95 protein-coding genes, 1 tRNA gene and 7 pseudogenes are annotated in these 104,457 nt (G+C 61.3%); 61 read left to right on the forward strand and 42 right to left on the reverse strand.

The features are described 5' to 3' along the window. A pseudogene (locus NMG46_RS23020) lies at positions 1–242 on the forward strand (aldehyde-activating protein); the annotation flags it as partial. A 35-nt stretch (positions 243–277) separates the two neighbouring features. On the opposite strand, the pseudogene NMG46_RS23025 reads toward NMG46_RS23020, so the two are convergent. Continuing rightward, positions 278–361 (reverse strand): annotated as a pseudogene (locus NMG46_RS23025) (transposase); the annotation flags it as partial. Positions 362–577: 216 nt separating this feature from the next. Here NMG46_RS23025 and NMG46_RS23030 point away from each other — a divergent pair. Next, a complete protein-coding gene (locus NMG46_RS23030) occupies positions 578–823 on the forward strand; it encodes a type II toxin-antitoxin system Phd/YefM family antitoxin (RefSeq protein WP_254819821.1) in 246 nt (81 codons plus the stop codon). After that, on the forward strand, positions 820–1,206 hold the full coding sequence (locus NMG46_RS23035; RefSeq protein ID WP_254819822.1) for a type II toxin-antitoxin system VapC family toxin: 387 nt from the start codon (positions 820–822) through the stop codon (positions 1,204–1,206). The genes NMG46_RS23030 and NMG46_RS23035 overlap by 4 nt, the downstream gene beginning before the upstream one ends. A 40-nt stretch (positions 1,207–1,246) precedes the next feature. On the opposite strand, the gene NMG46_RS23040 is transcribed toward NMG46_RS23035, so the two are convergent. The 9 genes from NMG46_RS23040 to NMG46_RS23080 form a co-directional block, all read right to left on the reverse strand. Beyond that, a complete protein-coding gene (locus NMG46_RS23040) occupies positions 1,247–2,077 on the reverse strand; it encodes a BtpA/SgcQ family protein (RefSeq protein ID WP_254819823.1) in 831 nt (276 codons plus the stop codon). Further along, positions 2,074–2,982: a ribokinase gene (locus tag NMG46_RS23045; protein WP_254819824.1), complete on the reverse strand. Its 909-nt coding sequence runs from the start codon at positions 2,980–2,982 to the stop codon at positions 2,074–2,076. The genes NMG46_RS23040 and NMG46_RS23045 overlap by 4 nt, the downstream gene beginning before the upstream one ends. A gap of 3 nt (positions 2,983–2,985) precedes the next feature. Next, positions 2,986–3,756, reverse strand: coding sequence for a glutamine amidotransferase (locus NMG46_RS23050; protein WP_254819825.1), 771 nt, complete (start codon positions 3,754–3,756; stop codon positions 2,986–2,988). 18 nt (positions 3,757–3,774) lie between these two features. Further along, positions 3,775–4,872 (reverse strand): phosphotriesterase, encoded by a 1,098-nt coding sequence (locus NMG46_RS23055; RefSeq protein WP_254819826.1) that lies wholly within the window; start codon positions 4,870–4,872, stop codon positions 3,775–3,777. 4 nt (positions 4,873–4,876) lie between these two features. After that, positions 4,877–5,881, reverse strand: coding sequence for an ABC transporter permease (locus NMG46_RS23060; RefSeq protein ID WP_254819827.1), 1,005 nt, complete (start codon positions 5,879–5,881; stop codon positions 4,877–4,879). Next, positions 5,878–6,675: an ATP-binding cassette domain-containing protein gene (locus NMG46_RS23065; RefSeq protein WP_023721835.1), complete on the reverse strand. Its 798-nt coding sequence runs from the start codon at positions 6,673–6,675 to the stop codon at positions 5,878–5,880. The genes NMG46_RS23060 and NMG46_RS23065 overlap by 4 nt, the downstream gene beginning before the upstream one ends. A 74-nt stretch (positions 6,676–6,749) precedes the next feature. Further along, positions 6,750–7,688 carry a substrate-binding domain-containing protein gene (locus NMG46_RS23070; protein WP_254819828.1) on the reverse strand — a complete coding sequence of 313 codons (939 nt, stop codon included), beginning with the start codon at positions 7,686–7,688 and terminating at the stop codon, positions 6,750–6,752. Between the two features lie 116 nt (positions 7,689–7,804). Continuing rightward, entirely contained in the window at positions 7,805–8,416 is a 612-nt protein-coding gene (locus tag NMG46_RS23075; protein WP_302896876.1) for a cupin domain-containing protein, read from the reverse strand. Between the two features lie 1,325 nt (positions 8,417–9,741). Then, a complete protein-coding gene (locus NMG46_RS23080) occupies positions 9,742–10,767 on the reverse strand; it encodes a LacI family DNA-binding transcriptional regulator (RefSeq protein ID WP_254819830.1) in 1,026 nt (341 codons plus the stop codon). A gap of 202 nt (positions 10,768–10,969) precedes the next feature. Here NMG46_RS23080 and NMG46_RS23085 point away from each other — a divergent pair, with 202 nt between their 5' ends. From NMG46_RS23085 to NMG46_RS23115, 7 genes are all read left to right on the forward strand, one after another. Further along, positions 10,970–12,001: a sugar ABC transporter substrate-binding protein gene (locus NMG46_RS23085; RefSeq protein WP_254819831.1), complete on the forward strand. Its 1,032-nt coding sequence runs from the start codon at positions 10,970–10,972 to the stop codon at positions 11,999–12,001. 96 nt (positions 12,002–12,097) lie between these two features. Then, positions 12,098–13,054 carry an ABC transporter permease gene (locus NMG46_RS23090; RefSeq protein ID WP_254819832.1) on the forward strand — a complete coding sequence of 319 codons (957 nt, stop codon included), beginning with the start codon at positions 12,098–12,100 and terminating at the stop codon, positions 13,052–13,054. A 17-nt stretch (positions 13,055–13,071) separates the two neighbouring features. After that, positions 13,072–13,848: an ATP-binding cassette domain-containing protein gene (locus NMG46_RS23095; protein WP_254819833.1), complete on the forward strand. Its 777-nt coding sequence runs from the start codon at positions 13,072–13,074 to the stop codon at positions 13,846–13,848. After that, a complete protein-coding gene (locus tag NMG46_RS23100; protein WP_254819834.1) occupies positions 13,848–14,822 on the forward strand; it encodes an ABC transporter permease in 975 nt (324 codons plus the stop codon). The genes NMG46_RS23095 and NMG46_RS23100 overlap by 1 nt, the downstream gene beginning before the upstream one ends. Before the next feature lie 10 nt (positions 14,823–14,832). Next, a complete protein-coding gene (locus NMG46_RS23105; protein ID WP_254819910.1) occupies positions 14,833–15,855 on the forward strand; it encodes a Gfo/Idh/MocA family oxidoreductase in 1,023 nt (340 codons plus the stop codon). A gap of 83 nt (positions 15,856–15,938) precedes the next feature. Beyond that, positions 15,939–16,193 (forward strand): hypothetical protein, encoded by a 255-nt coding sequence (locus NMG46_RS23110; protein ID WP_254819835.1) that lies wholly within the window; start codon positions 15,939–15,941, stop codon positions 16,191–16,193. Then, positions 16,190–17,149, forward strand: coding sequence for a sugar phosphate isomerase/epimerase (locus tag NMG46_RS23115; protein WP_254819836.1), 960 nt, complete (start codon positions 16,190–16,192; stop codon positions 17,147–17,149). Before NMG46_RS23110 ends, NMG46_RS23115 begins: the two co-directional genes overlap by 4 nt. An 85-nt stretch (positions 17,150–17,234) precedes the next feature. On the opposite strand, the pseudogene NMG46_RS23120 reads toward NMG46_RS23115, so the two are convergent. The 5 genes and pseudogenes from NMG46_RS23120 to NMG46_RS23140 form a co-directional block, all read right to left on the reverse strand. Continuing rightward, a pseudogene (locus NMG46_RS23120) lies at positions 17,235–17,398 on the reverse strand (IS3 family transposase); the annotation flags it as partial. Positions 17,399–17,506: 108 nt separating this feature from the next. Beyond that, entirely contained in the window at positions 17,507–18,706 is a 1,200-nt protein-coding gene (locus NMG46_RS23125; RefSeq protein ID WP_254819837.1) for a mandelate racemase/muconate lactonizing enzyme family protein, read from the reverse strand. 17 nt (positions 18,707–18,723) lie between these two features. Next, a complete protein-coding gene (locus NMG46_RS23130) occupies positions 18,724–20,085 on the reverse strand; it encodes a mandelate racemase/muconate lactonizing enzyme family protein (RefSeq protein WP_254819838.1) in 1,362 nt (453 codons plus the stop codon). Between the two features lie 55 nt (positions 20,086–20,140). Further along, positions 20,141–21,307, reverse strand: coding sequence for a mandelate racemase/muconate lactonizing enzyme family protein (locus tag NMG46_RS23135; RefSeq protein ID WP_254819839.1), 1,167 nt, complete (start codon positions 21,305–21,307; stop codon positions 20,141–20,143). A gap of 54 nt (positions 21,308–21,361) precedes the next feature. Next, complete coding sequence (locus NMG46_RS23140) at positions 21,362–22,072, reverse strand: GntR family transcriptional regulator (RefSeq protein WP_254819840.1); 711 nt, start codon at positions 22,070–22,072, stop codon at positions 21,362–21,364. 208 nt (positions 22,073–22,280) lie between these two features. Here NMG46_RS23140 and NMG46_RS23145 point away from each other — a divergent pair, with 208 nt between their 5' ends. The 6 genes from NMG46_RS23145 to NMG46_RS23170 all read left to right on the forward strand — a co-directional run bounded on the left by NMG46_RS23145 (position 22,281) and on the right by NMG46_RS23170 (position 28,747). Beyond that, positions 22,281–23,759, forward strand: a complete 1,479-nt coding sequence (locus tag NMG46_RS23145; RefSeq protein ID WP_254819841.1) for a sugar ABC transporter substrate-binding protein — start codon at positions 22,281–22,283, stop codon at positions 23,757–23,759. 65 nt (positions 23,760–23,824) lie between these two features. Further along, positions 23,825–24,784: a carbohydrate ABC transporter permease gene (locus tag NMG46_RS23150; protein ID WP_254819842.1), complete on the forward strand. Its 960-nt coding sequence runs from the start codon at positions 23,825–23,827 to the stop codon at positions 24,782–24,784. Then, on the forward strand, positions 24,781–25,671 hold the full coding sequence (locus NMG46_RS23155; protein WP_254819843.1) for a carbohydrate ABC transporter permease: 891 nt from the start codon (positions 24,781–24,783) through the stop codon (positions 25,669–25,671). Before NMG46_RS23150 ends, NMG46_RS23155 begins: the two co-directional genes overlap by 4 nt. Positions 25,672–25,681: 10 nt before the next feature. After that, positions 25,682–26,779, forward strand: coding sequence for an ABC transporter ATP-binding protein (locus NMG46_RS23160; RefSeq protein WP_254819844.1), 1,098 nt, complete (start codon positions 25,682–25,684; stop codon positions 26,777–26,779). A gap of 32 nt (positions 26,780–26,811) precedes the next feature. Beyond that, entirely contained in the window at positions 26,812–27,975 is a 1,164-nt protein-coding gene (locus NMG46_RS23165; protein ID WP_254819845.1) for a mandelate racemase/muconate lactonizing enzyme family protein, read from the forward strand. A 22-nt stretch (positions 27,976–27,997) separates the two neighbouring features. After that, positions 27,998–28,747, forward strand: a complete 750-nt coding sequence (locus tag NMG46_RS23170; RefSeq protein WP_254819846.1) for a ribonuclease activity regulator RraA — start codon at positions 27,998–28,000, stop codon at positions 28,745–28,747. Positions 28,748–28,919: 172 nt separating this feature from the next. Here the strand turns inward: NMG46_RS23170 and NMG46_RS23175 are convergent, their stop codons facing one another. Further along, a complete protein-coding gene (locus NMG46_RS23175; protein ID WP_254819847.1) occupies positions 28,920–30,059 on the reverse strand; it encodes a mandelate racemase/muconate lactonizing enzyme family protein in 1,140 nt (379 codons plus the stop codon). Positions 30,060–30,194: 135 nt separating this feature from the next. Here NMG46_RS23175 and NMG46_RS23180 point away from each other — a divergent pair, with 135 nt between their 5' ends. The 5 genes from NMG46_RS23180 to NMG46_RS23200 all read left to right on the forward strand — a co-directional run bounded on the left by NMG46_RS23180 (position 30,195) and on the right by NMG46_RS23200 (position 35,106). Beyond that, positions 30,195–30,830 (forward strand): GntR family transcriptional regulator, encoded by a 636-nt coding sequence (locus NMG46_RS23180; protein ID WP_302896891.1) that lies wholly within the window; start codon positions 30,195–30,197, stop codon positions 30,828–30,830. A 116-nt stretch (positions 30,831–30,946) separates the two neighbouring features. Further along, the gene (locus NMG46_RS23185) at positions 30,947–32,185 is read left to right on the forward strand and encodes a sugar ABC transporter substrate-binding protein (protein ID WP_254819849.1); all 1,239 of its coding nucleotides are present in this window, start codon (positions 30,947–30,949) and stop codon (positions 32,183–32,185) included. Positions 32,186–32,245: 60 nt separating this feature from the next. Then, complete coding sequence (locus NMG46_RS23190) at positions 32,246–33,178, forward strand: carbohydrate ABC transporter permease (RefSeq protein WP_254819850.1); 933 nt, start codon at positions 32,246–32,248, stop codon at positions 33,176–33,178. Next, a complete protein-coding gene (locus tag NMG46_RS23195) occupies positions 33,171–34,016 on the forward strand; it encodes a carbohydrate ABC transporter permease (RefSeq protein WP_254819851.1) in 846 nt (281 codons plus the stop codon). The genes NMG46_RS23190 and NMG46_RS23195 overlap by 8 nt, the downstream gene beginning before the upstream one ends. 10 nt (positions 34,017–34,026) lie before the next feature. Continuing rightward, on the forward strand, positions 34,027–35,106 hold the full coding sequence (locus NMG46_RS23200) for an ABC transporter ATP-binding protein (protein ID WP_254819852.1): 1,080 nt from the start codon (positions 34,027–34,029) through the stop codon (positions 35,104–35,106). 124 nt (positions 35,107–35,230) lie between these two features. Here the strand turns inward: NMG46_RS23200 and NMG46_RS23205 are convergent, their stop codons facing one another. Genes NMG46_RS23205 through NMG46_RS23215 form a run of 3 tightly spaced genes read right to left on the reverse strand, consistent with a single transcriptional unit; the run spans position 35,231 to position 38,793 of the window. Next, on the reverse strand, positions 35,231–36,052 hold the full coding sequence (locus NMG46_RS23205) for an alpha/beta hydrolase (protein WP_254819853.1): 822 nt from the start codon (positions 36,050–36,052) through the stop codon (positions 35,231–35,233). Between the two features lie 8 nt (positions 36,053–36,060). After that, positions 36,061–37,548 carry an NAD-dependent succinate-semialdehyde dehydrogenase gene (locus tag NMG46_RS23210; protein ID WP_254819854.1) on the reverse strand — a complete coding sequence of 496 codons (1,488 nt, stop codon included), beginning with the start codon at positions 37,546–37,548 and terminating at the stop codon, positions 36,061–36,063. 18 nt (positions 37,549–37,566) lie between these two features. Further along, complete coding sequence (locus tag NMG46_RS23215; protein WP_254819855.1) at positions 37,567–38,793, reverse strand: iron-containing alcohol dehydrogenase; 1,227 nt, start codon at positions 38,791–38,793, stop codon at positions 37,567–37,569. 182 nt (positions 38,794–38,975) lie between these two features. Between NMG46_RS23215 and NMG46_RS23220 the strand changes: the two genes are divergently transcribed. After that, complete coding sequence (locus NMG46_RS23220; RefSeq protein ID WP_254819856.1) at positions 38,976–39,677, forward strand: GntR family transcriptional regulator; 702 nt, start codon at positions 38,976–38,978, stop codon at positions 39,675–39,677. 153 nt (positions 39,678–39,830) lie between these two features. After that, entirely contained in the window at positions 39,831–40,424 is a 594-nt protein-coding gene (locus NMG46_RS23225; RefSeq protein WP_254819857.1) for a DJ-1/PfpI family protein, read from the forward strand. Positions 40,425–40,478: 54 nt separating this feature from the next. On the opposite strand, the gene NMG46_RS23230 is transcribed toward NMG46_RS23225, so the two are convergent. Then, on the reverse strand, positions 40,479–41,390 hold the full coding sequence (locus NMG46_RS23230; RefSeq protein ID WP_254819858.1) for a GntR family transcriptional regulator: 912 nt from the start codon (positions 41,388–41,390) through the stop codon (positions 40,479–40,481). Between the two features lie 169 nt (positions 41,391–41,559). Here NMG46_RS23230 and NMG46_RS23235 point away from each other — a divergent pair, with 169 nt between their 5' ends. The 6 genes and pseudogenes from NMG46_RS23235 (at position 41,560) to NMG46_RS23260 (ending at position 46,476) form a co-directional block, all read left to right on the forward strand. Beyond that, a complete protein-coding gene (locus NMG46_RS23235) occupies positions 41,560–42,612 on the forward strand; it encodes an ABC transporter permease (protein ID WP_254819859.1) in 1,053 nt (350 codons plus the stop codon). Then, positions 42,609–43,394, forward strand: coding sequence for an ATP-binding cassette domain-containing protein (locus tag NMG46_RS23240; RefSeq protein WP_254819860.1), 786 nt, complete (start codon positions 42,609–42,611; stop codon positions 43,392–43,394). Before NMG46_RS23235 ends, NMG46_RS23240 begins: the two co-directional genes overlap by 4 nt. 93 nt (positions 43,395–43,487) lie before the next feature. Continuing rightward, on the forward strand, positions 43,488–44,402 hold the full coding sequence (locus tag NMG46_RS23245) for a sugar ABC transporter substrate-binding protein (RefSeq protein ID WP_254819861.1): 915 nt from the start codon (positions 43,488–43,490) through the stop codon (positions 44,400–44,402). Positions 44,403–44,496: 94 nt separating this feature from the next. Continuing rightward, positions 44,497–45,522: pseudogene (locus tag NMG46_RS23250) on the forward strand (zinc-binding alcohol dehydrogenase family protein). Between the two features lie 329 nt (positions 45,523–45,851). After that, positions 45,852–46,079 (forward strand): CopG family transcriptional regulator, encoded by a 228-nt coding sequence (locus NMG46_RS23255; protein ID WP_254819862.1) that lies wholly within the window; start codon positions 45,852–45,854, stop codon positions 46,077–46,079. Next, positions 46,076–46,476 (forward strand): annotated as a pseudogene (locus NMG46_RS23260) (VapC toxin family PIN domain ribonuclease). Before NMG46_RS23255 ends, NMG46_RS23260 begins: the two are co-directional and overlap by 4 nt. Before the next feature lie 699 nt (positions 46,477–47,175). Here the strand turns inward: NMG46_RS23260 and NMG46_RS23265 are convergent. The 3 genes and pseudogenes from NMG46_RS23265 to NMG46_RS23275 all read right to left on the reverse strand — a co-directional run. Further along, on the reverse strand, positions 47,176–47,631 hold the full coding sequence (locus NMG46_RS23265) for a type II toxin-antitoxin system VapC family toxin (protein WP_254819863.1): 456 nt from the start codon (positions 47,629–47,631) through the stop codon (positions 47,176–47,178). Then, a complete protein-coding gene (locus NMG46_RS23270; RefSeq protein ID WP_254819864.1) occupies positions 47,612–47,854 on the reverse strand; it encodes a type II toxin-antitoxin system Phd/YefM family antitoxin in 243 nt (80 codons plus the stop codon). The genes NMG46_RS23265 and NMG46_RS23270 overlap by 20 nt, the downstream gene beginning before the upstream one ends. 235 nt (positions 47,855–48,089) lie before the next feature. Next, a pseudogene (locus tag NMG46_RS23275) lies at positions 48,090–48,239 on the reverse strand (LysR family transcriptional regulator); the annotation flags it as partial. Positions 48,240–48,372: 133 nt separating this feature from the next. Here NMG46_RS23275 and NMG46_RS23280 point away from each other — a divergent pair. The 7 genes from NMG46_RS23280 (at position 48,373) to NMG46_RS23310 (ending at position 56,213) form a co-directional block, all read left to right on the forward strand. After that, a complete protein-coding gene (locus NMG46_RS23280) occupies positions 48,373–49,455 on the forward strand; it encodes an amidohydrolase family protein (protein WP_254819865.1) in 1,083 nt (360 codons plus the stop codon). Positions 49,456–49,466: 11 nt separating this feature from the next. Next, a complete protein-coding gene (locus NMG46_RS23285) occupies positions 49,467–49,820 on the forward strand; it encodes a Rieske (2Fe-2S) protein (protein ID WP_254819866.1) in 354 nt (117 codons plus the stop codon). Positions 49,821–49,932: 112 nt separating this feature from the next. Further along, positions 49,933–51,540, forward strand: coding sequence for an ABC transporter substrate-binding protein (locus NMG46_RS23290; RefSeq protein WP_254819867.1), 1,608 nt, complete (start codon positions 49,933–49,935; stop codon positions 51,538–51,540). 100 nt (positions 51,541–51,640) lie between these two features. Then, the gene (locus tag NMG46_RS23295; RefSeq protein ID WP_254819868.1) at positions 51,641–52,687 is read left to right on the forward strand and encodes an ABC transporter permease; all 1,047 of its coding nucleotides are present in this window, start codon (positions 51,641–51,643) and stop codon (positions 52,685–52,687) included. Further along, on the forward strand, positions 52,684–53,568 hold the full coding sequence (locus NMG46_RS23300) for an ABC transporter permease (RefSeq protein WP_254819869.1): 885 nt from the start codon (positions 52,684–52,686) through the stop codon (positions 53,566–53,568). Before NMG46_RS23295 ends, NMG46_RS23300 begins: the two co-directional genes overlap by 4 nt. Next, positions 53,558–55,189, forward strand: a complete 1,632-nt coding sequence (locus NMG46_RS23305) for an ABC transporter ATP-binding protein (protein ID WP_254819870.1) — start codon at positions 53,558–53,560, stop codon at positions 55,187–55,189. Before NMG46_RS23300 ends, NMG46_RS23305 begins: the two co-directional genes overlap by 11 nt. A gap of 166 nt (positions 55,190–55,355) precedes the next feature. Beyond that, complete coding sequence (locus NMG46_RS23310; protein WP_254819871.1) at positions 55,356–56,213, forward strand: protein-L-isoaspartate O-methyltransferase; 858 nt, start codon at positions 55,356–55,358, stop codon at positions 56,211–56,213. A gap of 90 nt (positions 56,214–56,303) precedes the next feature. Here NMG46_RS23310 and ftsH read toward each other — a convergent pair whose 3' ends face one another. Both ftsH and NMG46_RS23320 read right to left on the reverse strand, forming a co-directional pair. Next, positions 56,304–58,235 carry an ATP-dependent zinc metalloprotease FtsH gene (gene ftsH / locus NMG46_RS23315; RefSeq protein WP_254819872.1) on the reverse strand — a complete coding sequence of 644 codons (1,932 nt, stop codon included), beginning with the start codon at positions 58,233–58,235 and terminating at the stop codon, positions 56,304–56,306. Positions 58,236–58,351: 116 nt separating this feature from the next. Then, positions 58,352–59,134, reverse strand: a complete 783-nt coding sequence (locus NMG46_RS23320; RefSeq protein WP_254819873.1) for a Crp/Fnr family transcriptional regulator — start codon at positions 59,132–59,134, stop codon at positions 58,352–58,354. Positions 59,135–59,335: 201 nt separating this feature from the next. Here NMG46_RS23320 and NMG46_RS23325 point away from each other — a divergent pair, with 201 nt between their 5' ends. Genes NMG46_RS23325 through NMG46_RS23335 form a run of 3 tightly spaced genes read left to right on the forward strand, consistent with a single transcriptional unit; the run spans position 59,336 to position 62,341 of the window. Then, positions 59,336–59,713, forward strand: a complete 378-nt coding sequence (locus NMG46_RS23325) for a circadian clock KaiB family protein (RefSeq protein WP_254819874.1) — start codon at positions 59,336–59,338, stop codon at positions 59,711–59,713. Next, positions 59,700–61,187 carry a circadian clock protein KaiC gene (gene kaiC, locus NMG46_RS23330; protein ID WP_302896881.1) on the forward strand — a complete coding sequence of 496 codons (1,488 nt, stop codon included), beginning with the start codon at positions 59,700–59,702 and terminating at the stop codon, positions 61,185–61,187. The genes NMG46_RS23325 and kaiC overlap by 14 nt, the downstream gene beginning before the upstream one ends. An 11-nt stretch (positions 61,188–61,198) precedes the next feature. Then, on the forward strand, positions 61,199–62,341 hold the full coding sequence (locus tag NMG46_RS23335) for a nitrogen regulation protein NR(II) (RefSeq protein ID WP_254819876.1): 1,143 nt from the start codon (positions 61,199–61,201) through the stop codon (positions 62,339–62,341). A gap of 120 nt (positions 62,342–62,461) precedes the next feature. Here NMG46_RS23335 and NMG46_RS23340 read toward each other — a convergent pair whose 3' ends face one another. The 6 genes from NMG46_RS23340 to NMG46_RS23365 all read right to left on the reverse strand — a co-directional run bounded on the left by NMG46_RS23340 (position 62,462) and on the right by NMG46_RS23365 (position 65,657). Beyond that, the gene (locus NMG46_RS23340; RefSeq protein ID WP_254819877.1) at positions 62,462–62,827 is read right to left on the reverse strand and encodes an SPW repeat protein; all 366 of its coding nucleotides are present in this window, start codon (positions 62,825–62,827) and stop codon (positions 62,462–62,464) included. After that, positions 62,812–63,174, reverse strand: a complete 363-nt coding sequence (gene rpoZ / locus NMG46_RS23345; protein ID WP_254819878.1) for a DNA-directed RNA polymerase subunit omega — start codon at positions 63,172–63,174, stop codon at positions 62,812–62,814. The genes NMG46_RS23340 and rpoZ overlap by 16 nt, the downstream gene beginning before the upstream one ends. Positions 63,175–63,183: 9 nt before the next feature. Next, a complete protein-coding gene (locus tag NMG46_RS23350; RefSeq protein ID WP_254819879.1) occupies positions 63,184–63,930 on the reverse strand; it encodes an NADH dehydrogenase ubiquinone Fe-S protein 4 in 747 nt (248 codons plus the stop codon). A 73-nt stretch (positions 63,931–64,003) separates the two neighbouring features. After that, the gene (locus NMG46_RS23355) at positions 64,004–64,498 is read right to left on the reverse strand and encodes an Hsp20/alpha crystallin family protein (RefSeq protein WP_254819880.1); all 495 of its coding nucleotides are present in this window, start codon (positions 64,496–64,498) and stop codon (positions 64,004–64,006) included. 75 nt (positions 64,499–64,573) lie between these two features. Further along, a complete protein-coding gene (locus tag NMG46_RS23360) occupies positions 64,574–65,044 on the reverse strand; it encodes an Hsp20 family protein (RefSeq protein WP_254819881.1) in 471 nt (156 codons plus the stop codon). A gap of 250 nt (positions 65,045–65,294) precedes the next feature. Next, entirely contained in the window at positions 65,295–65,657 is a 363-nt protein-coding gene (locus NMG46_RS23365; protein ID WP_254819911.1) for a hypothetical protein, read from the reverse strand. A gap of 300 nt (positions 65,658–65,957) precedes the next feature. Between NMG46_RS23365 and NMG46_RS23370 the strand changes: the two genes are divergently transcribed. Together NMG46_RS23370 and NMG46_RS23375 are read left to right on the forward strand one after the other, a co-directional pair. Next, a complete protein-coding gene (locus NMG46_RS23370; RefSeq protein WP_254819912.1) occupies positions 65,958–67,298 on the forward strand; it encodes a Do family serine endopeptidase in 1,341 nt (446 codons plus the stop codon). 330 nt (positions 67,299–67,628) lie between these two features. Next, entirely contained in the window at positions 67,629–67,838 is a 210-nt protein-coding gene (locus NMG46_RS23375; RefSeq protein ID WP_254819882.1) for a hypothetical protein, read from the forward strand. Between the two features lie 251 nt (positions 67,839–68,089). On the opposite strand, the gene NMG46_RS23380 is transcribed toward NMG46_RS23375, so the two are convergent. Continuing rightward, positions 68,090–68,563 (reverse strand): phosphatidylglycerophosphatase A, encoded by a 474-nt coding sequence (locus NMG46_RS23380; RefSeq protein WP_254819883.1) that lies wholly within the window; start codon positions 68,561–68,563, stop codon positions 68,090–68,092. A 273-nt stretch (positions 68,564–68,836) separates the two neighbouring features. Between NMG46_RS23380 and NMG46_RS23385 the strand changes: the two genes are divergently transcribed. From NMG46_RS23385 to NMG46_RS23395, 3 genes are all read left to right on the forward strand, one after another. Then, complete coding sequence (locus NMG46_RS23385) at positions 68,837–69,463, forward strand: CDP-alcohol phosphatidyltransferase family protein (protein ID WP_254819884.1); 627 nt, start codon at positions 68,837–68,839, stop codon at positions 69,461–69,463. A 68-nt stretch (positions 69,464–69,531) separates the two neighbouring features. Continuing rightward, the gene (locus NMG46_RS23390; RefSeq protein WP_254819913.1) at positions 69,532–69,966 is read left to right on the forward strand and encodes an antitoxin Xre-like helix-turn-helix domain-containing protein; all 435 of its coding nucleotides are present in this window, start codon (positions 69,532–69,534) and stop codon (positions 69,964–69,966) included. Next, the gene (locus tag NMG46_RS23395) at positions 69,963–70,445 is read left to right on the forward strand and encodes an RES family NAD+ phosphorylase (RefSeq protein WP_254819885.1); all 483 of its coding nucleotides are present in this window, start codon (positions 69,963–69,965) and stop codon (positions 70,443–70,445) included. Before NMG46_RS23390 ends, NMG46_RS23395 begins: the two co-directional genes overlap by 4 nt. 52 nt (positions 70,446–70,497) lie before the next feature. Here NMG46_RS23395 and NMG46_RS23400 read toward each other — a convergent pair whose 3' ends face one another. After that, positions 70,498–71,517, reverse strand: a complete 1,020-nt coding sequence (locus NMG46_RS23400; RefSeq protein WP_254819886.1) for an LLM class flavin-dependent oxidoreductase — start codon at positions 71,515–71,517, stop codon at positions 70,498–70,500. Between the two features lie 185 nt (positions 71,518–71,702). Between NMG46_RS23400 and NMG46_RS23405 the strand changes: the two are divergent. Further along, positions 71,703–72,104 (forward strand): annotated as a pseudogene (locus NMG46_RS23405) (type II toxin-antitoxin system VapC family toxin). A gap of 23 nt (positions 72,105–72,127) precedes the next feature. Here NMG46_RS23405 and NMG46_RS30005 read toward each other — a convergent pair. The 5 genes from NMG46_RS30005 to NMG46_RS23430 form a co-directional block, all read right to left on the reverse strand. Further along, a complete protein-coding gene (locus NMG46_RS30005; RefSeq protein WP_254819887.1) occupies positions 72,128–72,334 on the reverse strand; it encodes a hypothetical protein in 207 nt (68 codons plus the stop codon). A 17-nt stretch (positions 72,335–72,351) separates the two neighbouring features. Beyond that, positions 72,352–73,494 (reverse strand): DegT/DnrJ/EryC1/StrS aminotransferase family protein, encoded by a 1,143-nt coding sequence (locus NMG46_RS23415; RefSeq protein WP_254819888.1) that lies wholly within the window; start codon positions 73,492–73,494, stop codon positions 72,352–72,354. A gap of 254 nt (positions 73,495–73,748) precedes the next feature. Continuing rightward, on the reverse strand, positions 73,749–74,672 hold the full coding sequence (locus NMG46_RS23420; RefSeq protein ID WP_254819889.1) for a carbohydrate kinase: 924 nt from the start codon (positions 74,670–74,672) through the stop codon (positions 73,749–73,751). After that, positions 74,669–75,115, reverse strand: coding sequence for an RbsD/FucU family protein (locus NMG46_RS23425; RefSeq protein WP_254819890.1), 447 nt, complete (start codon positions 75,113–75,115; stop codon positions 74,669–74,671). Before NMG46_RS23425 ends, NMG46_RS23420 begins: the two co-directional genes overlap by 4 nt. A gap of 2 nt (positions 75,116–75,117) precedes the next feature. Beyond that, the gene (locus tag NMG46_RS23430) at positions 75,118–76,347 is read right to left on the reverse strand and encodes an ROK family transcriptional regulator (protein ID WP_254819891.1); all 1,230 of its coding nucleotides are present in this window, start codon (positions 76,345–76,347) and stop codon (positions 75,118–75,120) included. Between the two features lie 227 nt (positions 76,348–76,574). On the opposite strand from NMG46_RS23430, the gene NMG46_RS23435 reads away from it, so the two are divergent. The 10 genes from NMG46_RS23435 to NMG46_RS23480 all read left to right on the forward strand — a co-directional run bounded on the left by NMG46_RS23435 (position 76,575) and on the right by NMG46_RS23480 (position 92,686). Continuing rightward, positions 76,575–77,591, forward strand: a complete 1,017-nt coding sequence (locus NMG46_RS23435; RefSeq protein WP_254819914.1) for a sugar ABC transporter substrate-binding protein — start codon at positions 76,575–76,577, stop codon at positions 77,589–77,591. A gap of 154 nt (positions 77,592–77,745) precedes the next feature. Next, positions 77,746–78,807: an ABC transporter permease gene (locus tag NMG46_RS23440; RefSeq protein WP_254819892.1), complete on the forward strand. Its 1,062-nt coding sequence runs from the start codon at positions 77,746–77,748 to the stop codon at positions 78,805–78,807. Between the two features lie 2 nt (positions 78,808–78,809). Next, positions 78,810–79,592, forward strand: coding sequence for an ATP-binding cassette domain-containing protein (locus NMG46_RS23445; protein WP_254819893.1), 783 nt, complete (start codon positions 78,810–78,812; stop codon positions 79,590–79,592). 172 nt (positions 79,593–79,764) lie between these two features. Then, positions 79,765–82,233, forward strand: a complete 2,469-nt coding sequence (locus NMG46_RS23450; RefSeq protein ID WP_254819894.1) for a glycogen/starch/alpha-glucan phosphorylase — start codon at positions 79,765–79,767, stop codon at positions 82,231–82,233. A 147-nt stretch (positions 82,234–82,380) separates the two neighbouring features. Continuing rightward, positions 82,381–84,597: a 1,4-alpha-glucan branching protein GlgB gene (gene glgB / locus NMG46_RS23455; protein ID WP_254819895.1), complete on the forward strand. Its 2,217-nt coding sequence runs from the start codon at positions 82,381–82,383 to the stop codon at positions 84,595–84,597. A gap of 35 nt (positions 84,598–84,632) precedes the next feature. Continuing rightward, positions 84,633–85,898 (forward strand): glucose-1-phosphate adenylyltransferase, encoded by a 1,266-nt coding sequence (gene glgC, locus NMG46_RS23460; RefSeq protein WP_254819896.1) that lies wholly within the window; start codon positions 84,633–84,635, stop codon positions 85,896–85,898. A gap of 3 nt (positions 85,899–85,901) precedes the next feature. After that, on the forward strand, positions 85,902–87,347 hold the full coding sequence (glgA, locus tag NMG46_RS23465) for a glycogen synthase GlgA (protein ID WP_254819897.1): 1,446 nt from the start codon (positions 85,902–85,904) through the stop codon (positions 87,345–87,347). Positions 87,348–87,350: 3 nt separating this feature from the next. Continuing rightward, complete coding sequence (locus NMG46_RS23470; RefSeq protein WP_254819898.1) at positions 87,351–88,979, forward strand: alpha-D-glucose phosphate-specific phosphoglucomutase; 1,629 nt, start codon at positions 87,351–87,353, stop codon at positions 88,977–88,979. An 82-nt stretch (positions 88,980–89,061) separates the two neighbouring features. After that, on the forward strand, positions 89,062–91,068 hold the full coding sequence (glgX, locus tag NMG46_RS23475) for a glycogen debranching protein GlgX (protein WP_254819899.1): 2,007 nt from the start codon (positions 89,062–89,064) through the stop codon (positions 91,066–91,068). After that, positions 91,058–92,686 (forward strand): alpha-glucosidase family protein, encoded by a 1,629-nt coding sequence (locus tag NMG46_RS23480; protein ID WP_254819900.1) that lies wholly within the window; start codon positions 91,058–91,060, stop codon positions 92,684–92,686. Before glgX ends, NMG46_RS23480 begins: the two co-directional genes overlap by 11 nt. A gap of 15 nt (positions 92,687–92,701) precedes the next feature. Here NMG46_RS23480 and NMG46_RS23485 read toward each other — a convergent pair whose 3' ends face one another. Beyond that, on the reverse strand, positions 92,702–94,441 hold the full coding sequence (locus tag NMG46_RS23485; RefSeq protein WP_254819901.1) for a pilus assembly protein TadG-related protein: 1,740 nt from the start codon (positions 94,439–94,441) through the stop codon (positions 92,702–92,704). A 45-nt stretch (positions 94,442–94,486) separates the two neighbouring features. After that, positions 94,487–94,966 (reverse strand): TadE/TadG family type IV pilus assembly protein, encoded by a 480-nt coding sequence (locus NMG46_RS23490; protein WP_254819902.1) that lies wholly within the window; start codon positions 94,964–94,966, stop codon positions 94,487–94,489. 358 nt (positions 94,967–95,324) lie between these two features. Between NMG46_RS23490 and NMG46_RS23495 the strand changes: the two genes are divergently transcribed. The 4 genes from NMG46_RS23495 (at position 95,325) to NMG46_RS23510 (ending at position 100,738) form a co-directional block, all read left to right on the forward strand. Beyond that, the gene (locus tag NMG46_RS23495; RefSeq protein WP_254819903.1) at positions 95,325–96,917 is read left to right on the forward strand and encodes a peptide ABC transporter substrate-binding protein; all 1,593 of its coding nucleotides are present in this window, start codon (positions 95,325–95,327) and stop codon (positions 96,915–96,917) included. A gap of 163 nt (positions 96,918–97,080) precedes the next feature. Beyond that, complete coding sequence (locus tag NMG46_RS23500; protein WP_254819904.1) at positions 97,081–98,004, forward strand: ABC transporter permease subunit; 924 nt, start codon at positions 97,081–97,083, stop codon at positions 98,002–98,004. Beyond that, entirely contained in the window at positions 97,997–99,115 is a 1,119-nt protein-coding gene (locus tag NMG46_RS23505; RefSeq protein WP_254819905.1) for an ABC transporter permease, read from the forward strand. The genes NMG46_RS23500 and NMG46_RS23505 overlap by 8 nt, the downstream gene beginning before the upstream one ends. 3 nt (positions 99,116–99,118) lie before the next feature. Further along, positions 99,119–100,738 carry an ABC transporter ATP-binding protein gene (locus tag NMG46_RS23510; RefSeq protein WP_254819906.1) on the forward strand — a complete coding sequence of 540 codons (1,620 nt, stop codon included), beginning with the start codon at positions 99,119–99,121 and terminating at the stop codon, positions 100,736–100,738. On the opposite strand, the gene NMG46_RS23515 is transcribed toward NMG46_RS23510, so the two are convergent. Beyond that, positions 100,713–101,630: a hypothetical protein gene (locus NMG46_RS23515; protein ID WP_254819907.1), complete on the reverse strand. Its 918-nt coding sequence runs from the start codon at positions 101,628–101,630 to the stop codon at positions 100,713–100,715. The two genes, NMG46_RS23510 and NMG46_RS23515, sit on opposite strands and share 26 nt — an antisense overlap. A 596-nt stretch (positions 101,631–102,226) precedes the next feature. Next, a tRNA-Pro gene (locus tag NMG46_RS23520) sits at positions 102,227–102,303 on the reverse strand. A 199-nt stretch (positions 102,304–102,502) separates the two neighbouring features. Between NMG46_RS23520 and NMG46_RS23525 the strand changes: the two genes are divergently transcribed. Beyond that, positions 102,503–104,023 (forward strand): phosphomannomutase/phosphoglucomutase, encoded by a 1,521-nt coding sequence (locus NMG46_RS23525; protein WP_254819908.1) that lies wholly within the window; start codon positions 102,503–102,505, stop codon positions 104,021–104,023. 15 nt (positions 104,024–104,038) lie between these two features. Beyond that, positions 104,039–104,457: sugar phosphate nucleotidyltransferase (locus NMG46_RS23530; RefSeq protein WP_254819909.1), on the forward strand; the 419-nt coding region annotated here is incomplete at its 3' end.

Below are 104,457 nucleotides of genomic sequence, written 5' to 3' on the forward strand. Positions count from 1 at the left end.
ACGCTTTCAAGGGGCTGTCCTTCATCCATCCGGAACGCTTCCAGGAGGATGGCTGGTCGCCTCCGGGCTTCACCGCCTTTGTCTCGTCGATCATCGAATCCGGTGTCGATCCGAGCCGCATGGATGGTATAAGGTCACAGCTGAAGTCGATCGGGCTCGAACCTTATGATTGCCTCAATCCTGGCCTGATGGACTATATCGCCACCTGGACGGCCAAGAGATCCGGCGCGTTGCCGGCCTAGTAGCCGCTCGACGATCATCGATCGAGCCGGGCGACGCCGCCCGGCACGATCACGTGCAGGTGCGGACGGTGGGTCATCGCGGAGCCTTGCGTGTGAAGGACGGCGGTGATGCCGATACGGGGCGCCGAGAGCGAAAGCCTCGACGCCCTAGTTTTCAGGCATTGCCCATTTCAATCGCCTCGATAGCGCCATTGGCCCGCGCCCAGCGCGAAGATCGGCCACGGCTTTTAGTCGAGGGAATGGGCAATTCGTTCCCATCCTATTCGCGGAGAGACAGACACTTGAAGATCGGGCCCAATTAGACTAAGTTTCATAGACTAAGTCGGGAGCCCGCAATGCGCACCGTCAATATTCACGAGGCCAAGACGCATCTGTCTCGTCTTATCGACAGGGCGGCCAAAGGCGAATCCTTCATTATCGCGAAATCCGGCAAGCCGATGGTCAAGGTCGTTGCCATAAACGCACCTGCGGCCGGCGAAATGCGTCGCGTTGGGTTTATGGCCGGGCAGTTTTCAGTTCCGGACGACTTTGATCGGATGGCCGCTGAGGAAATCGAGAAGCTGTTTGGCGGCGATGCATGAAACTTCTGCTCGATACCCATCTTCTGCTCTGGGCGGCGGGCGAGCCCGAGAAGCTCCCGTCCGCCGCCCTCGCCGAAATCGAGAATGTCGACAACCACCTGACTTTCAGCGCCGCAAGCCTCTGGGAGATTGCCATCAAACGCGGTCTGGGCCGCCCTGACTTTAGGGTCGATGCGCGTCTTTTACGTCGGGGGCTGATAGACAATGGCTATCATGAGCTGCCAATCACCGGCGAGCATGCCATTGCGGTGGATGGGCTTCCACCCATCCACAAGGACCCCTTCGATCGGATCCTGATTGCTCAATCGATTGTGGAAGGCATCACATTGCTGACCATCGACGATCTGGTCGCGCAGTATCCCGGGCCTGTCCGTCGTCTCTGACAGAGGTGGCCCGGGCGGTGGGCTAAGCGGTTGAAGTCAGCTATCGCTTCAGACCACCCATGAACGCCTTTACTCGAGCAGAGTCGACCTGGTTCCACCAGACGCCGTCGTGCTTCAGCGCGCTGGCGATGATGACCCCGTCGACAATGGCGAGGATATCCTTGGCATTGTCCGCCGTGACACCGCTTCCGACCAGCGTCGGCAGGCCGGCGGCCTGCTTGATCATGCTTATGTAGCCCAAATCCGCGGCGTGGCCGGTGCGCTGGCCGGTCGCGATGATGGCATCGGCATCGAAGAAGACCAGATCCTTGACTAGTTCCTCCACCGGACGGTCGGCGACGATGGCATGTGCGCCGTGTTTGACATGGGCATCGGCGAAGATGCGAATGCCGTTGGCGCGCAGCCTGGCGCGGTAGCGCGCCGCGCGGCCCGACTCGCCTTCGACAAAACCCTCATTGGCGACATAGGCGTTCGCCCATTGATTGACGCGGACGAAACCGGCGCCGGCAGCGGCGGCGATCGCCAAAGCCGGGATCGCGGCATTGGCCAGCACGTTGATGCCGACCGGTCTGCCGAGCTCGCGGCGGATGCGGTCGGAAACGACCGCCATATAGGCCGCCGTCTCCGGCCCGATATCGTCAGGCTTGGCGAAAGGGATGTCGCCATGGTTCTCGACGATGACGCCGTCGCAGCCGCCGTCGAGATAGGCTTTGGCGTCATCGAGCCCGCGCTGGTAGATCACCTCCACGGCCTCGCCGTCATAGCGCGGCGCGCCGGGCAGGGGCGCCAGGTGAACGACGCCGATCACTACCTTGGTGCGGCCGAAAAGGTGCAAGAGTGCGTCGCCGCCGGATTGGCCGATCTGGGTCATGAGAGCTCCATTTGATCGATGAGCACCGCCATCTCGGAGGCGGAAGGACAGGATGCCAGCGTGCCCGGCCGTGTCACGGCAATTGCGGCGGCCGCCAGCGCAAGCTCCAGCGCCGAGGTGACCAACATGCCCCGCGCAAGCCCGCCGGCGAGACAGCCGCAGAACACATCGCCGGCGCCGCTGGTGTCGAGCGCCTCGACCTGCGGCGCCGGCAAACGAAGCGGCTCTTCCTGACCCGGGCCAAGCACGAGACAGCCTGCGGCGCCGAGCGTGATGATGACGGTGCCTGCACCTTTGGCCACCAGCGCGCCGGCGGCTGCTGTCATGTCATCGCGGCCGGTCAGGGTTTTCGCCTCGGATTGGTTGACAACCAAAAACTCCGCCAGGCCAAGATCGGGAACGGATGCCGCATCGATCGGACTGGCGTTGAGAACGGTGCGTGCGCCGTTTTCCTTTGCTGCTCTGAGGCTGGTATCGGTCGCGGCGGCACGCAAATTTCCTTGGCAGACGAGGAGGTCGCCGGGAGCGATCCAGCGGACAAGTGCTGTTTGCGCCACCGGATCGAACGCTTCGCTGCAGGCAACGCCGCTGACAATGAAATTCTCGCCGCCTCGATCGACGACGATGGTCGAGCGGTCGCTCGGCAGCTCGAATTCGCTGACCTCGAGGTCTGACAGTTCCCTGTCGAGGCGGCTCCTGATCCATGTGCCTTCGCGGTCCTTGCCGAGCGCCGTCCAGAACGTCACCTCTGCACCAGTCCGCGCTGCTGCGACCGCTTGGTTGGCACCCTTGCCGCCGAGCCCGTCGGCATAGCTCACGGCATTCAAAGTCTCGCCCGCGGCAGGGAGGCGGCCGACGCGAAACATGGTATCGATGCAGGCATTGCCGACGACATGGACATGCATGGCTCAGCTCTCGCCGGTCGCCCAGCCCAGCATCTGTTCGAACAGGGTCTTGTAGCCTGGCCAGGCGATGAATTGCGGCGGCAGCCAATGCGGCCCGACATCGGATGTCCAGGCCACGGTGCGGCCCTTGCCGTAATGGCCGGTGACAAGCAGCGGCAGCGAACCATAATCCGACGATACGCTGGCCAGAACTTCCGCATCGTCCTTCAGTGTCACCTCGTTGAAGCCTAGCAGGATCGGCCAGTCCGAACCGAGGCCCCTGAGGATAGGATGGGTCGACCCTGGTTTCGGCACCGGGGCAAAGCCTTCGGGAACCTCGACGCGGTCGTCGTAGGCCAGGCAGTTCACCGGCAGCACGTCCTCGATTGCGGTCTTGCGGTAGCGCGCGCCGCCATTGATGCCCTGGAAGCTGTAATAACCGCCGAACATCAACAGACCGCCGCCGTCGCTGACGTAATCGCGGAGCAGGCGCAGGCGGTTCGGCGTCGGCTTGGAGTGGACCCAGGTGTCGGGATGCAGCAGAAGCGTGTTGGCGCCAATGTCGGAGAGCACGACCGCGTCATAGGCCGACAGCGCCTCCATCGTCTGAGGAAAGCCGCGCTGCGCCTCATGCGCCGGCATGAAGGTGACGTCGAAATCGCTCGCCTTGAGCGCGCCCAGCAATTCGTCGGCGCCGGTGTGATAGGTGACAGTCGGGAACTGGTCGAAACCCTTGATGTGGGTCGCGGTCGACACCCAGGATTCGCCGGCAAGCAGGATCTTCTTCTTGGACATTTGAACTCCGTCGTAAGTCTAGGCCGCTTGGAGCCGCGCGAACACGCTCTTCGGATTGGCGATCAGCATGCGGTCGATGGCCGCCTGTTCGACGCCATGCCGTTTCAGGCGCGGTATGAAATGCTTTAGGATATAGCCATAGCCGAAGCCGCCGAAGCGCGTCAGCATGATCTTGAGGAACACATCCTGCGACAATAGCAGGCGGTCGCCGAAGCCGGCCTCGACAAGGGCGGCGATGGCGCGTGCGTTCTCCTCGTCGGAGGGCGATTGCGCGTCCTGGTCGGCATAATAATAGTCCATGCCGATCATGTCGTATTCGAGGAACGCGCCGCGCCGGGCGAGGCTTTTCTGGTAATCGGGATCGTCGTGGCTCGGGTTCATGTGGCAGAGCACCGTGTGGCGGAGATCGGCGCCCTCGGCCTCGACGATATCGAGCACGTCGTGCGCCAGCCGCTCCCAGCCAGGTAGATGGATCGACAACGGCACGCCGGTGATGCGCGAAGCGCGCGCCGAAGCTCGCAGCGACTTGCGTTCCTCGGCGGTGAAATCCTTGCTGACGCCGACCTCGCCGATCAGCCCGGCCATGATCGGCGGCTGCGTCTCGCCGCCGCCGACATCGTTGACGATGAACTCGGTCACGGCGTCGACATCCATGGCCTTCAGCCATTCGGGATGGGTATGCTCGAGATAGAACCCGGTGCCCATGACGATCTTGAGGCCGGACATGCGGCTAATGCGGGCGAGCTTTTCGGGGTCACGGCCGATCCCGATATTGGTGGCGTCGACGACGGTGTGGCCGCCCAGCGCGCGATAGCGCTGCAGTTCCGACAGCGCCAGGTCGGCGTCGTCGAGCGAGACATTGTCGCGGTTGACGTAAGGGTTCATGCGCAATTCGCCGATGATCTCGATGTTCACCGGCTGCTCGGCGATCGCCATGTCATTGGGATGGCAGGGGCATTTCCAGCTGCGCGCGCCGTCGAGCAGTATGTGCTCGTGCATCAGCGTTATCCCCATCTCCTCGACCGGAACCGGGCCGAGCACGGTCATCACTTGGCCGGTTTCGACCCCGATTGGCAACCGCTGCCTGGGCGCTGCGTCATCGAACAGACCACTCATCGGCTCAACGGCTCCGCACGGCGCCGCGGAACAGGCGGAAGTTCAGCCAGATGGCGATCAGGATGATCGTTCCGGTGACGATCGGCGTCAGGAAGGGCGACAGATGCGCCAGGATCAGGCCGTTGCCGATGACGGCCACGGTCAGCGCGCCGAGCACCGTGCCGATGATCGTTCCACGGCCGCCGAACAGGCTGGTGCCGCCGAGCACGACGGCGGCGATGACTTCCAGCTCGAAACCCTGTCCGGCATTTGAAGATCCCGATCCAAGCCGGGCAGCAATGATGATGCCGGCAAGGGCCGCCGCGGTGGCGGAAATCACATAGACGAAGAGCGTCGTCTGCCGCGTGTTGACGCCGGCACGCCGCACCGCCTCGGCGTTGGCGCCGATGCCGGTGACATAGCGGCCGAACGGCGTCTCGTTGAAGGCAAGATAGGCGATGGCCAGGATCGCCAGCGCGATCAGCGCCGGCACCGGCACGCCAAGAAACCAGGCGCGGCCCAGCACGGTGAAAGCGCTTCCGGGCTCGATCGGGATGGAATAGCCGCCGGTGATCAGCAGCGCCACGCCCCGGATCACCGAAAGCCCGGCAAGCGTGACGATGAAGGACGGGATGCCCTCATAGGCGACGAAATAGCCCTGCACCGCGCCAAGCAGGGCACCGAGCGCGAGCATCACGAGGATAACGACTGGCCACGGCAGGCCAAACTGCAAAAGTGTCGCCGACAGCGTCGCCACCAGCGCCAGCACGGAGCCGACCGAAAGATCGATGCCGCCGGTGGTGATGACGAAAGTCATTGCCGCGGCAACGATCAGCAGCGGCGCCGACTGCCGCAGGATGTTCAACAGATTGGGCGATGTCAGAAAGGCATCGGTCGCAACCGAGAAGATGATGCAGACGACCAGAAAGAACAGCGCGATCGAGACGACACTGCCATTGGCAAGCAGCGCATCGCGCCAGGTGCCCTTGCGTACACGTGAGGGCTGGGCGGCGTGGATCGCGTCGCTCATGCCGGCGCTCCCCCGCGGTAGCCGTTGGTGGCGGAACGCGCACTGAACTTGCGGCCGACGATCAGATTGACCACGTCCTCGATGTTGGTCTCGCCGATCAGCCGCTCGGCTACGTTGCGCCCTTCGTACATGACCTGGATGCGGTCGCAGACGAGGAACAGATCCTGCAGCCGGTGGGTGATCAGGATGACGCTGACACCGCGCGCACTGACCGCACGGATCAGTTCGAGCACCGCCTCGACCTCGGCCACGGCAAGCGCTGCCGTCGGTTCGTCCATGATCAGCACGGCCGGCTCGAAGGAAGCGGCGCGGCCGATCGCGATCGACTGGCGCTGCCCGCCGGAGAGGTTTTCGACCTTGAGTCGCGTGTCGGCAATGACGATGCCGAGCCGATCGAGCATCTGGCGCGTCTCGTCATGCATGCGCTTTTTGTCGAGAAAGGAAATGCCTGCGATGCGGCGGCGCGGCTCGCGGCCGAGAAACAGATTGCCGGCGACGTCGACCGTGTCGCACAGCGACAGGTCCTGGTAGACCATCTCGACGCGCGCCGCACGTGCGTCCGCCGGCGAGCTGAAGATCACCGGCTTGCCGTCGATTTCGATGGTGCCGGCGTCGGGAACCACGGCCCCCGACAGCACCTTGCTCAATGTTGATTTGCCGGCGCCATTGTCGCCGACCAGCCCCAGCACCTCGCCCGGCTTCAGCGTCAGCGATACGTCATCGAGCGTCTGGATGGCGTTGTAGCGCTTTGAGATGCCGCTCATCCGCACCCGATAGGTCTGGCCACTGCTCATCTGAGATTCCACGCGATTGCAAGGTGCCCGCGGCGCAGCCTCAGGCGGCGCCGCGGCCCGGTCGCCGACGCAGTTTACTTGAACATCGCGCGGTATTGGTCGACATTCTTCTTGGTCACGATCGTCACCGGGATGTTGATGATCGGATCGATTTTCTCGCCCTTCTTGAGCTTGCCCAGCGCTTCGACGGCAGCCTTGCCTTCGCCGGCTGGATCCTGCTGCACGACCGCGACCACCCAGCCGTCGTCGATGCCCTGAACGGCCTGCTTGGTCAGATCCCAGCCGAATACCTTGACGTCGCCGGTGCGGCCCTGGCTGGTCACGGCCGAAACTGCGCCGAGCAAGGCTGGTTCGCCGGTTGCATAGAGCGAGTTCATGTCCGGATTGGCAGTCATCAGGTTTTCCGAAGCGCTCAACGCGGTCTCCTGAACGTTCTGGCCGTCGACCGTGTCAAGGAAGGTGACGGCCTGGCCGCTTTCGGTCACCGCCTTCTTGAAGCCGTCGAGCCGCTGGTTCTGGATGAATGAATTGAGTGCGCCCACGATACCGATCTTGGCCTTGCCGCCCATCTCGGTCTTCACATAGTCGGCGTAGAATTTGCCGATGTCCTCGCCGGCCTTGGTGTTGTCGACGCCGATGAACGAAATATTGTCGCCGTCGGGGATCTGCGCGTCGATGGCTATGACGGGAATGCCGGCCGCTTTGGCTGCGGTGATCGCAGGCTTGACGCCGTTGACGTCGATGGCGACTAGAATGATGCCGTCGACTTTCTGCGTGATGTAGTTCTCGATCGCGTCGTTCTGCGCGCTCGGCACATTATTGGCGTTGAAAATGACCAGCTTGGCGCCGGCGGCGTCGGCTGCCTTTTGCGCGCCCTCGTTGATCTGGTTGAAGAACAGGGCCTGCTGGTTGATGTTGACGAGAGCGAACGTATCGGCAAGCGCCGAGCCCATGGCTGCCGAGCCCATGGCAACGGCGGCGGCACAGCCGGCGAGAAGTTTGAACAGACGCATTTCGGTTCCCCTTGCTTGCGGACCAGACGTCGGCCGGTCCCGTTGGTGCTACAGGCACGAGGCAACCATTCAAGAGACTTGAATATTTGTCAATCCAAATGAAGGCCGAGCGTTGCTCAGAAAGTCGCCGGCGTATTGACCCAGAAAATGCTGGCGCGGTCCTCGCCGATGTTGCGGTAATGATGCGGCAGCTCCGACCTGAACACGAAGGCATCGCCCGTGGCGAGAGCATGGCTCTTGCCGTCGACGATCAACTCGATCCGGCCGGCGAGCACATAACCGACTTCCTCGCCGGAATGCTGGATCGGACCTTCGCTCGAGCCCTCCGCCTCGATGTGATGGATGTTGCATTGTAAAAGGTGGCCAGGCGAATATGGAATGATGCGTTCGAGCGAAATTCCTTCGCCGCGCCGTAGCGTGTCGAGCGCAATCAAAGGCCTTGCGCCCGCCCGGAATACGATCGCCTCGTTGTCGTCGACTTGCTCGAACATCCAGCCGATGTTGGTGCCGAGGACCTCGACCAGACGGTGAAGCATGGGCAGGGACGGCGAAGCCTTACCGTTCTCGATCTTGGACAGCAGGCTTTCCGAGCAATTTGCAGCAGCGGCCAGGGTCTTCAGTGTCATGCCGCGTGTCTGGCGGGCGAGACGCAGCCTAGTTCCAAGTCTCGCGGCATTTACGGTGGCGTCCGTTTCTGACTCTGGCCGCTGTCGATCGATCTTGTTCATCTGTTCGCCAACCATTCAACGGTCAAGGGCAACTATCGCGCGAGCAAAAGACCTCGGCCGACGATTTGCAAGTGCTGATGCGTCAAATTCGAGACTTCAGCCGCAGCTGCCGCATCCGGCGAATGCCGCTTCCGCATGAACCGTGCTGATGATCCCGCGCCAGTTATCCCCTGTCGCTTGCCTGTCCATCGTGGTCGAAATCGCCAGCCGTTACTGCGTTTGCGTCACGTGGCGAGTGGACTTGGGACGACAATGCGTGCAAGGCGGGCCACGTAGCCAATCTACACAACCACGGCCGCGCCGACACGATAAAATCTGGACTGTCACCGAATTGCGGGGCGCGCCCAGAAGTCACCCGCGGCAGCGCCCATGGAGTTACGCCCAGGGCGCGCAGGCTCTCGATAGCCGCTGAAATCCCTGGGCAGTCGCGAGCTTGAGCTTCGGCAATTTTGAAGAAAGTTCAACAGAATTAAGGGACTGGCACTTTGCTTATGTAAGTTGCGGAAGCGGCGCGCGGTTAATGATTCAGAAGTATAGATACATCTACACGAGGTGCGAAGAAGCAACGCCAATACAGCTGATTGGTTACAGCATATTTATTTTCGCATATGTGGTATTGACCGTCCGGGGATTCCTGTACACGGTCCCGTGGGATGGTGAAATTATGCGGCAAATAGGTGTACCCGCCGTCTACCCTGGACCGCACCGAAGACCGAGGTATGGCGCGGCAATCTGAACCGCCGCAGCACTTGAATTTGGTCTGCGGGTCAATCTTATCTTCGTACCAATCATGGGCGTTAGCGGCTGTAGCGGCGGCGATACACATCGCCGTGAAGATGAGCCTTCGCATGGCATTCCTCAAGTATCTGGCAGGCGCTGCTCGTTGGGGCTTCCATGTATATTAGCGTTTCATTGAAAATACCATTGGCCTCCGACCGACTAACGCAGCTCCAGCCAGTAGCGCCCGCAACGGAAGACCGCGTCGCGTCACGTCAGGACGACACTTGCGCCGAACAAAGGTCTGCTCTTGTCGCTCCGGGTTTGAAAGCCGACCGTCTGCTCTGCGCCTCAATCTTGGTCATTGCGCCGTCCGACCCGTCCGCCAGAAGCGGACATCGTCGGCGCTCACCGCCATGAGCTAGTTTGCACAAATCGGCAGAGCTTCCAGCGTCAAGATGCGAAGCCCCATTTGCAGGTCCTCAAACTTGACCAATTTGATCAGCGCGCCGGAGAAAGCGGCAGTCCGCATCGACTCAAACGCGCAAGTGCTTCGCAGCGACAGACTTCCACCTCCGTGCTGTATCGATCGTGATAGGATTGGACCATCAAAGCCCGCAATTATATCGCGTATGGACAAGGATCTGGGAGTGCGCGGGTTCGGCCGTGACGCCGTTGAGATTGTCCTTGATCCAGCGAGTGGCTGCGGCAAGCTCGCTAGCGAAATCGTGCGAAATCACATAATCCATGATGCCTGCCTCGAGCAGGTTACGGGAATGGTTCGTCAGTTCGTGGCCAACGAATACCGTCTCGTGCGCCTTGCCGGCTATCTCCAGAGCCTTTGCCACGCCCCGGTTCGCTCCCGCCACATTGTAGATTGCGGCAGGGTGACCATTTGCCTCGAAATAGCGCGTCAGCTGCTCGCAGGTGGTTTCGGGTCGGTCATCCGAGATCACGCGCTCTTCGATCTTCAGATAGGGGAAATCGGAGCGAAGTACCCTGCGGAAGCCCATCTCCCGCTCCTGCTGGCAACGAAACGGCACGCTCATGACGATCAAGATATCGTCGCGTTCCATCGGCAGGGCGTTGCCGATCAATAGGGCAGCGACACTGCCTGCGGCATATTGATCGTTGCCGACATAAATGGAGCGGCGCGAACTCGGCAGATCTGTGGTCAGGCACACGACTGGGATTCCGATGGTCCGCAGCTTGCGAATCGCGCGGTTGATAGCCGGATGTTCACGCGCGATGATCACCACGCCATCCATTCCCTCGCCGCGCTGCTCGATCTGCCGCGCGAATGAGGCGGGTTCAACCTCGCTGGTGCTCACATAGACTCCGTTGATCTCTATGCTTGCTAGCGTGCGATTGACCTCTGCGGCGGCCGAGGCCATCGCCGCGTTGAAGGTCTCGCCGGAGTCGCACATCAGCAGGATGCGGAGCGGGACGTCGCGTTCCTTGCTTTCGCTGCGGAGCTTTTCCAGAGCCGCCACAACGCGCGCTCTTGTCCTGTCCCGCACCCCGCTGCGGTTATTCAGGACCCTGTCCACTGTGGCGGGGCCTACCCCGGCAAGCGCGGCAATGTCCTGGACCGTAGGGCCTTTCCAAAGCCTTCCTGGGGTGCTGTCGGTCATCGCCGCCTCCCACATCTGATGCGAAACGCATCATTCGGGAAAGTTGCGCTGCTCGCAAGCGCAATGTTCTGAATAGCTTGTGCCACCTTTGTGCCCTGCAGCAAATTTTGATGCTATACACATCACGAAGAGCTCATCATGCTCCTTGAATGATGTTATTTCAATCGGGATACTTGCCTCGTCAAACGAGGGAGGAGCCCCTATGTATATCAAGAAATTGGCAATGCTTTCGGCCGTGCTCGCCGCCAGCGTGATTGCAGGCACAGCGGATGCGCAGGACAGCGGCAAGCACTACCGCTTCGTCATGGTCTCGCATATCGGATCGAACGATCCGAACATGAATTGGCTGACGCTGTCGCTGAAGGAGTTCGAGAAGAAATATCCGAACGTGAAGACGGAATACATCTCGACCAACAACTATTCGGTCCAGGAGCATGTCCGCCTTCTCGAGCAGGCAATCGCGACGCATCCCGACGGCATCGCGGTGCCGATCGTGAGTTCGGACGCATTCGAAGGACCGCTGCGCAAGGCGATCGACGAAGGCATCCCGGTCGTTGCCTTCAACATTCCCGACAGCCGGCCAGCCGGCGAGCGCATTCCCTACCTGACCTATGTCGGCGGTGATGAATACCTGACGGGCAAGAAGCTCGGCGAATACGCGATCGAGCAGGCCAAGGAAGGCAAGATTCCGCAGCCCAAACACGTGGTCTGCGCCAGCCATGATTCCGCCCACCAGGGTCTCAAAGCCCGCTGCAAGGGCATGAAGGATGCGATGGCGGCTGTCGGCGCCAAGTTCGACGAGCTGTTCATCGGTGCCGAGCCGGCCGGCGCACGCAACGCGCTGCAATCGTTCCTGCAGGCCAATCCGGACACGAACTATGTCTTCACCGTGGCCGGCTGGTCGGCACCCTGGGCTTGGAGCGTTGCCAACGAGATGAAGCTCGATCCAGATGTCGACGATAAGGGCATGACCATCCTGACGGTCGACGAGGGCCCAGTCTCGATCGAGGGCGTCCGCGCCGGCCACCTTCTGGCGACCAACAGCCAGGGCTTCTGGCTGCAGGGCTACGCGCCGATGGAGTGGCTCTACTGGAACAAGGAGTTCGGCTACGCGCCGCAGAGCGACATCCTGACCGGCCCCGTCATCATCAACAAGGACAATGCCGATCAATGGGCCAAGCAGGTCCGCGTCGTGTTCGGCGACAAGGCCTACGACGAGCAGAACACCTGGTAAGGGTTCCTCCCGAGAGGGGCGGCCGAGTTCCTCGGGGAGTGGCCGCCCCTTCTTTATCCGCTTACAGCGGGTCCCGGAACAGCGGAACAAAACTGAATGAAACACCTTGTTCGCAGCCAGGGTATTGGCGCGGTCATCGGCGTCGCGGTCATGCTTGCCGTCTTTACGCTTCTCGACTTTTCGGGCTGGTGGACGGTTCAGACCGTGTCGAACGTGACCCAGTTTGCATCCATCCTCGCCTTCGTCACGATGGGCGAGGCACTGGTCATCATGACCAAGGAAATCGACCTGTCAGTGGGTTCGGTTTACGGGCTGGCGGGCGTTTCCTTCATCACCCTGGAGCCACCGCTTGGCGTCTCCGGTTCGCTGCTCGTGGCGCTTCTCATTGCGGCGCTTGCCGGCCTGGTCCAGGGCGTTGCCGTGGTCAAGGGGCAGTTGCCGTCAATGATCGTAACCCTGGGCGGCCTCTTCACCGCGCGCGGCATCATCTATGTCTGGACGGGCGGATCAGTGCACAATTTCTCTCCCGACGCGCGCGCTCATCCTCTTACCCGTTTGCTCGGCGGAGAGCTGTTTGGGATCGAAGCTGCGACCTTCTGGCTGATCGCGATTGCAGCGCTTCTCGGCCTGCTGTTGTGGGCAACGCCGTTTGGAAACCGACTGCTTGCGACCGGGGGCGGGCGCGAAAGCGCCGAATCGCGAGGCGTTCGGACCGAAAGGGTCAAGATCGTCACTTTCGTACTCTGCTCGCTGCTGGCTGGCTTCGCCGGCATCCTGACCTTGTGCAACCAACCGCAGACCCACGTGACGCTTGGCGAGAACATGGAGCTTGAGGCAATCTCCGCTGCGGTCATCGGCGGCTGTCTGCTCACCGGCGGGCGCGGGTCGATCCTGGGCGCCATCCTGGGCGCACTCATCGTGGTGAGCTTCCGCTATGAGCTGATTGCGCTTGGTGCGCCATCGTCCTGGTACATCACTTTCGTCGGCGTCGTGCTCGTCGCGGCGGTCATCTTCAATCAGAGCCTGGCCCGGCGCCTCGGGCACAGCGTTTGACACGGGAGCGCGGCCGAATGACGAACGATCATCCTCTCATCCAGGTCAAGAACCTCGACCTTTATTTCGGCGCCTTCCATGCGCTCAGGAACGTCTCCGTCGACTTCCACGCAGGTGAGTTGGTAGGTCTCGTCGGCGACAACGGCGCCGGCAAGACGACGCTGATCCGTGTCCTATGCGGCATTCATGCGCCAACTTCCGGGGAGGTCTTCTTCGATGGCAGGAAGGTTGAGAAGTTCCATCCCAAGCTCGCCATAGATCAAGGCATCGAGACCATCCAACAGTCGGTGGGACTTTGCGACAATCTGTCGATCGCCCGCAATTTCTATCTCGGGCGGGAGCCGGTGAAGCGCATCCTCGGCATTCCCTTTCTGGATTTCGCGCTGATGCGCGAGAAATCGGCCCGCGTCATCCGGCAGTTCGGACTTCGCGACAACGTATCTACTGACGATGAGGTGGAACGCCTGTCGGGCGGTGAGCGCCAGTCGGTCAAGATCGGTCGGGCGGTCGAATTCAAGAACCGCGTCGTCATCATGGACGAACCGACCAATCACCTGTCGGTGCGCGAACGCGAACACGTCAACGAGCTTGCCGTGCAGCTCAAGGAACAGGGCCTGCTAGTGATCTACATCACCCACGACATCTTCCAGGTCCACAAGCTCGCGGACCGCATCGTCATCATGGAGAACGGCGCGAAGGTCGCCGACGCGTCCACCGATGCGATGACGGCCGAGGAGCTGGAGGAAGTCATCCGTCAGGGCGGCCGCGTGGTCGAGAAGCGGGAGACGGCCTGATGGCAATGTCGGCCGCCAAACCCCTGATACGGCGTAATGCCGAGATCGGTATCTTCCTGATCGGCGCGCTCCTGGTCATCCTATTCGCGTCGACCTCGGATGGCCGATGGGCCAACCTCTACAACGTCGGGACGATCGTCCAGGTGACGGCCACACTTGGCCTGATGAGCCTGGGGGTGGCGCTGGTCATCGGAACGGGCGAGATCGACATTTCCGTGGGCTCGACGTTTGGCATGGGCGCGCTGGCCTATCTATGGCTCGCAGCACATGTCGATCCGCTGGCCGCAGCCGCCGCCGCGATCATCGTGGGTGCGGCCATAGGCCTACTGAATGGGCTGCTCGTGACCCGGACCGGCACGCCGTCCCTCATCGTTACGCTTGGGACGCTAATGATCTTTCGAGGCATTGCAATCGCGCTGACCGAGGGGTTCTCATTCTCCATTCCTTATGCCGCGCGCAAGGGATGGAGCTATTTCCTGCTCGGCGGTGACGATTTCCTCGACTTCAACACCGCACTCTACTGGCTGATCGCCGTAGTCGCCGTCCTACTGGCGATGTTGAAGGCGACGCCTTTCGGCAACCGGCTGCTCGCCGTCGGCGGATCGGCAGAAAGCGCTCACTCCCGTGGCGTCCGCGTCGGCCGCATCAAGTTGTCCGCGTTCGTCCTGTGCGGCATGCTGGCGGCGTTCGCCGGCACGCTCGAGGCCGGCAAGCTCGGTTTCGCGGACGGGTCGATGGGTCGTCTCATGGAATTGCAGGCAATCGCCTCTTGCGTGCTTGGCGGGTGCGTGCTGGCCGGCGGCCGCATATCGCTTCTTGGCGCGCTGATGGGAGCCTTCGTGCTGTCGTCCATCCAATCGTATCTCGTCGTCATGGGCGTGCAGCCGCAATGGTTCGTGCTGATCCTCGGGGTGATCGTGGTACTCGCGGCATATGGCGACAAGTCTCTTCGCCAGTGGGCCCTCAAAAGATGAAAGCAGCAGCATGACCGTTAGAGTTGCGATCGTTGGGGCCGGCATCATGGGGGCCGACCATGCCCGGATCGTGGCAGAGGAGTTGCCCGGCGCAACCTTGCAGGTCGTGTGCGACGCCTCACCCGAGCGGGCGAGGACCGTGGCGCAGGAACACGGCGCGGGCGACGTCACCACGGATCCGGTCGCGACCATCAGGCGTGGCGACATTGATGCCGTAATCATCGCAAGCCCCGACGACACACACGCGCCCTTGTCGCTGGCCGCCATCGAGGCCGGCAAGCCCGTGCTTTGCGAAAAGCCACTGTCGCAGGACCCGAACGAATGCCTTCATGTGATCGAGGCCGAGGTCGCGCGCGGCCGACGTTTCGTCCAACTCGGCTTCATGCGCCGCTTCGATCCCTCCTACCGCGAGCTGAAGGCGATGCTGGACGATGGCTCGCTTGGTCGCGCGATCATGATGCACAACTTCCACCGCAACGTGGAGGCTCCGGCGAACTTCACCGGTCAGATGGCCGTCACCAATTCGGCCCCGCACGAGTTCGACGTGGCCCGCTTTGTGCTCAGCACCGACTACAAGGCAATCTCCGTCTTCCAGCCTTCGGTTGTCGATACCATGAAGACCGGCGCGCCGGTTTTCATGGTGCTCGAGACGGACAAGGGCCAGCTCGTCAACATCGAGATCAACAACAATGCCGCCTATGGTTACGACGTTCGTGGCGAGCTCGTCGGCGAGAAAGGATCGGTCCTTCTGAATGCGCCCGTCTACACGCGCCGCAACGATCGGTTCATGGCATACGAACGGTATGCCCCCGACTGGCGGCCGCGTTTCGCGGAAGCCTACAGACTTCAGGACAAGGCGTTCCTGGAATTCGTCCGTTCTGGCGTGTTTCCGACGGTCGCGGCCGACGCCTGGGACGGCTACTGCGCCGCGCGGGTGGCTGAAGCGGGAATCGAGGCGCTCGCGACCGGCGCGCGCGTCGGCATCACGATGGAGGCCAGGCCGGATCTGTATCGACGATCGAAGCTGCCATGAAGGCACCTGTTGCTCCAGCAGTGTCGCGGTCATGCTTGGCAAGAGTTGCAGAGGCTTCAGCTAACCGACAGCCGCCCGAGGACATGGCGGCCCTGAAGCAGTGGATAGCCCGCAATTCATCCACCTTTTCCACGGTGACGATCCGCATAGCCCGGTTCGCGCTGGAAAATCCGACCGAGGTGGCAATCGATAACGGCGCCGAGCTGGCCACTGCCGTCGGCGTTTCCCGCACCTCGATTAGCCGCTTTGCGTTGGCCTTGGGCTTCGAATGTCATGCGCAGCTTCGCAGCTTCTTTCAAAGAGAAGTCATATCGCGTCAAAAAAAGGATCTATCATGAAGCTGGGTTTTGTTTCCGACAGTCTTGGAGGCATGTCGTTCGAAGCGGTTCTCGACAACGCGGCGCGCCTCGGCGTCTCGGGTGTCGAGGTGAACACCGGCGGTTGGTCGACCGCGCCGCACTTCGACCTGGCGTCGATGAAGGCGAAGCCGGAAGCGCGACGGGCTTTCCTGAAGGCGTTCGGCGACAGGGGACTTGAGATTATCGCCCTCAACGCCAACGGCAATCCCCTGCATCCCACCCAGCCAGAGCAGGCAGCGTGCCTGAAGGACACGATCCGCATCGCCGGAGACATGGGCATCAAGACCGTCTGCACCATGTCAGGCTTGCCGGCCGGACGCGAAGGCGACCTGATGCCGAATTGGGTGGTCTCCTCCTGGCCGCCCGAAACGCAAGTGATCCTGCGCTATCAGTGGGGGGAGAAGCTGCTGCCGTTCTGGGCCGAGATCGCGGATCTGGCGAAGGACAGCGGCGTCGAACGCATCGCGCTGGAATTGCACGGCAGCCAGTGTGTCTACAACGTTCCTTCGCTCCTCAAGCTTCGTGCGGCCATCGGTTCGGTGATCGGCGCCAACCTCGATCCCTCGCATCTGTTCTGGATGGGGGCGGATCCACTGATAGCAGCCGAAGCGCTGGGCGAGGCGATCTTCCACGTTCACGCCAAGGACACGATGCTTAATGCGTCGGTTCAAGCGACCACTTCGCTGCTTGAAAACGGCTCGCTGATGGACATTCCCGGCCGCAGCTGGTCGTACATCACGCTTGGCTTCGGCCATGGCGAGGAGTGGTGGCGCCAGTTCTGCTACCGACTCAAGATGGCCGGCTACGACGGCTGGCTCTCTGTCGAGCACGAGGATGTGCTGCTCAACAGCCTGGAAGGGCTCGAGAAATCGATCGCTCTGCTGAGAGGCGTGATGCCTGTAGCCGCAAGCGATTTCAGCCCGCAGGCGATCTAGAGTCGAGTGCTTATTTGCGAGGGGATGCTCGGATGAAGATACGCGCTAGTCGATCTCGACTTCGCCGTCCTCCCGACCGTCACGGCTTGCGAGCCGTCAGCCGTTCTTCTCGGTAGAGCCGATAGATGCGGTTGATCCCCGATGGTTCGCCCTCCGGCGCAGCAGGATGAACAGCCGCCGCTAGCCGAGGCGGCTTCCCTCATTGGCAAGCTCGCGCAGCCTTCAGCGCAGCTCCGTCTCCGGCGGGCGACCTCGCTCCAGAACCGGTCCGTCTGTTTCCGGCCCCGAAACGGTCATTATGGATGTCAATTTGCGAGATTTCAGTTCGCGCGGTGCAGGGTGGCGCAAGAACGTGGTTCAGTCGAAGAAGCCCGCATCCTCTTCCCGGAGATACTTCCTGGCTGCTTCGGCGTCGATGTCGAGGCCCAGCCCCGGCGCTTCCAGCAGGTCCACCATGCTGTCCTTCACGATCTGCGACGGCAGGCCGATTACGAGGTCCTCCCACCAGGGGTCGGAGGCGCTCGGGTATTCAAACGCGATGTAGTTGGCGGGCAGGGTGGCGCAGACATTGATCAGCGCGCCGAGACCTAGAAGGCCGTTCGCGGTGCCGTGCGGTGCCATCAGGATCGAGTGCATGTAGGCGTGCTCGGCGACCCATTTGAGCTCGGCAATGCCGCCAATATCGGCCGGATCGGGGCCGATGACGCGCACCGCCTGCGTTTCGATCAGCTCCTTGAAATTGTGCCGCAGATAGATCTGCTCGCCGGTATGAATTGGCGTCGAGGTGGAGGTGGTCAGCTCCCGATAGGCCTGCGGATTGACCCACGGCACATAGTCGCCGGTCAGCATGTCCTCGAGCCACATCAAATTGTACTTCTCGACCGCGCGAGCGAACTTGATCGCATCGGGCAGCATCCAGCCCGGGCCGCAGTCGAGCGCCAGGCTGACCTTGTCGCCCAGCACTTCCTTCATGGCGATCACGCAGTCGAGCATGTGGTTGAAACCGCGCTCGCTGATCACGCCCTGATCCATGGCACCGTGATAGCCAGCCTTCTTCTGCGTCACGCCGTAATGGAAGCCCTCGACGGTGTCTTTCATGTTGGAGTGGAACGAGATCCCTTGCTTGATCATGAAGAAGTTCTGCGGCTGCTCCATCATCCATTTCACGTCAGCGGCGTAATCCTCCGGCCGGTCCCCCGTTCGCTTCTGGCGGATCGAGCCGTTATAGACGCGCACCTTGTCGCGCACCTTGCCGCCGAGCAGTTTGTAGGCCGGCACGCCTGCGGCCTTGCCGGCAATGTCCCACAGCGCATGCTCGATAGCGCTTACCGCCGCGCCATAGGGCTTGAAAGAGCCGCGTTGGCGGATCTTCAGCATCACCCGCTCGACGTCGGTCGGGTCCTCGCCGATCAGTGCCTCGCGGAAATGCAGCACCCAGGGTTTGAGGTAGGTCTTGGTGAACTCGACTTCGCCAAGGCCATAGAGGCCCTCGTCGGTAACGATGCGGACGATGGGATGTTTGCCGATGACGGCGCAGCGGAGGTCGGTGATCTTCATCTTCGGTTCGTTTCGCCTCAGCTCCAGGTGCGGTCCCAGGAATACTCGTTGTCCCAGTGATCCGTGGGCTGCCAGATGCCGGTGACACCCGGCTGCAGATGCTGCGAGATCACCTCGTCGACGACGTCGTCAATCCCCAGGCCAGGTTTGTGCGGAACAGTGACAAAGCCGTCCTTCACGAGCGGCCTGGGAACGCCGGTGACGATATCGTCCCACCAGTCGACATCGGCAGAGTGGTATTCGAGCGCCATGAAGTTTTCAGTCGCGGTCGCAACATGTGCCGCGGCCATTGCGGCGATTGGACTTTCGGCCATATGGATGGCCATTGCGACGCCGTGGTCCTGGGCCATGTCGCCGATCTTCTTGGTTTCGAGGATGCCCCCGCTGGTGAGCAGGTCCGGGTGGACAATGGAGACGCCGCCGCTGTTGAGCAGGGGCTCGAAGCCCTCCTTAAGGTAGATGTCCTCGCCGGTGCAGATCGGCACCGTGGTGGCGGCCTGCAGTTGCCGGTACTGCTCGGTGTACTGCCATGGGATCACATCCTCGAGCCAGGCCGGCACGTATTTTTCAATCCGCCTGGCGAGCCGAATTCCGTTCTGCAGCGAGATGTGGCCGACATGGTCAATGGCGAGCGGAATATCCATGCCGATCACATCGCGAACCTCGGCAATGTACTGCTCAAGCAGGTCGAGGCCCTTGTCGGAAAAGTGGAGGCCGGTAAACGGATGGGGGACGTTGTGCAAATCGTAGGCGGCATTGCGGGCGCGTCGCTCTTCAAGGGTCTTGACCGGGCCGCGGCCGGGATGGACGCGGTATCCTTCAAGTGAGCCGGCAGGAGACACGACCGCACCGGGTACATCCGCGATCTGCATCAGCCCCAGATCCATCTTGAGGAAGGTGAAGCCGAGCGCCATGCGCTGCTTGAGGCGCTTGCCGGTCTCGGTGCCGCTCGGCACGGTAGCGTCGGTGTCGCAATAAACGCGCACCTTCTCCCGAAACCGGCCGCCGAGCATCTGGTAGACAGGCACGCCGTAGGCCTTGCCGGCGAGATCCCACAACGCAATTTCGACCGCCGAGACGCCGCCGCCTTGCCGGCCATGGCCACCGAACTGTTTGATCCGGCGAAACAGGCGGTCGATGTCGCAAGGGTTCTCGCCAAGCAGCCGGCTCTTCAGCATCAGCGCGTAGGTGGCACTGGCGCCGTCGCGCACCTCGCCAAGCCCGACGATGCCCTGGTTGGTGTAAATCTTGAGCAGGGTTGAGGTGAACGGCGCGCCGACGATTTCGGCTATCCGCATGTCGGTGATGCGAAGCTGGGATGGCTTGGAGTTCGCGTTCACCCGATTGAGCGCTTCGTCGGCGCCACCTGTCTTTGCCATGACTTATCCTCGTTTCGGCTTGTCGCCCCGCACCCTGCGCCAGCACAGAGTGTTGCTAGCCCAGCTCGATCTCGTGGGCCTGCAGGTAGTCGCGGTCCATCTCAATGCCGAGACCAGGCTTCGACGTCAGCTTGAGGCTGCCGTTCGAAATGTCGAGTGGTCTGTCGATCAGGTGATCGTATTTGCCCAGGTTCCACTCCGATGTTTCGAGTTTGTAGAAGTTGGGAACAGTCATCATCACCTGCGCTCCCGCAACCACGTTGATTGGTCCCGCGGCGTCATGTGGCGAGACCGGCACGTAGTAGGCTTCGCACAGCGCAGAAATTTTCTTGAGTTCGGTAATGCCGCCGGTCCAGGTAACGTCGGGCATGATGTAGTCGGCGAGCCTGTTCTCAAGCACCGGCACGAAATCCCATTTCGTGTGGCCGCGCTCGCCCCATGAGATAGCGGTATTGACCTTCTCACGCACCTGTTTGAGCGCGTTAAGGCTCTCGGGCGGGCAGGGCTCCTCAAACCAGTCGATCTGGCCGGCCTCCTCGAGGCTCCGACAGAGGCGAATGGCGGTGGGGACGTCGAAGCGGCCATGCGCATCGATGAGAATGTCGATATCGGGTCCTGCCGTTTCGCGGATCAGAGCCGTGAGCTCGGCGGCTTCGCGCTCGTCCTTGCGGGTCATGCTGCCATCGAGGTAGCCGTCCCGCTGTTCGCGGGGCAGGCCATCGGCGCTGCGGCCCTGGTGGGGGTAGGGATCGAACTTGAGCGCAGTGTGTCCGGACTCGACAATGTCTAGAATTTCGCGGACCACAGCCTCTTTGCTGGTGAATTTGGCCTGGTTGGGATGAGTGTAGAGCGCGATTTCATCGCGTACTGGTCCGCCCAGCAGCTCGTAAATCGGCTTGCCGAGAACTTTGCCCCTGATGTCCCAGAGGGCTATGTCGATGGCGCTCACGCATTCGACGGCGGCGCCGCGGCTGCCCATGTAGGTGAAGCTGCGGAAGATCTTGTGCCAGAGATGCTCGATGCGCGCCGGATCCTCGCCTGTCACGGCGACGCCGATCTGCCGCAGGATCGTGCAGAGAGCGCGGTTGGCGAGCTTTGTCGTGGTGGTGATCTCTCCCCAGCCACTCACGCCCTCGTCGGTCGTCACTTCGACGAACAGGAACTCTCCCCAGTAGGAAGCATCGGACTTGATCAGCCAGGGCCGAATGCTCGTGATTTTCATCTCAACTACCTTTGCCTGAAAATGGTCAGCTAACGATGTTCTGGACTGGACATTCTATCCGGCCCGAGCTGCGTTGCGCGCTCGCATCTGCTCCAGAATATGCCGGCCCGAACCCTCGACATGGCGGGAAACGAGTTCGGCCGCCTTGTCGGCCTCTCCCGCCTTCACAAGCGCGATGAGTTCGCGGTGCTCGCGCATGATCGCGGCACGTCGCGCCAGCGTGAAGTTGAAACGACGGCTCACGGCTCGCAGCACTTCGCGATGCTTCCACCAAAGCTCGGCTGCGTGGCGGTTGTAGTGCCGCTGGTACATCACGGTGTGGAAAGCGGTATCCAGCTCACTATGCCTGGATGTGTCGGCGAAATTGTTCTCTTCGATCAGGCCCTGGAGACGTTCGAGTTCGGCGATGTCCTCGCTGGTAGCCATGTTCACAAACCATCGTGTCAGGGCTGGCTCGATCAGAACACCGATCTCGTAGATATCCCGGACAAAATCCTGATCTATGGGTCGGACACGCGCCCCGCGGTTGGCGACAAAGGTGACAAACCCTTCGCCGCGCAACAACTGCAGGGCCTCGCGCACAGGATTGGTCGAGGTGCCGTGACGCCGGGCGAGATCGGTGACGACAAGCCGTTCGTTGGGGGCGAGCCGTCCCTCGATGATGTCTTCCCGGATCAATTCATAAAGCGAGGCGCCCTCGCTGGAGGCCCCGATGGGATCGGTCCCCACCGGTGGCATCGCTTTGAAATCGCTTGTTTCGGCCAAGGCCGGCTCCCCATTTTAATACATACCTTGCCCGATATCACACACGGCTTTCGCAAACAATGTACGATTCTGCGCGTTGACAGGCAATCCATGATCTGAAAACGTACCAAGCGATCGAGAGGATACACTGATCTGAAAGAAGCATCCTCGCGATCGAAACGAGCAAGGACCGCTTTAGGGCGGCATGGGAGAACCAGGGAGGATACCTATGACGAGAATTGCCCTCGGCAGTGCCGTCCTGCGCGGCACTGTCGCCACTGCTTTGATCGCATCCCTGACGTCTACATCGGCGCTGGGTGCACCGCCGGTCGACCTGAGCAAGTGGTCGCCGGAATATGTGCGCTCGATTGCGGGCACACAGGATTTTGACACGGCGGCCGATTGCGCGAAGGTCACCCCGCTCGATTACAAGGGGCGACTGACTTTCTGGTATCAGGGCGTGTTCGAGGGCGACCCCGACCTCCTGCGCCAGTACTACAAGGATTTCTTCGAGACATTCCGCAAAACCTATCCGAACATCCAGCTCGAGGAACAAGCCCTTACCTATAACGATCTTCTCGACAAGTTCCGGACCGCGCTCCTGGGCAATGCCGCGCCGATGGCGGTTCGCCTGCAAATCCTGGGTGGCACCGAGTTCGCCTCAAAGGGCTATCTGCAGCCGCTCAAGCCAGAGGACGTGGGGTATTCGACCGAGGATTTCTGGCCCGGCGCCATGAAGGCCGTGACCTGGGAGGGCGTGACCTACGGCATTCCGACCAACAACGAGACGATGGCGTTCATCTGGAACGCCGACATCTTCAAGCGTGCCGGCCTCGATCCGAACAAGCCGCCGGCAACGTGGGACGACGTGGTCAAGTACTCCAAGCAGATCCACGATAAGCTCGGTATTGCCGGATATGGCCTCGTGGCTCGCAAGAATGCCGGCAATACGCCGTACCGCTTCATGCCACAGCTATGGGCCTATGGCGGCGGCGTCTTCGACGAAGCGACGCCGAATCCAACCTATGAGCAGGTCCAGCTCGATAGCCCGCAGAGCAAGGCAGCGCTGCAAGCCTCCTACGACATGTATGTTCGTGACAAGTCGGTTCCGGTTTCGGCACTCACCAACCAGCAGGCCGATAATCAGCCCCTGTTCGTCGCCGGCCAGCTCGGCATGATGATCTCGCACCCGTCCGATTACAACGTGATGCTCGACCTGCAGAAAAAGGCGACGGGCACCGACAAGGACAAGGCGCAGACGGTCATTGACAATATGCGCTACGGCCTGATCCCGACCGGCCCCGACGGCAAGCGCGCCGTCGTGTTCGGCGGCTCGAACATTCACATCCTGAAGCCCGAATATGTCGAGGGCGGCAAGGTGGACGAGCCGGCTGCAAAGGCCATCATCTGCATGTGGACGAGCCCCGAATGGTCGCTGAAGATGGCCTACGCCGGCTCGAATCCGGGCAACCTCAACGGCTTCAAGACCAAGTGGATGAAGGAACGTCTGGACAACATCAAGTTCCTCGATGTCACGACCTCGATGCTGCCATATGGCATCCCGTTCCCAGCGCTGCCGCAGGCCCCCGAGATCATGAACATCATCATCCCGGACATGCTGCAGAATGCCCTGACCGGAGCGATGACCGTCGACCAGGCAGCGGACGACGCAGCCAAGAGGGTGAGAGAGCTGATGGGCGGACTCTAGCCCAAGCCTGACCGGCTGGGCCGATGGTCCAGCCGGTTCGTTCCGAAGAATAAGGGCACCCCACAGTGACGATCGTAACCGGCAAGGCCGAGGCTCGCCGAAGAGTGCAACCCGGCAGGTCCGGCGCGCTGCGCAGGATCTGGCAGCATCGCGCGGACTACGCGTACGTGCTCCCAGCGATCGCCGTGATGCTCATCGTGATCGCCTATCCGATCTACTACACGGTCGAGCTGTCGTTCTTTAAGACACCGCCTGGCCTGCAGCTCCGCGACAAGACCTTCATCGGCCTCGACAACTACACGACCATCCTCACCAGTCAGGTGTTCTGGAAAGTCACCTGGAACACACTGATCTGGACTCTGGGGTCAACTTTCATCTCCTTTGTCCTGGGGTTTGCCACAGCGCTGGCGCTCCACCGCGACTTCATCGGCCGTGGTGTCTTGCGCGCTGTCCTGATCATCCCTTGGGTCATCAGCGCCGTCGCCGCCTCCTACATCTGGAAGTGGATCTACCATTCGGACTTCGGGATTATCGGCGCGGTGCTGGTTGGCCTCGGATTGGCCGACCAGCCGCCGAACTTCATCGACAATGTCAGCACGGTGCTGCCCTCCCTGATCGTCGTCAATATCTGGCGCGAGTTTCCGTTCGCCATGATCATGATGATGGCCGGCCTGCAGACAGTCCCCGACCAGTTGCTGCGCGCCGCAAAAGTCGACGGCGCCAATGCATGGCAGCGCTTTTGGCACGTCACCTTCCCGCACTTGCGCAACGTCTCGGTGGTGACGATGCTGCTGCTCGCGGTGGCCAACTTCAATTCCTTCATCATCCCCTGGATCATGACCGGCGGCGGGCCGTCGAATGCATCGCATATCTGGATAACCCATATTTATGAGCTCGCCTTCGGACGGCAGCGCTGGGGCGTGGCATCGGCCTATTCGGTGCTCCTGTTCCTCACACTGATGACGCTGGGCTACTTCTACGTCCGTGCGTTAAGCGGCAACGAGCGGAAAGAGGGGAGCGCATGAGCACGATTGCCCAGACAGCCCCTCGAGCCCAGGCTCGTCGCCGCATGCGCGTCGACGGATGGCGGTGGGCCGGGCGCATATTCCTCGTGTTCATGCTGCTTTATACCGCGTTGCCGATGATCTGGATGCTGATCACCTCGATCAAGTCCGGATTCGCGGCGACACAATTCCCGCCGCAATGGTGGCCGGACGAACCTACCCTCGCCAGTTACCAGAAACTGCTCGATCCGCAGAACAGCGTCGGCCAGGACTTCCTCCGCTTCTTCTGGAACAGCCTTTTCGTGTCGACCGTCACCACAATTCTTTCGGTGATCGTGGCTGTCCCTGCGGCCTACGCGTTTTCGCGCTTCAGTTTCCCCGGCCGGAATTTCCTGTTCTTTGCCGTGCTGCTGCGCAATATGTTCCCGGCGGTGATCTTTCTCGTGCCGCTCTTCATCCTGATGCGCGCCATCGGTCTGATAAACACGCACGGCTCGCTGATCCTCACCTATCTCACCTTCGGCCTGCCATTGGCGATCTGGCTGCTCAAGGGCTTTTACGACAACATCCCGGTGCAGCTTGAGCAGGCGGCGCGCATTGATGGCGCCACACGGTTCCAGGCCTTCGTCATGATCGTGATGCCGCTCTCGACGCCGGGGATTATCGCCACCGCAATCTATTCCTTCATCGGCGCGTGGAACGAGTACATCTACGCCTACACCTTCCTCTCCAAAAACGAGCAGTTGACGCTGCCGGTCGGCATCCAACGCTTCTTCTCGGAAAATACGACCGACTTTCCGGGCCTGATGGCGGCGAGCTTCATGATGAGCGTGCCCGTCGTGGTGCTGTTCCTGGTCCTGCAACGATACTTTGTACGCGCCCTTACAGAAGGCGCGGTCAAGCACTAGGGAGTTGCCGATGGCCCACGTGGTCCTCCAAGATCTCGTCAAGAGCTATGGCAGCTTCAAAGCTGTCAACCACGTCTCACTGACGGTCAATGACGGCGAGTTCGTTGCGCTCGTCGGCCCTTCAGGCTGCGGCAAGACAACCACGCTCAATCTCGTCGCCGGGCTGACCCCGATTACATCGGGCGACATCATCATCGGCGAGCGGGTGGTCAACGACCTCGACCCCAAGGACCGGGACATCGCAATGGTATTCCAGAACTACGCGCTCTACCCGCAGAAATCGGTCTACAAGAATCTGGCGTTCCCGCTTCAAATGCGCAAACTCCCCAGGGACGAGATCGACAAGAAGGTCAAGGAAGCGGCGCGAGTGCTCGACATGACGCATCTGCTCGAGCGCAAGCCGCGCGAACTTTCGGGCGGACAGCAGCAGCGTGTGGCCCTTGGCCGTGCCCTCGTTCGCGACCCCGCCGTGTTCCTCATGGACGAGCCACTGTCTAACCTTGATGCCAAACTGCGCGTGCAGATGCGGTCGGAGATCAAGCGTTTCCACCAGGACCTCAAGGCGACGATCATCTATGTGACGCACGACCAGCTCGAAGCCGTGACCATGGCTGACAAGATGGCGGTGATGAATGGCGGCTACCTGCAGCAATACGATTCACCGGCGCAGGTCTTTGCCCATCCGGTGAACATGTTCGTGGCCAGCTTCATCGGCAGCCCGGCGATGAGCCTTATTCCGCTGGAGGCCTCGATGGCAAACGGCAACACGGTGTTGACTGGTGCCGAGGGCTGGCGCCTTGAGCTCTCAGCGCGCAATGCCCAGAAGGTGGCGAAAGCGACGACCAGGAAAGTCGTGCTCGGCGCACGTCACTCGACGATCAAGCTCCACAAGAGTGCGGTACCAGGCAGCGTCCCTGCCAAGGCCTATACGGTGGAGCCGACCGGCGACGTCACCTTCGTTCAGGCGTTCCTGTCCGGCGCCATCGTCAACATCAGCGTGCCGCCGAACATTGCCGTCGCGCCCGACGAGCAGATCTGGCTCGAGTTCGACCAGGAGCGGATGCATCTGTTCGACGGCGAAACTGAAATGGCCCTCAAGGCCAACTGAGATAGGGCGAATGCGCGTGGAACGTGGGCTGGATGACTGAGAAGCTTAAGATCACCGCGATCAAGCCCTATCCGGTGTGGGTAGGAACCCGCAATCAGATGCTCGTCAAGATCGAGACCGACCAAGGCATCTTCGGCTGGGGCGAGAGCGGCTTGAGTGGTCGCGAGAGGGCCGTGGCCGGCGCGGTCGAGCACTATCGCGAGTTTCTCATCGGCTGCGACCCGATGCAGATCGGACGGATCTGGCAGGAGGTTTACCGCAGCCAGTACTTCGAAGGTGGGCGAGTCCTTCAGGCGGCGATTTCCGCCATCGACATCGCCCTTCACGACATCAAGGGCAAGGCGCTGGGGGTGCCGGTCTATGAGCTGCTGGGCGGCAAACAGCGCGACCGCATCCCCACCTTCGCCTCGACCGGCGACGAGGCCGAAGGCGATGTTGCCATCGAACGGGCGCGCGAACTTCGCGCACAGGGGTGGCAGGCAATCCGCTTCTTCCCTTTCGGGCAAAACAGCAAGGACATCTTCGAGCCGCGCGAGTCCATCGGCCCTACCGCGAGTATGCTGAACAAGGCGCGCGAGGCGCTGGGCGACGACGTGGTCCTCGGCCTCGACTATCATCATCGGCTGTCGGTGGCAGAGGCGGCGAGCTTCTGCAACAAGCTCGGCCGCGGCGTGCTTGATTTCCTTGAGGAGCCGATACGGGCCGAAACGCCGGAGGCCTATGAATCACTGCGGACAATGACCGACATCCCCTTTGCCATCGGCGAGGAATTTGCCAGCAAGTGGCAGTTCCTGCCCTACATCGAGCGCGGCATCCATCAGTTCAACCGGATCGATGTCTGCAATGTCGGCGGGCTCACCGAGGCGATGAAAATCGCTGGTTGGAGCGAGGCGCATTATGTGGACCTGATGCCGCACAATCCGCTTGGTCCAGTGTGCACGGCCGCGACCGTGCATCTCGCTGCAGCGGTACCCAACTTCGCGTGGCTCGAGACCAGGGCGCCCGAAACAAAGCTGGGCTTCGACAATTCCGACTTCTTCCCCGTGCAACCACGGCTCGACGGGACCGATTACCCGGTCGGCGATCTGCCGGGGCTCGGCGTCGAGGTCAACGAAGTTGCGGTCCAGGCGCAAAGTCTGCGTTTCTGGGAAGCGCCTCACCTTAGGCGCCGCGACGGTTCTGTTACGAACTGGTAGTTACATTCAATCGGAGTCCACAATGACGCATACTTCCGACATCATGCGGCCGCCTAAAGACCTGATCGACGCACTCAGGGAGATCGGCGCCGCGACGGTTGCCGGCACGCTGGGCCACATGGGCTTCCGCAATCCGCACATGGTCGGTCCAGTGGCGCAAAACCACGGGAAGTCGATCGTCGGGCCGGCGCTGACGCTGCAGTTTCTGCCGCAGCGACCGGACCTCTTCACCGAGGCAGAATATGCCGATCCGGAGACGCAACTGCACCGGCACGTGCTCTATCACGCGCAGGAGGGCGATGTCGTCGTGGTCGACGCGCGCGGCGACATGAGCTCGGGCGTCTTCGGCGATATGATGTCGACGTATTTCAAGGGCAGGGGCGGGGCGGGTATCGTCATCGACGGGTGCATGCGCGACCGGCCCAATGTCGAAAAGCTCGATTTGCCCCTATGGCTGCGCGGCTGGACGCCAAACTATCATGTGCAGACCAGCATCTATCCCAATGCCGTCAACGTCCCGATTGCCTGCGGCGGTGTCACGGTGATCCCCGGCGACATCATCGTCGCCGACGACGACGGCGTGGTGGTGCTTCCCGTCGTGATGGCCCCGAAGGTGATCGAAGAATCACAGAAGCATCACGATTGGGAGGAGTTTTCGCGAGCGAAGCTCATGGAGGGCGGCCCGTTGCAACGCTACTATCCGCTGCATGACGATGCCCGCGGGGAGTACGAGGAGTGGCGCAAAGCAAACCGCCCCGAGAACCCGAGTTAGCTAGTAGACTACCTCGTGGCGGGCGGCAGAGCTTCTGGCGGCTTCGCCACGGTGCTCCCGCAGAGGAGGTACGTGGGCGGCGAAGTGCCGCTTGGAAGACGCCTTCCCAAAAAAGACAGTGCAGGCCGTGAATTGCGCCATGCATCGCCAACTCCCAAGCTGGCCCGGCCACTCACTTGGTAGGGAGGCGTGCATTTTCTGGCGCGGTACCCAGCTCCGAGCGTATCAGGCGCTTTGGTCTCATCCATTCGCTGCGCGCTTTTTCGGACAGTACCAATCCATGGCCAGGTCGATCGGGCGCATAGGCGTAGCCGTCCCGGATTTCGATGGGCTGCTCCACCAGATGATCGAAGTTCTGAAACGAATATTCCAGCCATTCGACTTCCGGAAGCGCGACCGCCATGTGCACGCCGATCTCCAGAAAGGTGTTGCCGATGCTGACCGGGATGCCGAGCTCGGCGGCCAGCCAACCGATGCGCATAACATCGGTGACCTGACCGTGGACATTCAGGATGTCGGCTGCGTGGGCTTCCAGAAGAAGCCGTTTGCCTTGAAGATCCAGATACTCGCCGCTGTTGATCTGAGTCCATGTTATTGCCTGCCTGAGCATTCTCAATCCTTCGTGGTCGTGACGCAGGATTGGATCCTCGACCCAGAGAAGATCGTGACCGGCATCGCGGATCGCCACCAATTTCATTAGGGCTTCCTTCGAAGACCATGCCTCGTTCGGGTCGATCATGATTTCCGAGCCTGCCGGCACACAGGATTTCAACAGCTCCAGGCGCCGCAGATCGCGACCGAAATCCGGGTGGCCGACCTTGATCTTGAAAGCGGAATAGCCAAGCGATGCCGCGTGGGAAAACAAGGAAACGAAAGCATCATCGTCGAGGTGAAAATCAAGGCCACTGGCGTAGGCTTTCACACGGTTGCGACGACTGCCGAGCAGCACGTGAAGGGGCAGGCCAGCTTCCTTTGCCGCAAGGTCCCAAAGCGCCACCTGAACCGCTTCATGAAAAGGCAGGGAGTACGGCCGCTGATTGCCGCCGCGCGGGCGGTTCACGCGATGAACCAGGGCGGTCGCCTTGTGTCCTTTCAGGGCCGGCCAAACCTCGTTTTCGAAAACGGTCTCAATCTCGATCTGGTCGGGCAGGGGATTGAAGAGCGTCTGGATGAAGCCCAGTCCCACCTCACCACTTTTCGAAACGAGTTCCAGCGCGGCGACGTTTACATCGTCGGCTCGAACCTGACTGTCCCCGATTACCCGGTCGCGGGCGAACTGAAATCGAGTTATACGAAAATGCGAAAGGCTCATCACACGGGCTTTCTGATCGTTTAGTGCGGGAAACTGATCTATCAGTCTAGATGTCTCAGTACCGAATCAACGGAGGTGCCGCAAGTGGCGGGCAAAGCAAAAGCCATCTCTCATACCCTGGTGGCGGCCACCCGTATGAGCGATGTTGCCTATGAACGAATTCTGGAACGCTTGTTCGACAGGCGCGTTCCGGTCGGGGCATTCGTTTCGCAGAGCGAACTGTCCGCGATCGTTGACGTGCCCGTCGCCCCGCTTCGTGACGCTCTGCGCAAGCTTGAAGCGGAAGGAATTCTCACCATCCATCCACGCTCCGGAATCCAGTTCATAAAACCTGGAATGGAGCTCACGCGCGCCACCTACCAATTCCGCGCCATCATCGAGCGCTCGGCAATTCGCGTCTTTGCCGAGCAGGGCGATGAAGCCATCATGAATGCCTTGGAAATGCGGCACTCCCGGCTGGTCCGGCGCATCGAACGGGAGGGTGTGGGAAAGGAGCAACTGGAGGAGATGGATGCGCTTGAGGGAGAGCTGCATGGCGCAATCATCGGCGCGCTGCGCAATCCCTTGATCGACAGCACCTATCGGCGCATGCACAACTATCTGCGCCTTTTGCGGTTGGACAGCAAACTCACCTCGCCGATCATGATCCGGACGCTCAAGGAGCACCTCGACATCCTTGAGGCTTGCAGCACCAGAAATGCCGACGCTGCAGAAGCAAAGCTGCAGTCCCATTTCCAGGCGGCCATGCAGCGGAACCTTGGTCTGGTCTGACACGTCCTCGTTTGCCATTTGCCTCTCCCGCGCGGTTGCACGGCTTGGGAAATGATGTTACCCAACACTCCAACTGATCGATCAGTCTGCTGATCTGATATCTTGGAGGAGGTCGCATGCAGTTGAACAAGAGGCAGTTTCTCGTGGGTTCGGCGGCTCTCGCGATGGCAGGGCACATTGGTGGTGCCCGTGCCGCGAGTGCCATCAGTTACTGGCACCACTTCACCAGTCAGTCGGAAATGGCCAGCTTGCTCAAGATCATCGAGTTGTTTCAGGCGGCGAATGCAGATGTGGCGGTAACCCAGGAGAACATCCCGAACTCGGAATATATGGCCAAGGTTTCATCGGCCGTGCTGGCCGGCGGGCGCCCCGATACCGCCATGGTGATCGCCGAGCGCTTCGCCGATCTTACCGCGATGGAGGGATTGATCGACCTTACCGAGCGCGTGAATGGGTGGGCGGGCAAGGCGAACTTTCCCGACAACCGCTGGACCGGGCTTTCCAGCAATGGCGCCATCTATGCGGTTCCCGCCTTCGCCTTCGTTGACTGGATGTACTACCGCGCAGACTATTTCGAGGAAGCTGGGCTGGCAGGGCCACCGCGAAATTTCGACGAATTCCTGCAGGCATCTCGCAAGCTGACCAATCCTTCGAAGGGCAGGTATGCGTTTGGCATGCGCGCCGGCGCTGGCGGGTTCAAATATGTTATCGATGTCATGGAGGCGTTCGGCTCGCCGATCGTCAAGGACGGGCAGCCGGCCATCGACAGGGCCGCGGCGATCGAGGCGATAACGTTCTATTCCGATCTATTCCTGAAGGAAAAGGTCGTGCCGCCGAGCGCGCCCCACGACAGCTACCGTCAGATCATGGAGGCCTTCCGCACCGGGCAGACTGCGATGGTGTGGCATCATACCGGTTCGCTGAACGAAATCTCGAGTGCGATGAAGCAGGGCGAACAATTCTCGACCGCGCCTATGCCGGCCGGTCCGAAGGCGCATGTCGCTCGCGTCGCGTACGCCGGCAACGGCGTCATGAAGGAAGACAATATCGAGGCTGCCTGGCGGTGGGTGAGTTTCTGGGGCCAAACAGACGCTGCCTTGGCCCTGCTCGAGGGGACCGGCTATTTTCCGGCTTCCGCCGCCGCGCTGCAGGATCAGCGGATCACCGGCAATCCGATCTATAGTGCGGCGACGGAAACGCTCAAGTTCGGACGCCTGCCGAACAATTTCGTCGGCGCCGCGGGCTGGTCCGAAAATGTCGTCAATCCCGCTTTCCAGTCGGTGCTGACGGGTCAGTCGACGCCGGAACAGGCGGTGGACCGCATGATCCAGGGCCTGGAGGCGGCGCTCCGCTGATCCCCACACCTGCAGCCGTGTTCAGAGCGCAACGGGACGGTGCTTTCGCATCGCAGATTCATGACAACAGCCTCGAGCAGATATCTGCCTTTGCGGGCTCTCGGCGAACTGTCCGAGACCCGATACTGGATGTATCTGCTGCTCCTTCCCAGCCTCGCCCTTATCCTTCTCGTGATCGCCTATCCGACGCTTTACGGCATGGCAATCAGCTTTCGCGAGATGCGTCTGACGCGTCCCGGGTTGGATGGCTGGGTGGGCTTCAAACATTATGTGGCGATGTGGTCAGACCCGGTCTTCTGGATCGCATTGAAGAACACAGTCGTGTGGGTTGCTGCCGCGGTCGCGCTGGAATTGTCGCTTGGTCTTCTCGCCGCGACAGCTCTCAATAGGGATTTGCCAGGCACGAAAATCTTCGCCGTGCTCATCCTGCTTCCCTATTTCCTGCCCAACGTCGTGGCGGGCCATATGTGGGCCTTGCTGCTCGATCCGCGGCTCGGAGTGATCAACGATCTTCTTGTCCGGATAGGCGTCCTGCAGTCCTACAAGGCGTGGTTTGCTGATCCCAACACTGCCCTTGCGGCGACCATTCTCGTCGAGGCCTGGCATGGGTTTCCATTCTTCGCGCTGCTGCTGCTCGCGGGCCTGAAAGGTATTCCCGAGGATCTCTATAAGGCAGCGGCGGTCGACGGCGCGGGCCTGGCGGCGCAGCTCAGGTTGATCACTTTGCCCATGCTCAAGACCGTCATCGCGGCGGCGGTGATCCTGCGCGTCATCGGTCTGGTCAATTCGCCCGATCTGCTCCTCATTCTCACTGGCGGCGGACCGGGAGATGCCACGCAGGTGCTGTCGTTGTATGCCTTTCAGACCGCCTACAAGGAATTCAATTTCGGCTACGCATCCGCCCTGTCGGTGGTGATGTTCGTGACCCTGATGATCTTCGCGGCCGGGTATATCCGCATCTCCAGGATTACCAAAGGACAGGGCGATGATTGAAAGTAAGCGTCAGCGGCGGATGATCGCGAATATCGCCACCTATATCGTGCTCGCAAGCCTGACGGTGTTCTGCATCGGTCCGATGATCTGGATGTTCCTGACATCCCTCAAATATGAGGCCGACATTGTCACCCAGACGATGCAGTACCTCCCGAGCCGCGTTACCTTCGATAATTATGTCGCCATCTGGACGCAGTCAGGTTTCCCGCGGCTTATAGGCAACAGCCTCGTCGTTACCTTCCTGACGGTGACGGTCTGCGTCGTCACGGGCACGCTTGCCGCCTATGCATTTTCTCGCTTCGCGTTTCGAGGCCGGGATCAGCTCATGCTCGGCTATCTTGTCGTTCGCATGTTCCCGGCAGTCATGATGATCATTCCCCTTTACGTCGTTATGCGCGGTGTGGGGCTCGTGGACAGCCGTTTCGGCCTGGCGCTTGCCTATACGAGCTTCCTGCTGCCGCTGTTCGTATGGATGCTCAAGGGGTTCTTCGATTCCGCACCTAAGGAACTCGAGAGCGCAGCACGCATCGACGGCTCGACAAGGCTTGGCGCCATGGTCCGTATCGTCATGCCCCTTGCGCGGAACGGCCTGGTCGCAAGTTCGGTGTTCATTGCCATCGCGGCCTGGAACGAGTTCCTGTTCGCCCTGATGCTCACGACCGGGCAGGGGTCCCGCACCTGGCCCGTGGGCCTGCAACTAATGGTCGGAGAGTTCCAGCTTCCCTGGGGCGTTCTGGCGGCAGGCGGCATTCTCAGCATCATCCCGGTCATCGTGCTCTTCGCGATCGTCCAACGAACCATGGTCCAGGGGCTGACCGCAGGCGCCATCAAAGGCTAGGAGTAGTCGCATGGCGACACTTTCCATCAGGGACGTGCGCAAGTCTTATGGCTCCGTACAGGTTCTTCACGGAGTCGACATCGAGCTCGAGGACGGAGGCTTTCTGGTTCTGCTCGGGCCATCCGGATGCGGCAAGTCGACCTTGCTCAACATCATTGCCGGCCTCGACGACACCTCCGGCGGTGACATCCTGATCGGGGGACGCTCGGTCCTCGACCTTGCACCCAAGGACCGCAATATCGCGATGGTGTTCCAATCCTACGCCCTTTATCCAACCATGTCGGTCGCGAGGAATATCGGCTTCGGATTGGAAATGCGTGGCGTGGGCGCCGACCAGCGCAAGCGCGCCGTGGAAGATGCCGCGCGAATGTTGCAAATCTCGCATCTGCTCGACCGACGCCCCGCCAACCTTTCGGGCGGACAGCGACAACGCGTTGCCATGGGCCGCGCGATCGTGCGTGACCCGGAGCTGTTCCTCTTCGACGAGCCGTTGTCCAATCTCGATGCCAAGCTTCGCGTGGAAATGCGCACGGAGATTAAGCGCCTGCACGAGCGTCTCGGCACGAGCATCGTCTATGTCACGCATGATCAGATCGAGGCGATGACGCTGGGCACCAAGGTGGCCGTCATGAAAGGCGGCTACATCCAGCAATTGGACGACCCGCGCACCATCTATGAACGGCCCGCCAATATGTTCGTGGCAAGTTTCATCGGATCTCCGGCAATGAACTTCCTTGCCGGACGACTGGTCCCGGATTCGGAAGGTGTCCAGTTTCAAGCGAGCGGAGTATCGATCGTCTTGCCGACGCGGAACCGGCCGGTGGACTCTGAGCGACCGGTGGTGCTGGGCATACGGCCTGAAGAGCTGAGGACCGTTCCGCGCAATCGAGCTTCGATCATGGGGGAGATCGATGTGGTAGAGCCCACCGGGCCTGAAACCATGGTGACTGTGCAGGTCGGCGAGCACGCGATCATCGCGCGCCTGCCGCCGAGGTTTGCCGGCCGGCGCAAAGAGCCAATATGTCTTGCCGTGGATCCAGCGAGCGTCAACCTGTTCGATCCGGATAGCGGACGGCGCATCGACATTTAGGGCGTGGATATCAAGCGGCTGGACGCAGTGGCGCAGGGTTCCGCGATCTCGCCCCGAAACTCATCTGGAGCGAGTGCGGACCGCTTGCCGTCAACCTGCATTGACCGGCATCTCGGCAGGGTAGTCAGCAGGCCGTGGCGATCAGTTTTGCCAGGCAATCGGCAGCCTCAGTCCCCGGCACGCCAAGATCTCTGACACTGTCCATGTGGTTGCGGTTCGAGAGCACATGCGACGTTACCAACGATCCCTGCCGCAGCAAGCTTGCTTTGAATCGATCGGCTTGCTGATGGAAGGGTGGCGTCTCGTTGGCTCCGACCAGAACCGCCGTCTTGGTTTGAGGATCATGCCGATAAGCGAGAGGTGTGAACATGGCGACTTCCTCGTCGGTGATTCCAATCTCGTTGGCGAGAAAGGAATCCTGGAGCGGCTTCAAATCATAGAGCCCGCTCAACAGAAGGGCTGCCCTCACATTCGAGGGGGTATGCTCTCCCTCGAACAGAAACGTTGCAAGATGTGCTCCTGCCGAATGACCACTGACAGTCAGGGCCATCGGGTTTCCACCATGATCGGCGATGTTGGCCAGGACCCACTGCTTGGCGCGGCGCACCTGGTCGACGATCGTCGCCATTCTGACCTTGGGCATCAGAGCGTAATCAAGGATGACGGCAATAGCCCCGGCCTGGGTAATCGTCGTCGCCATGTATGAATAATCGCGCTTGGAGAACATTCTCCAGTAGCCGCCGTGGACAAAGATGTGCACTGGCAGGGCCGTTCTTTTGCACGCGGGAAAGAACAGGTCCATGGTTTCGGTCGGATCCGGTCCGTAGGCCACGTCAGCGGTCATCGCAATGGTGGCGCGGGCGGCCTCGCTGCGATCAATGAAGTCCTGCACGATTTCGTCAAAATCCGCGACGTGGTCACGGATGCGAAAGGGATCGCCTTGCATTCTTCTGCTCACATGCTGATGGCGAGGTATTTCGCCGCCATGAATTCCGCAATGCCGTGATGCTGCCCTCCCTCGCGGCCGAGCCCGCTCTGCTTGACGCCGCCGAAGGGGGCTGCCGGATCGGACATCAGCCCGCGGTTCACAGCGATCATCCCGGCCTCGATCCGGGAGGCCACCCGCATGCCGCGCGCCAGATCGCGCGTGTAGATGTAGGCAGCAAGCCCATATTCAGTGTCATTGGCGCGCGCGATGACCTCGGCCTCGGTTTCGAAGCTGGAGATTGGCGCCACCGGCCCGAATATTTCCTCATGCGCCATCTTTGCCTCGGCTGGCACGTCGCGAAGCACTGTAGGAGGGTAGAAGAAGCCACGTCCGGCCAGGACTGAGCCGCCGCACATGACCCGCGCGCCGCGTGCGACCGCGTCGGTGACAAGGCGGTCTATCTTCTCGACCGACTGTTTCGTGATCATTGGCCCGCATTCCGTGTCCGGATCAGTGCCGGGGCCGACTTTGAGCGACGACATCCGCTTCTCGAGACCATCCGAGAAGGCTTCGTAGATGCCGGATTGCACGTAGAGGCGGTTCGCGGCCGTGCAGGCCTCGCCGGCGTTGCGCATCTTGGCCACCATTGCGCCATCGAGCGCCGCTTCGAGATCGGCGTCGTCGAACACGATAAAAGGGGCATTGCCTCCGAGCTCCATCGAACACGAAACCACATGCCTGGCAGCTTCTGCCAGCAGAGCGCGACCCACACCCGTCGAGCCGGTGAAGGAGAGTTTGCGCACTCGCGGATCGGCCAGCATGGCGGCTGTCAAAGGCCCGGGACTGGAAGTTGTCAGGACGTTGACCACCCCCGGAGGAACGCCTGCGTCCTGGTAGAGCGCAGCCAGCGCGTAGGCGGTAAGCGGGGTCTCACTGGCCGGCTTCAGGATCACCGTGCATCCAGCGGCAAGTGCCGGCGCGATCTTGCGCGTCGCCATCGCGGCAGGAAAATTCCAGGGCGTGATCAGGACGCAGATGCCGATCGGTTCGTAGTCGACCACGATGCGGTTGGTGCCGGAAGGCGCAGTACCGAATTCACCGGTAATGCGAACCGCCTCCTCGGCATTCCAACGGAAAAACTCCGCGGCGTAAGCGATCTCGCCTCGGGCATCCCGCAGGGCCTTTCCATTTTCCAATGCGATGAGAGTAGCCAGCGCTTCCGATCGTTCCGTCATCAGTTCAAAGCAGCGTCGGAGGATCTCGGAGCGCTTTCGCGGCGACGTTGTCCGCCAGCCATGGGCTGCCTTGGCAGCGGCGGCCACGGCGGCGGCCGCGTCCTCCAAGGTCGCATCGGGTACGGCAGCGATGATGGCTTCCGTCGAGGGATCGATGACCGGAATTACCTTGCCATCAGCGGACTGCCGCCATTGGCCGTCAATATGGAGCCCGTGCGAAATTGTGTGGAAGTCGCTGACGCCCTGATCATACGACAGAACCTGTGAAAACGTGTTCATCTCGATATTCCCGATTGTTTACACCGCTGAGCTGGCGAGGTCGCCATCAAAGGCGGCCTGGACCAGGCGTCGCATGGACCTCAAATCGAATGGCCGCGGATTGTTCTTGATGAGGCGCTCGATACCGATCGCTTGTTCCGCCGTCCAATCGAGCTTGTCGGCGGGCAGCCCTAGCTCGGCCAACGAGGGGGTGATCCCGATTGCCCCAAACAGGCGACTGACCTCGCCAATGGTCGCATCGGCCAACTCGTCTGGCGTCCGGCCTTTTCCATCGAGGCAGAGCGCGCCGGCGATCTCGGCCATCTCGGTCGCTGCGGCTGTTCTGTTGTACTTCATGACATACGGCAACATGGTGGCGACACCCAATCCGTGAGCGGTGTGGGTTATCGCGCCGACCGGATATTGTACGGCGTGCGCTGCCGCCGTGCCGGCCGTTCCGAACGCGCAGCCGGCTGCAAGTGCGCCCATCATCACGTCGGCCCGGGCGTCCTCGTCAGAGGGCCGGCGGTATGCCGTTTCAAGGCTTCTGCCAAGCAGCTTGATCGCCAGCAGGGCGAAATGATCGGTCAAGGCGGTTTTGCCGATAAAGACATGTTTCTGCGGAAGGCCGGGATCGGTTCCGCGCCTGGCGGCGGTGAAGGCCTCGATTGCATGCGTCAGCGCATCGGCGCCTGCGATCGCCGTCAATCCCGGCGGGCATGTCATCGTCAGTTCAGGGTCGCATATGGCTGCGGCCGCGATCAGATAAGGGCTGGAGATGCCGACCTTCAGTGTGCGATCCGGATCCGAGATCACGGCAACCGGGGTCACTTCAGAGCCGGTTCCCGCTGTCGTCGGCACCGCGATCAACGGCAGCGTTGGACCGGGCACCTTGAACTCGCCGTAGTAATCCTGGAGCTGACCGCCGTGGCTGATGAGCAACGCGGCGCATTTGGCCATGTCGAGACAACTGCCGCCGCCCATGCCGATCACCATGTCGGGAGCGAACTTCCGCGCCTCCTCGACGCAGACGGCAACGGTGTCTCGGGGAACGTCAGGTAGTACTCGGTCATGCACCAGCACATCTATCGCGGCGGCTCGCAGCGCCGCGACAATCTCTGCGAACGGGCCCGTTGCGGCAAAACGTTCATCGGTGCAGACGAGCGCGCGACGCCCGAGCCTGGCCGCGACAACCGGAATGACGTGGCGTTGGCCCTTCCCGAAGAGGATTTCGCGCGGCAGCCTTATGGCAGCGAAAAGGCTCATGACCTGCATCCTATGTCCGGAAAGGCTGCGGGCGCGGCACGCTGCTCCCGCAGGGCCACCGCTAGCGCCATTGTTTCGTCTCGTAACGGCGGCAAATGATATCCTCTATAAAATCGTATAGGATATAGGATTGGATTGGCCGGAGCATCGTGTTAGCAACTCAATGTGTCAAGAGGCAAAACATGCAGGCCATTAACTTACTCAATGCGCACGATACGAACCTCGGCGGCGGGCGTATCCAGCGCTCCAGCAGCCTGGTTGAGGACGTCTACGAAGCGATTTTTGCGCAACTCATGTCGCTGAAGATTGCGCCGGGTTCGCGCGTCACGGTCGACAGCCTGGTCAAGGAATTCAACGTCTCCCATACGCCGATCCGCGAGGCGCTCGGCCGGCTCGAGGGCGAAGGCCTGGTGCTGAAGACGCATCTGATCGGTTACCGCGCTGCGCCGCAGATCACGAAACGACGGTTCGACGAACTCTACGAGCTTCGCCTGCTGCTAGAGCCTCATGGTGCAGCCAAGGCGGCGGTGCTCATGGATGAGGTAAAGCTCGCACAACTTCAGAAATCGGCCGGCGTCATGGCGCGCCATGAGGGCAAGGACGAGCGCCTGCGGTATTCCAACTTCGCCCGCCAGGATGCCATTTTCCATGACAAGGTCATGGAATTCGCCAACAACGAACTCGTGCGCGAGACACTGGCTCACCAGCATACCCACTTCCACATATTTCGCCTGATGTTCCATTCGCGCGTCACCGAGGAGGCGCTTGACGAGCATGAGGCCATTCTGGCCGCTTTCGCTGCGGCCGATCCTGCCGCTGCCGAGCAGGCGATGCGTCGCCATATCGAGCATTCCCGCGACCGTTTGTTGTTGGCGTTCGACTGAGACTGTCCCGATGTCCCCGTACCCGCCATCGACGATCATCACGCAGGCCAGTGCCAACGAAGACTACTTCCCCGATTCAGCCTTCTAGAAACTCAAGCTTACCGGGCGAGTACAGGTCTCGCCCGGCCCCGTTCTCACAGGAAAGGAAGTACCATGCCAGGCAAAAAGATCCTGATGCTGACCGGTGAATTCACCGAGGAATACGAAATCTTCGTCTACCAGCAGGCTATGGAAGCGGTGGGCCACACCGTTCACGTCGTGTGCCCAGACAAAAGCGCCGGAGACCTGATCAAAACATCGCTGCACGATTTCGAGGGCGATCAGACCTACACCGAAAAGCTCGGTCACTATGCACTGATCAACAAGACCTTCTCCGACGCCGAGAAGCAGCTGGAGCAATACCACGCTGTTTACTGCGCTGGCGGTCGTGGGCCCGAATACATCCGCACGGACAAGCGCGTCCAAGCGATGGTGCGTCACTTCCACGAAAGCAAGAAGCCGATTTTCACGATCTGCCACGGCGTGCAGATCCTGATCGCGGTAGATGGCGTCGTGCGTGGCAAGAAGGTCGGTGCACTGGCGGCATGCGAGCCGGAGGTGACGCTTGCGGGCGGCACCTATATCGACCTGTCTCCAACGGAGGCATATGTGGATGGGACGATGGTTTCGGCAAAAGGTTGGACGGCGCTTGCTGCGTTCATCCGCGAATGCCTGAAGGTGCTGGGAACCGAAATCCGCCACGCGTAGACCTTTGCTCCGACAGCATCTCAAAGGGGGTGCGTCGGTTCCAAAAGTCTATCGCTATGCATTGATGCTCGTTTCATCAAATCGGGTAAGCGAACGCATCAGTGTTTTCCTTGCTGAAGCCAGATGCGCTCGGCAGGCCACTTCAACCCGAGTAGAGTTGCGGCTCTCAAGCGCATCGATATAGGCGATGTGTTCGTGGATCGCGGCAAGGTTGCGCTGCTTTTCGTCCTGCTTGTTCCATTGATAGTGGTAGTGAAAAATGAAGGTGATGATGTCGTAGAGATCGTCGATGAAGCGGTTCGGAGATGCCTCGTTTATGAGCCGGTGAAACCGGTTGTCCAGGCCGGAGAAGTCGTGAAAACGGCTTTCAATCCGCTCCAGCAGGTCGGCATGCGCCGTCTTGAGCGCGGCGAGTTTCGACCATAGCGGGGAACGGTCCGGCTGCAGTGAAAACAGGTGTGCCGAACGCAGTTCGAACATCACCCGGATCTCGAAGAGCTCAAGTGCAAAGTCTTCGGTGAAACCCTTGAAAAGCCAGCCTGTATTCGGCCTTTTCTCGATCAGCCCAAACCGGCTGAAGCGGATCAGGAATTCGCGAATTCCGTTGGTCGCGACGCCGAATTGGCGCGCAAGCTCGAGCTCATTGATGCTGGTGCCGGGCCTGGTGTCACCCCGCAGCATCCACTCCATGAATTGCTGTTCGACATGCTTGGCGCGAGGCGTGGTTTCGGCGTCCGGATAGTAGTCGTTGTCGCTGACCGGGCGGCCCGTCGACCTGAGGCCGTGGCGTTCGGTGATAAGTTCGCGGTGAACCAGTTCCCGCAAAACCTTTCTGACGGTTGTGCGGCTGACGCACATTCGCCGTCTAAGCTCATTTTCGGAAGGAAGTTCACCGGCCAGTTGCCCGTCGCGCAACATATTCGCAGCTCGATTGAAGGCCTTCTTGTAGACGGTGTCGGTTCTCATCGGATTTTCCTTGGGAACAATACCTTGTCCTTTTTAGCATGAACTTTATCCATAAAAAACAACTTGACCCGGGCCGGGCCGGTTGTTTTTTATCGATAAGAAGAGGACCTGAACACAAATTGAGTTTTTGACGACGCGGCTCGTACGGGCCGCGGCGGGGAGGGGAAATTTGCCTGAAACGGGAAACACCGGCACGACTGTCGGCGAGGCCGCGTTGCCAGCATCCAGGAAGTCAGAAGCCGTTCCCGGCCTTGCGCTCGGCCTGATGCTGCTGAGCGCTGGTCCGGTGGTCATCCTCGTGTTGCTGATCGCCGTCCTCAGCTTTCTGTCGCCCTATTTCCTGACAGGTCGCAATCTCGGCAACATCCTAGCCCAGACCGCCGTCATCTCGGTTGTCGCCATGGGTCAGCATCTGGTCATCCTGACACGCGGCATCGATCTCTCCGTCGGTTCGAACCTTGCACTGGCTTCCGTCGTCGGCGCGCTGAGCTTTCATGCCGGCGCTCCTGCCTTCGTTGTGATCGCGGTGATGGTTGGCTGCGGTGGCGCGGTCGGCGCCGTCAACGGGCTGTTCTACGTCTTCGGCCGACTGCCGCATCCCTTCATCATCACGCTGGCAACATTGAGCATCGCCAAGGGGCTGGCCCTGCAACTGGCCGATGGCCGCGCCATCCCTGGCATGCCGGATTCGATCGATGCGCTTGGCCGCGAGGCGGTTTGGGGCCTGCCTGGATCGGTTTTCGTGGTTGCAGGCGTTACCGCGGTCCTTTTCATCATGGCCAAAACCATGGTCTGGGGGCGCTGGATTTATGCCGTCGGCGGCCGGCCCGACGCCGCGCTGCGCATGGGCATTCCCGTGTCCTGGGTGCTGGTTTCGGTCTATGTGATCTCAGGACTGTGCGCCGGCATCGGATCCGTCATACTTGCCGGCCGTACCGACGCGGGTTCGCCGCTGTTCGGCAATCTGCTCGAACTGGACACGATTGCGGCGGTGATCATTGGCGGCGCCAGCTTTCTTGGCGGTCGCGGCCACCTCGGCCATGCCCTGATCGGCGCCATCATGATCGGCGTCATTCGCAACGCGCTCAACCTGCTCAACGTCAACGTCTTTTTCCAGCTCATCGTCATCGGCGTGGTCATCGTGATCGCGGTCGAGGCCGACGTGCTGCGCAATTATCTCGAAGGGCGTGTGCGTGTCCTGCAAGCCGGGAGGCAGTCGTGAGCGCCGTTGCGGCCAAAGTCGATCACGCCGCCGCCTCCGACCATGCCGTTTTGGCGGCACGCGGTGCTACCAAGCGTTTCGGTTCGGTGCTCGCCCTGGACGATGTCAGCATCGAGGTGCGGCGCGGCGAGATCGTCGGCCTGCTCGGCGACAATGGCGCGGGTAAGTCGACGCTGACCAAATGCATCAGCGGGGTGCACCAACTCGATGCCGGCGCGATCCTGTTGGACGGCGCGCCAACGCAGATACGCTCCCCTGCGGATGCGCGCTTCGCCGGCATCGAGACCGTCTACCAGGATCTGGCGCTGTTCGACAATCTGACACCGGGGCAGAACTTCTTCGCCGGCCGCGAGCTGGCTGGCCCGCAATGGCTTCCGCGCGGCCTGCGGTTTCTGCAGCAGCGCCGGATGGACGACGAGACCCGCGCTCTGCTGGCAAATCTGAAGGTTACGTTGCCGCGGCTGGATGCCGTCGTCGCCATGATGTCTGGCGGTCAAAGGCAAGCGATCGCCGTGGCCCGCTCGACCGTGTTCGCCCGCAAGGTTGTCATTCTGGATGAGCCGACCGCCGCCCTCGGCCTGCGTGAATCACGCCAGGTGCTCAATTTGGTCGCTGCGCTCCGCGACCAGGGCAATGCCGTCATCCTGATCACTTACAACATGGAACACGTCGTCGAGCTCGCCGATCGCGCGGTGGTACTTCGCCAGGGCCGCAAAGTCGGCGAACTGGTGCCGACCAAGGGCAACAAACAGGAATTGATTTCCATGATCGTTGGAGCCTGACCCGTTCGAAATTTGGGGACCTTTCCGGTCCGCAAATGCCTGAAGCGTCTCCCGCCGGGAGGCGTCTCAATCCAAGGGAGGAACAAAATGCCAATGAACCGAAAACTGTTCGCAGGGCTGGCGATCGCGATTGCGCTTTCCGTGCCGGCTTCGGCCGCAGACAAGATCAAGGCCGGCCTGATTACGAAATTCCCGGTGCCGTTCTACTCGACCATGGAGGACGCCGCCAAGAAATACGCGGCCGCTCATCCGGAGATCGAACTGGTCACAGGGCAGGGCCAGGCGGCTACCGACATTGAAGGCCAGATCGCTCTGATCGAATCCATGATCACGCAAGGCGTCAAGGGGCTTGCAATCACGCCGGTCGACCCGACGGTCGCGCCGGCGCTCGACAAGGCGGTGTCCGCCGGCATCAAGGTGGTTCTCGTCGACAACAGCATCCCTAACTGGAAAGGCCAGACGGCATTAGTCTCGACCAATAACCTCAACGGCGGCAAGATCGCCGGAGAGTATCTCAAGACAGTGCTCAAGAGCGGTGACAAGATCGGTATCTTGCAAGGCGTTCCCGGCGTGCCGGCTCTGGATGACCGGGTCACGGGCATGATGGAGGGATTGGGCGACGTCAAAGTCGATGTCGTCGGCAAGGGTGCAACCAACTGCACGCTGGAACTTGGTACGTCAGTGACCGAAGACATCCTGACCGCCAATCCCGATCTCAAGGCGATCTACTCGGCCTGCGGCCCGCCGATCCCTGGCGCCGTCAAGTCGATCAGCAATGCCGGCATTGCCAATGACAACCTCATAGTGGTCGGCTTCGACGCCTGCTGCGGTGAGATCGAAGCGATCAAGTCGGGAGCGGAGGACGCCAGCGTAGCTCAATTTCCCGCGAAAATGGGTGAGCTTGGCATCGACACTGTCGTCAAGGCCATCCGTGGCGAATCCGTCGAGGCCAATGTGGATACCGGCGCCGGACTGGTGACGCTGCAGAACGTCAAGGACTTCGAGTGATCCACCAGTGGTCCGGCGGATTGCACCGCCGGACCACTTCCTGTTGCCAGACTCCGGCTTAGCAAAGGCGTGAACTGCAGTCATGGACCCCACCATCACAGTCGTGCGATGCGCTGAGCCGGGCAGGCTGGTGTTTGAGGAGCAGCAGGCACCAGGCACTCCGCCCGAAGGCTGGGCACCGGTCGATGTCGCCTTTGTCGGGATATGCGGAACCGACTACCACATCTTCGAAGGCAGGCATCCTTATCTCGCCTATCCGCGCGTCATGGGCCATGAGGTTTCGGGAACGATCGCCGCAATCAACGCACCTGTGGACCTGTCGGTCGGAGAGCAAATCCTCGTCAATCCCTATCTTGCCTGCAGAAATTGTGCCGCCTGCCACCAGGGCAAGCCGAACTGCTGCATGTCGATCGAGTGCTTGGCGTGCACCGTGACGGTGCCATGAGTGAGCAGATTCTCGTGCCGGCGCAGAACTTGATTCCAGCGGCCGGCCTGTCACCGGTCGAGGCTGCCACGGTCGAGTTTCTGGCCATTGGTGCTCACGCGGTCCGCAGATCCATGGCGGGGCCGGGCAATCGCACCCTGGTTATCGGCGCCGGGCCGATTGGCCTCGGCATCGCGCTCTTTGCGCGCATAGCGCAACTCAACGTGACGGTCATGGACGTCGATGCCGAGCGGCTGGCCTTTGCCGCAAGGCAATTGGGCTTCCTGGTGATCGACGGGTCGAAGGGGATCGATCATCGAAACGATAGCCGAGCGAATTGCGGGAGTAGGTTTCGACGTCGTCTTCGACGCAACGGGGAACAGCCGTTCGATGCAGTCTGCTTTTGCCTATGTTGCCCACGGCGGCGTCATGGTGATGGTCAGTGTTGTGCCGGACGACATAACCTTCTCAGATCCAGAGTTCCACAAACGGGAAATGATGCTGATCGGCAGTCGCAACGCGACACGCGGGGATTTCCAGCACGTCATTGCCTCGATCCGCGCTGGAAAGATACCAATTGACCAGCTCGTCACCCACCGCACCACCCTGCGCGACAGTCCACGCGATATTGCGATCTGGGCGCAGCAGAAGTCCGGTCTCATCAAGGCCGTCATCGACGTAGCAGGATCTGGCTGACTTCAGCGACACTGTCAGGATATGCAATCGCAGCCCTGGTGCTGCATTGTGTGAGGGGGAGTTGCTCGGCGACGCCAGGCTAAACGTCGCGCCTGACACGATATTCGGCGTGATTTTCCTCAGAGAACAATAGTCCCTGCGGAACTGGCTTGGCGTTTCACTGGTTGCAGCGGCCGCAGTTCTCGTCGCATATAAAGGCTTAAGCCGTGGAACGACGATCCTTCCGGCACAAACCTGTTTCACGCAAAGTCCACGATTCGCACCGCTTGAGCATCCGATGTCTCTATTCAATATGATGCGTGATGTTGATGCGCACCAAGAAGGGCAACATGAGAACCACACTGGCGATCGATGACGATGTCCTGATCGCGGCCAAGGCTATCGCCCGGCACCAGGATCGCAGCCTCGGCGAGGTCATCACCGATCTCGCCCGGCGTTCGCTGCGCCGGCATCGAGCCCGCGGCGAGCGCAACGGGATCCCCCTTCTGTTGCCTCGGCCGGATGCACCTCCTGTCACGCTTGAGACGGTCAACGCCTTGCGAGACGAACTGCCGTGACGTTTCTGCTCGATGTCACGTGCTGGTCGCGTTGATCGATCCTGGCCACGTCGCCCACGACAACGCGCATGGCTGGTTCGAAGACACTGGTAACTCCGCATGGGCTACATGTCCCATCACCGAAAACGGCGTCCAACCTTAGATATCCCAATTCTGCGGGCTCGCCCGCCGTCGTGGGGCAAATCGTTACCAAGTTGCGGACCTTGAATGGGCACAGCTTCTGGCCTCCGGCGACATCGATGCAGCGAAAATCCTAACCTCGGCACAGGTCACCGATACGCATCTTCTTGCGCTCAACAAGGTGCGTGGCGGCCATCTTGGGAGCTTTGACCGCAAGCCGTCACTGGCGGCCGTGAAGGGCGGGAAGTCCGCACTGCACCTGATTCCCACAAGATAGACCGCCCGGGCTCTTTGGTCTGTTCCCGCAGTTCGAGATAGGCGTAGCCGCGCAGCACAATCAGACCGTTGCGCTCAGGCGCAAACGCGCGACCGTTGCTCGAAGGCTCGATTGTCTCGATATACCGCCTCTCATCGAAAGCGCTTGTTTCCTGGGCTCCAGAAAGCCCGGCTCGGATTCTACACGGCGGTCACGATCCAAGATCGCCTCAGTTGGCCGGCTCGCGGTTCTTTCTGTTTCGGCCGCTTTTCCGGCGCCCGCCGTTTCGATGCTGCGCTCGCCGACAGTTGGATACGTGTGGATCGTCCCGACACGGCTTGTGTCTGACGCGCGGCTGCCTTGTCGGCGATGGTTCAATGGGTCCGCTATACCACGCCGGCTTCGTCGAAGGGATGAGGCGGCATGCCAGGAAAATCTGGCCCCCAGCATTGCAGCCACCCTTCCGCATATCGGCGCGTTATCGAATGCCAAGGCCCCTTGTGCCCTTTTTGCGCAAACAGGATTTTCCGTGTTGCCGGCCGACCGGCGGGGCAGGCCCCTCTGGGCACAAAATGCCTTCCTGGCCAGATGCGCAGGTTGCCAGGTCGTTGTCGGTCAAAGTTCGGCGAGAAAATCGCGGCGTCCAAGGGCAGCTCGGAATCGAGAGGGTCGAAGGCTTCGGCACGTCGAACAATATAGGCAGGTGGTCGAGCGAAGAGGTCAGTTTCCATTCGCGAGCGGCCCGAGAATTCGGACTCCCTGGCGGCGCGCGGCAAGTGCGAGCTTGCGATCGAGGGTGGCCAGCGGCAACTCGGTTTCGATTGCCAGCGCAAGATAGGCGGCGTCATAGGCGCTGAGCCCGTGCGAAGCCGCTAGCGTCAGCACCGCGCCGTCCGACCCGCCGCCCGCATCCTCCAGCGGCAATCGGCGCAGCCGTGCCATGGTGGTGGCAGCTTCGCCCGCCGCGATGCGGCCACGCCGCTCGGCAATCAGTACGACGTTCCGCGCCTCGTGCCAGAACAGGGAAGGGACAGGCGCCGTTGTTCCCGGCAATTGTCGCATCAGGGCGGCCGCCGCCTCGCTGTCTTCATCAGGAAGAATCCAGGCAGCCGCCATGGAAAGGTCGACAACGAAAGGCATCAGACGATGATCGCCATCAAGCGCGGCGCCCTTCATCGCGCCAGGCCCGAATTTCGTCCTGCGTCACGGGCTTGGCGCGGGCGCGGGCAGCGCTGATCTCTTCGATCACGGTTTCGACATCGTTGCGCCGTTGAATCCGCGACAGTTTAGCGATGGGATCGTTGCCGCGCGAAATAATCACCTCCTCGCCTGCTTCGACCCTTGAAAGTAGTTCCGAGAGATGCGTCTTGGCCTCGCCAACTTTCACCGTGATGGGCATTTCCTGTCCTTGTACGCGTCGGGGCCCTCGTTGCTAGCCGTGTTCATTGCCGTTGAGCTTAAGTGTGGGTTGCCCGACAATCGCTGTACACGACAATAGGCGCAATGCTGACACTTGGTCAAGGCTTGGTCAAGTCACTAGGCCTGGACATTGGCGACCCCTCGCATGCCGCAAGGCGGGCCCTCTCTCAACAAGGCGAAATTGTTCGTTCTGGTGGAACGGGGCTTCTGATCGTGCGCTGAAAGAGCTCGGACCCGATTGCGCTCTCCAGATTCTTGATGCGGGTGCTGATGGTCGACTGCGTCAATCCCAACCGATCGGCGGTCCGGTTGAAGTTTCGCGACTCGATGATGTCGAGAAAGGTTTCGATGTGATCTAGCTGCACGTGACCTCCGATCGAAAAAGTCGATCATATTGCGCAGGATCATAAGCTTGATCAAACAATACTCAAGGCGGAAGCTGCACTCGGTGAAATCGGCCGGCAGATCGACCAGGCTGAAGCTACGGAGCTGAGCAACGTGTTCATAGTCGACTGCGATTGTCACAATTACTGGTCAAGCGCGACCGTATTGGAGCCTTACCTTTCCGGCCTATGGAAGGACATGTTCGTCGAAGGCGAGAAGACAGGTCCCGTTGGCGCCTTCCCGCATGGCCATCGTCCCTGGTTTCATCCGCAGGACTTCTCCCGCAAGGACGTCCGTCCGAAAACGGAAGCCGACAACTATCTCATCATGAAGGAAAAGCACCTCGACAAGTACAAGGTCGATGTAGCGATCCTGACCGGCGATGAGCCGATCGAGGCTTCCACCCTCGCTAATCCCTATTATGCCAGCGCCCTCGTCAGCGCCTATAATGATTACCAGATCGACCAGTGGCTGCCGAAGGACGACCGCTTCATGGGCTCGATCATCATCGCGCCACAGGATCCGAAGCTCGCGGCCGCCGAGATACGCCGCCTGGGCAATCATCCGCGCATGGTTCAGGTTCTCGCTTCGCAAGGCTCCGTCAAGCCCTATGGCGATCCTTTTTACCATCCGATCTATGAAGCCTGTGCCGAAGTGGGGCTGCCCTTTGCCATACATCTGGGCGGCCATGGCGGCGTGAATTCGACTGCGATTGCTCCGGCCCCGACGACGTTCTTCTGGGAGACGCACGCCATCCTGCACATGTCCGCGATTTCACATGTCGCAAGCATGATTGCGCATGGCGTTTTTGAAAAATGGCCGGACCTCTACTTCGTCGTCATCGAGTGCGGCGTCGCCTGGGTGCCATCGGTACTGTGGCGCCTTGACGCCGATTACAAAGCCCTACGCAAAGAGACGCCATGGCTGAAGATGCTGCCGTCGGAATATTGCCGGCGCAACATCCGCTTTTCGACGCAGCCGCTGGAGCAGCCCGCAAACATTCAGCATCTCTGGTCCACTCTCGAGGCGATGGACGGGGAAAACACGCTGATGTTTGCCTCCGACTATCCGCATTGGGATTACGACGACGCCAACACGCTGCAAATCCCTCCCGCCTGGAAGAGCAAGATCATGGGGCTGAATGCGCTGGAGGTCTACAAGCGCATTCCCTGCGCGCAAGCGGCGAACGCCGCCTGAGGAATCTGACGATGCCCGAGAAGACATACATCTGCCGTGTCGATGAGATCGAAACCGGATCTCCCTTCATCGCCAAGATACGCAGCCTTTCGGTCGGCGTTTTTCGCGTCGGAGACTCATTCCATGCGCTGCTGAACGTTTGTCCGCACCGCGGCGCTCCGCTTTGCGAGGGGCCGCAATGCGGAACAACTGCACCGGTCGAAGAGGCGCAATTCATCTATCACCGCGAAAACGAGATTGTGCGCTGCGCTTGGCATGGCTGGGAATTCGACATCAAATCAGGCGCGGCCTTGGTCGATCCGTCCGTTCGCGCGCGCACATTTCCAGTAACCGTCGAGGCGGGCAGCATCTATGTGACGGCCTGATCGAGGTCCGGATTCGAAGAGTAGAATAAAAAGTGATCGAAGATAACGAGCAGATTTCTTCACGGGTGCTTGACGAACAATAACGCGGGGAATTCCGCAATGGGAGAGTCAAATGTCAGAATCTGAATACAAGCTTGGTATCGCTCAAAGCCTGATTGGTCGCGGCAAGATTTCCCGTCGCGACTTCATTCATCTTGGGCTCGCCGCGGGGCTGACGCTCACCGCTGCCGACAAGCTCTTCGTCAGCACGGCCCGGGCCGAACCGCTGCAGGGCGGCTTTGCGAAGCTCGGCATGGCACATGGCGCAACGACGGATTCGATCGATCCGGCCGGCTACCTGGACACATTCACACAAACCGCGTTCTCGGGCTCGATGTCCAACAGCCTCACCGAGGTCGACGCAAAAGGCAATGTCCAGCCGGACCTGGCCGAGAGCTTTGAATCGTCCGATGGCGCCAAAACCTGGGTCTTCAAGCTGCGCAAGGGCGCAACCTTCCACAACGGCAAGAATGTGACGGCGGACGACGTCGTGACTTCGCTGCGCTATCATATGGGCGACGAAACCAAATCGGCGGCGAAGCCGCTGCTTGAGCCCGTCGCCAGCATCAAGGCGGATGGCCCGGAAACGGTTTTGTTCACGCTGAAGAGCGGCAACGCCGATTTCCCCTACATCATGAGTGACTACCATCTGGTCATCATGCCGGCAAAGGACGGCAAGGCGGACTGGGGATCGGGCGTTCGCACCGGTGCTTTCGTGCTTGAAAATTTCCAGCCCGGCGTTTCGGCCAAGCTCAAGCGCAATCCAAACTACTTCAAGAACGGCAAGCCCTATCTCGACGAGGTGGAGTTCATCGCCATCACCGATCTCGCCGCTCGCATGGCCGCGCTATCGACGGGGGAGGTGGACTATATTGGCCGCGCCGACCTCAAGACCCTCGGCATGTTGAAACGCAACCCAAAGGTGGAGATCGTCGAGGTCACCGGCTATGGCCACTATACTTTGCCGATGAATGTCACGATGGCGCCGTTTGACAATCCGGACGTCCGAATGGCTTTGAAATGGGCGATCAATCGTCAGGAGATCGTCGATAAGATCTTTCTCGGCCACGCCACCGTGGCCAACGACAACCCGATCGCGCCGGCGATCAAATTCGCTACGAATCCGCAGCCGCAGCACAGTTTCGATCCGGAAAAAGCCAAGCATTATCTGAAAAAGGCCGGGATGGAAAAACTGAAGGTGGACCTCTCGGTCGCCGATGCCGCTTTTGCGGGCGCTGTGGACGCGGCCGCGCTCATCCGCGAGACGGCCGCCCAGTGCGGCATCGACGTAAACGTCGTGCGTGAGGCCGAGGACGCCTATTGGGACAATGTCTGGCTCAAGAAACCTTGGTGCGCTTCCTATTGGAGCGGTCGCGCGACGGCCGACTGGATGTTCACGCAAGCCTTCGCCGCAGACTCCAGCTGGAACGAGTCGTTCTGGAAAAATCCCCGCTTCAACGAGTTGCTTGTCCAGGGGCGCGCCGAGACGGACGAGGCCAAGCGTGCGGCAATGTATGCCGAGATGCAGCAACTGACCCATGATGATGGCGGCAGCATTGTGCTGGTCTTCAACAATTTCGTCAGCGCCAAATCCAGCAAGCTCGCACATGGTGAGGTGGCGCCGAACTGGGAGAACGATGGACTGAAAATGGCCGAACGCTGGTGGATCGCCACTGCGTGAGAGTGCGGGCCGGACGCGCGATGGTTGCGAGGGTTCGGTTCGTCTCGGCGTGCCCTGCCGGGTGGGGCAGGGCAGCGGCGGCAACGGGAAACGCGTGTAAATGAACCCCGTCGCAAGAACGGTTCTGCAGCGCCTTGGCCTCGGCCTGGTCACGCTGTTCATCGTGTCCATCATTATCTTCTCTGCGATTGCAATGCTGCCGGGCGACTTCGCCAGGGCGATGCTCGGGCAATCCGCGACACCCGAAACGGTCGCCGCCTTCCAGCGAGAAATTGGTATCGACCGTCCGCCCGTCGAGCGCTACTTCGTCTGGGTCGGGCAGATGCTCCACGGTGATTTCGGCTCTTCGTTCGCGAGCCGCACTGGATATCGGCGCACCGTCGCCGAGATCATCGCGCCACGCCTCTACAATACGATGTTCCTTGCGTCGATGACCGCGCTCATAGCAGTTCCGCTGGCCCTGGGGCTGGGCATTCTCGCTGCGCTCTACCGCAATGGCTGGTTCGACCGGCTGGTGAACGCAGTGACGCTGACAACCATTTCGTTCCCGGAGTTTTTCGTCGCCTATATGCTTGCCTATCTCGTCATCTCGCGCGACACGTTCATCGGATCCGAGTTCGCACAATCCCTACCGCACTGGCTCGCACTGTCACTGAACTGGATACTCAACGCAGTTCCCAAGTTCCCGACCTTGTCGAATGTGAATGACCAGACGCCGTTCTGGGAGCATGTCTGGAGAGTGGCCTTGCCGGCGATCACTCTTACGCTCGTGATCGTGGCGCACATGATGAGAATGACACGAGCGGCGATCATCAACATGCTGGCAAGTCCCTATATTGATATGGCGCGGCTCAAGGGAATGTCGCCCATGGCTATTGTACTCAGGCACGCCTTGCCCAACGCATGGGCGCCGATCGTCACGGTGGTGGCGTTCAATCTTGCTTATCTCGTTGTCGGAGTAGTCGTGGTCGAAGTGGTGTTCGTCTATCCCGGCATCGGTCAGCTGATGGTTGATGCGGTGAAATCCAGGGATGTTCCGGTTGTCCAGGCCTGCGCCCTTATTTTCGCGGCGACCTACATCCTCCTCAATCTGACTGCCGATGTCATTTCCATCGCCACCAATCCAAGGCTCTTGCATCCACGATGACCAGCTACGAACCCATCGCTCAGGTTCCCAGGCTGAGGCGCTCGCGCGCCACCCGGGCCAAAACGGCGCTGAAGAAAGCACCCTTCAGTGCCTGGTTCGGCCTCCTCGTGATCCTAGGCTATGTCATCGTTGCGGTCTTCGCGCACTGGATCGCCCCATACGGCGAAACGCAGGTCTTCAGCGAAGCCTTCGCACCGTGGAGCCAGCAGTTCAAACTGGGAACCGACCAGCTCGGCCGCGATATGCTCACGCGCTTGATCTATGGAGCTCGCAACACCATCGGTATCGCGGTTGCGACCACATTGCTCTCCTTCGCAGTCGGCGTCTCGCTCGGCCTTCTCGCGGCATTGTACAGGGGATGGCTCGACCAGATACTGTCGCGTGCGGTGGACGTGTTGATGTCGATCCCAAGCCTGATCTTCGCCCTGGTACTGCTCTCGATCTTCGGCTCGTCGATCACCAGCCTGATAATCATTATTGCGCTGCTCGATTCCACCCGCGTCTTTCGGCTCGCACGCGCCGTCGGGCTTAACGTGGCGGTGATGGAATATGTCGAGGTGGCCCGATTGCGCGGCGAAGGCCCGAAGTGGATCGTCGCCAAGGAAATCCTTCCCAATGTCATGCCGCCGCTGGTAGCGGAGTTCGGCCTGCGATTTTGCTTCGTATTCCTCACGATCGCGGCGTTGTCCTTTCTGGGCGTCGGTATTCAGCCGCCGACTGCCGATTGGGGATCGATGGTGCGCGAGAATGCGACCCTGATCACCTACGGCGATGTCACGCCGCTGCTGCCGGCCGGCGCCATCGCCCTCCTCACGGTCTCCGTCAATTTCGTGGTCGACTGGTTCCTGCACGCAACAAGCGGGTTGCGGGATGAAAGGTAGCGGTCCCGCCTCGCGCGAAAAAGGCAAGGATCTGCTTCAGATCCGCAATCTGCATGTGGAGGGTTTCTCGGACGAGCGGTGGCATCCCATTGTCCGCGGGGTCGATCTGGCGCTGAAACGGGGGGAGGTTCTTGGCCTGATCGGCGAGTCAGGCGCCGGCAAATCCACCATTGGCCTCGCGGCGATGGGTTACGCCAAGCCGGGCTGCCGTATTACACGGGGCTCGATCCTGTTCGACGGGATCGATCTTCTGGCACTCAGCGAAACAGGGCGGCGGCGTCTCAGAGGCTCCCGTATCGCCTATGTCGCGCAAAGCGCCGCGGCCTCTTTCAATCCGGCCCACCGGCTCCTCGACCAGACTGTCGAAACAGTGGTAGCGCATGGGATTGCCAGCCGAGAGAAAGCGAACCGGAGTGCCGTCGATCTTTATCGGCGTCTTCAGCTTCCAGACCCGGAGACCATCGGCTTTCGCTATCCTCATCAGGTTGCCGGCGGACAGTTGCAACGAGCAATGACCGCGATGGCGATGGCCTGTCGTCCGGACCTCATCGTCTTCGACGAGCCAACGACGGCGCTCGATGTGACGACACAGGTCGAAGTTCTCGCCTCCATCCGCAACATCGTGGAGGAATTCAACACCGCTGCAATCTATGTGACGCATGATCTGGCGGTGGTGGCGCAAATGGCGGACCGAATCATGGTTTTGCGCCATGGACTTACCGTGGAGGAGGCAGAAACGCGCCAGATGCTCGCTTCGCCCAGCCAGGAATATACCAAAACGCTCTGGGCCGTGCGCAAGCTCGCCAAGCCCGAAGTTCCGGCCGATGAATATCTGCTTACGATAGACAACGTCACCGCGGCTTACGCGCGGACGGTCAAGGTGCTCCAGAATGTCTCAATCAAAGTTCCACGTGGAAGAACAGTGGCTGTGGTCGGCGAGTCCGGTTCCGGGAAATCGACACTCGCTCGCGTCGTAACCGGCCTGCTACCGCCGCTTTCAGGGTCGATTTCCTTTGCCGGCCAGGCCCTTTCCAAGGCCCTGAAAACGCGCCCAAAAGAGATCCTGCGCCGCATACAGATGATTTATCAAATGCCCGACAACGCGCTAAATCCGCGCCAGACGGTCGAAGAAGTCATAGCTCGTCCGCTTGAATTCTACCTCGGCCTCAAGGGTGCGCAGCGGGATCGGCGGATCGGCGAACTCATGCACATGGTCGAGATGAGCGAAACTTACCTTGACCGTCTGCCGGCCGAATTATCGGGGGGCCAGAAGCAGCGCGTTTGTATCGCCCGGGCGTTGGCCGCCGATCCGGAGCTCATCATCTGCGACGAAATCACGTCCGCGCTCGACCAGATTGTGCAGGAGGAAATCCTGAAGCTCTTAATGCGGCTTCAGCGCGAGCTCGGCATGAGCTACATTTTCATCACCCACGACATTGCCATCGTGCGAGCGATCGCCGACGAAATTGTGGTCATGCACCAGGGCAAAGTCGTTGAGCAGGGATTAAAGAGCGAAATTCTCACGCCGCCGCATGCCCCCTATACCGAGCGGCTTTTATCCTCCGTGCCGGAAATGGATCCGGACTGGCTCACAAGGCTGCTGGCCAGCCGGAGGATGTGATAGTCGGACAGTGCGTCGCGTGTCTTCCATGTCGGCACGGTTTACAGCCTCGCTGTCGGCGCTCGGCGATGCAGCGTCGCCCGTCCATACGAGGATAGCGACCCTTTGCCGTCACTCGGTTTTCTGAGAGCATGATGGACTACTGCGATGCGGGAGCCGAGATTCCATGCCGACAAGAAGCGATGCTAGTGAAGCGCGCCGGTGGTTTGCCGAAGACCTGCGGGTCTCGTCACCGGTCTTGCACAACCCTGCTGTCATCGAGGCCTTCGCAAAGGTTCCGCGCGAACACTACCTTGGCAGCGGGCCATGGCGTATCCATTCGAGATTGCAGATCGGGGCGGTCCATACCAGCCCTTCAGCCGCACTTCATGAGATTTACCACGACGTTCTGGTCTCACTTGACGAAAAGCGCGGATTAAACAGCGGTTTGCCGTCGCTTTGGGCCTTGGTGTTCGACCATGTGAACATCGCTCCCGGCCAGACCGTCCTTCAGGTAGGCGCCGGTGTCGGCTATTTCACCGCCCTCCTCGCTGAACTGACGGGTTCTGAAGGACGCGTGATTGCCTATGAGATCGACGAAGAACTCGCCCGGCGCGCGCAAAGCAATCTTGCTCATTATGCCCATGTCGAAGTGGTATCCGGTGATGCAACGCACGCAGTTGATCTGCCGGACCTCGATGTCGTTGTCGCCTTTGCCGGAGTGACGCACGTGCCGGAACGGTGGCTTTCAAATTTGTCCGACGCTGGCCGGATGGCGCTGCCGTTCACGGGCGAAGACCAACGAGGCTTCATGATGCTTCTGGAAAGGGCTGGCGATACCTTTCCCGTACGGCCACTTGTGCCATGCGGGTTTTACCCCTGCAGCGGAGCCAGGCGCATTGACGAAGAAAAGGCCTTGAAGGCTGCCCTCAAGGGGGCCCGAGGCAAAGTCACCGGTCTCGCGCAATATCATCGAGGCCGACCAGCAAACGGCATCGAGAACGCTTGGCTGGTGACTGAGACGTACTGGATTTCGAAGGCCTAGAGATCGACATCAATGTCGCGTGTCGCCGTCGTAGCGTGCGGCACGGCTTTCCAAGGGCGATCCATCCGTCGGGAGCAGTCCTGGGCATTGTCATTGCGTCCGAAATTTCCCCGGTCCGCGCGTGGGGATTGCGGCCGCGGTCCTGGCCGGCTGCAGCACAGGCTTCCTCTTGTCCGACGACTGACCAGACCCATCCCGTGCAACACGATCCGCCGAGACGTCTCCGACCAGCGACGCAAGTTCGGTCTCGTCGAGCGTCTCGGTCTCGAGCAGCCTGCGTGCCGCCCTTTCCAGCACGTCGCGCCGCTCGGTGAGCAGGCCGACGGTTCGTTCGAACGCGGCCGCCACAATGTCGTGTACTTCCGTGTCGATGGCATCGGCGGCGGCTTCGCCGTAATCGTGCTCGCGCGGTCCGCCGGCGAGCGGGTTGGGGCTCAGGAAGGAGCGTGGGTCTTTTTCCAGCGCCACGTGCCCGAGTTTTGCCGACATGCCGTAACGCGTCACCATGGCGCGCGCTATGTCGGTTACCTTGGCGAGATCATCGGCGGCTCCGGTAGACAGATGGCCGAATACGATCCATTCGGCCGCCCTGCCGCCGAGCAGCACCGCCATCTTGTTGTCCAGCTCCTCGCGTGTCATCAGGAAGCGGTCCTCGGTCGGACGCTGGATAGTGTAGCCGAGCGCGCCGACGCCGCGTGGTATGATCGACACCTTGTGCACCGGGTCGACGCCAGGCAGCGCCATGGCTACCAGCGCATGACCCATTTCATGATAGGCGACGATCTCGCGTTCCTTCGGGTTCAGGAGCCGGTTGCGCTTCTCCAGTCCCGCGACGATGCGCTCCACCGCATTGTTGAAATCGTCCATCGTTACCGCATCCGCCTTGCGGCGCGTGGCGAGCAACGTCGCCTCGTTCACAAGATTGGCCAGGTCAGCACCGGTGAACCCGGGCGTCAGCGCGGCCACTTTTTCCGCATCGACGTCCGTCGCCAGCTTGGCCTTGCTCATGTGGACCTGCAGGATCTTGATGCGACCCTGCTTGTCGGGCCGGTCGACCAATACCTGGCGGTCGAATCGGCCGGCGCGCAGAAGGGCCGGGTCAAGGATTTCAGGACGGTTCGTTGCGGCCAGCAGCACCACGCCGATCTGTGGGTCGAAACCGTCGAGTTCGACGAGAAGCTGGTTGAGCGTCTGCTCCTTTTCGTCATGCCCGCCGACCATGGTCCCGCGGGCGCGGCCAAGAGCATCGAGCTCGTCGATGAATATGATGGCGGGAGCCTTGGACCGCGCCTGCTCGAAAAGATCGCGCACACGCGCGGCCCCGACCCCCACGAACATCTCGACGAACTCCGAACCGGAGATCGAAAAGAACGGAACCTTGGCTTCGCCCGCGACGGCCTTGGCGAGCAGGGTTTTGCCCGTCCCCGGCGGCCCGACCAGCAGCACGCCCTTGGGCATGCGTCCTCCGAGGCGGCCGTATTCGCCCGGGTTCTTGAGAAAATCCACAATCTCCTGCAGCTCGGCCTTGGCCTCGTCGACCCCCGCCACATCGTCGAAGGTCACGCCGGTATTGGCTTCGACATAGATTCTGGCCTTGCTCCTGCCAATTTGCATCAACCCGCCGACGCCGCCGTCCATGCGCCTTAGAAGCAGCATCCACAGGCCAAAGAAGACGACCACCGGCACAACCCAGGAAAGCAGGTCGCCCAGGAAGGTGCTTTCGACCTGGCCAGTCACAGTGACGCCGTGTTCCTGCAGGTCACGGGCGAGGTTCGGCTCGACGCGTGTGGTGATAAACAGCGGCCTGCCGTCTTGCGGCTCCTTGAAGCGGCCCTGGATGAATCGGTCCGAAACCTGCACCTCGGCGATTTTGCCGGCGTTCAGCAGGGCCTCGAACTGGCTGTACGGTATCTGGGCGACGTGTTGCGTCGTGGCATAGATGTACTGGACGACCATCACGCCCACGAATGCCGCGATCCAGTACCAGATATTGAACTGGGTCTTTCTGTTGCTCATGTCCATGGCGGCCTCCACAGGGAAACGGATATAGGTCGCCCAACCCGCGCGGCATCGGTGTAGGCCAGGTCCGGCGCAAAAAAGTGGGAGGCCCAGACCGGCCGGCGACGACAATGGGTCGGTCATTGTTCTTTCCTGTGCGGCATGCCCGGCCCACCTGTCACGCCGTTTTCCTCCGCCGGATAGACCCCCTTCAAGACGTCGTTGAAATGATGGCTGACGGCCGCATTGCACTCGCAGGCATGCGAGCGCAACCCTTCTGGACTGCGTACCGCAAGCCGGGAGCGCCGGGTTTCGATGACGCCGCGCTGCCTCAGGTCTCGAATGACTCGGCTCAGATAGGAGCGGCCGACCCCCAGCATTGTTGCAAGCTGTTCCTGCGTCACCGCCAGGTTTTCGGCGCCTGTCCGTTCTGTCGCGGCCAACAGCCATCTTGCCGTGCGCTGTTCGATCGAATGCGCTGCGCTGCAGGCGACGGATTGGAATACCTGCGCCATCAGGCAATCGGCGTAGCGGGCAAACAGGTGACGCAATGTCAAGGACCGCAATTTGGCTTCTTCGAGATGGTGCAGGTCGATCCTGAAGAATGAACCGCCGAGTTGAACTTCGGCCCGTGCATACGCCGGAAGTCTCCCTTGACTGACGATGCCGCCGACCGCTCCTTCACGTCCGATGAGCGCAGTCTCGATCGCTCGCCCGTCGCTCAGCACGACGCGGTAGGAGACCAGGGCCGATCCGCGAGGGAAGTAGGCGTAACGGACTGCATCGCCTGGCTCGTGCAGCAAGGTCCCGGCGGGCGCCGACCATTGTTCGAGCCTCCGTTCCAGGATCTCCCAGTCGTCGGCTCTGAGGGCCCGAAGCAGGTTGTTTCCGATCGGGTCTGGTTGTTTTCGAGGGTTCTCCATCGCGCTCCTCCTTCCAAATGGCGGCGTTTACAACGGACGGCGCGGAGAAATGTTCAAAAGTGCGCAGACGAGGCGGGCGCGGCTATCTACACATTGCACAGGGGCGCTGATCCAGGCCTCACCGAGCGCGAGCCGTGGTGCATCGGCTTCCAGGCAGACCGACGGCTGCTGAGGGAAGAAAAATGCCGGCGACTGGATTCCGTGGCGTGGCGCCTCGTGCACGCCAAAAACTGCAACTCCCTGCAGCAAGGCGTGAACATGAGCGTCAGTGACCGGTCCAATCCAGGGGCCAACGGCCTGCTTCGACTCTATGTCGCCGGCGATGGGCCGGGCGCCCGCCGGGCGCTGGAAAGCCGTCTGAGGATCGTGGAGGAGTTGGCCGGCGGTATCGAAATCCAGGTCGTCGACGTCCTCGCGCATCCTGAAGAGGCGGAAAGGGCCGGCATTCTGGCGACGCCGACGCTCTCGGATGAGTCAACCACTCCTCCGCGCCGGCTGATTGGCGACATCAGCAACATCACTCAGGTTCTCGACTATTTCGGTTATCGCAAGAAGGACAGTGGCTATGACCACAGCTGAAGAGATCCTCATCGATCCTGTGCTCGAACGCGTCAGGACCGGTATCGAGGCATTCGACGATCTTGTGATGGGCGGCCTGCCGCGCGGGCGCACCACGATCGTCGGAGGCACGCCGGGCAGTGGCAAGACTGTGTTTGCGACGCAGTTTTTGGCCCACGGCATCACCGTGCTCGACGAGCCCGGCGTCTTCGTCACGTTCGAGGAATCGCCGGTCGAGATCGAGGTCAACATGGCCAGCTTCGGCTGGGACATCCGCCGTTGGCGCGAGATGAACAAGCTGGTCTTCGTCGACGCCAGCCCGCGTGACCACGACCAGATGATTATCGGCAATTTCGATTTGTCAGGTTTGCTGACGCGTGTCCTGCACGCTGCGCGACAGGCCGCGGCGAAGCGCATCGTGCTGGATTCCGTCACGCAACTGTTCGACCACTTCGTGGCCGAGCAGACATCGGTGCGTCGGGAGCTCCTTCGCACCGCGACGGCGCTAAAGAGGGATGGTTTGACGGTGCTGATGACCGCCGAACGCAACAGCGAGTATGGCGAGATCTCCCGCCACCGGATCGAGGAGTTCGTTGCCGACAACGTGGTAATCCTGCGCAACGCACTCGACCGCGAGCGGCGCAGGCGCACGATCGAAGTTCTCAAGATGCGGGGCAGCCGCCACGTCGAGGGCGAGGTGCCGATCACGCTTGTGGTGAAGCAAGGCATAGTGGCGGTGCCATTGTCTTCATTGCGGCTCGAGCAGCAATCCAGCACCAAGCGGGTGACGAGCGGCAATCCGGAACTCGACAGGATGTGTGGCGGTGGATTCTTCCGCGACAGCGTCACCCTCGTCAGCGGTGCGACGGGCACCGGAAAGACGCTGCTGGTGACAAACTTTCTGGCAGGCGGCGCAGCGGCTGGCGAACGTGCCTTGCTGGTCGGCTACGAAGAGAGCCGCGGCCAGCTGTTCCGCAATGCGCGCGGCTGGGGCGTCGACTTCGAGGCCATGGAGGCGGATGGCCGGCTTAAGGTCGTTTGCATTTACCCGGAAGCGCAGAACTTGCCGGACCACCTGTTGATGATCCGCGAGCTCGTTGAGGAGTTCAACCCTGACCGGATCGCTATCGACAGCCTGTCGGCATTGGAACGGATCGCACCAGAGACCGGTTTCCGTGAATTCCTGATCAGCCTCACTTCCTTCATCAAGAAACACGAGATCGCTGGCCTTTGCACGGCCACCAACAAATCGCTCGTCGGCGGCCAGAGTGCCAGCGAACAGCATATTTCAACCCTCACGGACTCGATCATCCTGTTGCGGTACATCCAGGAAGGGGATTTCATGCATCGGGGGATCATGGTGCTGAAAATGCGCGGCAGCGAGCATGACAAGCAGATTCGGCGCTTCACAATCGACGGCGCCGGCATGCATCTCGGTCAGCCCTTCGACGGCGCACCGGACGTGTTCGGCGACTCCGCCGCGTCCTCGGCGTGAGGAGCGTTGAGATGGCGCGCGGCGCAGCCGAAATCTTGGACCAATACAGCGACGCAAGTCTGGCGGGCATCAGCCAGCTTGACTTCCGACGGCTGATCGAAACCACGGCCGACGGGGTTCTCGTCGTCGATCTGTCGGGAACGGTGCTTTATGCAAATCCGGCGGGGGCCGCGATCTTCGGTTATCCGGCTGCCGATCTCGTCCACATTCCCCTCGGGCGGCCAGTCATATCGGGTGAAACCACGGAAATCACCGTCCACAGGCCCAATCGAGCACCAGCCGAAGTGGAAATGAGGACGGTTGAGCTTAGCTGGGACGGTAGGCCGGCGCTGCTTGCCAGTGTTCGCGACGTCTCCGCGCAACGCGCGCAGCAGGAGCGTCGACGTCAATCACAAAAGCTCGAAGCGGTCGGCCGGCTCGCCGCCGGCATCGTTCACGACATCAACAATCTGCTCGCGGTGTTCGAATCGGGGCTGCGACTGCTTCAGAAGCAGCTGCGCGACGATCCTGCCAATCCAAACACGGCGATTTTGATCGAAGAGTTGCTCAAACGAACGCAAAACGGCGGTGCGCTCACGCAGCAATTGCTCGCGTTCTCTCGCGGACAGTCGCTGTATCCGGAGACAATCGACCTGAATGGACGAATCGAAGCCGTCACGATGCTGCTGGAGCGGACGCTGGGGAACGGGATCCGCATCAGCCTTGAGCTGGATCCGGCACTTGGCCCTGTCCTCGTCGACGCCAATCAGCTGGACGTCGCCATCCTGAACCTGGCTGTGAATGCCAAGGACGCGATGGCCGGCAGGGGCACGCTGGCGATCGAGACCAGCGACACTCCCGACGACATCGAAGACGTGGCCGCTCTGGCTGCTTCTTTCGTTCGGGTCACGGTCAGCGATACGGGGTGCGGGATGAGCAAGGAGGTCCTGGCCCAAGTGTTCGAGCCGTTCTTTACCACCAAGGCGGATGGCCGCGGAACCGGACTTGGGCTTAGCCAGGTTTACGGCTTCATCAAGCAGTCTGGGGGCCATGTTCGGATCGAGAGTGCGGTCGGCGAGGGAACAAGCGTTCATCTCTTTCTTCCCCGCGCGCCCAGCACAGGAAATCACGAGCCGCAAATGCAGGGCGAGATCCGGCTTAATACACGTCGGTGAAAAGGCGGCCCTGTGTTTCGGCTACCGATGTGCCTGGCCGCAACGCCTGCAACGGCAGACCGCATCCATGGCGGTTGAAAAAAAGCGAGCCCGGAAATCCAGGCCCGCCGGCGATGCTGGTCAGGCCGTTGAAAGCGGACGGTCGCCGAAGAACCAGAGGCTTCCGGCAGCCAGGGCCGCCACGATGACGCCCACGATCACATGAGCCCACATGGCCGCTGCCAGGGCCGAAAAACCGAGGGCCCAAGGCGAGATCAGCGTCCACAGCCCAACCACCAGGTTTGCCCATTCCTCATAGGCATGGAACGCAACCAGCGCACCCACGGCGATCAGGGCGATCACCGCACCGGCGATCCAGGCGTTCCAGGCTGCATGGGGTTCAGCCGCAAAGCCGAGATACCAAGGCGACAGGACCAGCGCTATGCCGGCGATCACATTGACGATATCGATCACCGGACGTTTTTCAGCTTTCAGCCATTTCTCCATTGTTCATCCTCCTTTCTTGACCTTATCAGTGCACCGCCCTCTGAGCGAAGGCGGGTGCGGCAGCCAGGGATTGCCCTTCGCCACCGCGAAGCTTTTCTTCGTCGGCCGGGCCGAACCCGGCCATCGCGCGGAACCGAACCGGCCAGAACGAAGGGCTTGACCTCGTCGGGCTGGAAGCGGTTGCCGGCGATCTCGCGCAGGGCGAGTTCGACGGGCACGGTCACTTTGTCGGACAGGCGAGGCTCAGCGCCCCGGGTGAGCGCACGAGCCCGCCCCGCCGCGGCGACGGCCAGTGCGAAACGGTTCGGCACGGTATTTTCACAATCGAGCACGATCAGCGGATCCATGACGGCACCTCACGTTGCCTTCTGCTTCTGTTGAGGAATGGAAACGGCCAGGTTCGCTGCCGTAACTGGCTCCAGTGCGAGCAGGGCCAACTCCACTTCGTCGAGCCGTGTCGGACGCGCGTTTTCCGGCATCCCCTCGGCCGTCGCGAGATCGACCAGATACTCGTTCCATGCCCAGTTTCGCAGGATGGCGCGTTTCTCGTCGGCCGCCAGAAGAGGATCGACGACCACGTCCATCGGCGATGCATAAAACGCCTCCGGGTCCGTCAGCGCCGGTCCATAATGAGGCGCCTGCGAAACACCGCCGTGTCTGCTCTGCAGCAAAGCCAACTGGAGGCGGTTCCAGACAACGTCTGCGCCGGCCTGCAGGCGCTTGTCCGCATCAGAAGATTCGACACTGGACTTTTCGGCCGCCGGGCTTCCTTGAACCGCGTAGGCAAGCCCCTGGCGTTTGGCATAGTCGATGGCCGCCTGAGCCGTCGGAAAATCGAGCTCCACCTGGCTCAGCGTGTCACCGCTTCCGGTGTAGCCCATCAGCGGTTCAATGACCGGCGCAGCACGCCGCTCGAACACCAGCCGCCAGCCCTTCGGCCGCGCACGGCCCGAGGTCATGACTGAGCGGCAAGGCTTGTAAATCCGTGCGATCGCATCACGCGGGAACTCGGATCGGCCGAACGACGGCGCTCGCCCGCGTTTGTCGTTTGCCGGTCCGAGATTTTCTACGACTGGTGTGACTTCTCTTTCTTGCTTCTGCATCACTCATCCCTCCCATTTTTGGCGAAGGATGCGCCGGAGGCAGCGGCGTGCCGCCTCCGACCTGGTCCATGCGTCAGTGGGTGATCGGGATGCGCTTCACCTTCGACTGCGCGTTCGGGTTCTTCGGTAGCGTCAGGGTCAGGACGCCATTGGCAAAGGACGCCTTGACCTTGTCGTCCTCGACCTCGTAGCCGAGGGGTATGCGCCGCTCGAAGCGACCGTAGAAGCGCTCGGAGTAGTCCTTCTCGTCGGTCTCCGACCGCTTTTCGCCACGCAGGGTCAGCACGTCCTCCTCAAGCAGAACTTCGATATCCTTCTCCTCCATACCGGGGACTTCGGCGGTGACGCGAAGCTCATTATCCGACTCCGAAATCTCCACCTTCGGCCAGCCGCTATCGAAAGGCGAAAGCTGTCCCGCAGCAGGCAAGCGCGTCTCGAAGCTCCTCAACATATCGTCAAAGAGCCTGTTTACCTCGCGGTGAAGCGAAAGGAACGGGTCGCCACCGCTATAGATGCTCGGGGCCTGGTTGTTGTTGCGGCCCCACGGGATAAGGTCACGCATGTTCATCTTCATTCACCTCCACGTTCAACCGCGCGGCACCGGGCGATTGCCGGTGCCGGTCGCTTCTGATTCACTCTGACTTCAGGCTGCGTTCTTTTCGGCGTCGATCTGCCGAGGCGCCGCCTTTGCCGTACTGCCGGCGAGGGCGATGCGGCGCGGCTTCATCTCTTCGGGAAGCTCGCGCTTGAGATCGATGTTCAGCAGCCCATTGTCCAGGCTGGCGCCGACGACTTTCACATGGTCGGCCAGTTCGAACCGACGCTCGAAGTCGCGCCCGGCAATGCCGCGATAGAGATACTGGCCGTCATCGTCGCCAGATTGCGACCCGCTCACAACCAGCAGGTTAGGTTGATGAGTGATGGTCAGCTGATCCTGTGAGAAGCCGGCGACCGCCATGGTGATGCGATAGGCGTCCTCACCAGTCTTGGCGATGTCATAGGGCGGCCAATTGTCTATCGCAGTGACACGGCTCGCATTTTCCAACATGTTGAAAATGCGGTCGAAGCCGATGCTGGACCGGAACAGAGGGGTAAAATCGAGGTTTGTCCTCATAGCCACATCCTCCTTTGAGCAACATGGACACAATGAGACGCCAAGAGAGCCTTGACGCCTCCTGGACTTGCGCCGGCCCCATCTGGCGACCGGCGATTAGGTATTTATAACAGTGCCTTACGGATTCAAGGGCGTTATAGGAAAATTTTCAGCCAGACGAATGGTCGCAGAAAAACACGTCTATCCCGCCCGCCGGCAGGACCTCGCCGGTGGGCGGATGCCTCGGATGAAGAGCGTGGCCGCGCTCCGCTCAAGGTCGATCGACGGATGCTGTAAAACCGGTGACCGCGATGCTGTCGACCTCACGACCGCGACCGGCGCCGGGAAGCTCCTCCAATTGATCCAATTGGCGTAACGCGTCCATGATGGCATCGAAGCTGACTGGTTCGGTTGCTCCCGGCGGCATGCGCAGCGCCGGCACCGACTCCACCGCACAGGCATCCGATGCCCATGACGAGAGGATTGCACGCTTCTCCTGGACGTCCAGCGTCACGTCGGTCAGCACGTCCTGAGGTCGCTCGAAATGCCGCGCCGGATGGAGCAACCGGTCGAGAAAAACATCAGGGCTCTCGGGCCCGATCGGGGGAAAACTCGTCGAAATGGTTCCTTCCATCGATGGTCCTCCGCTTTGAATAATCTCCTTTGTTGACGTCATTTTGGTGGTTCTCGCGATTTCCACCAGCTGAAATTTTGGAGAGTTTCGACCAAATTTCAATGGCCCCGCAAGGCTACGTTTTTCGCGGTTCAGCCCACCATCAACATTTTTTCGAACCGGTGAAACAATCGCCGTGAATGTCAGTTCTTGCGTCTGGGACAAGTCGCGCAGCAGCGCCAGGGCGGTCGGGCAGGAGAACCAATCATGTCTTACATTTCCAGGAAGCGACTGTGCATTGGCTTCGTCGCAGGAATTTTGATGCTCTCGGCTGGTGGCTTTGCTCCGGTTTCAGCACAGGAAATCCCGAACGACTTCAGCGCAATCGTGCGTCAGAAGCTGCCGGCCGTGGTCGCGATCACGACAAGGCAGATCATCCAGGACCAAACGATGCTCGACGATTTTCTCAACCCCTTCGACAGCCGCGGGCCTGCCCAGCCGCAGGTGCGAGAAGCCCTTGGCTCCGGCTTCGTGGTCAGTCCCGAGGGCTACATCGTCACCAACAATCATGTCGTGGCCGACTCCACCGAAATCCGCGTCGTATTCTCCGACAAGGAGACTTCACCCGCGCGACTGGTGGGCCGCGATCCAGCAACCGACATCGCGGTGCTGAAGATCGATCCACGCCCCAACATGACGACCACCGCCTGGGGCGACTCAGATGCAATGCAGCCGGGGGCCTGGACGATCGCGATTGGCAGTCCCTTCGGGCTCGGGGGAACCGTTACCGTCGGTGTTCTTTCCGCCCGCTCGCGCGACATCCAGGCCGGCCCTTACGACGATTTCCTCCAGACAGACGCCTCGATCAATAGAGGCAATTCCGGCGGCCCCCTGTTTAACGCGCGCGGCGAAGTGATCGGGGTCAATACAGCCATCGTCTCTCCGTCTGGCGGCAGCATAGGCATCGGTTTCGCCGTGCCGTCCCGAACCGCACGAAGCGTTGCCGATCAGCTGATCCGCACCGGCCGGATCGAGCGCGGGTTCATCGGAGTGCGTCTCCAGGAGGTGACGCCGTCGATTGCCCAGGCACTTGGCATATCGAGCACCAAGGGGGCGCTGGTCGCCTCGGTCGAGCCCGGCAGCCCGGCGGAGAAGGCCGGCTTACAATCGGGCGATGTAATCACCCGGTTCAACGGCAAAGACATCCAGGGCGTCCATGACTTGACGCTGGCGGCAGCGAACGAAAAGCCAGGGTCGAAAGCGACGTTGACAAGGAACCGCGGCGGCTCCGAGCAGGAGGTGGAGCTGACCGTCGGTCAACGCAAGGACGAGGAGGTGCAGACCGGTACCGTTCCGAGTCCGGAAGCGGCGGGCCAACGGCTCGGACTGTCGCTCAGCCCCATTCCGGACGAGGCGCGTCAACAACTCGGTCTGCAGCCCGGAACCACCGGTGTGTTTATCCAGGAGGTGGCGCCAAATAGCCCCGCCGCCGAGAACGGCCTTCGGCCTGGTGACGTCATCGTCTCGGCCAACAACCGCAACGTGACGCAGCCGTCGGATGTCCAGCAAGAGTGGACGAAATCCCGCCAGCAGAAAAAGCCCATCCTGTTCCGCATCGAAAGGCAAGGGCAATCGCTTTTCGTTGCAGTGGCCGTGTCCTGACGCGGTGCTGCGTCAGACGAGGCGCACAGACGAAGAAATGGCCTTGATGGCCACCCTCACGGCTGCCCTGGCAAGATTACCGGGTCTCGTGCACTATCACCGAGGCCGACCAGCAAATGGCCGCGAGCATGCCTGGCTGATGACCGACACATGCTGGATTCGAAAGTCTGGCGATCGATATCAATCGCGCGTGTCGCCGCCGTAGGGTGTGGCACGCATTGAAGGGCGTTCCACGAAAGATCTATACCATTGTTCCAGTCTTGGCCTTCCCTGCAGGAAGTCGGGCAGTCCGCGGAATTCCAGCCAGCTTAGACAAGTGGCGAGCGCGATGTGGCCGACATGGAGCGGCGCCTCGAATTCGAGCTCGCGTTCCACGAAGTCGTAGGATTCGATAAGCTTCATCGTCATGGGATGGAGGCGTACGATGTCTTCGCGCGCGAAGTCTTCCACGCCGATTCGAACGTGAAGGCGTTTCGCACTATCGTGACAATGCGGGAAGTGGTCGGCGCAGCGGATGCGCAGCCGCTATCCACTGCCTGAGTTTGCGGCTGTCCGGCATTGCCCTTTCTGACCCGGAATATCAGTCAAGGTCCGAGCCTCAGTCGAAGTGCGCACTTCGAGACTGAAATCGCCGAAACGCGTCGCGCGGGCGGCCAGCGCACGAAGCCCGGCCGCTACGACTTCCTTGCCGATCCGGTCGCGTGGAATCGCCGCGATCCTGTGGCTTCGCATCGGTCCGGTTCTCCCTTGTGGCGCTAACCTCCTGTGGCAGTGGAGGCCGGATGCCGCTGTTACCGCAAATGGTCAATCAAACCGTTCAGCAGGAGCAGCAACGCCCCAGCGACGACAGCCGCGGCCGCGTCGTCCAGCATAATGCCGGCCCCACCCCTTACCTTGTCGTGCATGATACGGATGGGCCAAGGCTTGACGACGTCGAAAAACCGGAAAGCAAGGAAGCCTGCTGCCCACCAGAGTGGGTCGATCGGGAGCATGGAAAGTGTCGCGGCGGCGCCGAAGGTCTCATCGATGACGACGATCTGCGGGTCCTCCGTCCCGGTACGGGAGATGACATGCGACGACGCCCATACGCCGACGGCGAACAGGGCCGCATAGGCAAGCACGGTCAGCCAAGGCCATGCCGGTATCAGAGCTGCGGCAACAGCCACTCCAACCATTGCGCCGGCCGTGCCCGGCCATATTGGAGATAATCCCGCGCCGACAGAGGTCGCGAGCAGGTAGGCAAACTTGGGTGGAAATTTATGCATCGAGTTTCGGCCGGCTTCCCGAGGATGGCAAGCAATCATAGTCACATCGTTCGGGTGCGACCGCCAGACCGTCGGCCGATCTGCTCCGTCAGCCTGGCGAGCGCCTTAATCCGCCGGCCGCATTCGCCGAAAGAAATCGCTGTTGCGGCGAGTTGGGAATGTTGCTGGGTGCGGTCTCGGCCCGCTTTGACCAATTGGAACGGTAGCGACGGTGGAACAAACCCGCAAATTGCTGGTAAAGCTCGGTGAAACGACATCATCAGAGGAGCCGCCATGATCGCCGGTCTCATGAAAAGTCGCATCGACCCGCTATGGGAGCAGGCCGCTTCTCCGCTGATCGGGATCGGCATGACGCCGAACCAGGTTACGGCCAGCGGGCTCGTGCTCGTCGCTTTGTCGTCGGCGGCCTACGTCTATCACCATTCAAGCCTTGTCTTCGGCCTTTGCCTGGCGTTTGCCTTCACCTTCGATGCGCTGGACGGTGCTGTCGCCCGCCGAACAAATATGATCACCAAGGCCGGTGGCTATTTCGACGCTGTCGTCGACCGCTATCAGGAATTGGCCGTCTTTGCGGCTATCGGCTGGGTCGCCGATCTGTGGGCGATCGCAATGTTCGCGTTCGCCGGCGGGATACTCACAAGTTACGCCAAGGCGCGGACGGCGCTGGAAATCCCTGTGGAAAACCATGGTTGGCCGGATTTCTTCGAGCGGATGGAACGTCTGGTTTTCATTTGCGTGCTGCTCGCCGCCGACGGAGTCGCGGCCGCCCTGGGCGCGGCATCGCCCTGGATTCTGGCGGGTGGGTTCGCGCTTTACGCAGTGCTGGCCAACGCCACAGCGCTGCAACGGATCAGTCGCGCATTCACAATGCTGAAACGAGCCGACGGAAAGCAGCCGTGAGACTGCAGCCCACTTGCGCGTAGTCTCACATGAAGGTATATCATGCTTCACATGAGGAGGCAGTGATGATGCTGGCGTTCGGAAATGTCGCCGACGTGCTGGGCTTGCCGCCCAAGGAAACGGCTGCACGGTCGCCATTCGGGCTGATGGCTCGAATTGAAGACGGATTGCCCATCGGCGCGCTCGAACGCGTCTCACAATTGCTGGCACCGGCCGATGCCCAGTTCAAATATCGCCTCGTTCCAAAGGCAACCTATGAACGTCGCAAGAGGGGTGCTCTTCGACTGTCTTCGGAAGAGGGCATGCGGGTGGCACGAGTTGCTCGTGTATGGGACTTGGCCCTCGACGTCTGGAAGGTCGAAGATGAGGCTCGTGACTTTCTATTTCGGCCTCATCCCATGCTGGAAGACCGGCGCCCGATCGAAATGGTTATCCAAAACGAGATCGGCGCCGAGCTGGTGATCGATATCCTTGCAGGCCTGAAGTACGGCACCGCCGCTTGACGGCGCAGATACTCGATCGGACGCTGCTGTGCTTCAGGATCGGCGATCCTGCCGGCACTTATCCGATCTTAGACGCGACGGGCTCGACGATTGCGCCCGGCCGCTGGAACACGCCCGGCAGCCCGGTGATCTACGCCAGCGAGCATTATTCGACTGCCTTGCTGGAAAAGCTAGTGCACGGCAGCGGCAGACTGCCGCCCAACCAGCACTACGTCCAGATCATGGTTCCGCGCGGGCTGAGCTACGAGACCTTTTCTCAGCCGTCGCTGCCGGGTTGGGACGTAATGCCGGCAAAGGTGAGCAAGGAATTCGGTGAGACTTGGTGTATCGAGCGCCGCAGCGCGATCGTAATCGTACCAAGCGTCGTGGCTCGCCTCGACAACAACGTGTTGATCAATCCGGCCCATCCGGAGTTTGCCTTGATCACAGCCAGCCTGCATCAGCCCGTGTATTGGGACAGGCGGCTGTTCGGTTCGTGAGCGGGGCCGGGAGGGGAGGTTCCTGCCTCCTGCGGTCGATTGCTCAAACTCGTCAGCGCCAGCCCAAGCCCGGAGCGACATGGGTCAGGATCGCCTGGATGACGTGGGCATTGTAGTCGACGCCGAGCTGATTGGGGACGGTAAGCAGCAGCGTATCGGCCTCGGCGATGGCTTCGTCGCCCTTTAGCTGCTCGATCAGGACGTCCGGTTCGGCGGCATAGGAGCGGCCGAAGACGGCAAGCCTGTCTGCCTCGATATAACCGAAATGATCTCCGCTTTGGTTGCCGCCGAAATAGGCCCGGTCGCGATCGTCGACCAAAGCAAAAATGCTCCGGCTGACCGACACCCGCGGCTCGCGCGTGTGTGCGGCCGCCTTCCAGGCCTCACGAAAAGCCCGGATCTGTTCGGCCTGCTGGATGTGAAACGGCTTTCCGCCCTCATCGAATTTGAGCGTGGAGCTCTGCAGGTTCATCCCCAGTTTCGCCGCCCATTCGGCGGTGGCGTTTGTGGCGGCGCCCCACCAGATGCGCTCGCGCAGGCCCTCCGAGTGCGGCTCGACGCGAAGCAGGCCAGGCGGGTTGGGAAACATCGGCCGCGGGTTGGGCTGCGCAAAGCCTTTGCCCAGCAACACTTCGAGCAGCACTCCGGTGTGTCTGCGGGCCATGTCGGCATCGCTCTCGCCCTCTTGCGGGGCGTAGCCGAAGTAGCGCCATCCCTCGATTACCTGCTCCGGCGAGCCGCGGCTGATGCCCAGCTGCAGACGCCCTCCGGCGATTAGGTCGGCGGCACCGGCGTCCTCCGCCATATAGAGCGGGTTCTCGTAACGCATGTCGATCACCGCCGTGCCGATCTCGATTCGGCTGGTCTTCGCCCCAACCGCTGCCAGCAGCGGGAAGGGCGAGGCGAGCTGGCGCGCGAAGTGATGCACGCGGAAATACGCGCCGTCCGCACCCAGCTCCTCGGCCGCGACAGCCAGCTCGACGGACTGCAAAAGCGCATCAGATGCCGTCCGGGTCTGTGATTGCGGCGAGGGCGTCCAGTGCCCGAACGAGAGGAAACCAATCTTCTTCATGAAATAGCTAGCCTAGAGGGAAGACAGGTGCAGACTATGCTTCGACGCGGAGCAAAGCACTTCAAAAATGTTGCCCTAACGGCACTCTTCAAAGCCGCTCCGGCCGATTTGGGGTGAGGGCAGGCGACGAGTTTTGGCAATGCAGAAGCACAATATGCGACCCGAAAATGGACGCGTGGCGACGTGTGACGCTGGTCGACACCAACGTTCTGCTCGATCTTGTCACCAATGAACCGACTGGGCGGATTGGTCGATCGCCCAGCTTGAGGCGCAAAGCCTGAATGGGCCGCTGTTGATCAACGATGCTGTCTATGCCGAGTTGGCTTTCCAATACGGGGCGCATCGAGGATCTCGACGCGTTTCTTGACAAAGCTGGTCTCGAAATCGCTCCGATACCATAGGCAGCACTGTTCCTCGCGGGAAAGGTCTTTACCCAATACGGGAGATCGAGCGGGTTGAGCACCGGCGTGCTGCCTGACTTCTTCATCGACGCGCCCATGCCGCGGTCAATGGGCTGCCGCTGCTCACGCGCGATGCTGGTCGCTATCGCATTTCCATCACTCAAGCTGATCGCACCGAACTCGTGAATAGCCCGCCGAAATAGGGTCCGCTAGGAAGGCGCCGCGAATGCGAGCACTATCGCGATGAGGATCAACAGCGGCCCCATCCATCTAAAATGGGTTCCAAAGTTGGTCCACCATGCCCGCTGTTGGCCAGGGCGAGCTTGAGAGGGGTCCGAGAAAAATCCGAAGCCGACGCCAGCCATCCACAACCCGGCGCAGAACATGATGAACTCGTCGATGTAATTCGCGACCACGCTTCGAAGCTTTCGAATTATGCCGCCGCTACATGTGCCGAATTCGAGCCGACATAGTTACGGATCGTTTCGATGATCCGGTCCTGGTCAGCCTCGCTCAGATAGGGATGCATCGGCAGGCACAGGATGCGCTTCGGCAGCTCTTCCGAAACGGCAAGGCCGGTCGGCGTGCGCGGATAGTCGCGATAGGCAATCTGGCTGTGCAGCGGTTTCACATAGTAGATGACCGACGGAATGCCCTTTTCACCGAGATGTGCCTTGAGCCCGTCGCGTTTCGGCGTTTCGATGGCGTATTGCGCCCAGGCCGAGCGGCCGCCGCCCAGATTGCGTGCCGCCTTGACGATATCGCCGAGACCTTCGGCATAGCGATTGGCGACCGCTTGCCGCGCCACCATCTCGTCCTCGAGGATGGCCAGCTTCTCTATCAGGATCGCCGCCTGAAGCGTGTCGAGCCGTGAATTGATGCCGACGCGGACATTGTCGTATTGCGTTTCGCCTTTGCCGTGAAAGGCGAACGAGCGCAGCTGTTCGGCCAGCGCATCGTCATTGGTGAACATCGCACCGCCGTCGCCATAGCAGCCGAGCGGCTTTGCCGGATAGAAGCTGGTCGAGCCGACGGTGCCGAACGAGCCGCACATCTTGCCGTCGGCCGAGCCCCCGGTCGCCTGCGCCGCATCCTCGATGACCATCAGGCCTTCGCGATCGGCGATGGCCATGATCGCCTCGTAATCGGCGGCGAGGCCGAACAGGTCGACGGGAATGATTGCCTTCGGCCTCAGCCGGCCTTCCGCCTTGATCATGGCGATTGCTGCCTCCAGGCTGGCGGTGTCGATATTGTAGCTGTCGGCATCGACATCGACGAACACCGGTTCGGCCTTGGTCAGCGCCACCACTTCGGCCGTGGCGGCAAAAGTGAAGCTCGGCACGAACACCGCGTCGCCCGGGCCGATGCCGGCGGCAAACAGCGGCAACAGCAACGCATCCGTGCCGTTGGCGCAAGCGACCACGTGCTTGGTGCCGATATAGGCGGAGAGCTTGTTTTCGAATTCGGTGACCTGAGGTCCGAGGATATAGCGGCCTTCGTCGACGACCCGGTCGATTGCCGCTTTCAGCCTGTCGCGGATGCGTTCGCGCTGCGCGCCAAGATCGATGAACTGCATGTCGGCCTCAAACGGTTTTAGTCAGATAACCGGCCGCTGGTAGCAGACTTGGCACGGCCGAGAAAGCCGCAGGGCAAAACCCTGAATTGCTCAAATGTCGCAGCCTGTTACCGCTGACTTCCGACCTGCCCTCTTAAACGCGGGGAAATCCGGGCTTCGGCCGGCTCGATATGGACCTCCACAGCCCGTCCCGCCGGGTCGACGAAACATAAAGTGATCGCGGCAGGCAGGTCCGTGAGCGTGTTGCCAGCCGGTCAGGCGATTTCATGCCGCCATGGCGGGTTGGCGCCGGCCCGCGAGACCGTCACAGCCGCGGCTTTCGCGCCGAGCGTCAGCGCCTTATGGATGGCTTCTTCCGGCAGGCTGGCGATTGCCGTCTTCGACAACAGGCCTTGTTCGTGCAAGGAGGCAAGGATGCCGGCATTGAATGTGTCGCCGGCGCCGACCGTATCGACCACCTCGACGTTGTCCGGCACGACCGTGACCCGGTGCCGGCTGCTGTAGCCGACCGCGCCCTCGCTGCCGTGGGTGACGACGATCAGCTTCGGACCGCGGTCCAGCCAGTTGCGCACGACGTCCTCATGCGAGCCGGCTTCGCCGAACCAGTTCAGATCCTCGTCCGACAATTTGACGATGTCGGCCATCGCCATCATGCCGCGGATGCGCCTGAGGTGCTTGGCCTTGTCGGGAATGAAGTTTGGCCGGATGTTGGGGTCGAGCATCATCACGCGGCGCTCATGCTCGCGTCGCATGAACTCTTCATAGGCCGACCCGGCCGGCTCCGAGATCAGGCTGATGGCGCCGAACAGCATGGCCTCGATCTCGCTGCCGAGTTCCGGCAGGTCCTCGATGGTCAGCATGCGCCCGGCGGTGTTCTCGTCATAGAAGGTGTAGGTCGCCTGGCCGTTGTTGAGCCGCACGAAGGCGAGCGTAGTCGGGCGCGGCGAGGTGTGTGCATAGGTGGAACTGACCTTGCTGGCTCCCAGTGCCTCCCTGAGCTGGCCCCCGAACAGATCCGACGACAGGCCGGAGAAGAAGGCAGCGGGCGCGCCGAGCCGGCCAAGCGCAATTGCCGAGTTGAAGACGGCACCGCCGACATAGGGCGCAAAGGCCGACTCGCCCTCCGTCGTGGTCCGCGGCAGCATATCGATCAGGGCTTCGCCACAGCAGAGGATCATGAAGTCTTGCTTTCCGGCGGATAGATCACGCCCTTGCGAATGATGATGTTGGCATAAAGCCGCGGCTCGCTCGTCGCGACGATCGCATGTGCGGCCTTCACCCGTGCATAAAAGTCGGCGCCGGCAAGCGCAACCACCTTGCGGCCCGGCGCACGCCTGGCACAGATCGCTTCCATCTCATGGTGAACCGGATCGGCGAGCAGGGGATCGCCTTTGGCCGAGGCGCGAAACAGCGCCTGCGGCACGGCGTCGTCGACCGGCAATACGCTCAATACCGCATCGAGCACCGGACCGAGATGATGACCGTCGGCGCGGATCAGCCGCTGTGCCTGCTGCTCGGCCGGGTAGTTGCCGTCGACCAGGGCGATCTCGTCGCCATGGCCCATGGCGCGCAATATCGCCAGAAACTCCGGGCCGAGCAGCGCCGGGATGCCGATCAGCATGCTCAGAAGCTCCGGGAAATCGTGGTCGAGCCGATAAGGAAGCGCTCCGACAGCGGCAGGCTGGCGCCACCCAGCGCCCGCGCATGGATGCCGACGGTTCCCTCGCGAATGGCCGGCAGCCTCAGGCCCTCGCCGTCGATCCGGCCGATGGCCTGGATGACGGCATCGACAAGCCGCCTGCGCACGGCAATCGGCATCCACCCGTCGATCACTGCGGCTTCGAAATCAATGACGGAGGACGCCGAAACGATGGCATAGGCCAGCGCCTGCGAGGCGCTGGCGATCCAGTCATCGAGCTCGGCGCCGATCTCGCCCCAGTCCCCCGGTGATGTCCACAGATGCGAGGCCTCGATGCCGCGCGCGTTGAGCGCCTTTTCCAGCATGGCGATCGACGCCACGTCGATCAACTGCGTCGGCTTGCCGTCCGGCCCGGGCACCGGCATCGAGCCCAGCGCGCCGGCATTGCCGGTTGGGCCGCCAAACAACCGGCCGTTCAGCACGATGCCGCCGCCGGCAAAGGCGCCGATGTAGAAATAGACGAAATCGCGTGCCGCACCCGCCGCGTGGCCGAACACGAGCTCGGCACCGCAGGCCGAGGTGGCGTCGTTCTGCAGATAGACTGGAAATTCGCATTGCGCCTGGATGTCGGCGCGGATGTCGCGATGGCGCCATTCGTCCATGATTTCGCGCGGTGCGCCGGCGGTATCGGCCCAGTTCCACAATTCGAACGGCATGGCGATGCCAAGCCCGGCAATGCGCTTGTCCTGCGCCGGGGTGAGCTCGCCGCGCATCTTGTTCATGCCGCCTGCGACGAATTCCACCGTCTCGCGCGGGGCAGGGTAGCGGTAGGAATGCTGCAGCATCGAGCGTACGTTGCCGAGGAAATCGATCAGCACCAATTCGGCGCTGCGGCGGCCGATCTTCAGGCCGATGAAATAGGCACCGTCGGGATTGAGCGCCATGGGTATCGAGGGCTGGCCGATCTTGCCGCGCAACGGCGCCTGGCGGACGAGCAGGTCGTCCTCCTCCAACTCGCGCATGATCACCGAGACCGTCTGCGCCGAAAGGCCGGTCATGCGTGCAATGTCGGATTTGGCCAGGCTGCCATGCTGGCGCACCAGCGACAGCACCAGCCGCTCATTGTGGTCCCGCATGCCGCTTTGATTGGTGCCGCGGTGCAGACGGCTTTCGGCCGCATTGGGCGAACCGTGCCTCGTAACGCCGGTCTCCACCCTGTTCCTCCGTCGTTTCCCCTCAATGCTTTTGGTCTAGAGTGGGTGAACAATCCTACGTTGTCAATAATAAATAAGAGTGATTTAATTATTGACAGTGCTGGCGGACTGGTGTCTCTTGGGATCGGCGCCGATGCTGGGAGATTTCGTCGGACGCGCTGCAGATGTCGGTTGGCCGGCATCCTAAATGGTTCCATGGGAGGAAAATCGTGACTACGTCAAAACTGTTGAAATCCACCGTGTTCGCCGCGGCCGGACTGAGCCTGATGGCCTTTGCGTCGACGGCATCGGCCGCCGGGGTCGGCGCCTGCTTGATCACCAAGACCGACACCAATCCCTTCTTCGTCAAGATGAAGGAAGGTGCGACGGCCAAGGCCAAGGAACTTGGCGTCGATCTCAAGACTTACGCCGGCAAGATCGACGGCGACAGCGAGAGCCAGGTTGCTGCAATCGAGAGCTGCATCGCCGACGGCGCCAAGGGTATCCTCATCACCGCGTCCGATACCAAGGGCATCGTGCCGACGGTGAAGAAAGCGCGGGACGCCGGGCTGTTGGTGATCGCGCTCGACACGCCGCTTGATCCGATCGATGCGGCTGACGCGACCTTCGCGACGGACAATCTGGAAGCCGGCAAGCTGATCGGCGCATGGGCCGCCGCGACACTCGGCGATAAGGCTAAGGATGCCAAGATCGGCTTCCTCGACCTGACGCCGTCGCAGCCGACGGTGGACGTGCTGCGCGACCAGGGCTTCATGATGGGCTTCGGCATCGACGTGAAGGACCCCAACAAGATTGGCGACGAGGACGACCCGCGCATCGTTGGCCATGACGTGACGAACGGCAATGAAGAGGGCGGCCGCAAGGCGATGGAGAACCTTCTGCAGAAGGACAACACCATCAACGTCATCCACACCATCAACGAGCCGGCAGCTGTTGGCGCCTACCAGGCGCTCAAGGCCGTCGGTCTCGAAAGCCAGGTGCTGATCGTCTCGGTCGACGGTGGTTGCCCCGGTGTGAAGTCGGTCACCGAAGGCGTGATCGGCGCTACCTCGCAGCAATATCCGCTGCAAATGGCGGCGCTCGGCATCGAGGCGATCGCCACTTTCGCCAAGGACGGGACGAAGCCGAAGCCGACCGAAGGCAAGAACTTCTTCGACACCGGCGTCAACCTTGTCACCGACAAGCCCGCCAACGGTGTGAAGTCCATCGACACCAAGGAAGGCCTCGCCAAGTGCTGGGGCTGAGGCTGGCCTGACCGGCAACAGATCGCGATCGGCCGGGGCTTGATCCCCGGCCGCTCAGGGTGGACGATGTGCCGGTCTAAGCGCAAATAGTCCCGGCGGCAGACCGGAAGGCGTGGACGGCGTTGGCTGTTGGCTGAAGCCCAGGGGAGGAAACATGTCTCAAGCACAAGAATTCGAAAAAGTTCTATCGAGCAGCGACACAAGCGTCGCCGCGTTCGACGAGCATAAATCGGCTGTCAAGCGCGCCCAGCATTTCCTGCATTCCACGCCGGCAGCGGTTCCGCTGATCGTGCTGGTTCTCGCGATAATTATCTTTGGCATCACCATCGGCGGGCGTTTTTTTTCATCCTATACGCTGACGCTGATCCTTCAGCAGATCGCCATTGTCGGCATTCTGGGCGCCGCGCAGACGCTGGTCATCCTGACCGCCGGCATCGACCTGTCGATTGGCGTGATCATGGTGATTTCGGCTGTGATCATGGGCAATTGCGCGGTCAGCTACGGTATGCCGGCCGTGCTCGCGGTGGCAATCGGGCTTGTCGCTGGTGGCGCATGCGGTCTGCTCAACGGGGTGCTGGTCGCCTACATGAAGCTGCCGCCCTTCATCGTGACGCTGGGCACCTGGAACATCGTCATGGCCACCAACTTCATCTATTCGGCCAATGAGACGATCCGCGACACCGACGTCGACGTTCACGCGCCTCTGCTGCACCTGTTTGCCTTGAGCTTTAAGGTCGGCACGGCCGTGCTGACGCTTGGCGTCATTGCCATGGTCGTTCTCGTGTTGGTCCTCTGGTACGTGCTCAACCACACCGCGTGGGGCCGCCATGTCTACGCGGTTGGCGACGATCAGGAGGCCGCGAAACTGTCGGGCATCCAGACGAAGAAGGTGCTGGTGACGGTATATGCCCTTGCCGGGCTGATCGCCGCCTTCGCAGCCTGGGTCTCCATCGGCCGCAATGGCTCGATCTCGCCCTCCGCCGCCGTGACCGACTACAATCTTCAGGCCATCACCGCGACGGTGATCGGCGGTATTTCGCTGTTCGGCGGGCGCGGCTCGATCCTCGGCACGCTGTTCGGCGCCATGATCGTCGGCGTCGTCTCGATGGGCCTCAACATGCTGGGCGCCGATCCGCAGTGGAAGGTGCTGCTCACCGGCGTGCTGATCATCGGCGCCGTGGCGATCGATCAATGGATCAGAAAGGTTTCGGCATAGCCATGACCCAGGAACCCATCCTCACCGCGCGCAGCCTGGTCAAGCGCTACGGTCGCGTCACCGCACTCGACAATGCCGATTTCGATCTCTATCCGGGCGAAATCCTTGCCGTCATCGGCGACAATGGCGCCGGCAAATCGTCGCTCATCAAGGCGATTTCCGGCGCGGTCGTGCCCGATGAAGGTGAGATCCGGCTTGAAGGCAAGCCCGTTGCCTTCAAGTCGCCGATGGAGGCCCGCGAGGCCGGCATCGAGACCGTCTACCAGAACCTGGCTCTGTCGCCGGCGCTGTCCATCGCCGACAACATGTTCCTCGGCCGGGAGATCCGCAAGCCGGGGTTCCTCGGTGAATGGCTGCGCATGCTCGATCGCCCGGCGATGGAAAAGCGCGCCCGCGACAAGCTCACGGAGCTTGGCCTGATGACCATCCAGAACATCAGCCAGGCCGTGGAAACGCTCTCTGGCGGCCAGCGTCAGGGTGTGGCGGTGGCGCGCGCCGCCGCCTTTGGCAGCCGGGTGGTGATCATGGATGAGCCGACGGCGGCACTTGGCGTCAAGGAGAGCCGCCGCGTCCTCGAACTGATCCTCGACGTGAAGAAGCGAGGCCTGCCGATCGTGCTGATTTCACACAACATGCCGCATGTCTTCGAGGTGGCCGACCGCATCCACATTCACCGGCTTGGCCGTCGCCTGTGTGTCATCGATCCCAAGCAGCATACGATGTCCGACGCCGTCGCCTTCATGACCGGCGCCAAGGTGCCGCCGGAAGCGGCGCTGGCAGCTTGAGCAAGAGCTTGAGGCCCATCGCCGAGGAACCCGAACGCGCTGTTTCCAAATGCCAAATTGCCGCAGGGCAACCCGGCTTTCGGTCGCCTGAATCGATTGAACATCCGGTGGGATGCACTAGCATTGGCAGAGATGGTGAAAGCCGTATGATGGCAACGTCACGAGAGGCAGCATGACGCGCGCGATGACAACCGAAGCTCCTCCGCCCACACTCGAAAACCCGGATCCCAAGACACTCGCCGACGAAGTCTTGCAGGCCCTCAAATACAGGGTCGGCAAGGGCACCAACGTTGCAACCCAGTACGACTGGCTCACCGCCTCGATCAAGGTTGTGCGCGACCGCATCGTCGATCACTGGATGCAGGCGACCCAAGAGGCCTACGCCCAGCAGGAAAAGCGCGTCTATTACCTGTCGCTGGAATTCCTCATCGGCCGCCTGATGCGCGATGCCTTCTCCAATCTCGGCCTGATGGACAATATGCGCGAGGCGCTGTCGTCGCTTGGCGTCGACCTCGACATCATTGCAGCGCTCGAACCGGACGCTGCCCTTGGCAATGGCGGTCTTGGCCGGCTCGCCGCCTGTTTCATGGAAAGCATGGCTACCGTCGATATCCCCGCGCATGGCTACGGCATTCGCTATGCCAACGGCATGTTTCGGCAGGAGATTCATGACGGCTGGCAGGTGGAACTGCCCGAGACATGGCTCGATCACGGCAATCCCTGGGAGTTCGAACGCCGCGAGCGCTCCTTCGAGGTCGGCTTCGGCGGCTCGGTGGAATCGATCACCTCGAAGGACGGCAGGCTCGAGCGCCACGTCTGGAAGCCGACCGAACATGTTCTGGCCGTTGCCTACGATACGCCAGTGGTCGGCTGGCGGGCCAATCGCGTCAATACGCTGCGTCTGTGGTCCGGCATGCCGGTCGACCCGATCCTGCTCGACAAGTTCAACGCCGGCGATCACATCGGCGCGCTCGCCGAAAGCAACAAGGCCGATGCATTGTCGCGCGTCCTTTACCCGGCCGATTCCCACAAGGCCGGCCAGGAGCTGCGACTGAGGCAGGAGTATTTCTTCTCCACCGCCTCGCTGCAGGACATCGTCCAGCGTCATCTCAGCCAGTATGGCGACTTGCAATCGCTGCCCGACAAGGCGGCGATCCATCTCAACGACACCCATCCGGCGATCGCCGTAGCTGAGCTGATGCGCCTGTTGATGGATGTCCACGGCATGGATTTCGACCAGGCCTGGAGCATCACCAAGCGCACCTTCGGCTACACCAACCACACGCTGCTTCCCGAAGCGCTGGAAAGCTGGCCCGTGCCGCTGTTCGAGCGGCTGTTGCCGCGCCACATGCAGATCGTCTACGCCATCAACGCCGAAGTGCTGCTCGAGGCGCGCGCCTCCGACCAGTTCTCGGACGAGCAGATCAGCCGCATCTCGCTGATCCAGGAAAATGGCGATCGCCGCGTGCGCATGGGCAATCTGGCCTTTGTCGGCTCGCACTCGATCAACGGCGTCTCGGCCCTGCACACGGAATTGATGAAGGAGACGGTGTTTGCTGATCTCCACAGGCTCTACCCGGACCGCATCAACAACAAGACCAACGGGATCACACCGCGGCGCTGGCTGATCCAGTGCAATCCCGGCCTCACGACACTCACCCGAGAGGCGATTGGCGACGGCTTCCTCGACGACATCGACGAGATAAAGCGGCTTGATCCTTTCGCCGGGGACGCCGCCTTCCGCGACAAGTTCGCCGCCGTCAAACGGGCGAACAAGACGAGGCTTGCCAATCTTGTTGCCGACCGGCTCGGCATCAAGGTGGATCCCTCGGCGCTGTTCGACATCCAGGTCAAGCGCATCCACGAATACAAGCGCCAGCTCTTGAACATTCTCGAAGCGGTCGCGCTTTACGACCAGATCCGCTCACATCCAGAGCGCGACTGGATGCCCCGCGTCAAATTCTTCGGCGGCAAGGCGGCGCCCAGCTATCACAATGCCAAGCTGATCATCAAACTTGCCAACGACGTCGCCCGTGTCATCAACCGCGACCCCGCGGTGCGCGGCTTGCTGAAAGTGGTGTTCGTGCCGAACTACAATGTCAGCCTGGCCGAGATCATGATGCCGGCCGCCGATCTTTCGGAGCAGATATCGACCGCCGGCATGGAAGCCTCCGGCACCGGCAACATGAAGTTCGCGCTGAACGGTGCGCTGACCATCGGCACGCTCGACGGCGCCAATGTCGAGATCAAGGAATGCGTCGGCGACGACAACATCTTCATCTTCGGCCTGACCACAGAGGAAGTCGCCGAGCGGCGCAACAATGGTTACGATCCGCGCGCCGTGATCGAGGGCTCGCCCGAATTGGCGCAGGCCCTGTCGGCGATTTCATCGGGCGTCTTCTCACCTGACGATCCGGACCGTCATCGCGATCTGATCAACGGTCTTTACCAGAGCGACTGGTTCATGGTCGCCGCGGATTTCGATGCCTACGCCGCCACCCAGCGCGACGTCGATGCCGTCTGGCGCAACAGCCCGGACTGGTACGCCAGAGCCATCCGCAATGTGGCCCGCGTCGGCTGGTTCTCGTCCGATCGAACGATCCGCCAATATGCGAAAGACATATGGCACGTGCCCGCCTGATATGATTGCATGAGACCACGGACAATGTGGTCCTAGTGGAGTGGATTTGACCCTCGCATCCTTTGGAGGGTCAGGCGGCATGCGAATGTCGAATTCAAAACTCCAGTAGAAACATACACTTGGTGCCCCGGGGAGGATCACTGCCTGATGAGCAAGCCGCGCGCGACCGTTGCGACAAGCGGGCCGGACGGACTGGCGCAAACCAGCGATGTCGCGGCGATTGTCGCGGGCACGCACGGCGACCCGTTTGCCGTGCTCGGCGTGCATGAGGCTGGGAAGGGATTTGTCGCCCGTTGCTTCGTTCCTCATGCCGAGTCCGTCACTGCCTACACGCTGACCGGCAAGAAGGCTGGCGAGCTGTCGAGGCGTGACGATCGCGGTTTCTTCGAAGGCAAACTGTCGCTGCGCAAACGCCAGCCGCTGCGCTACCACGCCAGGAACGCCGGCGGTGACTGGTGGCTGACCGATCCATATTCCTTCGGCCCCGTGCTCGGTCCGCTAGACGATTATTACATCGCCGAAGGATCGCATCTCAGGCTGTTCGACAAGCTCGGCGCCCATCTCATAGACCATGAAGGTGCATCGGGCGTACATTTTGCGGTGTGGGCGCCCAATGCAAGGCGCGTCTCGGTGGTCGGCGACTTCAACGAGTGGGACGGCCGCAGGCATACCATGCGCGTCCGCCGCGACACCGGCATCTGGGAGCTGTTCATTCCCGACATCGGCGCTGGCCGCCCTTATAAGTATGAAATCATCGGGCCGGATGGCGTGAGATTGCCGCTCAAAGCCGATCCGTTCGCCTTCAAGTCCGAACTGCGCCCGGCCACCGCCTCGGTGACGGCTTTGCCGCCGGCGCATGAATGGGGTGACGAGGCGCACCGGAACTACTGGCGCAATGCCGACCACAGGCGCGAAGCTGTATCGATCTACGAGGTCCATGCCGGGTCATGGCAGCTTCACGACGACGGCAGCTTCCTGTCGTGGGATGAGCTCGCCGACAGGCTGATCCCTTACGTGGTCGAGACCGGTTTTACCCACATCGAATTCATGCCGATCTCCGAACACCCCTATGACCCGTCCTGGGGCTACCAGACGACGGGTCTTTATGCGCCGACTGCCCGCTTTGGCGATCCGGACGGTTTTGCCCGCTTCGTCGACGGCGCCCACCGTGCAGGCATCGGCGTCATCCTCGACTGGGTGCCGGCGCATTTCCCTGTTGACGAACACGGTCTGGCAAAGTTCGACGGTACCGCGCTCTATGAACATGCCGATCCGCGCAAGGGCTTCCATCCCGACTGGAACACAGCGATCTATAATTTTGGGCGCCGCGAAGTGATTTCGTTCCTGGTCAACAATGCGCTGTTCTGGGCCGAGAAATATCACGTCGACGGACTGCGCGTCGATGCGGTCGCCTCGATGCTTTATCTCGATTATTCGCGCAAGGCCGGCGAATGGATCCCCAACGAGAAGGGCGGACGCGAAAACCTCGAGGCGGTCAGCTTCCTGCAGCGTATGAACAAGGAAGTCTACGGCCACCATCCGGGCGTGATGACCATCGCCGAGGAATCGACCTCGTGGCCGAAAGTCTCGCAGCCGGTGCATGAAGGCGGGCTGGGCTTCGGCTTCAAGTGGAACATGGGCTTCATGCACGACACTCTGGAGTATTTCTCCAAGGAGCCGATCTTCCGCAAGCATCACCACAACGACATCACCTTCGGCCTGGTCTACGCCTTCAGCGAGAATTTCGTGCTGCCGCTGTCCCATGACGAGGTGGTGCACGGCAAAGGCACGCTGCTCAACAAGATGGCCGGCGACGACTGGCAGAAATTCGCGACGCTGCGTGCCTATTACGCCTTCATGTGGGGTTATCCCGGCAAGAAGCTGTTGTTCATGGGCCAGGAGTTCGCGCAGCGCCGCGAGTGGAGCGAGGCGCGCGCGCTCGACTGGAACCTGCTCGATTTCCGGCTCCACCGTGGCGTCTGGCAGACGGTGCGCGACCTCAACTATCTCTACCGCTCGCGCCCGGCGCTGCATGCCCGCGACTGCGAGCCGGAGGGCTTTTCCTGGCTGATCGTCGACGACAGCGCGAACTCGGTCTTTGCCTGGCTGCGCAGCGCCCCGGGCGGCAACCCGGTCGCCGTCATTTCCAACTTCACGCCGGTGCCGCGCGACAATTACCGCGTGCCGTTGCCGCAGGCCGGAAAATGGCGCGAGATCATCAACACCGACGCCACGGACTATGGCGGTTCCGGCAAGGGCAACAGCGGCGCGGTCGAGGCTCGAGCGGAAGCGGGAGGAGGCATCTCGGCGACGATGCTTTTGCCGCCATTGTCGACGATCATGCTCGAATTCGTCCCGGACTGAGCTATGTCTGGAGCATCTAACCTGGGAGGATAGGAATGGCTGAAATAAAACGAACACAGCCGCTGGCACGCGACGCCATGGCTTATGTGCTGGCCGGCGGCCGTGGCAGCCGGCTCAAGGAACTGACCGACCGCCGTGCCAAGCCGGCGGTCTATTTTGGCGGCAAGACCCGCATCATCGATTTCGCGCTCTCCAATGCGCTCAATTCCGGTATCCGCCGCCTCGGCGTCGCCACCCAATACAAGGCGCATTCGCTGATCCGCCACCTGCAGCGCGGGTGGAACTTCCTGCGGCCCGAGCGCAACGAGAGCTTCGACATCCTGCCGGCCAGCCAGCGTGTGTCGGAAACGCAATGGTACGAGGGCACCGCCGACGCCGTTTACCAGAACATCGACATCATCGAGGCCTATGGGCCGGAATACATGGTCATCCTGGCCGGCGACCACGTCTACAAGATGGACTACGAAATGATGCTGCGCCAGCATGTCGAGGCCGGCGCCGACGTCACCGTCGGCTGCCTCGAAGTGCCACGCATGGAAGCTACCGGCTTCGGCGTCATGCATGTCGATCCCAAGGACACCATCATCTCCTTCATCGAAAAGCCAGCCGATCCGCCGGGCATTCCCGACAAACCGGATTTTGCGCTGGCCTCGATGGGAATCTATGTGTTCAAGACCAAGTTCCTGATGGAGCAATTGCGTCGCGATGCGGCAGAGCCCGGCTCGAGCCGCGACTTCGGCAAGGACATCATCCCCTACATCGTCGAGCACGGAAAGGCGATCGCCCATCGCTTCGCCAAATCCTGCGTGCGCTCGACCGCCGAGAACGAGGCCTATTGGCGCGACGTCGGCACGGTCGACGCCTATTGGGAAGCCAATATCGACCTGACCGACATCACGCCGGAACTCGACCTTTACGACCGCGACTGGCCGATCTGGACTTACGCCGAGTTGAAGCCGCCGGCAAAGTTCGTGCATGACGAGGATGGCCGCCGCGGGTCGGCCGTGTCGTCTCTCGTGTCGGGCGATTGCATCGTTTCGGGCGCTTCGCTGAAGCGAAGCCTGATCTTCACCGGCGCGCGCATCAATTCCTATTCGACACTGGAGGAGGTCGTCATGCTGCCCGACGTCCATGTCGGCCGCAACGCCAGGCTGAAGCGCGTAGTCATCGATCACGGCGTCAGGATTCCGGAGGGGCTGGTGGTCGGCGAGGATCCCGTCCTCGACGCCAAGCGTTTCCGCGTTTCGGAAAAAGGCATCTGCCTGGTCACGCAGGACATGATCAACAGGCTGGGATCGTAGTGCATGCAGGTTCTGTCGGTGGCGCCCGAGATCTTTCCGCTGGTCAAGACCGGAGGGCTCGCCGACGTAACCGGCGCCTTGCCCATGGCATTGGCCGGCAAGGGTGTCACCATGCGCACGCTCGTCCCCGGCTACCCGCAGGTGATGGGCGCCTTCAAGAAAAAGAAGGCGGTTCAGCAATATCCGCTGCTGCAGGGCGGCAAGGCGTCGGTGCACGCCGTCCAGATCGCCGGCCTCGACCTGTTCGTGCTCGACGCGCCGCATCTTTTCGACCGCCCCGGCGGTCCATACGGCAACGCGACCGGCGCTGACTGGCCGGACAATTGGCGGCGGTTCGCTGCCTTGAGCCAGGTAGGCGGCGACATCGCCGGGGGCTCCATCTCGGGCTACCTGCCCGATATCGTCCATGCCCATGACTGGCAGTCGGCAATGACGCTCGCCTACATGCGCTACGGCAAGGCGGTCGGCACGCCGTCGATGATCACCGTGCACAACCTCGCCTTCCAGGGCCAGTTCGGCGCCAGCATCTTTGGCGAGCTTGGCCTGCCGGCGGCGGCGATGGCGCTCGACGGCGTCGAATATTACGGCGGCGTCGGCTTCCTCAAGGCCGGCCTGCAGGCCGCCTGGGCGATCACCACGGTCAGCCCGACCTATGCGCAGGAAATCCGTTTGCCCGAATTCGGCATGGGCCTCGACGGCCTGATCAACATGCGCTCAGTCGATCTCCATGGCATCGTCAACGGCATCGATACCGAGATATGGAACCCGGAAACCGACAAGCATCTGGTCTCCAACTACACGGCAAAGACGCTTAAGGCGCGAATGCCCAACAAGGCCGCGGTCGAGGACCGTTTCAGCCTCGATCGCGATGACAGCCCGATCGTCTGCGTCGTCAGCCGGCTGACCTGGCAAAAGGGCATGGACATATTGGCTGCGGCCGTCGACGGCATCGTCGCGGCAGGTGCACGGCTGGCAATCCTTGGATCTGGCGACGCTGGGCTGGAAGGCGCTCTGCTTGCCGCCGCGGCCCGCCATCGTGGCCGCATCGGCGTCGTCGTCGGCTATGACGAGGGGCTCTCCCACACCATGCAGGGCGGCTGCGACGCCATCATCATCCCGTCGCGCTTCGAACCTTGCGGGCTGACGCAGCTTTACGGCCTGCGCTATGGCTGTGTGCCGGTCGTCGCGCGCACCGGCGGCCTTGCCGACACGGTCATCGATGCCAACGAAGCCGCCATCTCTGCCGGCGTGGCGACCGGCTTCCAATTCGCGCCCGCCAATGCCGGCGCCTTGCTGCACGCAGTCCGCCGTCTTGTCGAGGCGCATGCCAATCCCGCGGTGTGGACGTCGATGCAGCGGCAAGGCATGAAGGCCGACGTTTCGTGGGACAAAAGCGCCGAAAAATATGTTCAACTCTATCGCTTGCTGCTTTCGAAAAGGGCTGCCTGACTGATGATCCGCACCGTCGCCACCAAACCCTATCCCGACCAGAAACCCGGCACGTCCGGGCTGCGCAAGAAAGTCCCGGTGTTCCAGCAGGAGCACTATGCCGAGAACTTCATCCAGTCGATCTTCGACGCGCTGGATGGATTCGATGGCAAAACCCTGGTGATCGGCGGCGACGGCCGCTTTTATAACCGCGAGGTCATCCAGAAGGCCATCGCCATGGCCGCGGCAAACGGCTTCGGCAAGGTGATGGTCGGGCAGGGCGGCATCTTGTCGACGCCGGCCGCTTCGCATGTAATCCGCAAATACAAGACCTTCGGCGGCATCATCCTGTCGGCCAGCCACAATCCGGGTGGCCCACATGAGGATTTTGGGATCAAGTACAATGCCGGCAACGGCGGCCCGGCGCCGGAAAAGCTGACCGACGCGATCTTCGAAAAAACCAAGGCGATTTCAAGCTTCAAGATCGCCGATATCGGGCCGGTCGACATCGACACGATCGGCACGGTCAAGGCGGCTGACATGACCGTCGAAATCATCGATCCGGTTGCCGACTATGCCGATCTGATGGAAAGCCTGTTCGATTTCGAGGCCTTACGGGCGCTGTTCAAATCGGGCTTCCGCATGCGCTTCGATGCCATGCATGCGGTGACCGGCCCCTACGCCAAGGAGATCCTCGAAAACCGGCTCGGCGCGCCGAATGGCACCGCCCGCAATTTCATTCCGCTGCCGGATTTCGGCGGCCACCATCCCGATCCCAATCTGGTGCATGCAAAACACCTCTACGACGAGATGATGGGCCCGGATGCGCCCGACTTTGGCGCTGCCTCTGATGGCGATGGCGACCGCAACCTGATCATCGGCAAGGGCATTTTCATCACCCCGTCGGATTCGCTGGCCATGCTGGCTGCCAACGCCCATCTGGCGCCGGGCTACAAGGCCGGGCTGAAAGGCATAGCCCGTTCAATGCCGACCAGCGGTGCTGCCGACCGCGTCGCCGAAAAGCTCGGCATCGGCATCTATGAAACGCCGACCGGCTGGAAATTTTTCGGCAATCTGCTCGACGCCGGCATGGCAACGATCTGCGGCGAGGAGAGTGCGGGGACCGGCTCCAACCATGTACGCGAAAAGGACGGCCTGTGGGCCGTGCTTTTGTGGCTCAACATCCTTGCCGTGCGCGGCGAAAGCGCCAGTGAGATCGTTACCCAGCATTGGGCAGCCTACGGCCGTAACTACTATTCGCGCCACGACTACGAGGAGGTCGAGACCGACCGTGCCAACGCGCTTGTCGACGAACTGCGCGCCAAGCTCGGCTCGCTGCCTGGCACCAGCGTGCGCGGCATGACGATCGCCAGCGCCGATGATTTCGCCTATCACGATCCGGTCGACGGCTCGGTCAGCAAGAACCAGGGCATCAGGGTGTTGTTCGAAGGTGGCTCACGCGTCGTCTTCCGCCTGTCCGGCACCGGCACCTCGGGCGCGACACTGCGGCTTTATGTCGAGCGCTACGAGCCGGACAAGAACCGCCACGATCTCGACACCCAGGAGGCGCTTGCCGATCTGATCGCGGCGGCCGACGACATCGCCGGGATTCGCAGCCATACCGGTCGCGCCAAGCCGAGCGTGATTACGTGACTTTGGTTGACAGCCGGCCGTCTGAGTTCGACCTGCGTTGCGAGGCTCCCCCTTCTCCCACAAGGGGAGAAGGAGACGCCGTATGAGCCAACTCGGCGCAACCATCACCAAAGAAGGCATCCGCTTCGCCGCATGGTCCTCGTCAGCTGGGCGCATCTGGGTCTCGATCTTCGACCAGCGCGGCAACCGCGAAATCGACCGGGTTCAACTCCAACCCGAAGGCGAGGGCGTGCACGCGCTTTTTGTTGCCGGTCTCGCCGCCGGCACCCGATACGGGTTCCGCGCCGATGGCGACTACGCGCCGGAGCAGGGCCTTTGGTTCGATCCCGACAAGCTGCTGGCCGATCCCTACGCCGTCGAGATCGACAGGCCTTATGCCTATGACGGCCGACTGGCCGCGCGCCGGGGCGAGGGGGCCGACACCGCGCCGCTGATGCCGAAGGCCGTTGCCGGCGCCTTGCCAAAGCCGCTGCCTGCCTTGCCCCCGCTGTTTCGGCCCGGCGGCCTAATCTACGAAGTGCCGGTACGCGCCTTCACAAAGCTGCATAAGGACATCCCCGAGAAGCAGCGCGGCACCATTGCAGCTCTCGCTCACCCCCTTGTTGTAGAGCATCTGCAAAACCTCGGTGTTGCAGCCGTTGAGTTGATGCCGGTGACGGCATCGATCGACGAACGGCATTTGCCGCCGCTCGGGCTGCGCAACGCCTGGGGTTATAATCCCGTGACCTTCATGGCGCTCGATCCGCGACTGGCGCCCGGCGGTCTGGCCGAGTTGCGCGGAACGGTCGCCGCGCTGCGCGAGGCCGGCATCGGCACCATTCTCGACCTGGTGTTCAATCACACCGGCGAAAGCGACCGGCTAGGCCCGACATTGTCGCTGCGCGGCCTCGACAGCCGCGCCTACTACCGGCACGAGGCCGACGGCGCTCTGGTCAATGACACCGGAACCGGCAATACGGTTGCCTGCGACCATCCGGTCGTCCAGGAAATGGTCCTCGACACGCTTCGCCACTTTGTCCAGCGCGCTGGTGTCGACGGATTCCGCTTCGACCTGGCGCCGATCCTCGGCCGCGACGACGGCGTTTTCGACGCCGATGCGCCGCTGCTGAACGCCATTCGCAACGACCCTGTTCTTGGCGACCGGGTGCTGATCGCCGAGCCTTGGGACATCGGACCGGATGGCTATCAGCTCGGCAATTTTCCGCCGCCCTTCCTAGAATGGAACGACAGATACCGTGACGATATCCGCCGCTTCTGGCGCGGCGACGGCGGCATGATCGGTGCGCTGGCGACGCGGCTTGCCGGTTCGTCCGACGTCTTTTCCAAAGCAGGCCAGACAACGAGCCGAAGCCTCAATTTCATCGCTGCGCATGACGGCATGACGCTGGCCGATATCGTTGCCTACGAGCACAAGCACAACGAGGCCAACGGCGAACAGAACCGCGATGGTCACGATGACAACCTGTCCTGGAACAATGGCGTCGAGGGTCAGACCGACGACCAGTCAATCGTTACGGCCCGTTTCGATGACCGGTGCGCGCTGCTGGCGACGCTCTTTGCCTCGCGCGGCACGATCATGCTGACGGCCGGAGACGAGTTCGGCCGCACGCAGCGCGGCAACAACAACGCCTACGCGCAGGACAATGACATTACCTGGCTCGACTGGTCCGGGCGCGACCGGGCGCTGGAGCGGTACACGGCTCTGCTCGCCAAGATGCGTCGTGCCGCGCCAGCGCTTTCGGACACCAGGTTCCTGACCGGAGAGCTGCCAGCCGGCTCGCAAATACCTGACGTCGCCTGGCTGACGGAAACCGGCGTGCCGCTCGATGAAGCAGCCTGGCACGATGCCAGGCGGCACCGGCTGGTCATGGTTCTCGGTAGCGGTGAGAACAGTCGCCTTGCGGTGGTCATCAACGGCGACCGCCGAGCCTGCGTGTTCACGCTGCCGGAACGGGCGGGTTTTCATTGGCGCCCAGCCATCGAAACGGATACTGGCGCCATCTCACGGCCGGTGCCTGGGCGAACGGTCATGTTCATCATCGAAAGCAGGACAGCGCGGGCGGGCGCAGGGGAGGGCCATGATGGCTGATAATGCCGAATGGTGGCGCGGCTGCGTCATCTACCAGATCTACCCGCGCTCCTTCCAGGACACGACAGGCGACGGCAGCGGCGATCTCAGCGGCATCACCTCGAGGCTGGCCCATGTCGCATCGCTCGGTCTCGACGCAGTCTGGCTGTCGCCTTTCTTCAAGTCGCCAATGGCCGATATGGGTTACGACGTTTCGGATTACTGCGCCGTCGATCCGATGTTCGGCACATCAGAGGACTTCGACGCGCTGGTTGCCGAGGCACACCGGTTGGGCCTGAAGGTGATCATCGACCAGGTCCTGTCGCACTCATCGGATCGGCACGAATGGTTCGTCGAAAGCCGCACGAGCCGCGACAACCCCAAGGCCGACTGGTACGTCTGGGCCGATGCGAAGCCCGACGGCACCGCCCCCAATAATTGGCTGTCGCTCTTCGGCGGACCCGCCTGGGAGTGGGATGCGACGCGCAGGCAATATTACCTGCACAATTTCCTCGCCTCGCAGCCGGACCTGAATTTCCACAACCCGCAGGTGCAGGACGCCTTGCTGGAAACGGTGCGGTTCTGGCTCGAGCGCGGCGTCGACGGTTTCCGGCTGGATACGGTCAACTATTACGTCCACGACCGCTGGCTGCGCAGCAACCCGCCTTTGGCGGAAAGCGTCGCCGGCTCCAATACGGCAACCAGCCCCTATCTCTATCAGGAGCATCTGTTCGACAAGAGCCAGCCGGAAAACCTTACTTTTCTCAAGCGCTTCCGGGCCTTGCTTGACGAGTATGAAGGCCGCGTCGCTGTCGGCGAGATTGGCGACGAAACTCGTTCCTTGCAGACACTCGCCGCCTATACCGGCGGTGGCGACAAGCTCCAAATGTCCTACACGTTCGATCTGCTCGGCCCGCAATTCTCGGCGTCGCATGTGCGTGGCTGTGTCGAGGCCTTCGAGAGTAAGGTGTTCGACGGCTGGGTTTGCTGGGCGTTCTCCAACCATGATGTCGTGCGCCATGTCAGTCGATGGACAAGGCCGGGCGGCGATCCGGACAGGGTGGCGAAATTCTCGATCGTGCTGCTTTCCTGCTTGCGCGGATCGATCTGCCTTTACCAGGGCGAAGAACTCGGGCTGGAGGAGGCCGAACTGGCGTTCGACGATTTGCGCGATCCCTTCGGCATCCGCTTCTGGCCGGCAATCAAGGGGCGGGATGGGTGCCGAACGCCGATGGTCTGGGAGGCTGGCGCCGACAATGCCGGCTTTTCAACCGGCAAGCCGTGGCTTCCGGTCCCGGCAAGCCATCGCGCCCGGGCGGTCGACGTCCAGAATGGCGAGCAAACCTCCGTCCTGGCGAGCTACCGGGCGATGCTGGCCTTGCGCAAGCAGCATCCGGCGCTGGTTCGAGGCTCGATCCGGTTCCTCGATGGCGAAGGCGACGTCCTTGCTTTCATTCGCGAAGGCGGTGACGAAAAGCTGCTGTGTGTCTTCAATTTCGCCGACGAGCCGGCCGGCTGGCAATTGCCACCGGATCTGGAAGCGATTGAGCCGAGAGATCTTGGCGGTGCTGCCGGCGTCTTGCAGGAAAGAACTCTGTCGCTGCCGCCGCTGGGCTGCTTCTTCGGCCAGATCGGCTGAGCTCTATTCATCATCTCATTGAACAAGCACGGAGCGCCCGCAAGTCGCGCCGACAACCCGCACATCGGCCTCGCCGACATGCACGCCGACCGCTGCAAGCACGTTGTAGACCAGTGCGTCGACCGGCGCCGTCACGCCGTTCAGAACCGTTACCACCGCCGGCTTAACCGTTCCGAGCAGGGCCGTCACGTCCAGCCCGAGGCCCAGTGCATTGACGGAGATCGAGAGGCCGCTGACCAGCGATGTCGTGAGCGATTGCGTCAGGTTTTTTGTGGCGGCAGTTTTTATCGTCTTGTTGGCGATATCGGTGCTGTCGAAGGTCAATGTGGTCGGATCGTTGTTGGTGATGGCAAGTGATGAAGAACCCTTCACATCGAGCAGATTGAGGGTTAGCAGCAGAAGCTTCACGCTTACCTGGGCAATCGTGGTGTCGGAGAACGATTGCGGATTGCTGAAATCGGCGAAGGCCGATGGATTGTTGTCGGCGTCGCTGGCGGCAAGGTGCAGCGAGGCCACGCCAGGCTGAGCGGCGATCGAGACCTTGATGCTATCCGGCCGGCCCGTCGGGCAGCTGATGTCAGTCAGCTTGGCTTCCGCATAGGCGACTTCGACATGCAGAGGCAGATTGACGGACAGCAGACTGATGCCGCCGCCGAGATTAGAGTTGCCGATGCCGACTGTGGTGACCAGCTTGATTCGTGTCTGCGCGGTGCGCACCACGGTGCCTTTTTCACCTACGGCCAGCCAGGGTGAATATTGCAATGGTTCACCGATGGCGATGGCGAGCGTAGTGGAGGTAAGTCCCGGAATAGTGGCGCCGAGATCGACCTGGACCTGGTTTGAGCCATTGGCCAGCGAGGCGGCGGCACCCAGCATGCCCATCGCGCTTGCGTCGACGGAAAAGCCGGGAGACTTTTGTCCGAGGCCGAGCTTACCGATCGGGCCAAGATCGATAAGATGACTGAGGGGTATCTTGACCGTGTTCGTGGCCCTTGACGCGATCGTCTGCAGCACAAGTTTGCTGGCGCTGCCCGACCCGGACGCATTGGCCATGGCGGTCGCGATCTGGCCTACCGTCGCTTTTGACGCCAGCACGTCGGCATAGCTGACACCTGTCAGTTGCAACTGTACGGCAAGGGCATCGACGAACGAAAGCACGTTGACGTCGGCCGAGATCAGCGCGTTGTAGTCCATGACGCTGAGCGAGATGTTGCCGCCCAGCAACTTGCTTAGAAGCGCGTTAAGGATGCCGCCATTGACGCTGAGGAGCCTTGACCCGACCGAGAACATCGCTTGCGGGGTCACGCTGGCAATGGCTTCGGTGCCGATAACCGGAGTAGGGATGAGCGAACTGGCGAAATACCGGGCGGGGATTTTGTGCAGAGTGACGCGAACGGCGTTGTACGGCGTTTTACCGGCTTCGAAGCGCTTGTCGACACCAACGGAGGAAGCCGCTGAGTATCGACCGCCGGTGACGGACACGACGGTTTTCCCAGCCGTGGGGACGATTGTCTGACCTGGCTTTTGAACAATGATGCCGGGCATTCGGTTGTCACTGAGCGTGGTTACTGCCGCGGCTTCCATATTGTTGATGTTCGACGCCGCGGTGATCGCCGCCAGATCCGTCATCGCCTGGGCTTCCCTGCGCTCCGTGTAGATCGAACCTTCGTCGACGGCGAAGGCCGCAAGCCCCAGGGCGAATGGCGCTATCAGCGCCGTCATGACGGCAAAGTTCGCCTTCTCGTCGCCAACCATCGAGCGAGCGATCCGGCCGATGCCCCTTAGCAAGAACTGCGACATTCAAATGCCTCCAATCCTGATGGTCGACCTGCGTGAGATCGTGGTTTGCGGCATCGCAAGGCTTGGTAACAGATTCCAGATCGGCAGGTTGCTCGCATCGTACTGGATCGACACGACGAACTGATTTCCATCGGCCGTGCTGTCCGTCGCCTGATAGGTCAGCTTGCCGGAATCGACGAACGGGTATCCACTGGCATTGTTTTTGACGAAACTCGCCACCAGCGCCTGGCGCTCGGTTTGGTTCAATCCGGCAATCGCAGTGCGGGCGGCATCGGCGGCGATCTGCTGTAAGGAGTTGCTTGCACCAAAATAGATACCATATGCAACCATTCCGAGCAGGAGCAGGATGAAGACCGGTGAAAGCAGGGCAAATTCGATCGCGGAAGTTCCGGACTCATCTCCAATTTTGCGTAGATTTGTCTTTATTCGACACGTGTTTTTTGCCGCTAATGAGACAGCTTTACTGTCTGTCTTATCCATTGCCCTTGTCCACGGAACTTAAGAGGGATGTGCCGAACCCGTCAAATATGTAACCCGTGGTTGACTAAGAACCAATTAAGACATTCCCGCAAACTGAAATGATCCGCCAGATTATCTCCCAGGCACGGGCGTTTTCTGGGCGATGAAACGCAGCCAAGCCGTCGCAAGGCGACTGTCCCGGCGCCTTACTTTGGGTGACCCCGAGAGACTGTTGAAATAAAAAATCTCCACGTTACTGTTTGGCCACCAGCTGCCGGAAAGGGAACCGGCTGCGCGCTCGAAAGGAACCAGCCAATCGGTTTCGGGGCGTCAACGCTTAGAGACGTGGCTGAAGGGCGACGTCATTAGGGAGAACTCCATGTTGAAACATGTGCTGAAGGCGACGGTACTCGCCACGACTTTGGCCTTGGCCGCCGGTACGTTCTACACGCCGGCTTTCGCCGAGACCGTCTACAACCGCGGAGCCGCCGCCGAAGCGGAGACGCTCGATCCACACAAGACCTCGACGGTCTACGAAGCCGATATCATACGCGACCTGTTCCAGGGCCTCGTCATGCATGACCAGAAGACGAACCTCATTCCGGGTGCCGCCGAAAGCTGGACGGTCTCCGACGACGGCACTGTCTACACCTTCAAGCTGCGCAAGGACGGCCTCTGGTCGGATGGCAGCCCGGTGACGGCGGACGACTTCGTTTATTCGTTCCGTCGGCTGGAAGATCCGGCCACCGCTGCCGAATACGCTTCCATGCTCTATCCCGTGAAGGGTGCCGAGGAAGTCAACACCAAGAAGGGCAAGCCGGAGGATATGGGCGTCAAGGCGATTGACGCAAATACTCTTGAAGTCACGCTCAAGGCGCCAACGCCTTACTTCCTGGAGATGCTGACCCATCAGGCGACCTATCCGGTTAACAAGGCGTCCATCGAAAAGCTTGGCGCCGACTGGATTAAGGCAGGCAAGCTGGTCTCCAACGGGGCCTTTACAGCGGCGGAGTGGATTCCCAACGACCATCTGAAGCTGGTCAAGAATCCGAAATTCTGGGATGCCGCGAGCGTCAAGTTCGACGTGGTCAACTACATCCCGACCGAGGATCGCTCGTCGGCGATGAAGCGTTTCGAGGCTGGCGAACTCGACAGTTACGGTGACCTGCCGACCGAACAGCTCGGCGACCTCAAGGCCAAATTCGGCGACCAGGTCCGCGTCGGGCCATATCTTGGCATCTACTATTATGCGATCAAGACCGACAAGGCGCCGTGGGACAACGTCGAACTGCGCAACGCCATCTCTATGGCGATCGATCGCGATTTCCTGGCCGAAAAAGTCTGGCAGAATTCGATGCTGCCCGGCTATTCGATGGTACCTCCGGGCATCGAGGGCTACACGCCGGCACTGGCAAAATACGCCGACATGCCGCAGATCGATCGCGAAGATGAAGCCAAGAAAATCCTGGAGAAGCTCGGCTATACGCCCGAGCATCCGCTGAAGATGCAGATCCGCTACAACACTTCGGAGAACCACAAGAACACCGCTGTCGCGATCCAGGAACAGCTGAAGCCGCTCGGCGTCGAGGTCACGCTGCTCAACACCGACACCAAGACCCACTACTCCTTCCTCGAGCAGAAGGGTGATTATGACGTGGCGCGTGCCGCCTGGATCGCCGACTACAAGGATCCGGAAACCTTTCTCGGCATCTCTCGCAAGGCCAGCGGCAACAACTATTCGGTTTACAACAGTCCGAAATTCGAGGCAGCCATGGACGAGGCGGCCGCCGCGGGCGGCAAGCCCGAAGAGCGTATGAAGAAACTCGCCGAAGCCGAGCGCATCCTCGTCGACGATGTCGGCGAGATCCCGCTTCTCTACTACAGCTACCACGATATCGTTTCCTCGAAGCTGCATGGCTTCGACGACAATGTGATGGACATCCATCCGTCCCGCTTCATCAGCAAGGACTGATCCCTTCGCTGGGCCGCCGCGCAACTCAATGCGCGGCGGCGCTGGTTTGCCATCGCATCGGCCCGGGAACCGGAATAGATTTTCGGCAATGTCGGTGCGAAGATTTGAAGGCTAGAGCGCAATCGTCCAGCTGGACGCGCGCTCTGGATCAAGCGGGGCACCGATGCTGCGTTACGTATTCCGGCGGCTTCTGACCGCCATTCCGACGCTGTTCGTCATCGTGACCATAGCGTTCTTCCTGATACGTGTCGCGCCGGGCGGCCCGTTCAACCAGGAGCGGGGTCTTAGCCCCGAGATCAGGGCCAATCTCGAAGCCCAGTTCGGCCTCAATGATCCGCTCTGGCTGCAGTACGTCCACTATCTGGGCAATCTTCTGCGCGGCAATTTCGGTCCCAGCTACAACATGCCGGATTTTACCGTCGGCGAGTTGTTCAGGGAGGGCCTGCCGATCTCGATCCAACTCGGCGCTTCGGCACTCGTTCTGGCGCTGCTCCTCGGCAGCGTGCTCGGCACTGTTGCCGCGCTCAACCAGAATAAGTTTGCCGACTATTCGGTGATCGCGCTGGCGACCGCCGGCAGCACCATACCGACCTTTGTCATCGCCCCGGTAATCCAGCTTGTATTCGGATTGACGTGGAAGCTGCTGCCGATCGGTGGCTGGGGCGATGGAGCCCTCATCAACAAGGTCGGCCCGGTGCTGACGCTCGCTCTGCCGCAGATCGCCATCGTTGCCCGCCTGATGCGCGGCTCGATGATCGAATCACTGCACTCGCATCACATCCGTACCGCGCGCGCTCTCGGCCTGTCCGACTGGTCAGTCGTCGTCAAGCATGCGCTACGCGGCGCCATCCTGCCGATCGTCTCCTTTACCGGTCCGGCAGCTGCAGCCCTTCTCACCGGCTCGATCATCGTCGAGACCATCTTCTCTATACCGGGCATCGGCCGCCATTTTGTCGTTGCCGCGCTCAACCGCGACTACACTCTGGTTATGGGGACGGTGGTGGTCATCGCGCTCTTCACTATTGTCTTCAACCTGATCGTCGACGTCCTCTATGGGGTCGTCGACCCGAGGGTGCGCTATGACTGATATCGCAGTTGCCGCACCGGTCGTCGGCCGATCCCTGTGGGGTGACGCCTGGGCGCGCCTCAAGGCCAATCGCGCGGCCATGTTCAGTCTGTATTACCTTGCCTTCATCACCGTCATCAGTGTGTTTGGGCCCTATTTCGTGCCGCACCAGTATACCACCATCTATGCCGACTATGTGCGCACGCCGCCGAGCTTCTCCGCCTATCCGCAGGCCGACATGATCGAAGGCGCTCTCGATGAGGCGATCAGGCGTATGCGCGTCGACATCAAGGATTGGCGGCAGGAGGGCAGCCGTGTGTTCGTTACCGTCAGATCGTCCAAGCCGATCGACGACCGCAACATTCGCTACCTTGATCGTTCCGATACCTTCGATGACACAAAGATCGAGAGCAAATCGCCGGATGGTCTCGAAATGGTGATGAGTGCCTCGATCAAGCAGCAATATTTCCTGTTCGGTACCGACAACACCGGCCGCGATCTGCTGTCGCGAACGCTGATGGCCGGGCGCATATCGCTGGCCATCGGATTGCTTGCCGGCATTGTGGCCGTGGTCATCGGCGTGCTCTACGGCGCCACCGCCGGCCTTGCCGGCGGCAGGGTCGACGAGGTGATGATGCGTGTCGTCGACGTGCTTTATTCTTTGCCGTTCATCTTCTTCGTCATCATGCTGGTGGTGTTTTTCGGCAGGAACTTCGTGCTAATGTTCCTGGCCGTCGGCGCGGTGCTGTGGCTCGACATGGCGCGCATCGTGCGCGGACAGGCGCTGTCGATCCGCCGGCAGGAATATGTCCAGGCGGCGGAGGCGATGGGCGTCGGACAGCGTGGCATTTTGCTGCGCCACGTCATCCCCAATTTGCTCGGGCCGGTGGTGATCTACATGACGCTGCTGGTGCCGCAGGTCATCATCCTGGAAAGCTTCCTGTCGTTCCTCGGGCTCGGCGTCCAAGAGCCGATGACAAGCTGGGGCGTGCTGATCTCGGTCGGCGCCCAGAACATCGGCTCGGCCAACTGGCTGCTTTTGTTCCCGGCCTTCTTTCTCGTCTCGACGTTGTTCGCGTTGAATTTCGTCGGCGACGGCCTGCGTGACGCGCTCGACCCGAAGGATCGCTGAGAGATGGCTGCTTCAGAAACCATCCTCAGCGTCAAGGACCTTCGGGTCCGCTTCCGCACCCTCGACGGTGTGGTGGAGGCGGTGAAGGGCATCAATATCCACGTCAAATCAGGCGAGACCGTCGCCGTCGTCGGCGAATCCGGTTCCGGCAAGAGCCAGACGATGATGGCGGCGATGAGCCTGCTCGCCTCGAACGGCGAGGCCACCGGCACCGTCGATTATCGCGGCCGCAATCTTTTGACCTTGAGCAAGCCCGAGCTCAACAAGATCCGCGGCCGCAAGATCAGCATGATCTTCCAGGAGCCGATGACTTCGCTCGACCCGCTCTATTCGATCGGCAACCAGTTGATCGAGCCGATCCGCAAGCATCGCGGGCTGGGCGCCGCGGCGGCGCGCGAGGAGGCGCTCAAGCTGCTGCGGCTGGTCCATATTCCCGATCCGGAGCGGCGGATGAAATCCTATCCGCACGAGTTGTCGGGCGGTCAGCGCCAGCGCGTCATGATCGCCATGGCGCTGGCCAACGACCCCGACATATTGATCGCCGACGAGCCGACGACCGCGCTCGACGTCACCATCCAGGCACAGATCCTCATGCTGCTCGCCGAATTGCAGCGCAAGCTCGGCATGGCGATCGTCTTCATCACCCACGACCTCGGCATCGTCCGGCGCTTTGCCGATCGGGTCTATGTGATGCGCTATGGCGAGGTGGTCGAGGAGGGCGAAGCGGAAGCGATCTTCGCCAACCCGCAGCACGCCTACACCAAGATGCTACTTGCCGCCGAACCGACCGGCACCAAGGCGCCGCCGCCGCCGAATGCCCCTGTCCTGCTTGAAGGCAGGAACGTCGAGGTGACCTTCAAGATCGGCGGCGGATTCCTTGGCGGCGAGCCGCTGCTGCTGCGCGCCGTCGATCGCATTTCGATACGGCTGAAGCGCAACCAGACGATCGGCATCGTCGGCGAATCCGGCTCGGGAAAATCGACGCTCGGCCGCGCCTTGCTGCGGCTCCTGCCCAGCGACGGCATCATCCGGCTTGGCGACCGCGACATTTCCCACGCCGACCGCCAGGCAATGCGGCCGCTGCGGCGCGAATTACAGCTGGTCTTCCAGGATCCATTCGGCTCGCTGTCGCCACGCATGACCGTCGGCCAGATAATCACCGAAGGGCTTCTGGTCCACGAGCCCAATCTGTCGGGCAGGCAGCGCGATCTCCGCGCGGTCGACGCCTTGCTCGAAGTCGGGCTCGACCCGAACACGCGTAACCGCTATCCGCATGAATTCTCCGGCGGTCAGCGGCAGCGCATCGCAATTGCGCGCGCCATGATACTGAAGCCTAAAGTGGTGGTGCTGGACGAGCCGACCTCGGCGCTGGACCGCTCCGTGCAGAAGCAGATCGTCGAATTGCTGCGCAAGCTGCAGGCCGACCACGAGCTGTCCTATCTGTTCATCAGCCACGATCTCGCCGTCGTGCGCGCCATGGCCGACTACATCATCGTCATGAAACAGGGCAAGATCGTCGAGGAGGGACCGGCCGAGGCGATCTTCAGCAATCCGCAGGCAACCTACACACAGACACTGATGGCCGCGGCCATCGATGTCACGCGATTTCGTCTGAGTGCATAGCCTTGCTGGCGATCCGCCACATGTCGACGTCGCATAGCACAGGCCACATGGCGCGGGTGTAGCGAAGCACATTCGGGGTGACATCGTCGCCGAGCCCGGCTTCCACGCGGCAGGTGCGGAACGCCTTCCCGATGCGCTTTGTCGGTTCGCCCAGGCTGTCAGGGACGACCGGCCCGCAGTCGCAATCGATGCGCTTCCAGCGGCGCATATGGGCGATCAGCCGGGACGGCAGTTGCGCCGGCGGACGCCATTTCTTGCTTTTTTTCGCGTGCTGATCTTTGCAATAGAGCACGCCGCGGCCAAGGTCTGGCCAAGCTCCTGCGGCCTCGCCATCCCAATTGAGTTCCAGGATTGAACGATGTCGGCAGCCCGTGTAGAGCCCCACAATGATGAACCGGCAGAGATGAGCGTACTGACCATGCTTCCGGCGCAGCCGCAATGCCGCGCGCAGCAGTCCCGCTGCTTCCTCGCGCGTCAGCCAGCGCTCGCGCGCTGCTGGTTTGTCTGGCAAGGTGACGGACGGCTTCGGATCGAGACCGTATTCCTTGGCCCAAAAGTTGATCGCCGAGCGGAGGTCCTCAAGATCGCGACGCGGGCCTGATGTAAAGTCTTTGTCTTGCCACGCCGGGAGTAACGCACGGCGGGTCTCCATCGCGGCGGCGTTGAGCTTGGCGATTCGTTCACGCTCTACCCGATTGCGCTCGCGCGAACGGTGCGCGACGTAGGCGCGGCAGCGATCTTCATTGATGCTGGCGACCGGTTCGGGGCCGAAGAATTCGTTCAGAAAACGCATCCTGGCGAGAAATTCCTTGCGACCGGCAATCTTGGCCTGGCGTGCTTCGGTGTAGGCGGCGAGGATGTCACCGACAGTCAGGCGGCGGGCATTGGCCATGGAGATCGGGGGCTGATATTTGCCGGCGGCCGCAGGCCCGAGTTGAGGGGGCAGCCTACCTGCGGCGCTAGACACTGCCCCCATGTGGGCATGATGATGGGTCGTCACGATGGTCCCCTTTTTCGCTACGAACTTCTTCGTCCTGCGGACGGGGATCACTAGAAGAGGCAACAAGACCGGCTTTGCAACAAGCAAAATGGGCGATAGTGCCGTGAGATGCAAAGACTTGCGAAATGCGGCGCAGAATAGCACCGGCTTGGCTTTCCCGCCGGACGACGAGGTGAATTCCCGGAGGTAGCTGACAGCCGCATCAAAATGCTGGCTCAGGCTATCCCATGTTCCGGCTGCAACTGAGTTGTAATTCTCACGCCGGCTTTGACGGGACGACTTGGCATTTCGAAGCGGGGGAGGTTTCCGGTGCCTTGAAAATCTCGCTTTTTTTCGGTGACGAACATGCCGCGATTCGATGCCACTGCGGGCACCGCGTAGCCCCTCGGCCGAACCTCTTTTTGTCGAATGTACAGGCGCAACTTGCAAGAGCCCTTACGAGCCCTGAGCCATCTCTCCCGGATGGACCGGAGCGGACCTGTTTTTTCTGGTCGGAGTGGCAGGATTTGAACCTGCGACCCCATCGTCCCGAACGATGTGCGCTACCAGGCTGCGCTACACTCCGCGACCAGACCGCGGGCTTATAGCCGCCGAGTTTGGTTACTGCAAGCGCCAATGGCAGCGCTTCCGTCGCATTTCTTTCGCTTTCGCCGTCACGTCATACAGGTTTCAGTTTGCTGTCGCACAAACACGGCTTAAAGGCTTCTGGGTAACCGTCGCCTTGCCTCGAAGCACCTGATTCAGCCCGCCTGGAGTTAATAGCCGTGTCGATGAAGATCGTTAGCGATGTCAGACCAAACACTTTTGAGTTTGAAACCTCGGCGCTGATCAAGCCGTCCGGGTTTCGCGAATATGATGCGCGCTGGTGGTTCGGCCATCCCGGCTCGAACGAAACGCCGGAACTCAATCTGATCGGCGTCCAGGCGCTCGGCATGGGGCTCGGCACGCTGATCCGTCGCGTGGGTGCCGGGCCCGACATCGTCACCGGTCACGATTTTCGCTCCTATTCGCTCGCCATAAAGCTGGCGCTGGTTTCCGGGCTGATGGCGGCCGGCGCACGGGTCAAGGATGTCGGACTGGCCCTGTCGCCGATGGCTTATTTCGCCCAGTTCGCGCTAGACACGCCGTCCGTCGCCATGGTCACTGCCTCGCACAACGAGAATGGCTGGACCGGCGTCAAGATGGGCGCGGCGCGCCCGCTGACTTTTGGTCCGGAGGAGATGAGTGCGTTGAAGGCGATCGTGCTGTCCGGCGATTTCGATCTTGTAGGTGGCGGCTCCTATGACTTCGTTGCGGACTTCCGCAAAACCTACCTTGACGATCTGACAGCGGGAAAGCGTATCTCGAGGAAGCTCAAGGTGGTGGCCGCTTGCGGCAACGGCACCGCTGGGGCTTTCGCTCCCGAGGCACTGGAAAGGATCGGCTGCGAGGTGATCCCGCTCGACGTCGAGCTCGATCATACGTTTCCCAATTACAATCCCAACCCCGAAGACATGCAGATGCTGCACGCCATTCGCGACAAGGTGCTGGAAACGGGCGCCGATGTCGGGCTCGGTTTCGACGGCGACGGCGATCGCTGCGGCGTGGTCGACAATGAAGGCAACGAGATTTTTGCCGACAAGGTCGGCGTCATGCTGGCGCGCGACATTTCACACCTCTATCCCGGCTCGACTTTCGTCGTCGACGTCAAGTCGACCGGATTGTTCATGACTGACAAGGTGTTGCGGGAAAATGGGGCGGTCACCGACTATTGGAAAACCGGTCACTCCTATATCAAACGGCGCGTCGCCGAACTCGGCGCCGCCGCCGGTTTCGAGAAATCGGGCCATTTCTTCTTCAATCCGCCGATCGGCCGCGGCTATGACGATGGCCTGGTAACGGCCATCGCCATATGCCAGATGCTGGATCGCAGCCCGCAAAGCAGCATGGCCGATCTCTACCGCGATCTGCCGCTGACCTTCGGCACGCCGACCATGTCGCCACACTGCGCCGACGAGCTCAAATACGGCGTCGTCGAGCGCGTTGTAGGCGATTTTCGCAAGATGAAGAACGACGGCGCGGTCTTCGCCGGCCAGAAGATCGCCGAACTGATCACCGTCAACGGCGTCAGGGTCGTGGCGGAGGATGGTACCTGGGGGCTGGTGCGGGCATCATCGAACAAGCCGGAGCTTGTGGTGGTGGTGGAGAGCCCGGTATCATCCGAGCGGCGCCGGCAGATGTTCGAAGCCGTCGATGCGGTGCTGCGCCGCAGCCCCGAAGTCGGCGTCTACAACCAGACCTTTTGAGCGGGGCTCGTCTTCATGACCGAACGGATCGTCAGTTTTGTGATGAGTGGCGGCGTCGGCTCGCGGCTGTGGCCGCTGTCGCGCGAGGATAATCCCAAGCAGTTCCATGATTTCTCCGGCGACGGCTCGATGCTGGCCAAGACGCTGCGGCGGCTGACCGCACGGCCGGAGGGCGAAACGCCGGTCTTCCTGATTGCCTCGGAAAGGCACGCCGACCGCGTTCATGCCGATATTGCCGGTCACGAGCTTTCCGGCGGCGGCCCGTTGTTCGAGCCCACCGGCCGCAACACTGCCGCGGCCGTTGCCTTGGCAAGCCTGCGCACCTTGTCGGAATTCGGCGACAGCCTGGTGCTGGTGGTGCCCTCCGACCACGAGATCGCGACGGCGCAGCAATTCTGGCAGAGCGTCGAAGCCGGCACCGCGGCGGCGCGCGA

This window comes from Mesorhizobium sp. LMG 17147, from assembly GCF_024297145.1.
In the GTDB taxonomy this organism is placed as follows: Bacteria; Pseudomonadota; Alphaproteobacteria; order Rhizobiales; family Rhizobiaceae; genus Mesorhizobium.

What these genes read in the sequence shown, in the direction of transcription:
- NMG46_RS23030 (WP_254819821.1), top strand. Translation starts at nt 578, where the DNA reads ATGCGCACCGTCAATATTCACGAGGCCAAGACGCATCTGTCTCGTCTT.
- NMG46_RS23035 (WP_254819822.1), top strand. Translation starts at nt 820, where the DNA reads ATGAAACTTCTGCTCGATACCCATCTTCTGCTCTGGGCGGCGGGCGAG.
- NMG46_RS23040 (WP_254819823.1), bottom strand. Translation starts at nt 2,077, where the DNA reads ATGACCCAGATCGGCCAATCCGGCGGCGACGCACTCTTGCACCTTTTC.
- NMG46_RS23045 (WP_254819824.1), bottom strand. Translation starts at nt 2,982, where the DNA reads ATGCATGTCCATGTCGTCGGCAATGCCTGCATCGATACCATGTTTCGC.
- NMG46_RS23050 (WP_254819825.1), bottom strand. Translation starts at nt 3,756, where the DNA reads ATGTCCAAGAAGAAGATCCTGCTTGCCGGCGAATCCTGGGTGTCGACC.
- NMG46_RS23055 (WP_254819826.1), bottom strand. Translation starts at nt 4,872, where the DNA reads ATGAGTGGTCTGTTCGATGACGCAGCGCCCAGGCAGCGGTTGCCAATC.
- NMG46_RS23060 (WP_254819827.1), bottom strand. Translation starts at nt 5,881, where the DNA reads ATGAGCGACGCGATCCACGCCGCCCAGCCCTCACGTGTACGCAAGGGC.
- NMG46_RS23065 (WP_023721835.1), bottom strand. Translation starts at nt 6,675, where the DNA reads ATGAGCAGTGGCCAGACCTATCGGGTGCGGATGAGCGGCATCTCAAAG.
- NMG46_RS23070 (WP_254819828.1), bottom strand. Translation starts at nt 7,688, where the DNA reads ATGCGTCTGTTCAAACTTCTCGCCGGCTGTGCCGCCGCCGTTGCCATG.
- NMG46_RS23075 (WP_302896876.1), bottom strand. Translation starts at nt 8,416, where the DNA reads ATGAACAAGATCGATCGACAGCGGCCAGAGTCAGAAACGGACGCCACC.
- NMG46_RS23080 (WP_254819830.1), bottom strand. Translation starts at nt 10,767, where the DNA reads ATGACCGACAGCACCCCAGGAAGGCTTTGGAAAGGCCCTACGGTCCAG.
- NMG46_RS23085 (WP_254819831.1), top strand. Translation starts at nt 10,970, where the DNA reads ATGTATATCAAGAAATTGGCAATGCTTTCGGCCGTGCTCGCCGCCAGC.
- NMG46_RS23090 (WP_254819832.1), top strand. Translation starts at nt 12,098, where the DNA reads ATGAAACACCTTGTTCGCAGCCAGGGTATTGGCGCGGTCATCGGCGTC.
- NMG46_RS23095 (WP_254819833.1), top strand. Translation starts at nt 13,072, where the DNA reads ATGACGAACGATCATCCTCTCATCCAGGTCAAGAACCTCGACCTTTAT.
- NMG46_RS23100 (WP_254819834.1), top strand. Translation starts at nt 13,848, where the DNA reads ATGGCAATGTCGGCCGCCAAACCCCTGATACGGCGTAATGCCGAGATC.
- NMG46_RS23105 (WP_254819910.1), top strand. Translation starts at nt 14,833, where the DNA reads ATGACCGTTAGAGTTGCGATCGTTGGGGCCGGCATCATGGGGGCCGAC.
- NMG46_RS23110 (WP_254819835.1), top strand. Translation starts at nt 15,939, where the DNA reads ATGGCGGCCCTGAAGCAGTGGATAGCCCGCAATTCATCCACCTTTTCC.
- NMG46_RS23115 (WP_254819836.1), top strand. Translation starts at nt 16,190, where the DNA reads ATGAAGCTGGGTTTTGTTTCCGACAGTCTTGGAGGCATGTCGTTCGAA.
- NMG46_RS23125 (WP_254819837.1), bottom strand. Translation starts at nt 18,706, where the DNA reads ATGAAGATCACCGACCTCCGCTGCGCCGTCATCGGCAAACATCCCATC.
- NMG46_RS23130 (WP_254819838.1), bottom strand. Translation starts at nt 20,085, where the DNA reads ATGGCAAAGACAGGTGGCGCCGACGAAGCGCTCAATCGGGTGAACGCG.
- NMG46_RS23135 (WP_254819839.1), bottom strand. Translation starts at nt 21,307, where the DNA reads ATGAAAATCACGAGCATTCGGCCCTGGCTGATCAAGTCCGATGCTTCC.
- NMG46_RS23145 (WP_254819841.1), top strand. Translation starts at nt 22,281, where the DNA reads ATGACGAGAATTGCCCTCGGCAGTGCCGTCCTGCGCGGCACTGTCGCC.
- NMG46_RS23155 (WP_254819843.1), top strand. Translation starts at nt 24,781, where the DNA reads ATGAGCACGATTGCCCAGACAGCCCCTCGAGCCCAGGCTCGTCGCCGC.
- NMG46_RS23160 (WP_254819844.1), top strand. Translation starts at nt 25,682, where the DNA reads ATGGCCCACGTGGTCCTCCAAGATCTCGTCAAGAGCTATGGCAGCTTC.
- NMG46_RS23165 (WP_254819845.1), top strand. Translation starts at nt 26,812, where the DNA reads ATGACTGAGAAGCTTAAGATCACCGCGATCAAGCCCTATCCGGTGTGG.
- NMG46_RS23170 (WP_254819846.1), top strand. Translation starts at nt 27,998, where the DNA reads ATGACGCATACTTCCGACATCATGCGGCCGCCTAAAGACCTGATCGAC.
- NMG46_RS23175 (WP_254819847.1), bottom strand. Translation starts at nt 30,059, where the DNA reads ATGAGCCTTTCGCATTTTCGTATAACTCGATTTCAGTTCGCCCGCGAC.
- NMG46_RS23180 (WP_302896891.1), top strand. Translation starts at nt 30,195, where the DNA reads ATGAGCGATGTTGCCTATGAACGAATTCTGGAACGCTTGTTCGACAGG.
- NMG46_RS23185 (WP_254819849.1), top strand. Translation starts at nt 30,947, where the DNA reads ATGCAGTTGAACAAGAGGCAGTTTCTCGTGGGTTCGGCGGCTCTCGCG.
- NMG46_RS23190 (WP_254819850.1), top strand. Translation starts at nt 32,246, where the DNA reads ATGACAACAGCCTCGAGCAGATATCTGCCTTTGCGGGCTCTCGGCGAA.
- NMG46_RS23195 (WP_254819851.1), top strand. Translation starts at nt 33,171, where the DNA reads ATGATTGAAAGTAAGCGTCAGCGGCGGATGATCGCGAATATCGCCACC.
- NMG46_RS23200 (WP_254819852.1), top strand. Translation starts at nt 34,027, where the DNA reads ATGGCGACACTTTCCATCAGGGACGTGCGCAAGTCTTATGGCTCCGTA.
- NMG46_RS23205 (WP_254819853.1), bottom strand. Translation starts at nt 36,052, where the DNA reads ATGCAAGGCGATCCCTTTCGCATCCGTGACCACGTCGCGGATTTTGAC.
- NMG46_RS23210 (WP_254819854.1), bottom strand. Translation starts at nt 37,548, where the DNA reads ATGAACACGTTTTCACAGGTTCTGTCGTATGATCAGGGCGTCAGCGAC.
- NMG46_RS23215 (WP_254819855.1), bottom strand. Translation starts at nt 38,793, where the DNA reads ATGAGCCTTTTCGCTGCCATAAGGCTGCCGCGCGAAATCCTCTTCGGG.
- NMG46_RS23220 (WP_254819856.1), top strand. Translation starts at nt 38,976, where the DNA reads ATGCAGGCCATTAACTTACTCAATGCGCACGATACGAACCTCGGCGGC.
- NMG46_RS23225 (WP_254819857.1), top strand. Translation starts at nt 39,831, where the DNA reads ATGCCAGGCAAAAAGATCCTGATGCTGACCGGTGAATTCACCGAGGAA.
- NMG46_RS23230 (WP_254819858.1), bottom strand. Translation starts at nt 41,390, where the DNA reads ATGAGAACCGACACCGTCTACAAGAAGGCCTTCAATCGAGCTGCGAAT.
- NMG46_RS23245 (WP_254819861.1), top strand. Translation starts at nt 43,488, where the DNA reads ATGAACCGAAAACTGTTCGCAGGGCTGGCGATCGCGATTGCGCTTTCC.
- NMG46_RS23255 (WP_254819862.1), top strand. Translation starts at nt 45,852, where the DNA reads ATGAGAACCACACTGGCGATCGATGACGATGTCCTGATCGCGGCCAAG.
- NMG46_RS23265 (WP_254819863.1), bottom strand. Translation starts at nt 47,631, where the DNA reads ATGAAGGGCGCCGCGCTTGATGGCGATCATCGTCTGATGCCTTTCGTT.
- NMG46_RS23270 (WP_254819864.1), bottom strand. Translation starts at nt 47,854, where the DNA reads ATGCCCATCACGGTGAAAGTTGGCGAGGCCAAGACGCATCTCTCGGAA.
- NMG46_RS23285 (WP_254819866.1), top strand. Translation starts at nt 49,467, where the DNA reads ATGCCCGAGAAGACATACATCTGCCGTGTCGATGAGATCGAAACCGGA.
- NMG46_RS23290 (WP_254819867.1), top strand. Translation starts at nt 49,933, where the DNA reads ATGTCAGAATCTGAATACAAGCTTGGTATCGCTCAAAGCCTGATTGGT.
- NMG46_RS23295 (WP_254819868.1), top strand. Translation starts at nt 51,641, where the DNA reads ATGAACCCCGTCGCAAGAACGGTTCTGCAGCGCCTTGGCCTCGGCCTG.
- NMG46_RS23300 (WP_254819869.1), top strand. Translation starts at nt 52,684, where the DNA reads ATGACCAGCTACGAACCCATCGCTCAGGTTCCCAGGCTGAGGCGCTCG.
- NMG46_RS23305 (WP_254819870.1), top strand. Translation starts at nt 53,558, where the DNA reads ATGAAAGGTAGCGGTCCCGCCTCGCGCGAAAAAGGCAAGGATCTGCTT.
- NMG46_RS23310 (WP_254819871.1), top strand. Translation starts at nt 55,356, where the DNA reads ATGCCGACAAGAAGCGATGCTAGTGAAGCGCGCCGGTGGTTTGCCGAA.
- ftsH (WP_254819872.1), bottom strand. Translation starts at nt 58,235, where the DNA reads ATGGACATGAGCAACAGAAAGACCCAGTTCAATATCTGGTACTGGATC.
- NMG46_RS23320 (WP_254819873.1), bottom strand. Translation starts at nt 59,134, where the DNA reads ATGGAGAACCCTCGAAAACAACCAGACCCGATCGGAAACAACCTGCTT.
- kaiC (WP_302896881.1), top strand. Translation starts at nt 59,700, where the DNA reads ATGACCACAGCTGAAGAGATCCTCATCGATCCTGTGCTCGAACGCGTC.
- NMG46_RS23335 (WP_254819876.1), top strand. Translation starts at nt 61,199, where the DNA reads ATGGCGCGCGGCGCAGCCGAAATCTTGGACCAATACAGCGACGCAAGT.
- NMG46_RS23340 (WP_254819877.1), bottom strand. Translation starts at nt 62,827, where the DNA reads ATGGAGAAATGGCTGAAAGCTGAAAAACGTCCGGTGATCGATATCGTC.
- rpoZ (WP_254819878.1), bottom strand. Translation starts at nt 63,174, where the DNA reads ATGGATCCGCTGATCGTGCTCGATTGTGAAAATACCGTGCCGAACCGT.
- NMG46_RS23350 (WP_254819879.1), bottom strand. Translation starts at nt 63,930, where the DNA reads ATGCAGAAGCAAGAAAGAGAAGTCACACCAGTCGTAGAAAATCTCGGA.
- NMG46_RS23355 (WP_254819880.1), bottom strand. Translation starts at nt 64,498, where the DNA reads ATGAACATGCGTGACCTTATCCCGTGGGGCCGCAACAACAACCAGGCC.
- NMG46_RS23360 (WP_254819881.1), bottom strand. Translation starts at nt 65,044, where the DNA reads ATGAGGACAAACCTCGATTTTACCCCTCTGTTCCGGTCCAGCATCGGC.
- NMG46_RS23365 (WP_254819911.1), bottom strand. Translation starts at nt 65,657, where the DNA reads ATGGAAGGAACCATTTCGACGAGTTTTCCCCCGATCGGGCCCGAGAGC.
- NMG46_RS23370 (WP_254819912.1), top strand. Translation starts at nt 65,958, where the DNA reads ATGCTCTCGGCTGGTGGCTTTGCTCCGGTTTCAGCACAGGAAATCCCG.
- NMG46_RS23380 (WP_254819883.1), bottom strand. Translation starts at nt 68,563, where the DNA reads ATGCATAAATTTCCACCCAAGTTTGCCTACCTGCTCGCGACCTCTGTC.
- NMG46_RS23385 (WP_254819884.1), top strand. Translation starts at nt 68,837, where the DNA reads ATGATCGCCGGTCTCATGAAAAGTCGCATCGACCCGCTATGGGAGCAG.
- NMG46_RS23390 (WP_254819913.1), top strand. Translation starts at nt 69,532, where the DNA reads ATGCTGGCGTTCGGAAATGTCGCCGACGTGCTGGGCTTGCCGCCCAAG.
- NMG46_RS23400 (WP_254819886.1), bottom strand. Translation starts at nt 71,517, where the DNA reads ATGAAGAAGATTGGTTTCCTCTCGTTCGGGCACTGGACGCCCTCGCCG.
- NMG46_RS23415 (WP_254819888.1), bottom strand. Translation starts at nt 73,494, where the DNA reads ATGCAGTTCATCGATCTTGGCGCGCAGCGCGAACGCATCCGCGACAGG.
- NMG46_RS23420 (WP_254819889.1), bottom strand. Translation starts at nt 74,672, where the DNA reads ATGATCCTCTGCTGTGGCGAAGCCCTGATCGATATGCTGCCGCGGACC.
- NMG46_RS23425 (WP_254819890.1), bottom strand. Translation starts at nt 75,115, where the DNA reads ATGCTGATCGGCATCCCGGCGCTGCTCGGCCCGGAGTTTCTGGCGATA.
- NMG46_RS23440 (WP_254819892.1), top strand. Translation starts at nt 77,746, where the DNA reads ATGTCTCAAGCACAAGAATTCGAAAAAGTTCTATCGAGCAGCGACACA.
- NMG46_RS23445 (WP_254819893.1), top strand. Translation starts at nt 78,810, where the DNA reads ATGACCCAGGAACCCATCCTCACCGCGCGCAGCCTGGTCAAGCGCTAC.
- NMG46_RS23450 (WP_254819894.1), top strand. Translation starts at nt 79,765, where the DNA reads ATGACGCGCGCGATGACAACCGAAGCTCCTCCGCCCACACTCGAAAAC.
- glgB (WP_254819895.1), top strand. Translation starts at nt 82,381, where the DNA reads ATGAGCAAGCCGCGCGCGACCGTTGCGACAAGCGGGCCGGACGGACTG.
- glgC (WP_254819896.1), top strand. Translation starts at nt 84,633, where the DNA reads ATGGCTGAAATAAAACGAACACAGCCGCTGGCACGCGACGCCATGGCT.
- glgA (WP_254819897.1), top strand. Translation starts at nt 85,902, where the DNA reads ATGCAGGTTCTGTCGGTGGCGCCCGAGATCTTTCCGCTGGTCAAGACC.
- NMG46_RS23470 (WP_254819898.1), top strand. Translation starts at nt 87,351, where the DNA reads ATGATCCGCACCGTCGCCACCAAACCCTATCCCGACCAGAAACCCGGC.
- glgX (WP_254819899.1), top strand. Translation starts at nt 89,062, where the DNA reads ATGAGCCAACTCGGCGCAACCATCACCAAAGAAGGCATCCGCTTCGCC.
- NMG46_RS23480 (WP_254819900.1), top strand. Translation starts at nt 91,058, where the DNA reads ATGATGGCTGATAATGCCGAATGGTGGCGCGGCTGCGTCATCTACCAG.
- NMG46_RS23485 (WP_254819901.1), bottom strand. Translation starts at nt 94,441, where the DNA reads ATGGTTGGCGACGAGAAGGCGAACTTTGCCGTCATGACGGCGCTGATA.
- NMG46_RS23490 (WP_254819902.1), bottom strand. Translation starts at nt 94,966, where the DNA reads ATGGATAAGACAGACAGTAAAGCTGTCTCATTAGCGGCAAAAAACACG.
- NMG46_RS23495 (WP_254819903.1), top strand. Translation starts at nt 95,325, where the DNA reads ATGTTGAAACATGTGCTGAAGGCGACGGTACTCGCCACGACTTTGGCC.
- NMG46_RS23500 (WP_254819904.1), top strand. Translation starts at nt 97,081, where the DNA reads ATGCTGCGTTACGTATTCCGGCGGCTTCTGACCGCCATTCCGACGCTG.
- NMG46_RS23505 (WP_254819905.1), top strand. Translation starts at nt 97,997, where the DNA reads ATGACTGATATCGCAGTTGCCGCACCGGTCGTCGGCCGATCCCTGTGG.
- NMG46_RS23510 (WP_254819906.1), top strand. Translation starts at nt 99,119, where the DNA reads ATGGCTGCTTCAGAAACCATCCTCAGCGTCAAGGACCTTCGGGTCCGC.
- NMG46_RS23515 (WP_254819907.1), bottom strand. Translation starts at nt 101,630, where the DNA reads ATGGCCAATGCCCGCCGCCTGACTGTCGGTGACATCCTCGCCGCCTAC.